Source organism: Tissierella sp. P1 (assembly GCF_002266425.1).
Taxonomy (GTDB): domain Bacteria; phylum Bacillota; class Clostridia; order Tissierellales; family Tissierellaceae; genus Tissierella; species Tissierella carlieri.
This window is the reverse complement of sequence record NZ_NPMN01000008.1, coordinates 57,672-156,760: the sequence shown is the minus strand read 5'-3', so window position 1 is coordinate 156,760 and position 99,089 is coordinate 57,672. Positions and strand designations below refer to the sequence as shown.

Here is a 99,089-nt window from a genome sequence, read left to right as displayed (position 1 = left end):
ATTGTATCTTTTAAAGTATGCTCATATCCTGAAACACCTTTATTATTACACAACAGTTCTAAAAATATTTTGTTATCCAAATTTATGCCCTCCTTTATTTGATAATTTTATTTAATAATTAAATTATTTTTTCATAGAAAAAAGTTCTTGCTGCCTTTAACTTATGTTTTTCAGGCATAATTATTTGTTCTGTACTTCCCACGAACAATATTCCATTATCATTCAAAGAATTATAAAATTTAGAATATAGAAGTTCTTTTGCGTCCTCAGTAAAATAAATCATTACATTACGACAAGTTATTAAATCTATATTTGAAGGAAATCTATCTTTTAATAAATCCATTTTCTTATATTCAACACATTTTTTAATATCTTCTGATATTCTATATGAACCTTCAATTTTACTAAAATATTTTTCTTTAAAACCTCGTGGTAAATTTGCTAGTGACTTTTCACTATAAAGTCCCAACTTTGCTTTACTCATGGCTTCTTCATCAATATCTGTTGCTAATACCTTTATATCCTTTAAAGGAAAAAAATTAGATAACATCATAACTAAAGAATAAGGCTCTTCTCCAGTTGAGCAAGCTGCACTCCAAATTTTTAATCCTCTTTTATTCTTTGCCATTAAAGAATGAATGATATCTTTTTCTAGCACATCCCATTGAGATGGATTGCGATAAAATTCAGAAACATTTATTGTTAAATAGTTAATAAACTGTTCTAGAAGATCCCTATTATTTTTTAATCCAATAAAATAATCATCAAAATCTTTAAAACTATTTCTAGTTAGAAGAGATGATATTCTTCTCTTCATTTGTTTTTCTTTATAATAGTTCAAGTCTATATTTATTAGTTCATTCACATTTTTCTTGAATATTTCATACTTGTCCATTTTTACCTCCCAAAATTGTTTAAGCAAAAATGCAATATAGGGCCTCAATGTAATTATATTACATCAAAACCCTTAATATTTTTCAATTTATTAATTTTTATCTACAATATCTCCAATAGTTACTTCTGGTTCTTCATTTAAGATAATATTTTCTTCAACAACATCATTTGTTTCTATAGCATCTTTTAAACTTAGGCTAATTTTCCTATCTTCTTCATTCTTTAACAACATTTGATGGATGTTTTACTCTATTCCAAGATAAGTCTGATATATGAATTAACCCATCAACTCCCCCTAGATCTACGAATGCTCCAAAATCAGTTAATCTTTGCACAACACCTTCTACTATTTGATCCACTTCAAGGTTTGCCCATAATTCTTTTCTTCTATTATTTAATTCTTCTCTTTCTACCTCTTTTCTAGATAATATAACTCTCTTCTTCTCTTTATCAAAATCAATAATCTTAGCCACTAAAGTCTTGCCTTTATATACACCTAAATCAGATACAAAATTAGTAGAAACTTGAGAAGCAGGCATAAATCCACTAACTCCATGTACTAGTACAGAAAGTCCACCTTTAATGCTATTTAAAACCTTACATTCAACTCTTTCTTTATCATTAAATAGTTTTTCAATAATATCCCAATTTTTAAAATCATTTACTCTCTTTGCAGAAAGTACGACATTTCCTTCACCATCATCCAGCTTTACCACATAAACATCTATTTCATCTCCAACTTTATATAAGTCCTTTGGTTTTACATCTGGATCATTAGACAACTCTTCTCTATTAACAATACCGTCAGACTTATAATTTATATTGACCATAACCTCATTATTGGTAACATAAATTACTTCACCCTTCAGCACATCTCCCCTATGAATCCTAGTAAAAGAATTTTCAATTGCCTCCATCATTTCATTGTTGTTAATATTGTCCATTATTTCAACTACCTCCTTAATTATCCAATCAGGTGTAGAAGCACCTGCTGTTATTCCTATTTTATTAAATTTTGATAGCATTTGTAAAGGTAATTCTTTTGAAGTTTCAATATGATATACATTATTGCAATACTTTTTACTAATTTCTACCAGCTTATTTGTATTTGAACTATGATATCCACCTATTACAATCATAGCATCTACCTTGCTTGCTACTTCTTTACAAGATTCCTGCCGAAGATTAGTAGCATTGCAAATTGTATTAAATATTTTTACTTCATTACCTTTTTCATTGATTAGCTTTGATATAGTTTCAAATTTTTCCTGTGTATTTGTAGTTTGAGAAACTATACATATTTTATCCATCTTAGGCAAATTTGTTGCCTCTTCTAAAGAATTTACAATAAATGCCTTATCATTGCACCATCCATTTATCCCTATTACCTCTGGATGGTCTGGATCTCCAATTATTACTATATTATATCCTTGATTTTGATATTCTTCAACCCTCTTATGCACAGATTTTACATAGGGACAGGTACTATCAATAATATCTAAATTCATCTCATTGATCTTATCAATAACGGATTTACTTACACCATGAGATCTAATAATAATCCTACTATCTCCAATTCCCTCTATATTATCAATTGTTTTTAAGCCCTTTTCTTCAAGTTTTTTTACCGCCTGAGAATTATGAATTAAGGGTCCAAGTGAATAAATGTCCTTATTAGAACTTGAAAGTTCATCAGTTGTGATATCCACTGCTCTCTTCACACCAAAACAAAATCCAGCATTATCAGCTATAATTATTTCCACTATATTCCCTCCTCTTTATTCTTAATTGAATATATTGATTGCAGAATGTCTTTACTAAGTAAACGATAATCTTCAGTGGTTAATTTTTTATCATAGCTATGGGAGAAGTCAATAGGTTTACCAAAGCTAATTTTTATCTTACTAAAAAGCTTAAAACTCCCCTCAATGTAGACAGGTAAAACTGGTGACCGAGCTTTTATGCTTATCAATGCAATTCCGGGTTTTGCATTTTCTATATTAGCTTCTTTAACCCTAGTTCCTTCTGGAAAAATTCCTAATACTCCCTCTTTTTTAAGAACCTTTAATGAGTTTTTTATTGCAGATAAATCTGATTCTTCACGATCTACAGGAAATGTTCCAATTTTATTTAATATATAAGATAGTATCTTACTCTTGAAAATTTGCTTTTTTGCCATCCAGCAGACTTGTCTTGGAAATACAATAGATATAAGAATGGGATCTAAATTATTTATATGATTAGAACACAATACTAGTCTTCCTTCTTTAGTTATATTCTCTTTCCCATGCACCTCTATTCTATATACTAATCTAAAAACTACACTTGCTATTAATTTTACTACATTATAAAGATACATATTACTACCCCCTTTTAACTATAGATATAATTTCCTCTACACACTCATCTATAGTTTTGTTGGTGGTATCAAGTCTATAAGCATCTTTAGTTTCCGTTAAAGGAGCAATTTCTCTAGTACTATCTATCCTATCTCTATTTTCTATTTCTTTCTTTATCTGTTCATAGGATATTCCACCTTCTCCTTTTTCTAGTAATTCTTTATACCTTCTACATGCTCTCTCTTCAACACTTGCTGTAAGAAAAAACTTAAAATCTGCATCTGGCAAAACTACAGTACCTATATCCCTACCGTCCATAATGATTGACTTTGTTCTAGCTAATTCCTGTTGGATTTTAACCATACCTTCTCTTACCTCTTTGATCTGTGCAATAAAAGAAACATTCTTATTAATTATATTTTCTCTTATCTCTTTATCCACTTGAATATCATCAAGATAAATATGATTGTTTCTAAAATCAATAGAAGTATTTTTCATAGTATCAATAACATCATCTATTGATTCTGGATTTAACCCCAGCTTTAATACCTTTAGAGTTAAGGCTCTATACATCGCACCTGTATCTATATATTCAATAAATAAATCCTCTGCTACCTTTTTTGCAATAGTACTCTTACCAGCACCTGCTGGTCCATCTATGGCAATAGTGATATTTTTACCTAACATAGTATCCCTCGTTTCCAATTACAAAATAATAACCACCTCTGGGTGGCTTAGGCATTATTTGACAAATCAGGCCTTAAAATTTTCGCATCTCTCAAATAAATATGTTTAACTTCTTTTTGATTTATTATCGAGTTATAAAGCACCATTAGCCTAATGCATTTATCAAGACTTCCTTTAACATACATCTCATTAAAACACATCAACCCAGCATTTATGTAACCCAGCCCTCTAGCTGCCTTAGCAGGATAGACTTTATCTAAATCATTAGTACAAGAAAATATTATGCTAATAACCTTATCCCGATCTATATTATTCTCTTTTTCAATTTCAATTAATAACTCTCTAGTACCCTCTAATATACTAGAAACTGAATTTTCAGGAACAGTGATAGCTCCTCTAATAGTTACAATATTCATAGCATCACTCCCTTAATAATTATATATTAAATTCTTGTGGTAAACAAGCTATTTTGGTTTAATTAGGAACAATATTTTAATGACTTATTAGCTTAATTAAAAGAGAAAGATAAGTCAAGCTATACATTACTTCCTGCTAAATATCCAGTAGAATAAGCAATTTGCAAATTATATCCTCCAGTTAAGGCATCTACATCAATAACTTCTCCCGCAAAATATAACCCAGAGACTTGCTTTGATTCCATTGTGGATGGATTTATTTCCTTAGTAGATACCCCTCCTGATGTAACTATAGCTTCCTCTATTGGTCTAAAGGATTTAAAAGTAAGAGGAAATTCTTTAATAGAGTTTAATAATTTTAGTCTTTCCTCTTTTGTAATTTGGTTTATTATTTTTTCAGGGTCCAAGTCTGATAAAAATAATATAATTGGTATCAATTTTTGAGGTAATAGATCATCTAAAGCATTTTTCATTTTTTTATTATTATTTAATTCAAAATCCCTTAGAATTCTATCATCTAATTTTTTATTATCTAAAGCAGGCTTTAAATCGATTGATAGACGAATTCCATCATTAATATATCTATACAAATGATTGCTCATAGAAAGAACTATAGGTCCTGAGATTCCATAATGAGTAAAAATCATTTCTCCAAATTCTTCATATATGTTTTTTTTCTTAGCATAGGCTGATAGTGTTATGTTTTTAAGAGATAATCCCTGTAAATCTTTAATCCAATTTTCCCTAACTTCCACAGGAACTAAAGATGGTCTTATTTTAGTAATACTATGACCTAGCCCTTCAGCAAAAATATATCCATCGCCTGTAGATCCAGTAGCAGGATATGATTTACCTCCTGTAGCAATAACTAGTTTATCAAAAATTGTTTCATCTTTATTAGTTCTTACAATAAACTTTTGATTTTTTATATCAATAGAATTCACTTTAGTATCTAGCAATAATTTGACATTATTAGCTGCTAAAAATTTTTGAAAAGCTTTAATAACATCTGAGGATTTATCACTTAATGGAAATACTCTATTCCCTCTCTCAATTTTTGTTTTTAATCCATACGATTCAAGTAAATTTACTATATCTCTATTTGTAAAACTATAAAAGCTACTATAAAGAAAGTTTCTATTTTTCATTACATTATCGAAAAAATCTTCAATAGGAGCATTATTAGTTATATTACATCTTCCCTTTCCAGTAATGAAAAGTTTCTTACCTATCCTTTCATTTTTCTCAATTAAAGTCACGTCTTTACCTCTAGAACCTGCGATGCCAGCAGCAATAATACCAGCTGGTCCAGCCCCTACTATACAAATTTTTTCTTTCATCTAGACAACTCCTTCAAATGGGATATATCATTTAAGGATGTTAGCACCCTATTGTAATCTCTAAATTCAATTATACTCAATGAAACATTTTTTAATGAAATGTTCTTATAGTGGGAAATATCAATATCTAATAGCCCTAAAATAAGCGCCTTCAATGTTGCACCATGTGACACCACAGCAATATTTTTACCTTTATTTTCATCAATAATATAATTTATATATTTCATAACCCTCTTTTGCAATATTTGAAGAGTTTCGGCACCTTTCATATTTAAGCTTTGAGGTTCTTTAAGCCAGATTGAATACTCAAAATAATATTTTTTCTGTATTTCCCCTATACTCAAACCTTCCCATGGGCCAAAATTTATTTCTCTAAGTAATTCGCTAGCTACCAAAGGCTTATGGATTATATCAGATATGATTTTAGCCGTAGTATATGCTCTCGACAAATCACTAGTATATATTATATCTATATCTTCATTTATTAACCTATTTCCTAAGCTAAGAGCTTGTTCTTTACCCAGGTCAGTTAATATAGTATTCTTTTGTCCTTGAATCATATTAAGCTTATTCCATTCGGATTGCCCATGTCTTATCAAAAATAATTTTACCAACAATAACACCCCTCAATAATAGTAATTAAATTTATACTTATTTATATATTATAACAAATATATTAGATAATAAAATGTATCATTTATGATAACATTTGTTTTGATACATTGTCATAAATAAAAAAGCTTCTCTATAAAATAGATAGATTAAAGAAACCATTTTTAAAGCCCGTAGGTAAGTTCTTATTCCTTTCCCTATGGCTTTAAAATGGTATTACTAATATAGTTTTTATTTATCCTTATTATTTACATCATAAACATTATATCTTTTCCAGATATTTTCCAAATCTTCAAATGAAGACCTAATATCATTCTTTTTCTCCATACCTATAGATACTATTAAAGCATTTATTAAACTCATTGGAGCAACTAATGAGTCTACGAAGGAAAGCATGTCAGAACTCGCAATAAGAGATATATCGGAATATTTAGCTGCTGGTGAAATTAAACTATCAGTTATACTAATAATTTTACATCTCTTTTCCTTACAAAAATCTAATGCTTCAAGAGTTCTTTTAGAATATCTAGGATAACTAATTCCAATGATTAGATCCTTAGAATCTGCCTTTAATAATTGCTCAAATACATCATTAGGACCTGAAGTAATAACTTTTACATCTTTTATCAAGAAGTTAAGATAAAATCCTAAATAACCTGCTAAAAAGGAAGATGATCTTAGTCCGAGAATATATACATTTTCAGCATTAAGTATTAAATCTATGGCATCTTGAAAAGCTTTATAACCCGTTTCATTTATTGTTTTATCAATATTTTCCTTATCTTTTTCCATGGCCTTTTTTAAGGCATTTTCCTTATTGGAATATTCATCTGTCATTGTAAGTCTTTGAACAGTAGTAAGTTTATTTTTTATTAGCTCATGCAATTCTTTTTGAAGTTCCCTATATCCAGCATAACCTAAGGTGTTAGCAAATCTTACAACAGTAGATTCACTCACATTAACAGTATCACCAAGAGCAGCTGCAGTCATAAAAGCTGCTTTATCATAATTGTTTATAATGAACTCTGCTATGAGTTTTTGCCCTTTACTTAGGTTGTTAAAATTATTTTGGATATTTTTAATAAGATCAACATACGTCTCCATAGCACTCTTCCTTATGTTCTTTTATTAGATTAAAGCCTTCCTCTAGAGCCTTTTTATTCAACTCCTCTGTTCCCCTTGGCACTCTATCACATACTGCTCTCTCAAGAGAATCTTTACTCACTATCTTTGTTAATTCATATATACTACCTAAAGCTATAATATTAGCTACCATGGGTTTACCTAGTTTATCAGTTGCAGTCTCTAATATAGGAACTGTATATATGGTTATATCATCTCTTTCAGGTTTATTATCCAAAGATTTGTCAATTATTAATGTTCCCCCTGGTTTCAATGATTTTATGTACTTATCACACGCAGCTTGTGTAAGTGTAAGCATTATATCACATTCATTCACCTTAGGATAATTAATTTCATCTTTACTAATTATTACTTCAGCCTTACTAGCACCACCTCTAGCTTCTGGTCCATAGGACTGAGATTGAACTACATTCATACCATCATATAAAGCAGCTTCGGCTAATATAATTCCAGCTAATATAAGCCCTTGACCTCCAGAACCCGTTAATCTTAATTCTTGACGTAGCATACTTATCTCTCCTTTGAAAAAGATTCAATTATTTTTTGGTATTCTTCTACATATTCTGGTCTAGTATTCTTATACAATTCTCCAATAACAAATTTACCTATTTTCTGCTCATCGGTTAACTTATCATAAGCTGCAATATTTATAGCATTTTCTTTTAGATATTTCATCATATCTATTGCTTCGCCTTTTTTATTTTTCCTTCCGTAATAAGTCGGACAAGTTGTTACAGCCTCAATAAAAGAAAATCCCTTGTTTTTTATTCCTTCCTCTACCTGCTTAATCAACATATTAGCAGTAAATATAGTACCTCTACTTACATAAGTTGCACCTGCTGCCTTGGCAAGTTCGCACAAATCAAAGTTAGCATCAATATTTCCATAAGGAGCGGTGGTACCTTTATCACCCGTAGGAGTAGTAGGTGAATATTGTCCACCTGTCATTCCATAAGTATTATTGTTAAATACAATAGTAGTAATATCTATATTTCTTCTAGCAGAATGAATTAAATGATTTCCACCAATGGCAGAACAATCACCGTCACCAGTTATAACAATTACATGTAATTCTGGGTTAGCTAACTTAATACCTGTAGCAAAAGCAAGAGCTCTTCCGTGAGTAGTGTGTATTGTGTTGAAGTCTAAGTACCCAGATGCTCTAGAAGAACATCCAATACCAGATACTATACAAATATTATCTTTATTTAGTCCTAAATTATCAATAGCCTTAACTATAGATCTTGTAACTATACCATTACCACATCCAGGACACCAAATATGTGGCAAATTTTCAGTTCTGAAATATTCATTAACTAATTGACTAGGCATTTTAAACCTCCTTAATAAAAGAAATAATTTCTTCTGGAGTTATAAGTTCTCCATTAAGTCGACCATATTTCTCTACCTTAGCATGTTTTCCGGCAACCCTATCTACTTCTAAGAAATATTGACCCATATTCATTTCTACTACCACTATACGATTAATCTTATTTGCTAAATTAATTAATTGTTTTTCTGCTAGTGGCCAAATAGTAATAGGTCTAAATAATCCAGCCTTTATACCTTCTTCTCTTAAAGCATCTACAGCAGATTTAGCGGAACGAGCTGTTGAACCAAAAGCAACTATAGCAACATCGGCATCATCTAATAAGTATTCCTGTACATCTACAATATCATCTACATTATCTTCTATTTTATCTATTAATCTATTAATCAATGATTCCGCTACTTTTTCATTTCCAGATGGAAAACCTGATTCACTATGTACTAGTCCTGTGACATGGAATCTATATCCTTCACCGAAGCCAGCCATTTCAGGAACTATATCTCCCTCTTGTACTTTATAAGGCTTATACTCTTCTGGCGGACAATTAGGTTTTTTTCTATTATAAATTTCAATTTCATTTTTATCAGATATCTCAATTTTTTCTCTCATATGTCCAATTACTTCATCCATTAGAAGAATTACAGGTGTCCTATATTTTTCAGACAGATTAAAGGCTCTAATAGTTGTGTCATAAATTTCTTTTACTGACCATGGATATAAAGCTATAATAGAATGATCCCCATGAGTCCCCCATCTAGCTTGCATAATTTCACCTTGAGCTGGAGCAGTTGGCAATCCTGTACTTGGACCACCTCTTTGAACATTTACAATTACACATGGAGTTTCAGTTATTACCCCATACCCTATTCCTTCTTGCTTAAGAGAAAATCCAGGTCCACTAGTAGCCGTCATCGCCTTCGCACCAGATATAGCTGCACCTATGGTAGCAGAAATACTTGCTATTTCGTCTTCCATTTGAATAAATTTCCCACCAATCTTTGGTAGCTTTTCAGCTGAAAGCTCCGCAATTTCAGTAGATGGTGTAATAGGATATCCCGCATAAAATTTCATACCAGCAGCAATAGCACCTTCTACACAAGCTTCATTCCCCTGCATCAATTTAATTGTTTTTTCAGCCATCTTATTTACCTCCTAAATAAATAGCAAAATCTGGACATCTAAGTTCACACTGTCCACACTGTATACATGATTCTAAGTCTTTAATATTAACTTTACCATCTTTTATCTCAAGCACATTTTTAGGACAAAATGCAACGCAGATGCCGCATCCTTTACACCAATTCTTATCCACCGTAAGAGACTTTTCTGTCTTTGTTGACACTTTAATTTCCCCCTTATGTAATTATTTCTTCTTAATACAATAATATCAAAAGGAAATATCTATTGCAAGATTTATTTCATTTTTTATCCAATTAATATTTATTTTGCAAGTTTAACTTCATATTGATAATTTTTATATAATCATCTAACAAAAAACAAGCCTTTTAAGGCTTGTTTTAAACTGGATATGTTTGAAATTCTTCATTTAATAACTCAGTATCTATCTTATATTTTTCTGCTTGTCTTTGTTTAAAGAATTCTAATGCTATTTGTGGGAATAAGGCATATGTCAAAACATCTTCATCTTGCTCGATATACTGTTTTATTTCTTCCTTAAACTGCTGCAACTGCGGCTCCATTAAATCAGCTGGTCTTCCCGTAAATACCTCTTCATCTCCTATAATCTTCCTCTTTATTTCTTCAGATATAGGTAAAGTTGGTTTACCATATAGACCTTTTACATAATTTTTTGCTTCTGTTGGTACCATTTTGTATCTCTCACCAAGTATAACATTAAATACTGCTTGAGTTCCTACCATTTGACTCATTGGTGTAACTAAAGGCGGATACCCAAAGTCTTCTCTTACTTTAGGAACCTCTTTTAGAACTTCATCAAATTCATCCTCTTTACCTTGACTCTTTAGTTGTGATACTAGGTTAGAAAGCATACCACCAGGAACTTGATATACTAATGTATTTACATCAACATTTAATACTTTAGTATTTAACAGCCCTTCCTCCAAATATTTATCTCTTAATTTCTTAAAGTAATCTGATACTTCTAGTAGTAATTCCATATTAATATCATTAGGATAATAAGGTGAACCCTCTAAGGATGCAATCATTGGCTCCGTTGCAGGTTGAGATGTACCATTTCCTAAAGGTGATATTGCGGTATCTATTATATCCGCTCCTGCTTCTATACATTTCATATAAGTTTGATTTGCAATTCCGCTAGTAAAATGTGAATGTATTTCTATTGGTACCTTTACTACCTTTTTCATCTCTTTAACTAGTTCTTCTGCGGGATATGGCAAAAGAATTCCTGACATATCTTTAATACATATTGAATCTACACCCATTTTTTCCATTTCTTTAGCTAAATCTACATAGTATTTAGTATTGTGTATAGGACTAGTAGTATATGAAATAGCAGCTTGGGCATGTCCGCCATATTTCTTTGTAGCTTCAATAGATGTCTTTATATTTCTAATATCATTTAATGCATCAAATACTCTGATAATATCTATTCCATTTTCTAGAGACTTTTTTACAAATTCTTCTACTACATCATCTGGATAATGTCTATAACCTAAAAGGTTTTGTCCTCTTAATAGCATTTGTAACTTTGTCTTTTTAAAAACTTTTCTAAGTGCTCTAAGTCTTTCCCATGGATCTTCATTTAAGAATCTTAGACAAGAATCAAATGTAGCCCCTCCCCATACTTCCAATGCATAAAATCCAACATTATCTAGCTTTTCTGCTATGGGTAGCATTTCCTCTAATCTCATCCTTGTTGCTATCAAAGACTGATGAGCATCCCTTAAAATTGTGTCAGTAATTTTTACACCTGCCATTTTACTCCCTCCTAGTTTTAGATTTCTCCACCCCATATAAAATAGGTGGGAAATTTTTTTGATTTATAAAATCATATTTTATTACATTATATTTTTTTTGATCCAATCCCTTTAAAAGCTCTTCTACTGCATCTTTTTCTTCAATTCCACCCTCATGGCCTATGTAACAAGTGATAAGGATTATACCATTATCATTTAATAAATCAAGTGATTTTTTTAAAGATACTGAAGTTGTGTTTTTATTAGTTTTAATATTCTTATTCCCCTTAGGTAAATACCCTAAATTATAAATAATAAAATCTATTTTTTCCTCAATATATAAATCAATATTCTCATGACCATCCTTTATTAATCTTACCCTATTGTCTAGATCTTCACAAGTCAAATTTTTAAGTGTTGCTTCCAAAGCTTCTTTTTGTATATCGAATCCATAAACTTTTCCTGTTGAACCCACTTGTCTTGCTAATAATACTGTATCGTTTCCATTTCCTACAGTGCAATCAACTACAGTTTGTCCCTCTTTTACATATTCATAAATTATATCCCTAGATATCTTAAGAGTATTTACTATTTCATTGTAATTCATTATGTCCTCCACAACCATCGCAACCTTTTTTGAAAAATTCAGGTATATTTAATTCTAACTGACTATTATCAACTAAAATAAATCCTTTTTTGATTAAATAAGTATTGTTTGTTCTATAGTAGACATTTTTAACACCTTGATTGAAAAGCTTGTTAAGTATTGCCCTGAGGAGAGCATCACCTAAGTTTTGGTTTCTTTTATCCTCTCTAATTATCAAATATTCTAATGTCCACGTTTCACCTCTTGGCTTCACCTTTCCTACACCAACTAGATCATTATCATCTAAGACTACATATACAATCCCATCTAAATCTAAATTCTCAACACCTTCTTTTTTTAAAATGCTTATAATTTTATCAATTTCATCTATGGTATATTCTCGTAACAATAACATATTTTCCTCCATTACTATTACAGTTTTTTCAAATATTCTATTTCATCACTCTCTAAATATCTCCAATTGCCTATATCTAAACCTCCAATTTCTAATTCACCTATGGAAATCCTCTTCAATTTTTTAACAGGATGATTTATTGCCTCACACATTTTTTTTACTTGTCTATTCCTTCCCTCATGTATAGAGATATCTAGAATAGACTCATCTTCATATCTCTTAGCTATCTTAATATAAGCTTCAGCCGTAGGGCGTCCATCTATTATAAGTCCACGCCTAAACTTCTCTAATTCCCATTTATTTGGTACACCCTCTACAATGGCAATATATCTTTTTAATATTTCTTTACTTGGATGAGTAGCTTATATGCTAAATCTCCATCGTTAGTTAAAATTAATAGACCAGTAGTATCAGCATCCAATCTTCCTACAGGATAAATTCTTTCTTTTACTCCCTCAATTAAATCTGTTACTATTTTTCTATCCTTCTCATCTTTCAAAGTTGTTACGAATCCTATAGGCTTATTTAACATGATATAAACCTTTCTTCCTTCCATTTGGATACGCTTGTCATTAACTTTGACTATATCTTTATTTGGATCTATAGTAGTGCCTAATTCTTCTATTATTTTATTATTTACTTTTACTTTACCTTCTAATATTAGCTCTTCTGCTTTTCTTCTTGAAGTTACACCACATAATGCAATATATTTTTGTAGTCTCATTTTAAAGCCCCTTTCACCATCTTGTATTACTATATTACCTTTTTTTTATTAGAAAGTAAATTCATATTGTATATATATTCTATTTAAACCTAATCTTGCTAAAAAATCTCTCAAAAGCATTAGTCTTTTTTATTGAAGCTTTAGCTAATAAGTTACCTTTATTTATTAACTGACCGTCAAGATATGTATTAATATATCCTATTTTATCTCCTTTTTCTATAGGCGCTTCAATATCACTAGGTACATCTATACTAATTTTTATTTTTTCCCTTTCCCCTTCTTTTAATGGATAAAAAAAGCTTTCTTCAGCAACTAAATTAACATGTTCTTTGTTCCCTTTAGTTACGTTTATTTTTTTCACAAACTGACCCTTGTCATATATAAAAGATTGTTTATAGTTATTAAATCCATAATCTAGCAACTTATAATTATCATTAAACCAGTCTCCAGCTCTAAGAGATACTGCTATGAGACGCATCCCATTTTTACTTGCTGATGAGACTAAGCATCTACCAGATCTAGTTGTATATCCTGTCTTTACCCCATCTCCACCTTCATATTGCCATAGAGTTTTATTCTTATTATAAAAATAATTATTTTCCTCTCTATCGGCAATATAAGATTTAGATTTTACAATATTTGCAAATTCATCATAAGAAAATGCTGCCTTTGTTATTAAAGCTAGATCATAAGCAGTGGAATAATGTAGATCATCATGTAAGCCGTGTGGATTAGCAAAATTTGTATTTAATGCACCTATTGATTGAGCTTTCTTATTCATTAAAGAGACGAAGTTCTCTATGCTTCCTCCAATGTGCAAGGCAATAGCTTCTGCAGCATCATTGCCTGATCTTAACATTAGGCCATAAAGCATATCCTTTAAAGTAATAATTTCTTCATCTCTTAAATATATACTAGAACCCTCAACACCTACACATTCCTTTTTAATAGTTACTTTATCCTCAATACTACCTTCTTCCAATGCAACTAGTGCTGTCATTATTTTTGTGGTACTTGCCATTGGCATTTTTCTATGAGCATCTCTTTCATAAAGTACTCTCCCTGTATTGCCATCTATTAAAATATAAGATTCTGCACTTAAGCCTAAATTTTCACCATGAGCAATAATACTAGAGCTTAAAATAATTATCAGTATTAAACTTATATATCTATATATTTTCATTAAGCAAACCTCCCCTGTAATAGTGTAATTTAAAAGAAGCAAGATATCTATCCTGCTCCTAGTACACAAACAATTTATAAAATTCTACTGCATCTCATTATAATTCGTATTTGCTTGAGTATTATTGTTTTTGCTAGCAAAGGATTGCTGTAGATTATCCGCCATTTTTTCAACAAATCCAAATAAATTTGTTAAGGCACTGTTACCTTCATCTACCGTCAATAATTTTATTTGTTCATTACCTACTACAATAAAACCTACTGGTGAAACAGATACACCTGCTCCACTTCCTCCACCAAATGGAAATTTTTCTTCTGTTAAAGTGTCTCTTCTATCTTTATCTCTATTAAATTCACTACCTCCTGATGCAAATCCAAAAGATATCTTAGACACTGGTATTATTACAGATCCATCTGCCGCATGTACAGCATCACCTACAATAGTATTTACATCTACCATCTCTTTTAAGCTATTCATTGTAGTTTTCATTAATCCTTCTATTGGATGTTCCGGCAATACTATCACCACCTTTTTTAATCTTTAAACTCCTAATGTACGCAGTAATAATATAAACCAAATTTACTTTAATTATACATAAAAAAAATAATTGAAAGATATCATCATCAAATATTGGAATTACTTGTATATCCCTATCACCAATATCATCTATATCATAGGAATTAATAAAATATGCAAATATACCATTGACTATAGCCCAAATAATACCTACTGCTATACCCAATAAACTAGGATCTTTGAATCCAATATTAATTCTAAAATATAGTTTTCTAATATCTCCTTTATCAATAATATACCGAATAAAATCAATGGAATTTACTTTTGAGCTATTATCTTCACCATTTTTATTTTGCTCAATATCCTTACTTGTAGAATCTACTTCTTTTTTTATAAGACCAAATAAATATGTAATGATTATTCTATATTTAGACTGATTAGTGAATTCATAATAAATCATAAATTTAAATGGTATTAAAAATAAGATTGAAAATATAAACAACAAAAAAATAAAAAAATAAAACATGACATCACTTCCTTTTGGAATCATTATCTATATATTTCCAAAAAAAAGAAAAATAATACTAAATTTAGTATTATTCATCTATCTTCATGTTATCTATGTTATCTATATCATCAATAATATCTTTTAAAGGTGGCAGGCTTTCCAAATTTTCTAATCCAAAGCATCTTAAAAAAACATCAGTAGTTCCATATAGTATCGGCCTACCTACCTTATCCAAACGTCCGAGTTCTGTGATTAATCCTCTTTCAACTAATGTTTCTATTGCCTTATCACATTTTACACCTCTTATTGCCTCTATATCTGATTTAATAATAGGCTGTCTATAGGCAATAATGGATAGCGTTTCTAACGCAGCATTTGATAAATTCTTTGCTATTTTAGGACTTGATAATTTCTTAATCCATTCAAAATTTTCCGGTCTTGTTCCAAACTGATAGGTATCATTTACTTTTATTATTCTAATTCCACGCATATTATAATCAAATTCATCTATCATTTCCTGTATAATCTTAGATAATTCTTCCTCATCTACCTCCACAATAGATGCTATATCCTTAATCTCTAGAGGATCTCCCCAAGTAAATAATAATGACTCAATTATAGATTTAAGTTCTCTAATATCCATAAATTACTGCTCCTCTTCTAATCTTCTACTAATAATTAAATCAGAAAAATCTTCTCCTTGATTTGCGTATATATATTTCATTCTAATCAATTCTAAAATTGACAAAAAATATGTTATAATTTCTTTTTTAGTGCTGTCTTTCTGAATTAAAGAGCTAAATCTTAAAATATTAGCTGCATCAAGCTTTTGTTTTATATCCTTTATACATTCTTCTAATGTGTATTCGTCTCTTTGTATTTCATTAATATCCAAACTTAAATTTTCTTTATTTCTTTTCTTTATAATATTATTAAGAGATTTTAGTAATAAATCTATATTTAATCCTTCCAGTTCAAATTTTTCATCTTCAAAATCTGATAAATCCTCTTTAGGTTTATAATAAACTTGGGACTGAATAATCTCTAATGATCGTAAATCTTCCACTACATTTTTATACTTCTTATACTCAACTAATCTTCTAACAAGCTCTGCTCTAGGGTCTACTTCTTCCATTTCTAGCTGAGTATCCATAGAGTTGTTTCTACTTGGAAGAAGTAATTTAGATTTAATCTCTAATAATGTAGCAGCCATCACTAAAAAATCACTAGCTACATCTAAATTTAATTCTTCCATTTGCGCAATATATTCAATAAATTGTTCAGCTATGAGATTAATTGGTATATCATATATGTCTATTTCTGCCTTATCAATGAGATGCAGCAACAAATCCATAGGTCCTTCAAATGCATCTATTGTTATCTTATAGTCCATTTATAATACTCCTATCCTATTATTAAAATTAAAATATTCAGTGCAGCATCTATGATAGGTCCCATTATTCGGTCTACAGTATTAGTAGCTATAAGAATAATAAGAATTACATACAGATACTTCTCATATTTATAGAAATAGTATTCTAACTTCTTGGGAAGTAAAGATGCAATAATCTTAGAGCCGTCTAAGGGTGGAAAAGGAAGTAAATTAAATACTCCTAGCATGATATTATACCATAAAGTTATAAATAAAATTTTAAAAAGTATAGAATTAGTTATTATATTCAAAGATAAAAGGAATCCGATAATAATAGCAATTATAAAATTTGATAATGGTCCAGCTAAAGATACTAAAATAGTATCTCTTTTTCTATTTTTAAAATTAAATGGATTTATTGGAACAGGCTTGGCCCAACCAAATTTAAATATAAGTAAGAAAAGAAATCCTGTCAAATCCATATGTTTAAAAGGATTTAAGGTCAACCTTCCTGAATCTTTTGCTGTATTATCACCTAGCAAGTATGCTGTGAAACCATGAGCTAACTCATGAAATATAATAGCCGTAAAAAGCCCTGGTAAATTATAAATAATATCCATCTTTATAACCTTCTTTCTAATAACCTATACTATAACATTATACAACCTCGACCTATTAAAGTCGAGGTTATAAAGAAATCTTTATTCTAATTTTATCTTCCTCTTAAATAACTCTTTATGGTTCTATTTAGCATATTGAATAAATTAGCCTTATCTATATTCGTTTTAGAAACTAATTTAATTTTATCAACTTCTTTACCATCTATACTAACTACCAGTTCACCAAATTCATCCCCAGATATTATTGGCGCATCAATCATATCTGGTAAAACAAGCTCTTTGCTAATATTACCTTTCTCTCCCTTTGGTAATAATATATAAGAATCTTTAGCAAGCATCAGTTCTACCTCTTGAGCCTTTCCTTTCTCTACAGGCAACGTAGCAATGATATCTCCCTTCTTTCCTATAGAGATGGAATCATAATTTGCAAAACCGTAATCTAACATTCTTTTAGCTTCATCAAATCTTAGCTTAGAATTGTTCGCTCCCATAATTACTGCTATTAATTGTAAATTCCCTCGTTTAGCTGATGCAGATAAACAAAATCCTGCCTCATTAGTTGAACCTGTTTTAATTCCATTAGCACCCTCATATTCTTTAATCAATCTGTTGGTGTTTACCATAGTCTGTGTGCTAGATTTAGTTTTACCTACTTGCATATCAGTCATATAAGTAGTTAACCACTCATGAACTCTATCGTATTTTAATAGTTCTTTAGACATCAATGCTACATCATAGGCAGAAACATAGTGATTTTCATTAGGTAATCCACTGCAATTATAAAACTTAGTATTTTCCATACCTAATGATTTAGCTTTTTCATTCATCATCTTTATAAAAATATCTTCTGAACCTGCAATATGCTCTGCTAATGCAACAGAAGCGTCATTAGCAGACCTAATAGCAATAGCTCTAAACAAATCTTCTACAGTTTGAGTTTCTCCTGCTTCCAGAAAAACTGTAGATCCTCCCATTTTAGAAGCATGTTCACTGACCATTACTTTGTCAGTTAATTTAATTCTACCTGAATCTATTGCTTCCATTCCTAATAGTAAAGTCATTACCTTAGTTATGCTAGCAGGAGCTAATCTATCATTTTCATTTAACTTGTAAATTATAGCTCCTGTATTAACATCCATTAGCAATGCAGATTTGGCATTCACATTTAAATCCATATCAGCATATACTCCTAATGGAATAGAAACGATTAATATTAAAAGCAATAATATAATGGATACAAGTCTTCTTCTCAACCTATTACCTCCATTTCATATATTTGCTTTTATATTATCCACAAAATTCCTTAGTTATACTGAGTATTAATAATTTACAATAATTGGTTATAATTTTAAATATGACCTATCTCTTTATATATTAACTTTTTCTTTTCTATATTTTTATCACCTAAGATAAATATGTCTAATAATTTTTCTTCAACTTCTTTAGCCTTCTCTAAATCATTTGCATGAATATAAGCTAATACTTCACCCTTTTGAACCTTATCGTCTACCTTTTTATTTAATAAAATTCCAACTCCTAAGTCTAATTGAGATTCTATAGTTTCTCTACCTGCACCTAATGCTAATGCAGTTTTTCCTACTTCTTCAGCATTAATAGCTTTGACATATCCTTCCTTAAGACTCTTTACCTCTAAAATATATTTAGCCTTAGGTAATAAATCTGGATTTTTACATATGAAATATCTCCATTTTGATGCTCCACTAATTCAATCAGCTTTTCATATGCTCTTCCTGAATCTATAGTATCTATTAGCAGTGCTCGTCCCTCTACCTCATCCTTTACCTTTTTAGCAAGAACTAGTAGTTTAGAACCTAGAACTAAACATAATTCAAATAAATCATCTGGCCCTTGGCCTCTCAAAGTCTCAATGGCTTCCCTTACCTCTAAAGCATTTCCAACAGCTTTTCCCAAGGGTTCATCCATATTTGTGACTACGGCAATTGTTTTTCTACCATATGAGTTTCCAATGGTAACCATTTCTTCAGCCAAACCAATAGCATCATCTATATTTTTCATAAAAGCTCCTGATCCAACCTTCACATCTAAAATTATTGCATCTGATGCAATGGCAAGTTTCTTGCTCATAATGCTCCCTGCAATCAGTGATAGATTTTCAACAGTAGCTGTAACATCTCTTAAAGCATAAAGTTTTTTATCTGCGGGTGTAATATTTCCCGTTTGGCTACAAATAGAAATATTTATATCATTAGTATTTCTCACAAATTCTTCATTGCTTAAAGCAACTTTAAAACCTTTGATCGATTCTAATTTATCCAGAGTGCCTCCTGTATGACCCAATCCCCTGCCAGACATCTTAACGAAGGGGACTCCGCAAGCCGCAACCATAGGACCTAAAATTAAAGTAACGCTATCCCCTACCCCGCCAGTTGAATGTTTATCAACCTTTATTCCATTTATACTAGATAGATCAAAAGTATCTCCTGAGTTAATCATAGCTTTAGTTAAATCTAAAGTTTCTCTTTTATTCATTTTATTAAAATAAATAGCCATTAGCAAAGCCGAAGCCTGATAGTCTGGAATATTTCCATTAGTATAATTTTCTACAAAATAATTTATTTCTTCTGTTGTAAGAGAATATCCATCCCTCTTTTTCTTGATAATATCATACATTCTCATAGATATCACTCCAATTATATATTGTAAATTATATCAATTAACAACTTTTCAAAATTATCTTTTACTTTCATAGATGTCTCCACAACTTCTTCATGATTTAAAGGCTGATCTAAAATACCTGATGCCATATTAGTTATACATGATATGCCTAGGACCTTTATTCCTTGATGATTAGCAACTATTACTTCTGGGACTGTAGACATACCAACAGCATCAGCACCTAAAATTCTAGCTAATTTTACTTCTGCTGGTGTTTCATATGTAGGTCCAGTAAACCACATATATACTCCTTCTTTAAGATCTAGTCCTAATTTTTTACCTATTTTTTGAGCCAAGCTAATATATTCTATATTATAAGGTCTTGACATATCAACAAATCTAGGTCCTAATTGACTTAAATTCTCACCAATTAAAGGGTTTTGCCCCGTAAAGTTTATATGGTCACGAATAATCATTAAATCTCCAGGAGTAAAATCAGTATTAGCTCCTCCAGCAGCATTAGTTACTATTAGACTTTCTATACCTATTCCTATCATCACTCTAATAGGAAATGTAACATCCCTTAAAGGATAACCTTCATAGAAATGAAACCTACCTTGCATTGCAACAACAGTTTTTCCAGATAATTCTCCTATAACTAATTGACCAGCATGTCCTTCTACAGTTGATCTTGGAAATCCAGGTATATCTTCATATTTTATTATAGTAGGATTTTCAATTTTATCTGCTAAACTTCCTAATCCTGACCCCAATACTAAACCAATTTTAGGTAAATAGGTAGTTTGTGAAATTATAAAATCAACAGCATCTTTAATTTTTTTCATATAATCCATCTTTTTTCCCCCTAAGCTCTTGGATGTGATTTTCTATATACTTCTCTTAATTCTTTATCATCTGATGCAAATGAATATATATGAGTAGTAGATACATCAGAATGCCCTAACATTTCCTGCACCGTCTTAATATCTGCACCATTTTCTATTAAATGAACAGCAAATGAATGCCTCAAAGTATGAGGAGTTATAATCTTATCTATATTAGATTTCTTTGTATAATGCTTAATTATTTTCCAGAATCCTTGTCTTGTAAGTCTGCTTCCACTATAATTTATAAAAAGAGGCTCATTTCCACTCTCAGGATCTTCTGGTCTATATGTAGCTATGTAATGAGTCAATGCATCTAATGCTAAAGTTCCAATAGGTATAACTCTCTGATTATTATCATTCTCCTTAACACTGATTAAGCCTAGTTCTAAATCTATATCATTAATATTAAGAGATATTATTTCTGATACCCTAAGTCCTGCTGCATATAACAGTTCAAGCATAGCCTTATCTCTAGCTCCTTTGAAGTTACTTGATTTCGGCTGTGATAGTAAAAGATTAACTTCTTCTGTAGTCAAAATAGATGGTATCTTTTTTTCTGATTTTGGAGACTTTAAATTTAATGTAGGATCTTCATCAATCATATTGTTATTTAATAGATATTGAAAAAAACATCTAATGGAAGCTAAGTTTCTAGATATTGTTGAAGTCGCTTTTCCATTTTTCTGCAAGTTCATTAAATATGTAATTATAATAGTTTTATTTGTTTCTTTATACTCATCAATATCATGCTCTGATAAATACTCTTTAAACTGCAAGACATCTCTAATATATGCCTCTAATGTATTATTTCTTAGTTTTTTTTTCGTTTTTAATATATTCTAAATAATCTACCATAATCCTGTCCGACATCTTACTTCTCCTTTGTAATAACGATTTTAAAAATATTATAAACTAAATCTAATTAAATTTAAAAAATAAGGTGTAATGAATCCTTCTACAAAAGATCCAACTATAACAACTATAAAAAATAATAAAATTAAAATTGAATAATCTGCTATATCTTTAGAGTATATTCTGTTTCGCTTACTTTTTACTCTATACATAGAATAAGATAATCCCACTGCTCCTATAGCCAAAAATCCAGGAATAATTATCAAATAATGTGGCAAAAGCCCTGATAACGCAAACATAAAACCCTTTATTCCAAATTCCTTTACTAAAAATCCAACGGTAAATCCAATTGCTACACCCTTACAGCAAAGAATTAGAGGTATAATTAGTATACCTAATCCAATAAGCCCTACGATCCAAATAACCAATACTATCTTCACATTGGAAAATAAAGATAATTTAAATATATCTATGGATCTATAGTTCTTTTCTCCAATATACTTAAAAATCCAACTAAAATAATTGGCAATCTTTAACTTTTCTTCAGCACTTAATCTATTTATAAGTATTGCACCAATAATTATGCCAATCACAAAGAAAATAACTAGTATAAAATATACAATAAAATTATTTTGAAAATGTCTTTTACTTAAATTTCTAGTTCTTGTAGATATCAATATATTTTCCCCCTTTTGTATACAAGCCTTATAGAAATATTATGCTAAAAAGGAGGATATTATCACTTATTGTTTTTTGTCTATATATTTTTTTGCAAAATTTATACCTATAATAGTTTTGCTATCAGTGATTTCGCCTCTTTCAACCATTTTAATGAGGTCTTCAATATTATATTTCACAGTTTCAATAAACTCTCCAACATCGGGAGTAGGTTCTCCCTCCACTAAATCAGTAGCTAAAAATAAATATATTTTTTCATTAGAAAATCCTGGAGAAGTATAGAACTCTAATAAATATTCTAGTTTTTTAGCTTCATATCCTGTTTCTTCTTTTAACTCTCTTACAGCTGTTTCTCTTGGCTCCTCATTTAATTCTAATTTACCTGCTGGAACTTCTAGTAAAAACCTTTCAACAGCTTTTCTATATTGTCTAACTAATATAATTGAATTATCATCAGTCACAGGTATGACTGCTACTCCTCCTGGATGTTCAACTATCTCTCTTTTAGAATACTTTTTATCAGGTATTTCTACTGTATCCACTCTTAAATTAAGTAATTTTCCTTCATATAACTTATCAGATTTCATGGTTTTTTCTTCAAATACCATTTAACATCCTCCTTTCTTAAAATAAGTTTGCTATATATTTTCCTACAGCACCTAAACTAGTAAAATAATCTATATCATCTTCTATGGTTCTACCCATAGAAGTTGTTTTTAAATTGAATTCATTCATTGCCTTAATAATTTGTTCTCCATCCTCAAATATAATATTATGTTTTTTGTTAATTCCTGACTCTTCTATCTGCTTTATAATATAGTTTTTCTTATCCTTTCCTAAATAAGGTAAAATCAAATTAGATTTAGTATTCGTAATTTGAGACAATGTAGTAATTGTATGATGACTTATACCACAATGCCTCTCTCTCTTATCTTTGAAACTAATTCTTGGTACAGAAATTGCTAATCCTCCAAGATTATTTATGGCATCAATTATATATCCTTGCTCCATACCAGTAAAACCATATTTTGTTCCACTGCCTACAATCCCTGGCCCCATAGATATTATAGTAACATCACCTTTAAGTATTTCTTTAGCAGCAATTAATCCTGTATATATATTAATACATTCTAAGTCACCTCCAAATGCATGTCCTACAGTGATAGTATTATCTAAAATTTTTTTATTCTTTAATTCAACCACTGTATTACTAAAATGTAAAGGTAATGCACCTCCATCTGTCATAATATAATTAATTTTTATCTCTTTATTAAGATATTTAATCATAGCCATAATTGGAGCAATCATGCTATGTAAAGTTGCTACAACAAATATATGATTATCTAACGATTTAAATTCATTAAATAAATCATGATAGGGACTGGCCTCTTCTTCTGCAGCCAAGCATTTCATCTGATATGGAGTATATCTCAGTTTCATAATATGTCCAGGTCCCTTAAGATTCATAGATTTATTTCTATAATTATACATAACAAAATGATGCCCACCTGTTCCTAATGATAAATCAACAGCAGTAGTATTTAGTACAACTTCATCTCCTACTTTAACATCACCAGTAAAATCCTTGTAATTTACAGCATTATAAGTATAATCTTCAACATTAACACTAATTATAGCCAAATGTTCATTTTCGCTAATTATGGATATTACAATTCCATTTTTATAACCAATCAAAATATCTCACTACCTTCCAATATTATCTAGAAATCTTAAAAATTTATTATTATCAATTATCTTAGAAAAGGAAACCTTCTCAGCTATAATATGAAAAATTATCAGTAATATTAAAATCGTATATTTAACCATAGGGTTTAAACTTGTTGCAGCATATATACCTAAGGTAAATCCCAAAGTATTAGAACCTACATCTCCCATCATCACTTTAGACTTTAAGTCTAAAATTATATATGGAATAAGTATTCCGAAAAAAGAAAATAAAATATAATTATTATCTTTAGTAAAATTAGTTATTATAAATACTAAAGAAATAGCAACAAACAACTTAGCTGCCCTACCAGGTCTCAGATCAAAAAGATTTACAAAGTTAGTGAATAGACCAATTAATAAGGAATTAATAATAAAATCCTTAAATGAATTAGAAATATATGAACTAACAACTAATGAAATAAAGAAACCTAGAAATGCTTTTATAGCTCCCGTTGTAAGAGTGCCTTTAAAAAAAGCCTTTATATGTCCTCTCAATCCTTTTATTTTCTTTTCTCCAGTTAAATCATCAAATAAACCTAGTAAGCCTATAAAAATAAATCCCACAAGATATACTAAATTAAAATTATTATTAAAGTCAAACAATATTTGTAGAGTACCTAGAGTAATCACTTGAATAAAAACAAATACTATACCCATAGATGTGGGTATTAAATCAGATTTAAAATTTTCGCATACAATATTAGACCTCAATAACATATCCATAACCTTCGGCAATGCAACATAAGTTAAAAGAAAAGATAATATCAAGCTAATTAGATAATAGTAATTCATAAACTCACCTTCTAAAATACATAGTTATAAATGTTTTTAAAATATCTCTAAACTGTTTTCCTCTGTGTATAAATCCTTTTAAATTTCTTTGACTGTATCTATGATTCATAGTAACTGGTACTTCTATTATTGAAAATCCATTATTGATTGTCTGAATAGTCATGGCAACTTCTATACCATATCTATCAGGTATATAGTCTATTTTATCTATAACTTCTTTTTTATATACTCTCTGACCAGATAAAGAGGTATCTATTTCTTTCTTAGTAAAGAAATAGACTCCTTTTTTAGCTAATGCTCTTACTCCCCCAAATCCACCCTTAGTATGAGTCATATCACTTCTTTTAGGAAATTTAGCAATAGATACATCAGCTTCTCCATTAATAACTGGCAATATAAGGCTCTCTACTTGTATACTAGTTTCACCTAAATCACCATCAATAAATGTAATATAATCATATTCTAAAGTATCTATTGCCTTTTTCATTGCATGGCCTTTACCATAATTTTTATCTAGATCAATAATAGATATATTCAATGTTTTAATCACATCTAATGTATTATCCTTTGAACCATCATTTACTACAACAATTTCATCAATCAATTCTACCTTTTTTAGCCCTTCTACAGTATCCACTATTAGATCTGCCTCATTATAAACTGGAACTACACATACAAGTCTTCCACTTTTTTCCATACTATCTCTCCTAAAATCATTCTTTATTGAAGTAAGGAATTACACCGTCTGCAGTATTTTTAATACCATAATGTCCTCCTATACCCTCCATAGCTAATATCATAGCAACCTTGCCTATAGTCATATCAACATTGTCAACAGTAGAAATATCTAAGTCCTTATATCCTGATATATAAGAATAATTAACATTAGACTTCTCCACACCTATTATAGGTATATTATATTTCTTAGCTATTCCAACAATAATCCTATCAACTTGATTAATTCTTTTAGAGTTATCATCATAACTTCCTCCACAAATAATCAAATAGTCAATATCTTCTTCATAATTACCTATAGTTTCAATAAAACCTTCCTTCTCTAAATCCTCAAACATCGGAGATGATACACCAGATATTATAGACTCAGTTATAGTCGTAATGGTAGTTTCTGCAGGATTTTTAGATACGTTTATATTTAATCTTTTATATAAATTACTTAATTTTTCCTTATCTATTATATTATTATTTAAAGTGGTAACGTTTATTACTTTAGCCCCTGACATCTCCAAATCTCTACCTATTCCTGATGTGACATAGTCTTCACTAGTTTCAATTATTCCTACCTTAAGTCCTTCTAATTTTCCTTTTATAATAGATTCATAACTTAGATTTATATATTCATCTTTATATTCATTCTCTGATTCTAATGTATTTACATTAGCTTTAAGTTCCTTATTTTCATTAATTAAAGTTTCAAATTGTGATTCTATTATTTCATTAATAATTTCTTGTTGTTCAATAACAAATTCTTGAGTATCCATGGTAAAGCCAATAAATATTCCTATGCCCAGAGCCACAAAAATAGAAACAATAGAAATTATATAAAATCTCATACTGGGTAACACACTATCACTCCTTAAAGGCCAAATAATAATCTAAGCCTAATTTTTAATAATGTTAAAAATGATTTAGTTATAGGATTAATAAGAATCAAAATAAATATTGGAATAAGAGCAGCTATCAAGATTAACACTAGATATTTAGTTTTAAATGTAGAGCTATAAAGTTTATTTACGCCTCTAGCATCTACTAATTTGCCTCCTACCTTCAATCTTACAAGAAATGTACTGGACATTCCTTTTCTTCCCTTTTCTAGGAAATCAATCATATTTGTATGGGTTCCAACAGCTACAATTAAATCTGCATTATTCTCATAAGCCAACAAAAGAGCAATATCTTCACTAGTACCAGGCGCTATAAATAACTTAGGTTCTATTCCAAGACTTTTAACTCTTTCTAATCCTGGAGCCCTTCCATCAGTATATGCATGTACTATAACATCCTTGGCCATTAATAAGCAATCATCAGATACACTATCCATATCTCCAATTATTATATCTGGTATAAATCCAAACTCCAATAAAGCATCCCCGCCACCATCTACTCCTATTAGTATAGGCTTTACTTCATTGATATATGATTTAATAGTTATTAGATCTCTTTTATAATCTATCCCTCTTACAACAACAAGAGCATGTCTTTCTCCTATATTTGTATTTATCTTCGGAATTTCTATATTTCCAGTAACTAGTCCCTTTTCTCTCTTTGCATATTCCAATGTATTTTCGATAAAAGAATCTAATTCACTTTCAATATTATCATAACCCAATTTTGTCAATTCTTCAATCATACTATGATCAATATAAGTACATTTTCCGATTTTTTTTCCCATGAATACTATATCATTATCATTAATTTCAATTTCATCACCTTCTTTAATTGAATCAAAGATTTCAATATCTTCTACTTCAAAAATAGGTATATTTTTTTCCATTAAAATAGCCGGTCCTCGATTAGGATACTTTCCACTTATTGTTTTTTCTGTATTTATTATACAAGAAACTTTTTTATCTGCTAAAGAATTTGCGGCTATTTCATCTAAATCTCTATGAGAGATAATAGCAATATCTTTGTATTCTAGTCTATTAACTAAATTTTTAGTTTTTCTATCCCTTTTCACAATTCCTTTTATGTACATAATAACCTCCATAAAATATATATAACTATTATTGACAAAATAAAATATATTATATCATAAAAGATTTGTAGCCGATACTCTTAAAAACACCCCCCTAAATAATTAGGAGGATGTTTTATCAAAAACTTGCCATTAATTCATTTTGTTCTAGCCTCAATTTATCAGCAATAAGTGCTATAAATTCACTGTTCGTTGGTTTCCCTTTATTATTACTTATAGTATATCCAAACAATCTATTTATAGTATCTATCTTTCCTCTTGTCCAGGCTACTTCAATTGCATGCCTAATTGCTCTTTCCACTCTAGATGGAGTTGTGTTAAATCTAGCTGCTATGGTGGGATATAACTCTTTAGTTATTGCACCTAAAAAATCCATATCTTCAATAACCATAGCTATAGCCTCTCTTAAATATAAATAACCTTTAATATGAGCTGGAATTCCAATTTCATGAATAATTCTAGTTATTTGAGCTTCTAAATTCTTTTCTGCAAAAACAGGTCTATTTGATGAAAATACTTCTGAGCTCTCTTTAACCCTAATTATACTTTCTTCCATGCCAGCTATTTGTCTTAATCTTTTCATAAAAACTTGGAAATCAAATGGTTTGACAACATAGTAATGAGCTCCAAGTTCAATAGCTCTTTGAGTAATTTTATCTTGCCCAACAGCTGATAGTACTATTACCTTAGGAAAATTACTATCTCCAAAACTATTTAGCCTTTCCAATACCTCTAATCCGTCTAAATGGGGCATAATAATATCTAAAATTAAAACATCTGGTTTCTCTCTATCTATAACCTCTAATGCTTCAATGCCATCTTTAGCCACCCCAACAACTTGAAACTCTTCATAAGATGATATAAATCGAGTTAATATTTCACTAAATTCTCTATTATCATCTGCAATCATAACTTTTGTTTTTTTCATTCTTAATCCCCCTGTTTTTGTATAATTTATTATAATACATATATATTAATTCGACAAATGTATTAAAACTCCTTCTTTTTTTATAAATTTTTTGAAAAAAATAAGCCCCTAGGGCTTATTTATCTGTTCTAACATCCACTCAATATATATACCATAACCTTTAGTAGGATCATTTACAAAAACATGAGTGATAGCGCCAACTAATTTGTCATTTTGAATTATAGGACTACCACTCATCCCCTGTACTATCCCACCAGTTTTTTCTAAAAGTTTTTGATCTGTGATTTTTATTATCATACTTTTTTGATCTGCTTTCAGTTGTGGTTGTACCTTTATTATTTCAATTTCAAACTTTTCTACCTTATTATCTTCAATAGTAGTTAAAATATGCGCTTTTCCTTCTTTTACTTCCTCTTTAAATCCAATTGGTATAGGTTTGTTCTGTATAGGTTTTATATTGTTTTGATTAATAGTTCCATATATACCATATGCACTATTAATACTTATATCTCCAAGTAGATTATTTGTTTCATAGAATACACCTCTGATTTCTCCGGGAGTACCTTTCTTTCCTTGCTCTATCTTTGATATTTTGGCATTCATTATTTTACCTTTTTCTACTGATAGCAGTCCTCCTGTATCCATATCAACAATCCCATGACCTAAAGCGCCAAATTCATTGGTATCTTTATTGTAGTAGGTTAAGGTTCCAATTCCAGAGGTCTTATCTCTTACCCAAATACCAAGCCTATAGCAATTATCTTGTATGCTCTGTATAGGTTTAGCCTCAGTAACAAATTCTACTTTATTTCTTTGTACTACTATTTTCACATTTGAGTCTTTAATATTATTTAAAATACTAACCACATGTTCAGCATCTTGCACTTTTGTACCGTTTATTTCAATAATACTGTCTCCTACTTTTAAACCTGCCTCCTTAGCTGGGCTAGATCTATGTCCCTTAATATCAATAACATCTGTCACAGCTACAACTAAAACACCTTTGGTATTTAATCTAACACCAATAGCATTTCCACCTGGAACCAACTCAGGTCTATTGATGACATTTACATTATAATTTTTAACAGGAATAAATCCTAAGAGTTTTAGCTGTAACTCTGCTTCTCCTGCATCTATTCCATTTAATTGATAAGATTTTTTAAACCTAATACTTTCAGCTTCGCTATAACTGGCCTCTACTACATTCTCTTTTTCTTGGCTAATATCCAAGAAAAAAGGAAATGATATATCTAGATTCTTATTTTCTCCTTTAACAATATTGATACTTGAAGGATAAAATAAAATTTTGTTGGTCTGTATACTTAAACCTAATACAACTAATATTAAAATAGAAACTATAATTTTACGGCTAAATTTTAATTTACCCAAACATTATCACTCTCCTAACTGGCTTTGTCAAACTCACCTCCTATTTTCAATTTCATATATAATTTAGCCTTTTTTTAAATTAATTATTCTCTATTAAAAAATTTTTAAATGACAACTGATTTAAGTTTTACCAATAAAAAAGTGCTTTGACTTCATGTCAAAACACTTACGCTCTTTCTTTAATTTTTTTAGACATATCAATCATTTCCGAAGCATGTCTAAGGGTTGTATCAGTTAAATCAACACCTCCCAATAGTCTTGCCATTTCTTCAATACGATCCTTATCCGACAATTTAGAGATTACAGTATTGGTTTTATCTTCTAATATCACTTTATTTATAACAAAATGACTATCTGCTAAAGCTGCAATCTGGGGTAAATGAGAAATACACAAAACTTGATGATTTCTTGAAATATTATGTATTTTTTCACCCACAATTTGAGCTGTTCTTCCAGAGATTCCTGTATCAATTTCATCAAATATCATAGTAGGTATCTGATCAAAAAATGCTAATATGCTCTTGAATGCTAACATTATTCTTGACATTTCTCCACCAGATACAATCTTAGATAAAGGTTTCAATTCTTCACCTAAGTTTGTCGATATAAGAAATTCTATCTTATCATTACCTTCTGAAGTAAATTGAGATTTTTTTTGGAAATCAACCTTAAAATCAACCTTCGTCATATTTAAGTCAGCTAATTCTCTTTTTATATTTTCTTCTAAAATATTTGAAATCTTCTTTCTTTTAACTGATAGTTTTTCAGAATATATCTCAAGATTCTTTTCTAATTCTAATATCTTTTTATTTGTTTCTTCAAACTCTTTCTCAAAATTAAGCAATTCATCTAATCTTTCTTCCGATTTATTTCTAAAATCTAAAATCTTTTCTATAGTATTCCCATATTTCTTTTTTAATTTATTTACAAGATTAATCCTATCAGTTAAAAAATTTAGCCTTTCTGAATCCACCTCTATATTATCTAAATAATTCCTTAACTCTCTGTATAAATCTTGCAATTCGTAATTAATACCTTCAAACTGCTTATGTAAATTTACAAATTTTTCATCAAATTTTTTTACATTAGCAATAAGCGAAATACTTTTATTCATTAAATCTAATATTCCAGATGATCCGAAACTTTCATTGTTTAAATAAGCCAATGATTCTTCAATAGAACAAGATATTTCATTTATATTAGTTAATCGTCTATATTCATTTTCAATATTTAATTCATCATCATTATTAAGTTTTGCATCATCAATTTCTTGAAGCTGAAATTTTAGTATATCTATCTCTCTATCTCTTTCACTACTATCTATAGATAATTTTTTTATCTTTTTTTCTCATTTATCCATTCGTCATAATACATTTTAATTTTTTCTTTTAATTCTATTAGATCACGATCTCCAAAAGAATCTACTAAAATTTCATGATTAGATGAATCTAACAATGACTGATGCTCATGCTGTCCAAATATATCAACTAATTTTGTTGTTATATTTTTAAGCATACTGGAAGTAATATTTCTTCCATTAATCCTAGATAAACTAGGACTATTTAAGTAAATTTCTCTAGAAATAATTATAAGATTATCATCATCCATATCTATAGAATATTCCTCTAAAATAGGCATTATAATAGATGGGTTCTCTATATAAAAAACCCCTTCTAGTATAGCCTTTTCATGGCCAGATTGTATAAATTCTCTATTACATCTAGATCCTAAAATAATACCAATAGCCTCTATTAATATAGATTTACCAGATCCAGTTTCTCCCGTAATAATATTTAATCCCTTAGTAAAATTTACCTTCAAGTCCTCAATAATTGCAAAATTTTTAATACTTAACTCAACTAGCATGTAAAAACCCCCAAATTAATAAAATTACATTTAACTAAGAGTACTATGAGCTTCTTCAATAACTGCAAAAATTGATTCATCATCTATTATATTATTTATATTGTTTTTTAAGTAAATTAAAAACTCAATATTTCCCGTTGCACCAGTTATAGGTGAGTATGTTAATCCATAAATACCCAAATCAATCTCAAGACAAAATTGCATTACAGATTTTATTACATCAAAGTGTATTTTTTTGTCTCTAATAACACCTTTTTTTCCAACTTTATCTTTTCCAGCTTCGAACTGTGGCTTAATTAGGGCAACTACTCCTCCATTTTCATCTAATAAATTTTTTGCCACAGGTAGAACTAAACGTAAAGAGATAAAAGATACATCAATAGAGATGAAATTTATTTTTTCTCCGATATCTTCATTTGTTACATTTCTTATATTGGTTCTCTCCATAACTACCACTCTAGAATCATTTCGTAGCTTCCAATCCAGCTGACCGTAACCTACATCAACAGCAAAAACCCTTGAGGCTCCATTTTTCAACATACAATCTGTAAAACCTCCCGTAGAAGATCCAATATCCATGGTTACTTTATCTTGTAAGGATAAATCAAAACTATCAATAGCTTTTTCAAGCTTTAAACCACCACGACTCACATATATATTGGGATTCTCTTTAATAATAATTTCCACATCTTCATCTAATTTTTCTCCAGGTTTGTCAATTCTAAGGTTACCAATAAAGACTGAACCTTCCATTATTACTCTCTTTCCCTTCTCTCTAGAATCCACTAGACCTTTTTCATATAAAATTACATCCGCTCTTTTTTTCACTTATCATCTCTCCAAATAAATTACTTTTTATTTTTTTTCTTATTAGGGAATATATCAATCCCAAGCCTTTTCTCTATTAGATTCAATATTTTAGCAATACTATAAATAATTCTTTCATAGTTAAATAGTGCTATTGATTTACCAAAAGCCTTGCCTCCTACTGTAAATGCAGCTATTAAAGAAGTAATTATTATTGTAAGCATCGTGCCATCTACTAAACTATATCTATCCATCAATTTATATATTATTGTAGTACCTGCTGCACCAGATAAGATACCACTAATATCTCCTATAACATCATTACAAAAGTTCGATACCTGCCCTGCATTTCTAACAAGTTTTATTGCAAATTTTGCTTCTTCAACTTTATTAGCTGCCATAGCATGAAAAGGTTTTTCTTCTGCTGTAGTTACAGCTATTCCTATAATATCAAAAATAATTCCTATTAAAATAATAACAATTAAAACGATGAATGCCGCTGCAATATCTAAATTTGTAACTAAATTCTCAGTAATAACCGAAACAATAATAGACATAATAAAAGTCCATATACTTATAAAAAACACCCATTTTAAATTATATCTAGTAAAAATTCCTTCTTCTTCTTTTTTATTCATATATTAGTGTTCCCTCCATGACCCTTTATACGAAAACTAATAATAGTATATACACAAAAAGCTGATAGCTACAAGCTATCAGCTATAAGAGTGGTAGTAAACTGTGTAAATCTTACGGCTTTAGGTCCAGCAGGATTTCCCTAATAAAAACTGTCTGTCGCCATAACAGCGGTTTCCCTTTAATTCTATTATCATCTTGTCGCCAAAGATAAAACTGGATTGCCACTTAGTCCGCACTGTAATCCACAACTTACCTCTTTTAGAACAGTCTAGGAGTTTTCCTCTGCAGCCATTCTATTCCTTAGCCTCTTTTGCAAAATAGGTTTCGATAACAGAACTTAAGATATATCGGGCCCTTTAATATCTCAAGTTGAACTTATCATCCGCCATACTTCACTCAAGGCAGGCTACTCTGCTTCTAGTAATATATACATAGCAGGTTTATCATGATATGTCTTTTAAAATATGGAATATCATGTCTCCACGAGAGTAGGGTCATCGCCTGCATGCCATTGCAGATCGCCCCATCCCTCTTACTCCCTGTAAGGACCCACGACTGGGCGTCGCAAGCCGAAACAAAGAACTTCATCGATATGCCCTTCGACGGATTTTTAGCCCCGCCCTCTAGAATAGTTGTGCTGACTAGAATACTGTACCACTCAAGCTAAAAATATTATAGCATAATTTTTCCTAAAATTCAATTGAGATTATACTAATTATCACGTTTAACCAGTTCTTCTGTTAGAGAAACTAAAAAATTAATATCTCTATTTTTCAATGTCATTAAGGCATCAATAGCCTTGTTGCTATATTCACGAGCGGCAATTCTACCTTATTAATGTCATGAAATGTTAAATATGTTAGTTTTTTTATATCTTTATCCTGATTCATATCTAAAATATCATCTCTAATCTGATAAGCTAATCCAAGATTTAATCCAAATTCTCTTATGGATTCAATTTCCTCTTCTTTAGCTTCTCCAACAATTGCACCTGTAACCAAAGCAGATTGAATTAAAGCGGCAGTTTTTGTTTTATACATAAACATTAGTTTATCTTCTGCCATCGTATCATGATTGGCAAACAAATCAACCACTTGTCCGCCTATCATACCATATACACCTGCATATCTACTAATCTCTTTAAATGCTCTTATATGTTTTTTATAGTTATCTATAGTTTTAAGTTCTTCCATATGATCTGCAATAGTTTCAAAAGCAGAATTCAGCAAGCCATCACCAGAAAGTATTGCCATAGCTTCACCAAATACCTTGTGATTAGTTGGTTTTCCCCTTCTAAAGTCATCATTATCCATAGCTGGAAGATCATCATGGATTAAAGAATATGTATGTATCATCTCAATAGCTACTGCATAGGGTAATACTTCCTCAATATCTTTGCCAAACATCTCATAGGATTTAATAGCCATTATAGGTCTTAGTCTTTTACCTCCTGTAAATAAGCTATAATCCATAGTTTCAAAGATTCTCTTTTGATAACCATTTCTATCTCTAAATCTTTTCTTAAGTTCTTGATCAATAATTGAAATTAAACTTTTTAGTTCATTTTCCACATTTATCCCTCCGTAGGGAATTCAATATCTACCATATTCCCATTATCATCTTTTAATAAAATTTTAATCTCACCTTCTGCCTTAGATAATAACTCATTGCAATAATTATATATGTCCATACCTTTCTTAAATTTATCTAAGGAGTCATTAAGAGTACAATTCTCTTCCTCTAATTCTTTTAGTATAGACTCTAATTTTAAAATAGCTTCCTCATAAGTTAAATCCTTATTTTTCAACTACGAGCTCCCCCTTATCAATACTCTTTATTATGGACCTTATTTTTCCATCTTTCAGTAGTATATTAATTTCTTCATCTATTGTAGTATCATCAATAGATTTAATTATATTCCCTTGGCTATCAATTAAAATACCATAACCTCTATCTAAAGCTAAAAATGGATTTAATAAATCAAGACTATTTTTCAAGTCTAATAGCTCTGATTTTTTACCCATAAGTTTTTTTTCTACTATATAATTTAAATCTCTAAATAAACTATCTATTTCTTGTCTCTTATCTCTTAGCTGATTCATAGGATTATAGAACTTAAGATTTGCATTTAAATGTTTGATCTTTATTCTATAATCTTCTATAAGATTAAGCATTAACTTAGTTAATCTATTGTATTTACTTTCCAATTCACTATTTAAATGGCAAATATCTGGCACCGAAAGTTCTGCCGCTGCTGATGGCGTAGGCGCTCTTAAATCAGCAACAAAATCTGCTATAGTAAAATCTGTTTCATGACCTACAGCAGATATAACAGGAGTTCTTAATCTATAAATTGTTCTAGCAACTTCTTCATCATTAAAAGCGAAAAGCTCTTCTATAGAACCTCCACCTCTACCAGTTATAATAAGATCTATATCTTCTCTACTATCTAGATAATTAAGTCCCTTACAAATTTCCATAGGTGCTTGTGAGCCTTGTACTAAAGATGGATATATGAGTATATTACATGGTGGAAATCTTCTTTTAATTACAGTAATTATATCTCTTATAGCAGCACCAGTAGACGAAGTAACAACTCCTATCTTCTTTGGCATAAATGGAATAGGCTTCTTGTCACATTCTGAAAACATTCCTTCAGATTCTAATTTTTTCTTTAGTTCCTCAAAAGCTTTATATAAATTCCCTAATCCACTTTCCTTAATATGTCTGATATAAAGTTGATAATCTCCTTCTTTTTCATATAAAGAAACATAACCTGTTGCTATAATTTTCATCCCATCTTCAAGATTAAACTTTAAATTCTCATTATCACTTTTAAACATAACAGCTTTGATTTTACCCTTTTCATCTTTAAGATTAAAATACATATGCCCGCTGTAATGATGTTTGAAATTTGATATCTCACCTTCAACACTTAAATTAGATAAAATCATATCTCCTAGAAATACTCTTTTGATATAAGAGTTCACTTCACTTACCTTTAGAGGCCGTATATCCATATCTTATCTCCATAGTATTTATTTTTTATCAATATTTCTAACGAATCCACCCAATACTCCATTGATAAACTTAAAAGATTCCTCTGTGCTATATTTTTTTACAATTTCAATGGCTTCATTAATAGACACTTCTATTGGTATATCTTTTCTATATAGAATTTCATATACAGCTATACGTAAAACTGCTAAATCAATTTTTGCTAGTCTATTTAAATTCCATCCTTCTGAATATAATTCAATATATTTATCAATTGACTCTAAATTTTCTTTTATTTTAGTCATCGCATCTAAAATATATTCCTTTTCCAATTCATCAAAAGGAAAATTATTAAAATATAGTCCTAATGCTTCATCAGAAAAATCCTCATTTATTTCCATTTGATAGAGTATTTTCATTGTTCCTTCTCTTGCTTGCTTTCTTCCCATTTTTCCCTCCTACAAATCTAAAACTATAATAATATATTAACTTCTGCCACCTGGAGGAAGTACTTTTTCCAACAATTCTCTAAAGTTAATATTTTTATAAGATTTGCTTCCTAAAGTATATCCTATACAAGTACATATAAAAATAAACATGGTTTTAAAAAAACCAATAATAAGAATTACAACACCTAATAAGAATCCTAATAAAGCACCAAAAAATTTTCCTTTGTTATTACTAACTAATTCTAAAAGGTCATTTAACATTTGTTTACCCATATACAACACCCCATTTACCTTACAACCCTAGTAGGTGCCGCTACATTGTTTGCTTTTACCTTCACTTCTGCTACCTTTGCTCCAGTTGCATTTTCAATATACTCTTTTACCATAACTTGTAACTCTTTAGTAACCTCTGGAATATTAATCTCTGGTAAAACATCTCCCATAAGCTCAATTTTAATTTGTCCTTCTAAAAGATTTACACTAGTTCTAATATTATTCATCCCTGAAAATTTATCAACTACATTCTGTACTAGTCCAATTATTGTGTTAGCGTAAATAATAATTTCACCATATTCATTTGTTGTAACTAAATATGAACCTTCAGTTTTATTATCTTTTCTAGAAAAACCAGAAAAAATAATTCTTATGCTAGCAATAAGTAAAACTATCCCCGCTAAAGTATAATAATAGTTTCTATTCATATTAGCAACCATATTAATAATACTATTTATAGATAAAGGCCCAGAAATATTAAAAGGAATTACAATAATACAAAAAGACAATACTAATATACATAAAGCAAATAAAGCAATAATTAACCTATCTAAGATCTTCATCAGTATATCCCCTCTCCCAGTATTTAAAATTACCCTCTGGTCTACAGAGGGTAAATATACTATTTTACTCTTGGCTCTACTTCTATTTTTCTTTCCTTTGGAATATTTACACCTTGAATATTTACGTTTACTTCTACAACATTTAGACCTGTCATAGTTTCCACTGTATTTTTAACATTTTCCTGTACATTCTTACCAAGTTCAGAGATTTTTGAACCATATTCCACAATAATATATAAATCTATGACAGCTTCTTTTTCACCAGCTTCTACCTTAACACCTTTAGATAAGTTCTTCATACCTAACATTTCAGTAATTCCGCCAGTAATGCCACCACTCATACCTGCTACACCATCAACTTCAGTAGCAGCAACCCCAGCAATGATTGCAATAACATCATCTGAGATTCTTACTGTACCATGTTCAATATTCTCATCATTATAATTATCAGCCAAAATTAAACACCTCCATACAACTATAAGTTCTTAAGGCTATTATATCAGAGGATAATATCATTTACAAACATTTCTATTGCTTTTTCATTATTTTAATATTATTATTATCATAATCCGTCTCTGATTTTACTATATCCAGGATTTTTATCATATCTTGCTCTGTTAGTTCTGCACTTGATACAACTATTTTTATATCCTTATCCGTTAAAAACACAATTGCATCATCAAAACCTTTACCCTTTATCAGCCCTTCAATTTGAAGTTCTTTTTCTGAGTTGTTTCCAAGTTTCATTATTTCCATTTGAGCCTCTTTTCTTACATCTTCAGATGTGTTTTTATTATTAACGATTATATCTAATCTATCAACTAAAGAAGCCCTCAGCTTATCCCTAGATAGTCTATACTCAACAAAATAATTTTTAATGTTTTTACTAGCTTCTGTATACATTGCTTCAAGTGCATCATTTCCCTCAGTCTTTGTTGAATCTATTATATCTACTTCTTCAGCAGGGTCAATATTTAACTCAGTCATACCTGTTTCTATATCTTCTTGGTATTTTTCATTCTTAGCTAATTCCATTAATTCATGATTTTGATAATCTTTTGAAGATTTACGTTGAGCTTGTTGTGTTAATTGATGATTTAAATATCCTGTAAATACTAACAATACAACTAATAACCCAATAATTGCAGGTCTTTTAATTTTAAACATAATTATTCTCCCCCTTATTTACTTGAATATACTTGAACCTTATTCCCCTTTATTCCTAATACAGTTTTCACAGCATCATAAAGCATTTCTTTTATTTCAGGGTCATTTGCACCCTCTGCAACTACAATAACGCCCTGTACAGTGGGTTTAATTTCTTTAACTACTAACAGTGAACCATCATTCCCCCTAGTTACTACTTGAGTAGTTATATCTTCCCTATGTACCTCCCTAGTCCCTCCCTCTGAATCATTTTCTACAGTATTTTCTGTAGTCTTTGTGGTGTTAGCAGCAGTTATTTTCTCTATGCTATTTTCTAAAGTTACCATGACACTTACTTTCCCTACACCATTTAGCTTGCTAAGAATAGTAACTAATTTTCTTTCTAGATAGCCACTATAATCTGATTCTAAGTTATAATCAGTCTCCTTCAGATATTGATCATTACTGTTATCAATTTCTTCAGTTTTAGATCCTAGAAAAACATTAGCTACAATTAAAAATATGATGGATATAAGCAGTATTATGAATAAATTATTAATAAACTTTTTATTATTCATTTTTTCTAGATATTTTTTTATTTTATCTAATATTTCGTTCATTTTATTCACCTTTCCCCTTTTTATCTATTTCTATATTTATCCTATCCTTATCCACTAAATAGTTGTTAGATATTAAATCTTTCAAGTCTGTTAAATCTTTATAATCTTCATCTAATGATTTTATATCCTTTATATTGTTTTGTATTTCAATCGTTTTTACTTTTCCAACATGAATTTTACTTTTATCTGTAATCTCTTCCTTTTCCCCTACAAGAATATTTAAATAGTCTATTTCCCCATAATTTTCTTCCTTATCTATTATTCCAACTACGATATCTACTACTCTGTAATCAGTTTTTTCTTCAATCAATCCTGTTATCTCCTTTGATATTTTTTCTTTGTATATTTTTTCTATTTGCTTCTCCTGCTGGGTGTAAAGTTCATTGTTTTGCTCATTGTCAAAAATATTTGGCTTAGAGTAGTTAAACACTGATTGTTCAAAGTTAAAATTTAATTTTAAAAGTTTTGCAAATGGACTGATAATTGTAAATATGATTAACAATCCTATTACCATATTAATATATTTTTTCATATTCCCCTTAGGCATTATAAGCTCTGCAATTGAAATAAGTATAAATAAAACTACTATATCCTTTAACCATGTACTTATAAAAGATATTGCATACATATATTCACCTACCTTAACATTAGTAAATTATTTCCTGCCTCAACAATAATAGTTATAGTAATAAAAAACATTGTTCCAGTAGAAATAAGACTAACTAGAATAAGTAGCAAAGATTTTCCAACTTGATTAAAAAATTCAACTAAATTACTAGACCCTACTGGTTGTATAACTACTGTTATTAGTTTATAAGTAAACAGCAATACTAAAATCTTAATAACAGGTAAAATACATATAAATAATAAGATCAGAAGTCCAATAAATCCAAGGCCATTTTTTAATATTGCAGAACAACCTACTACAGCTTCAACAGCATCAGATAAAAAGCCTCCTACAATAGGTATTAGTTTATCTACAGCAAATTTTGCTGTTCTTATAGTCAATCCATCTATTTTTGTTCCTAGACCATAAATAGTAATTATACCTATAAATAAAGTAAGAGCACCAGAGATTATAAAGGTTATTACTTGTCTACCTAATTCAGATAGCTTACTAAACTCTACTCTATTTGATATATTGCTTATAATACTTATAATAAATGAGAAGTAAATCAAAGGTAGAATTATAGTTTTTATTAAAATTCCAATAAGATTTACCGTCATAAGTATCATTGGATGAAACAGCATTTTAGTATTAGGTCCTGATGCTGCAGTGAGTAGAGTAAGTAAAATTGGAAGAATTGCTTGCATAAACCCAACCATTCTGTCTGTTGTCTCCTTTGCAAGTTCCATTACTTGAGTAAAACTACTGATTACCAAGATTGCAATTAAAACATATGAAATGTAATTTGCTAATTCTGCAACAGAAGCATTCTCAAAAGTTGATTGAAGATTAGTCAATATTGAAGAAATTAGTGTAATAATAAGAATTTTAGCTAGTAAAATTAATGATGTTCTCAGTTCCTTAAAAAATAATAACCCAATATTTTTAACGATATCTTTAAAAGTAAATTTCACATCACCTTTTATTAAACCTAGCAAAAAATCTTTGGTATTAAACTTTGGTAAAAGTTCATTTTCTCTCATTGTATCTTCTACAATTTTTTCTAAATCACCGATATTTAAAATATCTATTTGTTCATCCATAATAAATGAACTACCATCATTAGCATAAACTGTACTTCCAAATATTAGTAAATATATAATAAAAATAACAATGTAATTTTTTTTCATATGTTTCACCTTCACGGAAGTATTTTTATAATTAACTCCATAAGAGCTAAAAGGATAGGAATTGCAAGAACCATAATTATAACTTTTCCACCTAGTTCAATTTTCATAGCAATACTATCTTCTCCAGCATCTCGTGATATCTGTGCTCCAAATTCAACTATATAAGCCATTCCAATTATCTTGAGAATTGTAGAAAAATATGCAAATTCTATATTTACTCTTCTAGCTAAAGTATTCAAAGTCTGTATTACATAGGATAATTCTCCTAAAATCATGGTGAAAATAACTACACCAGTTAATATGCTTATATATAAAGCAAATTCTGGTCTTGTACTTTTTAAAATAATGATAAATACTGTAGCCACGATTCCAATACCTACTATTTTAATGATTTCCATCTCATATTCTCCTTATAATAGTATTACAATCTGAATAATACTTTTACATTATCAAAGAGCTTGCTAATTAGATTTATTACAATACCTAAGACAATGACTACCCCCAATAAAGTAGTGAAAAAAGCATATTCTTCCTTTCCTGACTTATCCAATATCATATTTAAGACAGCTATAACTACTCCAAGTCCCGCAATCTTGAAAATTAGATCTATTTCCATACCCTTTTCCTCCCTATATCAGTAAAATTATTATTCCTGCTCCAGTTATGACTCCTAGACTTCTATATAATTTCTCATTCTTATTTCTTTCAATTCTTGCCTCTAAAATTTGAGCAGCTATCTGATTTAAAATCAGTATAAAATTTTTCTGCTGATCAGTTCTATCGGACGTTCCCAAAACTCTACCTAAAGCTAAGAATATTTCTACATCTTCTTTTATTAAATGAAAATCTTCATACAATTTGTCCTCAACTGATAAAAAACTGTAATATACACCCTCCCTCTTATTCAGTAGTAAATCACTTTTTATCTCTTCAAATATATAAGAAACCTTACTTTTTCCTTTTTTAGATACATTGGATAAGGCCTCTGGCAGTGGTGTCGCTCCATATACTATTTCTGTTTCCAACATCTTAATGCACTGCTCAAAATATATTAGATTTTCTAATCTTGATGAAAAAGTCTTTCCATAAAGATATCCTATAGTACTAGAAGTTAGGAAAATCAATAGTGAAGACATTAACTTTAATAAAATCATTTTAATCACTCTTTCCACTGTAAATAGGTTTAAAACTAAAACCATCTATTATTTCCTTTATTGTTCCGACTCCTTTTGATCTGTCAAGTATAAGAAATCTTTCAAATATATTTTCTTCAAATAACTCCTTCATACTAGATTTATTCATTACCTCTTCTAAGCTACTTCCATGAATTGTAGCTATAAACTTTATACCTGCCTCAGTGCTTCATTAATTGCCTCTACATCCCTTTTATTACCTATTTCATCTACAGCTATTATATCTGGTGATAAAGATCTAATCGCCATCATAATACCATCAGACTTTAAGCATCCGTCTAAAATATCTGTCCTGATTCCTATATCATTCTGGGCCATTCCCTTATACATTCCAGCTATTTCTGATCTTTCATCAACTACACTGATCTTAAATCCCTGAGAGTCTAACGCTCCAAATCCATTGCTTAAGTTTCTAACTATATCTCGTAGCAATGTTGTTTTTCCGCATTGAGGCGGCGATATAATTAGGGTATTGTAAAATATTCTGGGTTTTTTAACTAAGTAGGAAATCATATTATCAGAAACCCCCAGAACTTCTCTCCCTATTCTTATATTTAATGAAGAAATATTCTTTATAGTTTCAACTCCATTAGAGCCATATATAACCTTGCCACCGATTCCTACTCTATGACCGCCTTTTATAGTTATATATCCATTCTTAATTTCCTCTTCATAAGCATATACAGAATAATTACTAATTAGCTGAAATGTATTCTTAATATGCTCTTCTCTAATAATTACTGCTCTAGATGGATCACAGCTAATATTGCCATTTGCAGATATGAAATAATCCCTGGCTCCATATGAAATTGTTAATGGCCCCCCATTTCGGAGCCTTATTTCCTCTGCTTTTTCCTTATAATTAGAAGGAATTCGAGTTAATATTGTATTTAATTCCTCACATAGATTTTTAACCACATAGTCATATATCCTAGAATTTTTTAACACAACCTGTCCCTCCCTTATATCAATTCTATGAAATTACAATTTATATATTCCAAAAAAATAAAAGCCAAGGCTTTTATTTTTAAATTATTAACTTACAATTGTACAAGCAGCTTTCTCTATTAATCATTAATTAAAAAAAGTTCTAAGGTTAAATAACCTTAGAACTTTTTTTATTAATTTATTATTCATCTTCCCCATCAAAATGACAACAACAGTCTTCGTCATCACAGTAATCATCAAAATCATCAAAATCAAAGTCTTCATCATAATCATAATCTTCATCATCTGTTCCATAAATTTCATCTTCTACATCTGCTAGATCTTCATCGATGAAGTTTACATATTCCTCTAATTCCTCTTGATTTTCAATAGTTTCATCTAATACATCAGCAAATTCTTCTAGTACATCTACTATTTGAAGTAATAATTTACCCTCTTTTGAGCTCTCATCAACTCCCAAGCCGTCAGCTAATCCTTTTAAATAAGATACTTTTTGCATTAAATATTCCATTCTTATCCCTCCTAATATTTTGTATTCTAAAAAACATTATTACCTAAACTCTGGATAAATACTCACCAGTTCTTGTATCTATCTTTATTTTATCCCCTATATTTACAAATAAAGGAACTGTTATAACAGCACCTGTCTCTACAGTAGCTGGTTTATTAGCACCTGAAGCAGTATCACCCTTTACGCCTGGCTCAGTTTCAGTAACCTCTAATTCAACAAAGTTTGGTGCATTTACTTCAAAAGCCTTACCATGATAAAACCTAATAGTAGCATTATCATTTTCTTTTAAATATACCATAGCTTCTTCCACTGCATCCTTCTCTAAAGGTAACTGCTCATAGGTTTCAGTATCCATGAAATAAAATAATTCACCATCATTATATAAGTACTGCATTTCCTTAGTTTCGATCTGTGCCTTTGGAAATCTTTCTGTTGGGTTAAAAGTAACTTCTTTAGTTCCCCCAGACATTACGGACTTTATTTTTGTTCTAACAAATGCTGCTCCCTTTCCAGGCTTAACATGTTGGAAATCAATTATCTGATATACATCTCCATCCATTTCAAATGTTATGCCTTTTCTAAAATCACTTGCTGATATCATATCTTTACCCTCCTATATTCTACTTATTCAATAATTTTAAGGCATCCATAGCTACTAAATAGCTGATAGATCCTAAACCTGATATTTGTCCTGTACAAACAGGAGCTATAACAGACTCTTTTCTAAAATCTTCTCTTCCATAAATATTAGATAAGTGAACCTCTATTACAGGTATTTCTAGTATTTCTATAGCATCTCTTATAACTATACTATAATGCGTAAATCCTGCAGGATTAATAATTAGCCCCGTATACCCAGATTTCATAATATCCTGAATTTTGTCCACAATCTGACCTTCATGATTAGATTGAAAGATTTCAACTTCCATACCTAACTCTATAGCTTTATTTTCAATAAGTCTATTAATTTGTTCTAGAGACTCTTCACCATAGATAGAACGATCTCTTTTGTCTAAAAGGTTTAGGTTTGGACCATGAATAATAAGTATTCTCATAATCATATATCCTCTACTTTCCATTTTATTATATCAGTCTCTATTATTTACCTCAAGAGTTAATTTTAACACATTTTCTCAAAATTTCATAGATAATTTCATCGATTGACTTGCCATCTACACAAACTATAAAATCAGCAGCAGATAAATATAATTCTTTTCTACTATCACACATGATTTTTGTCTTTATATATAGGTCTCTTTCATCATTTAACAGCGGTCTAACAGTTTTAGATTTCTTAATGTTATTTACTATATTTTCTATTGAAGATTCCAACAATATTAATACTCCATTTTTTTTAAGACTAACTATATTATTATCATTTAATACTATACCTCCACCTGTAGATATTATTAGATTTTCTTCTTGATATAATTCATCAATAATTTGATTCTCTAGTTTCCTAAAGTAGAGTTCTCCATATAAGGAAAAAATTTTCTCTATATCTGTTTCCATTTTCCTTTCAATAAGCTCATCAGTATCTACAAATCTTCTATCTAAAACTTTAGATAATGTCTTACCAATAGTTGTTTTTCCTACTCCACTCATTCCTATTAAAACAATATTTTTCATATCTAACACCTATTAATCATGTTTAGGGTTTTCAGATACCATTTTTATAGCCTTTGTTACAGCAGTTATTACATCGGTGTTAAATTGATAGTTCATATTATTAACTTTAGCATATAAATAACCTTTCTCAGTTACAACATATTTAGGATTTAAATTATTTAACGCAATAGCCGCTATATCTAATCTACATTTTTCACATTGACATTTAATTTCTACTTCTTTTTGTATGCTGTCAATAGCATTTAAAACCTCATTCTCCATTAAATTATATAGTTCCATAATAATCCCCCTCATATTAGTCGCTTTTTATTAAATATAGCTTTGGCTCAATAAATCCAGGTAAATACGTTCCATATTTATAGACAGAATGTCTACTATATATAATATCGTCTCTTTCAATGAAATCATTATTAATTATGTTATTAGTAATCATTATTCCCTTGATATTGGTTCTTATATTTTCATCAATTTTTATTTCTCCATTTCTAGCTATTATTATACCAGTAAATTCAAAATCCTTAGATATGGTTATATTGCCTTCGATATATATTAGCCCAGAAAGCTTTATAGTTTCCTTTGGTGTATTGAAGTTGCCTATATAGAAATTGACAGGATTTTCTCCAAATTCTCTTATAATAATAAACACCTCTTTATTATTGAATGTTTCTATATAAGGCAAAGTCATCGATTCTCTAAATGAGATTATCTCAAAATAAGTATTATCTTTTTTATCCAAAATAATATGGTTAAAGTTCGAAGATTCCATGCCATAGATATTCTCTGGCTTATTACAGTTATTTATATTAATATCTTTTGATATCTTTAATAGTAAATCTATTAAATCCTCTTTATATCTGTTCTCTATAGAACTTACATCAAGAATCGGATTCTCTGCTTCAAAAATCTCATTAATCAGTTCTATATAGGATGTTACTGTAGTTATTAATCCATTAAAATTACTTTTTGCAACAAGTTGCAATTCTTTTTTATTATCTTTATCTACTAAAATTACTCTAACTTTATCTAATTCATCTCCTAACTTTAAATCTTCCCTATTTATTGTTATATCTTTCGGTTGCTTCGAAAAAGGTAGGGCTCTAAAATATTCTACTAAAGCTGGATACAATTGGTCAGAATAATATTTATCTTCATGGAGTGTCATATAAATTTTTCCTTCAGCTGAGTAATAGGATTGAATATTATTTTCAGTTGATCTCAATATTAAACGCCCTAATCTAGTAGTATGTTCAAGATACAGTATCATAATCATCAATACAGGCATAACAATTAAACATATTATAGAAATAAATCCTTCTCTAGCTTTCATAAGTCCTCCAAACCATTAATAATCTATAGGACATCTAATATAGATATCAGATTTTAAATCTAATTTCTCATAATTATGTTTGAATTTTAAGTCTAAATAAATTATAGAATTCTCAACATCAAATTTTGTATCTTCAATATTATCTACAAATTCGCAAAGATCATTATTTCCATCAAAATGTATATATAGCGGGTATTTATCATCTACTCTACTACATGCCATCCTGACAAGCTTATCGTTCTTCCTATGGTATGTAATATATCTGTATATATTTTTAGACTTCTCTTCTTCAATTATCATAATAATAAATCCAATATTAGTAGGAAATTTCTTTTTTAGATCTTTAATCTTATCAGAAGAAATAATCTTATCTGCAGCCCTAATATCTCCTTTTATATATTCAATTGCATATCTGCCATTCATCATTAACTGGTCTTTTTCGTCTCCTATGGTGCAAGCTTCTATAGAAAGATCTAAAATACTAAAAATAGGTATAATAATTAATGAACAAATAGCCAATGATAAAATTATTTCTATTAAAGTGAATCCTCTATTTTTGTGGTAGATATGTATTGTACTCCACATCTCCAACACTACTCCCCTCTATATTATGATATACAAAAATAGAAATCATCCATAATAAGTCTGACTTTTGATTCTTTTCTATTTTTAGATAGTATTTTTCATTACTTTCTTTTTTAGGTATAGTAACTTCAACAGAATTATGTGCCCTAAATAACTCTATTAATTCTACAATATCTGTATCGTATATAAAATCATAAGAAGCCTTATCTTTATCAAAAGCCTTAATTTTTTCTACAGCCATTTCGCCAATATATATCATTTCCATTCTTAATTTGTTGTTTCTTAATCTAATGAAAGATGAGTTAATTATAGGTAAAACAGTAACAGCTATCAACCCTAATAAAAATAACCCTAATATAGTTTCAACTAAAGTAAATCCTTTTTTGATCATAATAACGCCTCGTTTCATTTACTATTAATATAAAGATTAACTTTACCAGTAGCTGGTGTTATGGTTATTTCTATATTCTCTTTTTTACTATTAGTAAGTAAAATCTTTCCTGCGTTGTTTGGTGTACCATTTGGGTAAAATTTCATAATACTATTAAAATTATTTCCTTTGATAATTATTCCATTACAAAATTTAATATCTTTTATAATAGTAACAATTAATCCATCTTCCTTAGCAATTTTATATCTATTCCTATCAACATAAACATATAAAATGTAATTGCAATTCTCCACCACTGCACTATTTCTAGCAAAGATTATATCTCTTTTAAACTCCATTAATTCTTTTTTCTCACGAGTATTAAAGATAATTTTTGTACTAGGTATTCCTATGGATAAAACAATAGCAAATAGTGCTATTACAACTAATAATTCAACTAGAGTATAGCCATATTCGCTATTACAATTTTTATTATCAATATTGCCATTCATTTAATTGATGCAGCAGAAATGTGAATTCTGCTCTAGTTATTTTATTATTCATACTATCTTTGCTACTAGAACGAATTTTTTTCTCATAAAGCATTCTATCAGCAAAATAATCCCATTTAATACCCTTATCATTTAATACCCTAGACATTATAATCTCGACCTCCTTATAGGTAATTGGATTGTGAGGTCTAAAAGTATTGTCAGAATATCCATTTACTATTTTGTAATAAGTTGCATAAGATATAGCTTTTTCTGCATAACCAAACTCCTTATAATCTTTAAACTGAGTCACATTTGTAGAATCATATGGAGGATACCAATCATATAATCTACTTAGCATAGTTACAAATTCTCCTCTTGAAACCTCCTTATCCGGTCTAAAAGATTTATCAGGATATCCATATATAATTTCTCTCTTAACATAAGTATTTATCTCATCTTTAGCCCAATGTCCTCTAGATTCATGAAAAATTGGCAACTCATTATCAACTCTTACAGCATAAATATTTCCCATCAAACTTATGTTATTTAAATTTATATCTGCAACTAAATAGTCTCCATCTTGTTTAGATGTATATAAATCCATTTATTATAATGGTACTTGTATATACCATATTTAACATCCTTCCCATAAGATTTAAATTTAATAGTAATTTTTTTATTCTTATCAAATGTGCCTTCTAAGTTCATGATCTTTAGTCCATATACCCCTGAAGCTTGAGTATGTCTTGAAGAGTTAGGATTCACATAGGATGTAGGAATACTATCTATGGTTACAATTACATCATTGTAATATGTTCCAGCCTCAATACCTACTAAAAATTTATCATCTTCGGGTATTCCAATATTATTCTTACCATCTATTGAAATCTTTTCTGTATGAGTCTTAACTCTATTGCTATCCTGTTGAAGTTTTTTATAGGTTTCATTATACGACTTCATAAATTCATCCCAATAACCGATTATAAAAGCATCTCTATAATTTTCAGACTGAAATTGAAGGCCATATTCATCTACAATATTTTTATCATCAACCTTGTGGCTAGTCCATGAGTTAGATTTGCCTAATGTAATATCTATAATAGCTGCATATTCACCCTTCATTTTCCCTATGGTCCTTCCACCTTCTTCACCATTTAAATCAGGTGTCTCTATACTTTCTTTATTTGCCCTTCTATATGCTTCATTATAGTAAAGCATATATCCTCCATCCGTTTTACCTTCTGTGGTTTTAACGTCTTTTCCAAATTCAAATCCTGCCAAAAACGCATCTTTATATTCATTAGATTCATTATTTAAATTGAACATATCTATAATCTCTTTGTCAGAAGGTATATTTCTCCTGTAATCATTGCTAAGTCCTAGTAAATAATCTTTCCTTCCATTTAACTCAGCCAAATCTCTAGCATATTCATCTCCATCTTCTAACCCTTGTTCATAAGAATTATGTTTTTCTCCTAATTTTGCCACCTGAAATGCAGCTTCAAAAGATAGTTTATATGACCTTCTGAAGCCTTCTATAAAGCCATTTCTATATTCCCTAGATTCCTTATTTAACTCAAACATATCGCTTAATTTTCTATCGCTAGGGACATATCTCTCCCAATTATTTTTATTTCCAGAATTATATGCAATATAGCCATCTATCCTTCCCATTATAGTACCAAAATCTTCTGCACCATAAATAAGTATGGTTTCTTTATCTTCTAATCTATATGCGGCATAATATGCTTCTTTAAAAGCTGTTTCATATCCCGTTTTAAAACCATCAATATAATCTTTAGATCTTCCCTTAAGATTTAGCTCCCTCTCATAATCATCAATATTACTTTCTAGAGTTTGCCTCATTGTATTAGTCTTGTTTTGAGCATCATAATTTCCAGTAGAAGTTCCATCAGATTTTCCTTTTTGCATCCCATCATTATAACCATTTTTATAATCAATGCTGATTTCATCTGCATGTACATAGATACTGCTTAAAATCATTGTAATCATCAATACAATCAATACTAATCTATATTTCCCCATCATTTCACCTTCTTATCGCTTTTTTAGTACAAGAACTTTACCAATAGGAAGTGTATCGCTAGCTTTCATTTCATTAAGCTTTAATATCTCATTTTTATATTTATTACTTCCATAATATTTAATACTAATACTCTCAACACTATCGCCCTTTTCTACTACATGGAATATATAATCCCCCGCACTCATATCATTACCATCTTCATCAATATTTCTAGTATATATAGCTTCAAGCCTATCCATTAAAAGTACTCCATAATTATCTCTATCCTTAGGAATTTCTACATATAATTTTTCCAGCTTAAGAGGATAAATTTTCAAATCCTCTGGAGGAATCGTTTCAATATATTTCCAGCCAGTCCATCCTATACCTTCAGCAAGAGGAACGTAAGTTTCCTCACCCATCTGATCACGGAAAAGAATACCTACAGTAGCAGGGGAATAGTCGTAGGAATAAATCCAAAGCCCAATAGTATTTGGTGGATATTTTAGCAGTATATTGTTCTTAGAAACATCTATAAATCCACGATTTTCTTCTTCAATAGCCACAATATTATATTCAAACCTTAAGGAATATTTCTTTGATTTTGCTTTAGTAGACTGGGAAACAGAACCTTTCACAAGTTCTTGAGAAGGTAGAAAATAACTATTTTCATTTTCAAAATCTAATAAGATTTCCTCTATATAAGGCTTTGTTTCCGTTATTTCACTAGCTTCTTCTCCATCTTCACTGTTATTCTTATACTCCTTAAAAGAAGCAAAAGGAGTATTTTTACTTTCTTCCTTTGCAATATCTATATATACAACATCAGAATTAGTATCAGTGATACCTTCTAAACTATATATTTTTAGAGACATATTTCCATTTAGCCTTCCATCAGCATTTCTATCCATAGACACACTATCTAATAATATCTTTCTTGGGCTGCTTTTCAATGATTTTATAATATCTATAACTCCAACATAGGAGCCATTATATGGTATAGATATGTCCATATTCTTTACCTGAAAACCTCCTATATCTTCATAGCTTGGTCTATTAAAGTTCATATCTACAACAGATACTGACTCTTGCTCCAGAAGATTATTTAGCAGATATATTATCTGTGCCTGATCTAATTTGGGGAAATACCTAGATACTATATCTTCTTTTTCTTTATGTAATATATCCCACTCTTTATTAATGCTACTTTCCTTTCTAAGTATTTCATTAATTTCATCTATTTTCCCCTGATATTTCAGCTTTTGTTCATTTAAATTTTCCATTTTTTCAGCTTGTGGTGTGATGATAAACCTATAACCTACCCATATAAATATAATAATACCTAAAAGGGTTAAAAGAAATTTCTCATTTTTAGTTAATTCTCTAATCTTAATTTCCTTCTTCCATATCCTCTGTATCATCACTCACACCCCTTAATGTAATATTTAAACTAAAATTATAATAATCTTCTTGTTTTGATATATTTGCTACAAAGATTTCATCATAATTATCTATACATTCTAATCCCTTTTGAAATTCTGCAATAGCCCATTTATCTTTTGATATACCAACTATATGAATCTCTTCCCCTTGAATACTTAGGGATGTAAGAAATAATTCTTCGGGAATATTATCATTTATTTTATCTAACAAAGCTTCATCTACTATATCTCTTTCTTCAATATTTTTATCTAGCAACTTAATTTTATCTACAGATTCCTTAAACTCACTTACCTCTACTTCCTTAATTCTAATTTCTTCCACCTTTTTCAAAGTTTTAGGATCTTCAGCAGTTTCTCTGAGGCTTACCACGATTCTTTTCTCTTGTCTTATGATTATTTCATTATATACTGTATAAGCTATTAAAGATAAAAAGATAAAGGTTATCACTGTAAAATATATAATTTTTTTATCTATTTTAAATTCGTTTTTCTCTATATAATTTTGGAAAAAGTTTAAATCTCTCATGTCTACACCTCATCAGAACGAATTAGTCCACCAATTGCATTAGAAAATTTACTTAAATCTCCAGACCACTTTACCCTATCTAAATTAGATAATTTAACAGCAGGTATATTAAAATAGTTTGAAAATAGGTTGTCCATTCCTTTTATATTTGATAAACTTCCTTGGAGTAAAATAAAATTTATAATATTTCCAATTTCACGAGTTAAATAATATCTAAATACCATCTCAACTTTTTCCATTAGATCAGCTATCGTCGTTCTTACAATATTAAGCATTCTATAATAATCCGTAAACTCTTCCTTAACTATAGATACATCTTCAATTTCTATAACCTTATTTTCTATATCTTCCCAAGAATAATCAAAAAATGATGATAAATTTTCATATATAGTTTCTGCTCCTACGTCTATTATTCTGGTTACTTCAATAATTCCATTTTTTATTATGGTAAGTTTTGAACTACTATATCCCATATCTATTGAAGCTATTGACAAGTCTCTAGTATTATAGAATTCATTAACTAATTCATTGAATTTTAATAGCTTAGCCATTGTATTACCTTGATAATCCAAAATTTGTGGTTCAAGTCCAGATTGCTTTATTAACTCTAGATGGCTTATAACCATATCTTTAGGTATACCTATTAAAAGAATATTTAGTTTTTCTACTTCACCTTCAATTTTATTTCCCATTAGAAGATAATCTACTACATAATTTTCAGGATTTATCGGAAGAAAATCACTTAATTGATATTCTATTATAGATGCTATTTCCTTTTCAGAAACCTTTGGTATTGTAATTTCTCTAGTTATGATACTGGAGCTATTTATAATCCCATAAGCTAAGTCAGTAGAAATTTTATTTTCCTTCAATGCATTTTTTAACAGAGTAACTAATATATCTTTATCTAAAATTTCCCCATCTTTATAGAAATGAGACTCTACTGGTATTGTAATAGCTTTAAATATTTGGACATTATTTTTTGTATATCTACCTTCTATTAATTTAATTTCTTTTGATCCAAAATCTATGGATAGGACTTTTCTTGAAATTGATGGTAATTTCAATTATATTGCCTCCTTTTATGTTAATAAGAATATTAATATAGTATTTATTTTATTAAATGAAAAAAATGTTCTTATACCAACTTATCAATTGTTCCCCCCAAAAAACCACTATTGAAAATCCTAGAATAATAAATGGGCCAAAGGGTATGGGATCTTTCCTATCTTTAATTTTTATAATCAATAAAAATATTGATATAATTGCACCAAATATAAATGATAAGAAAATTGTAAGAAATATTTTTTTTATACCTAAAATAAATCCTAGTGAGGCTATTAAAGTAACATCTCCTTCTCCCATCCCACCTTTAGATAATATAATAATTAAAATAAATAGCAGACCACTTAAAACTAGTCCTCCAATACTATTTAATAAATCAAGAGAATTATTATATAATAAAAATGTTAAGATTTTATAAATTATAGATAAAGCTAAAATAAATATAATAAGAATATCTGGTATTATCATGTGCTCTAAATCAATTGCAGTAATCACGATTAATAAAGAAAAAATAACTGTATAGAAAAAAAACTTTAATGTAAATCCAAATTGTATATATATAAATAAATATATAATAGCATTTAATAGTTCAATTCTAAGATACTGTAAGGAAATTTTTTCACCGCAATATCTACATTTCCCCCTTTGGACTATAAAGCTAAATACTGGTACCAAGTCACACCATTTAAGGCTTGTACCACAATTAGGACAATGGGAGGAAGGAAAAACAATGCTTTCCTCCTTTGGTATCCTATATATACATACATTTAAAAATGAACCTATTATTAAACCATATATAAGAATTATTATTTGCATTATGATACTCCTTTTTGGTCCTAGACTTATAATTATTTAAAATCATTACTTAAAAGGATAATTGCTAGAATCTTTTATTATTTCATCAATATCTTTTATCGTTATATTCCCTCCACCTTGAACATAATCTATTCCGTTCTTTGCTATAATTAAACCTTCAAAACTTCCACCATTTAGATAAACCTTTCCATTTGGAGCAAACAATATTCCTTTTATGGTACTTCCACCAAAATTCTCTATTCTAATATCTCCTGTTTTAGCTACAATTATTATATCTTCTACACTTTGGGTCCAACTGCTTTGAACATAAGAGTTAGCATATATTTTAATATTGTCTTTTAATTTCCCCCCTGATACATATCCATTATTTAAATACCAAGAATCTTCTTTTAATGTAGGATACTTAGGTTCAGGGATAGTGGGTTTTTTCGGTTCTTCTACACCATTTACTTTTATTAGTCTATTTAAAATATCTTGATTATAATTATTAGGATATGTTAATGTACCTGTATAGTAAATTTTTGAATTACTTCCCAACCAAGGTGTCCAACCTAATTCTACATTGCCATTTACGTAAACATTTCTATGAATTCTTGCATCTTTTAATTTAAAGTTTCCATTAACAAATATATCACCATATAAATTCATACTGCCATCCCATAAAGTCAGATTTTTCCCCACATGAAGATTACCATATATTGAAGACGATGAACTCTTAGAAATGAAATTGCCACCAATAAATAAATCACCATAAATATTCCTATTGCCACTCTCAATAAAATCTCCATTCACATGTATCTCTCCAGGTTCTTCACTAGATCCCAACTCATGTGAACCTTTAGGAAATTCCAAGTTTTCTTTTACATATATGTTACTTACTTTTATATGTCCATTGTTTTTTATATTTTCTAAATTGAGATTTGAATCGAAATAAATACTTTTATTCTCCCCTATAATATTAGAAGCAGAAATATCCAAACCTCCACCAAACATAAATAAAATAGACTCATCATCAAGATTTATTTTACTAAATCTTACATCATACAAATGAGATGAATAATTTCTATCATATTTATTTATTATTTCATATTTTGTATTTGGCTTATAGTCCATACCGGAATAGGACTTAAACCCAATATAGTTTGGAAAAATATTATATCCTTGTAAATCTATTTCAATGAAATCACTGGAAACCTCTTTATCTTCTAGTCTAATTTTTATTTTATTATTATTTTTTAAGTATTGAAAAATCAACGTATATTCTTTAGCCCAATCAAATTTATTTGTATTTTCATTTATAAAATTTTCAAATCCTAAACTGTCTGTTAAACTATTTTTTTGAATTACTTTTTTATACACTCCATTTTCAATTTGGTTAATGCTTATTAAGCTATTGAATATATCAAGATTCACCATAATTCCACTATTATTAATATTTATTAAGCCAATACCTATTCCTAATAAGTCACTTCCTTCTGCTGATGCTTTAGGGTCTATTCTGAAGTTCACTCTAGTTTCAAAGTTAGTATTAGAATAAGTATCTGGGACCTTCATTGCTATCAATGCACCTTGAGGATCTTTATTATCAGACCATTCTAAATTAAGGGTAGGATGTTCTGGATTTTGCATAATGTCTAAGTATATTTCTTCGCTATTTCTATCAAATATTTTTACAGCCTCCCTATTGAAATAAATGTCTTCTAGAAAATCCTGCCATTCCTCACTGCCAGCTCTGTTTAAAATCAATATACGGTCTTCATTTCTAAAATGCTCCAATCGTCCAGCTAAGGTATATGGTCTAGCTTCAAAATAATAAAACCTTTTTGATAATAAATTATTGCTTTTTATTAATTCCTTTGTGTAATTTATAGCATTTGGTTCTTTTTGCATATCCTCAAAAACCATATCATAGTCACTTGAAAAAACCGGATTAGAAATTCCTTCCTTTGATCGATACCATCTTATACGATTTTCAAATATTAATGGAGTAGGTTGTAACGTATAACTTGCTCTAATTCTAATATCATCCTCGTACCATGGAAAAACTCTATTGCCCTCAGAATCGTAAACTCCTACAGAAAACGGCTCTATCTTAGGTGATTCTGGTTCTTTAATTTGATAGTTAGTTACATAAGATACATACTGACGATTGCCTCTTATGTCTGTTCTAATTTCTTTTACATCTACAGCTGTCTTATAATCCCCATAATCTGTAAATATCTCAATCTTATAATCTTCAGCTTCATCATTTTCTATGAAATTTCGTTTGACATCAATTATAAGGTTTTCCATTATTTCCTGATAACTAAAGGTATCTTTTGTAATATCCTTTCCCTTATTTACAATAATAGAACCTTGACCAAATGCAGTAATATAGGTGATTAAGAGTATAGATAAAATAAGCATTGCTAAAATAACTTCAATAAGTGTGAGACCACTTCTTTTATTATTTATCATTCCTGTACGAGCCCCCTACTAAGGTTTTAACTTTGGACCGTCTATTTGCCATAATTCCTCATTAATATATCCACCAATATTCTCAAACGCTTCCCTTAAACTTTCTCTATCTGTTGCCACAAAAACAAAATCATTGTTTATAAACTTTTCATTTGCTTCATTATCTCCTACAGTTATTCCAAAAGATCTAGCTATGTTTGTCACACTTTCTAATTCATAGAATTTCCCATATCTGTCCTTAGCATTTGAATATCCAATGATAAAGGCTTGATCTATAATCTTTGAACCTTGTATCATTTCTCCAATTTTTTGTACATATGGTTCACCATATGTAATGTCTAAAGACACTCCATTCCCTACTGAATGTTTTTGATTTGTTAAATAATAAGTATATCCACTGGGATGTTTGCCTGCTAACCATCCATATCCACTTAAATTTCTATTATTCGTATAAAATATGCCTAGATCCTCCATACTAGTAAGAAAGTTATCAAAGTATCCATAACCATTCCTTCTAATATTAATATTTGCACTTCCTGCAGTTGTTACACCATCTACAAGAACTACCATGTAGCTCTTCACTTGCTGTTTAGAATTTAATCCATAACTACTTTTATTTTCATTAAATTTCTTTAATTGATAATATGCTCTCCTCATACCGTCTCCAGTATTAGTAGCACCATCTGCAGTTAAGGCATTGACCATAGTCTGTAATTTATTTTTTTCATCATTGACTTTAACATTATAAAAACTAGATAGATCTATTCTGTTTACATCTTTACTGTTATAGTTACTATGTGGCATATTTGCATTATAAGAAAATGGGACTAGACTTACATATACATCAGATTCCTCAAATATAGAAAACAAGCCTCCATTTGGATCATTTAATGTATTCTTTAAAAGACTTAACCTAACGGGGTTATTTCCATTTATCCCTGTAGTTGTAGTTCCTTCACCATTCATGCCCCAATTCATACTTCCTGATGTATCTAGTACCATAGATATTGCAGCAACAGGCCTTTTATAGATTTCAGGTGTCTCCTCTGTTCTATAAGCTAATGCAACGGCTGGCTTCTTTGCATCTCCCCAATCTATAATGTGAAGTGCATTAATAGCCTCAACTTCGGTAGCTATAGTATCGGATTTCCTATTATTACTGACTTTAAGCATATATCTAATTATTTTATCTTCTTGAGTTTCACTCGGTTTAGTAAATTTCAAATCATATATCAAATCTTCTAATCCATGGGTTAGAACATCCATCTTATAATAACCCGTTTTACCATCAATGGATACATATTTATAATGTACAATTGATTTTTTATCAGGCCCTAACCCTATATAGTTCCAAGGTTTAACTAACCCTTTTATATCACCATTCTCAACGACTGGTTTGAAATCATCTTCAGTTACCATAAACCCCACTGTTGAAAATCTTATGGCATTATTAGTAGTTTCAATGGCATATCTGATATCGGCTTGATTTTCAAAGGATCTAAATGTACTCGAATGTCCTCTTATTCCTATAAATAAGATATTATAGGCAATAACCATTACCATAAGTCCTATACTTATTGCTATAATCAATTCTATTAAAGTAAATCCTTTTCTTTTATTCATGCAGATCCCTCTTGACCTTATATTATTCTTTTATCCATCTAGTCCTACTAAGATTATTCTTATCAATATAAAGTGATAAAGATGAAGTTCCAGATCCCTTTGCTGTTTTAGCAGCAGCACGAATTTTAATTTCATCATCTTCCTTCGAAATTTCTATATCCACATATCCAACAGGATCTATCTCATTAGGTAAAGCAAGGTTCTTATGAGTCAAGGTATCTTTCGTATCTTTTATAAACTTATATATCTTTAAATCACCATCTTTTTCTTCCATTAAAGCCGCATATGCTATGTCTATACCTGATCTAGCTAAATAATATGCCCTTAAATTATCTTCTTGAGTTGTAACTTGCTTAGTATTTGATTGGGCGATTGTTATAATCGAAATAAATAAAATTGATAATACTACCATTACCATTAGAACTACTGGCAATACAAAACCTTTAACTCTTTTTAGGTTCTTATTTATATAATTCATCCTATCACCTTTTAATCAATTTATATTATCTATACTATCTAACCAAATGTCCTTAGACATCTTGTTACATAGCACAGTATTTTGACACTGTAGGGAGAAAATCTCCCTACAATATTTGTATTTTCTATAAATCTAGATACTGGTACTAAGTCACACCATTTTAAGCTTGTACTATAATTAGGACAACGACAGGAAGGAAAAGCAACGCTTTTTTCTTAGTAGCCTACATTACATACATTTAAAAATAAATCTATTAATAGCTCGTATAGTGGAATTATTAGTTGCATAATGTTCTCCTTTGTAATATCCTAATATAATATTCAACAATATTCAGTCGACACCTAGTATCTTAGCTCAAAAATATTAGTCTACCTTCTTGTCAGTTATTGCCTTTGGTGGTGTTACTTTTATTTCACCATTATCTTTAATCTCAACTTTATATTTATCATCTTTACCAATAGTAACTTTTCCATCTTCTCCATCGTATTCTTTGCCAACTAACCCATTTGGAATATCGGGCCATGATTGAAGATAGTTTTCCCATCCTTTTCTAGTTCCATCATCATTTTCTCCTTCTTCTTTCCCCCATTCAATAGCTCCACTACCTTCAGATACTGCTAATGTCGCAGCTGATTCAAGTGTTCTAACATTAGCATTATGGGCTGCTATTGCTGCATTTTCTCTTGACTTACTCAACTTAGGTACAGCTATAGCTGCCAATATCCCTAATATTGCAATAACTACCACTAACTCCACCAATGTAAATCCTTTTCTGTTTCTTTTCTTGTTAATCCATTTCAACATTTGTTTTCCCCCTTAATTTTTATTTTAAAAATAATTATATAATTACAACAATGATCTCTTTCCTAAATCACCACCATTCTATCAATTCACAATCCCCAGTGCACAATGCGCAATTTAAAATCTGCAGACTCTGTTTATTTGTAAACAAAGAAATTTACAAGTTTAATTTATCAAAATAGTTTTATCGTACAAAAAAGCTGCATAAATAATACAACTATTTATGCAGCTGAACGATCATCATTATCCTATTGGATAACCTTAGACTCAAGCTTTGCGTCGCTAAGTTTCCTTAACTTTGCCGAGGAAATATTCATTTTTCGATAATTTAATTTATTTTATATTATAATAATCCCTTTTAATTGTCAATATTTGGTAAATGAATAATTCGTTTTAATTGTGAACTGTTCATTTTCAATTATTTATTACTGTATAGTATTCACCATATCAAACATCGGCATTGCCATAGCTATAACTATAAACCCAATGACCACTGCCATAACAACTAACATAAGAGGTTCCATCAGGCTAGTCATTCTTTGTAAAGCTACTTCTACTTCATCATCGTAGAAATCTGCTGTTTTGTATAATATATCATCAAGAGAACCTGATTCTTCTCCTATTTTTATCATGGAATCTACCATTGGCGGAAATACTCCCATTTCGTTAATTGCTCTAGACAAAGCAACTCCTTTTCTTACATTTTCAGCTGCTATTGCTAATCTATCATGTACTACTTTATTTCCTACTACTTTGGCTACCACATCTATGGATTGAAGTAAAGGAATACCACTAGATATTAGAGTTGATAAAGTCCTTGTAAATCTTGATGTAATTATTTTTACATTTGTATCTTTTACTATTGGGATTTTGAGCTTTAATGTATCTAAAAAATTCCTGCCAATAGGTGTTTGCCTAAAAGTGCCAAATCCTGCTATCATTCCCACGACTATTACTATAAATATATACCAGAAATTTGTTAGCCAATTACTTATATTGAGTAAAACCTGTGTAGGAACTGGTAATGCTTGTCCGCTAGATTCAAACATACCTATGAAAGTCGGCATAACAGCTACTAATAAGAATATAACCACTGCAATCGAAACTACTGCTAATGCTATTGGATATATTAACGCTGATTTAATTTTGTTTTCCAATTTGTTTTCCTTCTCAAAATGTACCGCCATTCTTTCCATTATTGTATCTAAGTTTCCACTGACTTCTCCTGCTTCAATCATATTTATAAGGAGTGCTGGAAATACCTTGGGATGTTTTTTCATTCCTTCAGATAAGGTAAACCCTTTCTGAACATTTTCATATAATGCTCCTAATGCCTTAACTAAATTTTTATTTTCAGATTGTTTCTCTAATATTTCTATACATTTTACTATGCCTATACCTGCATCTAACATTGTATAAAATTGTCTGCAAAATACTGCTAAATCTTTCTTTTTAACTTTGCTAGAAAAGATATCTATCTGCGCTTCCGCCTCTATATCCTTCTCTATTGAAACCGTCAGATAGTTATTTCCCTTTAGCATTGCTAATACATCCGACTTCTCACTTCCTTCAAAATACCCTTCTATCATTTCTCCATCTTGAGATACTGCTTTATACCTATATATCATAGGGTCACATCCTAAATAATATATTTTCTAATATTTTCTTGATTTATCGCCTGCATTAAAGCTATATCCTTAGATATTAATCCTCTTTTATAGAGCTCAAGTAATGACGAATCCATAGGTTGCATCTGATATTTTGCTCCTGTTTGTATCGCTGTATCTATTTGATGAATCTTATCTTCTCGAATTAAATTTCTTATGGCTGATGTTGCTACCATTATTTCAAAGGCAGCTACCCTTCCAGATTCATCTGTCTTTGGCAATAATTGCTGAGATATTATTGCCTGAATAGCCGATGAGAACTGTACTCTCACTTGCTGCTGCTGATGTGGTGGAAACACGTCTATTATCCTATCTATAGTCTTTGCAGCTCCATTGGTGTGCAAAGTTGATAACACAAGATGACCTGTTTCAGCTGCAGTAAGCGCTATAGATATCGTCTCTAAGTCTCTCATTTCTCCAACTAATATAACATCTGGATCTTGCCTTAAAGCAGCCCTAAGACTTGATGCAAAGGATTTAGAATCCGTACCTATTTCTCTCTGATTTACTATACTTTTATTATGTTTATGTAAATATTCTATAGGATCTTCAAGAGTCAATATGTGGCATTTTCTTTCATTATTTATTTGATTTATCATAGTAGCTAAGGTTGTGGATTTTCCACTTCCTGTAGGGCCAGTAACCAAAATAAGTCCACGAGGTAATCTAGCTAAATCTTTTACCACTGGCGGAAGTCCCAAGTCATCTATGTTAGGTATTTCTAACGGAATTATTCTTAATGCCATACCATAGGATCCTCTTTGCTTATATGCATTTACTCTATATCTACCTATTCCTGGACTAGAAAAGGAAGTGTCTACTTCACCATTTTCTTCTAATTCTTTTATTAAATGCTCATTCAAAGTTTCATAAACTAAAGTTTTTGTATCGTCTGGTCTTAATTTTTCTTCGCCAAAGTTTATCAGCTGACCATTTATTCTTAAAACAGGAGGCATTCCGACTGTTATATGAATGTCAGATGCCTTTTTAGAAGTAGCTATGTTCACAAGTTCAATTATATTCATTTTATGTCCCCCTATCCCAATGTAAATCCTACTCTTAATACTTCATCATAGGAAGTATCTCCTCTAATTGCTAAGCTTGCTGCTGATTCTAATAATGTATGCATTCCATCTTTTATAGCTTGTGTCCTTAATTCATCTATATTAGCTCCTTTATCTATAAGTTGCCTAATACTTTCATTAATTGGCATCAATTCATGTACTGCCCTTCTCCCTTTATATCCATTGTTACAAAAACTACATCCTACGGCTTTATTTAATATCAATTTATCTTTTTCTTCCATACCCAAGATTTTTTTTTCTAAATACCCAGCCTCATAAGACGTCTTACATTTTGGACAAAGTAATTTTATTAATCTTTGAGATACGACTCCTATAATAGCTGATGATACTAAATATGATTCTATTCCCATATCAATAAGCCTTGCAACGGTAGAAGGACTGTCATTAGTATGTAAAGTGGAAAGAACTAAATGTCCAGTAATTGCTGCCCTAATTGCTATCTCGGCAGTTTCGCTATCCCTTATTTCTCCTACCATTACTATATCTGGGTCTTGTCTAAGTATGGCTCTAAGTCCAGAGGCAAAGGTTAATCCAGCCTTTGTATTTACCTGTACTTGATTGATTCCATTTAATTTATACTCTACTGGATCCTCTATAGTGATTATATTTTTTTCTATTTGATTTAACTCTTGAAGAACAGTATATAAAGTAGTAGTCTTTCCACTCCCTGTAGGTCCTGTAACTAATATCATTCCATATGGTTGGGCTAGAATCTTATTGAATATTTCTAACCCATCCTTGCTGAAACCTAATGCTTCCTTTGTGAACATAAAATTAGACCTATCTAGTAATCTTATTACAATCTTTTCTCCATAAACTGTTGGCAAAGTAGATATTCTCATATCTATTTCCTTACCATTTATTTTAGTTTCTACTCTACCGTCTTGAGGTATTCTTTTTTCTGCAATATTCATTTTTCCGATAATTTTAATCCTAGTAACTATACCTGAAAGACTACCTTTAGCAAGTATCATAACCTCTCTTAAATCTCCATCTATACGAAATCGCACTCTTATATCTTCAGCATATGGCTCTATATGTATATCAGATGCTCTTTCCCGTACAGCTTGTTCGATTATAGAGTTTAAGAGTTTCACTATTGGAGCACTGGTTACTTCTAATAGCTCAGAGTCCTCTACATCATCTGTATTAATAGGTAAAAAATTCTCTTCAAATTCTTCTAATACTTTTTTTGTAGTTTCTCCACTATAAAATCTATCTATTGCTTTTAACAGTTTTTCCTTTGTTGAAATAACTGGTTGAATCTCTGATTTAACGAAAATTTTAACATCGTCTAAAGCAAAAATATTCAATGGATCAACCATAGCTACTATGAGAATATCATCTCTTTTATCTATCGCTATGAGTTCATATCGCCTAACTATATTTTCTGGAATGATTGTGGCTACAGACGAATTTATTTGATACTTATCTAAATCTACATGTGGTATTCCTAGCTGAAATTCTAATACCTCAATAATATCATCCTCAGTAGTAAATTTTTCAGCAACAATAACTTCTCCTAACTTTTTCCCTGACCTTTTCTGTATATCTAAAGCATTTTTAAGTTGAATTTCAGTTATTTTTCCAGCATATAGTAATAATTCTCCCAGCTTTAATTTTTTATTTATCATTCCATCACCTTCAAGTATTATTATCCTTCGTTGTATTATTCTATATAATTAGTCAAAATTCCTTCTTATTTTTTTAAATATTTCCAAATTTATTTTTTTATCTAAATTCCCCCAAATATTTTGACTAAAAATAGCTTGATTTAAGAGCATAGATATTCCATTAAATGATTTCATACCTCTGGCTTTAGCCTCTTTTATTAATTTAGTTTCATATGGTTTATATACTATATCATAAGCAATAGTATTAGTAGAAAATCCACTTAATTCCAGTGGTGTCATATTTTCTAAAGGATACATACCTATGGATGTGGAATTAATAATAATATCTATATTTTTTTTATCTATATTATCTAAATTTAAATTCATTATCTCTATTAAAATTTTATTCATTTATCTTTTTTATCTTTTTTTATCTTTTTTTGCAATAAGAAGCTATTATCTAAGGTTCTATTAGCAATAGTTATACTATATATATCTTTCTTCACCAATGCATTTGCAATCGCGTATGCAGCTCCTCCTGCGCCTATAAGCAAAATATTTTTACCTTTTATATCTATGTTATTATTGTGAAAAGTTTGTAAAAAACCATCACCATCTGTATTATATCCAATAAATCTTCCATTATGATTTTTTACAGTATTAACTGCCCCCATAGCTTTGGCTTCTGGAGTAATATCATCTAGATATTTAATTATAGATTTCTTATATGGAATAGTTACATTAAAGCTTTCTATTTTCATTGCCTTAAATCCATTTATTGTTGTCTTTAAATCAGTTTCTTCTATATTAAATCCTAGATAGAGACTGTCTTTATTTAAAATTTTAAAAATATTATTATGTATTATCGGTGATAGAGATTTATCTATTGGTTTTCCTATTAAACAATAAAGTTTTGTATTCCAAGTGATTTCCATTTTTTCCCTCCTGTCATTAATTTTATTATACCATAAAAGCCAGCCTGCTAATATTATGACTGTCTATATATCTAATAATAAAAACAAAAAAATTTAAATCTGGCTAGATTATACAAATTGGATAAAAACTAGTCTAAATAAAAAAACTATTCCGTGCAAAACTATTTGTAGGAGGTGGATGATTTGAAAAAAAATAAAATCAAAATTTTAGGATTATCTATAGTTTTACTAGTAGCAATGGCTGGCTGTCGTCCAGCGAATACAAATATGAGAAATATGTCTACACAAACTAGACTATATAACGATAACTTAAATAATCGTTGGATGACTAATACACCTTATAATACTAGGGATAGATTAAATACTAATCTAAACAATGGTATGGTTAGAGATAACACTAATCTCAACAACAATGCGCTTAGAAACACTCCAATGACTTATGATAGTCTAAGAGGTAACAATTTAGTCCCTGGAACCACTGATAATGGTAATATAGCAAACAATAATTTATCAACTAGAGCAACTGCTATAGCGAAACGAGTAGCTGAATTACCAGAAGTGAAAGGTGCTTCCGTAATAGTTCATGGAAATACAGCCTTGTGGGATGTGAACTAGAGGGAAATACAGCTACCAAAGGAGCTACAACTAGCATTGGAAATACAACTACTACAGGTACTACAACTCATACTGTAAGTTCTGATCTTAGAAAAAAAGTAGAAGCTGCTGTAAAAGTTGCTGATAAAAACATAAAACATGTTTCTGTAACTTCAGACCCTACTCTTCACACTAGAATAAGAACTATAAGTACCAATATAAGCAGTGGTCATCCTATATCTACATTTGTTACAGATATAGAAGATATTCTTACAAGAATAACTGCTCCTATTAGAACAGCTCCCGTTAGATAGGTATAGTAAATTAATCCAGGATTAAATTACCTGGATTAATTTATTTACTCATTAAAGTTTTATTTAGCTTATTTAGTAATCTTGTTTCAATTCTTGACACATAAAGTCTAGATATACTCAACATAGCAGCAATTTCTCTCTGTATTTTACAATTACCATCTATCAAAACTACTTATATAATTGCTTTCAATTTGCAAGAATCTCAAAGGCTTTAATTGATTTAATAAATCTCTAATTATAAATAATAAACCCTCTACAATTATTTATAATCTTTTATATAAAACTTATTTATATAAATTTATATTAAAATTATAACTTCTTTTTTTAAAAAATTTTTAAACAAAAAAGACTAGAAAATTAATCATGATAATTATTTTCTCTTCTTAATAGAGAATAATGCAAATATAACAATGATAAAAATTATAAATAAAATAAGCTCTGCAACACCTATTCTTCCTAACATAATTATCCCCCTTTTTAAGTTACTATATTCTACCATAAAAGTATATCATAAATATTATCACAATATTTTTTATTATAAAAAAATAGGGCCTTTAAGGTCCCATAATTATGTCCTTGTCTAACTCTATTATTTATCACTCTTTACATTAAACCTTACTTATATATTTCAATATTCAAACTGAAAGTCCTTCTTTTTGGAAAAAGTTTTTAAATAAAAAAGATCAGAGTTAATTTTCCAAAAATCGCTGATAAAAAGATATAAAAAAGCAAATATTATTCTTCCTGCTTTCAATCTATATGTTATGAAAAAAGAATAATAATTTTTTTAAGATAAGCATAGTGAATTACTTAATAAGAAAATATAATTATATATAAGTTTATTGTAATAAATATTATAATAAACTTATATAATTTAATATAATAATATTAAGTATTTTATTCATAGTTCTAGTTCCCTCCTTAATACATGTATTATAGCAAATAGATCTACTAAAAGTCTATTTGCTATTTTAATTTAAAATAAAAAGACTATACTAACATCTATTAATATTAAAAATATTTTTCTCACATAATTTCATCAATTGAGTATAATAGTATTGGGTATCTCTTTTTTATCTATACTCAGCTATGTTACCCTTCCTCCTTTGCTAATAGTAAAGACAATCATATTCGATATATGCAGAGACCTCCAAGGGGGTCTCTTTTGGTACGATAAAAGTGTAAATGCAAGACATCAAATAAATGATGTTGAGTATTTGCACTTATTTTTTTACAATAAGAGAGTAATTGGCCTGGCGTGGGCTTTTTTGGATTATAGCATCCGTCATAAAAACTGTCAGCCATCTCTTATTGTAGCATTCGATTAAGCAGGTTGAACTAATAAAAGACGTTCGTGTAACTAACCAAAATGAAGGGCAATAAGTGCAGATGGATTGCAATTACAAAATAAATCATGGAGGTTAACTATGATAAGTGTAGGAATTGATGTGTCAAAAGAAAAAAGCATGGTTTGCATTTTAAAGCCATACGGGGAAATAGTCCAGTCACCGTTTGAAATCATGCATACAGAGGGATCGGTTACAAAATTAGCTAATAAAATACTTGAATTAGAAGGAGAAGTAAAAGTAGTTTTAGAAGCAACAGGAGCATACCATTTACCATTATTAAGTATTTTTTTAGACAAAAAAATATTTGTAAGTATTATAAATCCTTTAGTTATGAAGAAATATGCTTCTACATCTATTAGAAAAGGAAAAACAGACAAAATTGATTCTATACGGATTGCAAATTATGGGATAGATAATTGGTTTCATTTGACTAAGCATGAAGCGAACGAAGAGACATATGAAGAATTGAAATTTCTTGGTAGACAATATTCTCATTATATAAAGATAAAAATTGATAGTAAGTTGGCACTTACTAGTATTCTTGATAGAACAATGCCAGGAATAAAAAAGTTGTTGTCAGGAAAAAGATCTGATAATCCAATGAAGGATAAGCTAAGTGATTTTGTAGAGCATTATTGGCATTATGATAACATAACAAAGCTAACGGAATTAAAGTTCGTTGAAAGTTATCAGAAATGGGCTAAAAAGAATGGATACCACGCAAGTGAGTCCAAGGCAAGAAAAATCTATGCGATGGCATGCAGTGGTATTCCAACACTTCCTTCCAGAACACCATCTACCAAAATGCTTGTTCTGGAATCTGTTAGAGTTCTAAAAGAAGTGAATAAAACTCTATATAATATTTTATCACAGCTTCAATCTATAGCAAGAACTTTAAAAGAATATGAGACAGTTAGAGCTATGAATGGTGTAGGAGATGTATTAGCACCAAGGTTAATTGCTGAAATCGGTGATGTGAAAAGATTTCATAGTGTAAGTGCATTGATAGCTTATGCAGGATTGGATTCCCCACCATACGAGTCAGGAGCTTTTATAGGTACAAGGCGAAAGATATCCAAAAGAGGTTCTTCATTACTACGAAAAACAGGTTACGAAGTCATGAAATGTTTAAAAACAGTCAAACCAACAGAAGATTCAGCAGTATATTTGTATATGCTAAAGAAGGAAGCTGAAGGAAAACCTAAGAAAGTCGCTAAAATTGCCGCCCTTAATAAATTTCTAAGAATATATTATGCTCGAGTGATGGAACTGCAGTAACCATAAACAGAATAAAGATGAATTAGGCTAACTCAGATATACAAGTTAGTCTATTTAGCATGCAAAAAACATCATCTGATTAAAAGGATGATGTTTTTTATTGCCATTTCAAATTTTGCTTAAATAATTGAAAAAAACTATTGATTTTTCTTAGCAGGTTTTTATGTATAAATAAAATAATACCCTAGATTGCTCTAGAGTCCTAACATCAAATATATTCAATTCTATTTAACATATCTAATTCCGATTATTGCACAAACTAAGAATTAGATGTCTTAATTACAAGCTGCACTTATCTTTTCCCTTCTTTTCTAATCTTTAACATAACACCGAACAAAAAAGTATTTGCTAGTATCATTATAGCCACATAAATTGAATCTGAAACTTTTATAACAAATCGATTAATCACATGCAAAATAATAAAAGTTAAAAATCCAATATTAATTAAACTCAGCCCCTTCATTTCATCCCCCATTATAAGATACAAACAATTCTTTATTACATACATTTTTACCATTACAAATAAATATAACTAAATTATACATTAATTTAATTATATTTCCCATGTCAAAACTTGCCAAGAAAAAGATTAAGCACTACAACTAGTCAAATTTAAGTTATAGCTTTTCCATCTACTTTAGTAATCATAACGTTTAAAATTAATAATGTGCCTAATATAAATATTGTGTAGTGCTTAAATGTCTTTATTTAGATAACTCTTTACTCTAATTTCAGTAATAACCTTATACTTAAAATCACTTCTATTTACTCAGAATAAAATCAGACATTTTCGTTTCTTCCCATTCAATTCCTTTTGGAGAAATATTAGAGTATAAAGTTATTAAATCATTTTTATCCATAATAGCTTTTAACTCAAAATTCATTTCCTTTGGCTGCAAGTATTCATCATACATTTGCTGATAGTTGCTATCACCACGTTCCTTCGCTTCTTTAATATATCTTACTGTATCTGGATCTTTATCATAATTTTTGTGTATTACCTTATAGAAAAAAGTAGCTTCAACATTTTCATTCACAACTTCCTCCTGATAATTTGATATTTGAAAATCTAATAACTCATAGTATGGAGAAAAAACATTTTTACATTCTTCCTCCATATACGCACTTATTTTATCATAGTTTGAATCACTTCTTTGAATTAGCTGTATACGTCCTGTTGTTGTCGATGATGGATAGCTTTCTAAAACCTCAATTACATCAACCGTTATTTTATCTTTTACGGAAAAATCATCAAATGTAATATCAATAGGTTTGCCATCAACAACTTCAATAAAATAAGCATCTTCACATTTTACATAGCATTTGTCACCTAAGATACTATTTTCATCTAGACCTTTCACTAACATAGTTTTTTCTTGTTCAGAAATTTCTAGAATTTCTGCATTTACTCCCATATGAACAACATCTTGTTTATCCTCACAAGAAGTAAGGATAAACAGAGCTAAAATAAAGTATAAACATAATGATATTGATTTTCTCATATCTTACCTCCTATTTTAATATAAATAATTTTTACGCAGTACCTTTTTGGCTCTATGAATTACCTGTATGAAAATTATATCATATATATTATGTTTACTATATATAATCTCCACCATTATCCGGAATATTTTATATAAACAACACTAAATACCGTGGTAAAACATAGAAATATTTAGTGTTAACAATTATGATATTTAATATAAATATAATACACCAATTTATCCCTAGTAAATTTCATAATTGTTCTGGGAATACTAACTATGGGGTGATATATTATGATTAAAAAATTTCTCACAACAGTATTTTTAGTTATCATACTTTTTCATCTACAGGTTATTCATGCTGAAGAGTACGAATACATTGAAATCTTTGACCCTAAACAAAATAAAGTAATTAAAACAGTTCAAACAAACGAAGAAATCAATAATATGGTTATAGGTTGGATAAACAAAATAGATGGAATCTATGCAAAATTTGACCCCGTTAAGGATGACGGCTATGCTATTAGATTTCCACTTGTTCCTGCCATTCAGTTGCAAAACAAATGGCTAAATACAATTGTAAAAGAAGTATATCTTATAATCCCCAAAAATGATCCACCTTTTTTCATGGTTTTTGAAACAGAAGATAGACTGATATGCTTTCCGTTTACTGGTGAAATAAATACATTATCAAATGTTTTGGATTTCAAACTAAAGTAAGACGAATATTGTTTTGAATGTAAATGTTTCTACTTTCTAATGCTATATTATTCAGTCTTTAATACAATATCTACCGTTTGATTTTCAATACTTACTTCGAAGTTATAACATAAATTACAACTAATTATTTTCTTTCATCATAAAAATACCGTAAAATTCATTTCCGAATAATACGGTATTTTAATAATATATTTTATCTTCTAATCATGACGTTAAATATAAATTATCCAACATAAATATAAACCTATCATGTTATATATCTATAATTCTATTAATGTAATATATATCCATGTGAAAGGAGGATTATTTACAAACAATACGAATTTATCTGGATTGTTCGGCTACTTCAAGATGGTACAAGATTGTTATCAAAATAAAGATTATCGTCTTAATCTACTATTACAAATTACTTATAACTATCTATCTTAAATCCTGTAAATAAATCTATATAAATGAATAAGTCCACCAGAAAGCAAAGCGACTACAACACCTAGAAAAGTTCCAATTATTGCTCCCCTGATGTGATGCTTCGGATTTCGATATGCTTCATCCATATCTTCTGTCCCAGAAATCCTGGTTTTTTTACTATGGCAGAATAGTCCTATATCCAAGACAAATAAGTCATAAAGGTTAACGGCAAAAAATATGATAAACACATGTCTGAATGCCTTAACAAAACTTCTTGCTCCAGAATAATAGGCAACTAATGCTAACATAATAGCAAATATAAATATTGAAAAGATTTTGATGGCTATATGACGTTTCTTCTTAGTATCAATATTTACTTTATACTGAGGTAAACTCTCAACACGTCTGCGAATCTCTGGTGGAAAAGATACAATTTGACTGATTGGCTCCTTATAGAGCGGTGGTAATATTATTAATGTAAATATGGCACAAGCTATAATACATTCAACTACTAATAGCATCATTCTTTACTCCTTTCAAATTCCAATTTATAAATAATTCATATATCATGTTTTCTATTATTACAACTTACTTATATGCCAATTATAACATACGTACTATATAATACCAGTGAATTTATGGTAACATTCTATTTTCAATACCGTATTATTTAGTTTTCAAGGTTCAATAGCTACATCATATAAGTAGTATTATGTGACTAATTTCAAATGCCAGTACATATCTTTACCTTAAAACTCCTAAATTCTATTAAAATCATACTCACTATTTCCCCTCCTCCTAATGCGATATTTCAGTTTTTATACCAATAGTACTTTAGAACTATATGAATGTATTTATCTTTTCTGTTATAATTATTTGTATTTCTTACTCTTATAAAGGTGGTGTCATAATGTTTATTCCTATTTTTCTTATTGTAGTGGGTTTATTTGCAATTATTTGTACTGTTTTGAAACCAGCATTTTATTGGGAAAGTCGTAAAGCAACACGACTTATAAAATTAATAGGCAGTACCGCTACCTCTATACTATATATAACTATAGGCATATTATTAGTAGGTATTGGAGTTGCTGATTTATTGGGATTAATCTCCTTATAAAGTATTGAGAAGAATATTTTCAATACTTTTTTATTTAGAATCCTAAATTTTTTTCCTTTTCCCATCTATGAATTATTGAATTCTTCTAGGCTGAACATATCATTCTGTTTCGCTAGTGGTTCTAGCTCTCTCCAAAGTATTTCTTCTTCCAGAAGATTCTTTATTTTTGCTTGAATTGCTGGCCAATCAGTCCCAAATGTTGCTATAATGCTATTTCAATCTTCTATATCGTGCTTGACCATGTCTCCATCTTCTCTAATATGTATTAGTTCATGATAAATTAATGCTATTATTTGCTCTCTTTGCATTCTCTCTATGAAATACTTTCTAGTTTTAAGATATATTCATATCCTGTCATTACTAATAATTTCCTTAGTTTTTCTAATATAATCATAATGTTTTCATGTTGGGTTCTGCCACTGCTGTTATTTAATCTTTATTTAAAGTATCAATTCTGTAAAAATAATAATTAACAATCTACTGTCATCTTTCATATTGTATATTAGGATTTAAAAAATCCTCTCCTAATAATTCTTTCTTATATTTAATTCTCAATTACTAATACATTAAGGAGGTGCTGTTATGGCTGAGAAACAATGTGGATTTTTTGGCGGTTGTTTTGATGAATCAATCATATTCATATTCTTAATATTAATTCTTTTGTTCTTCTGTTTCTGTAACTAGTAGTACGGCTTTTTTAAAAAATCTAACTTTATTACTGCATAGGAGGTATATATTATGATTGACAATGAAATACGTACAAATTGCTTTGACGAAGAGTGTGGCTGTGGTATGGATACTTCATTATTGTTCTTCTTTTTACTTTTAGTAATTCTTTTCTGTAACTGTGACGGTTTTTTTGGAAGAAGGTGCTAAATCTCCATATTGAATCGGGGCTTATTCCCGATTCTTTTTTCATTTATTAACTCCTAAAAAGTACCCTCTTAAATCCTTGTCTATTCAACACATAGTCCCCCTAGAAATAATAATGAACACTTTTCCACTTCCATTCATAATCTATTGTAAGAGTGCTAAATCTGAACTGAATAGGGGGTGTATTTATGGGTGGCTTATTCGGCAGAAGAGGATGCGAGGGAGAATGTGGTATGGATACTTCTCTACTATTCTTCTTTTTAATATTAGTAATTATCTTCTGTAACTGTGATTTCTTTTAATCTATAATAATTGAGTCGGGGGTTACCTCCGATTCTTTTTTATATTTATTCATAAACCCTAGCCTACTAAATCCGTAACTATATTAGGATATACTTTCCTAAATCTAGTAAAATTCTCTTCTGCCATATTCTCTGCTAGGCTATTTTTCACTGTTGCTATTCTACCACTTACTTATTGTCATAATTTGCACTTACAGCACGGTCCAAATTCATAATCTATTCCATTTATTTTCTATTAAAAAATATTATTCCTAAGACACGTTTCTCTTCTGCTTATATATTTAACTACTTTTCTAGTTGTTATAGCTTGTCCTCCTTCTCTCGATTCTTCTATATCTATCATTTCTACATTTGTTAAATCTCTTAATGCTCTAACACTTACCCCAGTACTGCCATTCTAATTATATGAAGTCTTATCATTCTTAGTTCATCTACAAAATTTATTTGACCCTCTATCTCAACTCGTTCATCTTCTTGCTTTGGGCTATGGATTTACTTCTCCTGAATATTATCTTAATCCCTAAGAGGAAGGATACTACCAATGTATTTTAATATCACTCAATAAATAGTACAGATATAGATTTTCTGACCCCACTGTTTGAATAATTTTGTCGTCTTATAAAAGCTTTAGAAATTATAAATGCAAAACTATAAAAGTTTTTCAAATAAAAAGCCTATGATCAAATTCATAGACTTACTTTAAAAAGTTTAACCGCGCTAGGTTATAATATTAATCTATAGCTTATTTCTAATTTTATCATAAAATAGTGATGGTAAAATATTTTCATATATATTCAGTTTTTTCACAAACTGCTGTATATAAATCCTCATCCTTTGATAAAATCGTGAAAATAAACTTAGTCATAAAAAAAGTACTCCTCAGTTTACTCTAGGGTCTTGTCTTAGCATCATTATTCTATCTTTCTTTGCAATTTATTTTCAAAATTAACCTTCCCATGCTCATCTTCTTCTGTACACATAGGCTTATCCGTTATATAATCTACTACTACATTTCATACTTATGTTTTTCTCAATCTATGGTATTTATTCGTTTTGTATAATAAAATAAACTTTTAAAAGAGCAACTTACTTTCAAAGATTATAAAGATGCCAAGTCCAATAAAAACAATAGGAACGATGATATGCTTATATTTTTGCAGCATTTCTTTTACTTGGGGGAAACTTGCAATTTTTTCGCTAATAAAGCACCACAATGCAATCATTACCACAAAGATGATTACAGTCATTATTAACTGTCCGAAAGTATAGCTGCGAAACAAAGGAATGTATATACCAATGTTGTCGGCTCCATTTACGATAGTAACAAGCATAACACTTAATATTTCAGGCTTAATTATCTTCCTTAGAAGATTTTTTATTTTTTCGATTTTACTAAAGTGATTTTCCTGTTCTCTTTTTCCGCACGTCTCATTGTTGTCTATATCTGTTTCAATAAAGCCATGGTTTTTGGCGTGAGGTTCTTGCATTTCTTTTTTAGAATCAAACCATACTTTTACTCCTAATATTATTGGTATGACCCCCAAAATCCCAACATATTCTTCTGATAATATGCGTAGACCAAATGCACCCAAAAGACTAAGCATAACCAATATACCAATGCCAAGATATTGTCCAATCACAATGTAGCTTTTTTTCATCTTCTCATTGACTTGTGAATATAGAATCGTCAACACAAATATATCATCAATATTAGTGCTTGCAAACGAAATAATTGATGTAATGATTGAACCAATCACGGATATTCCTCCCTTAAAATAATTTAAGCCTATACATACAAAATCGTGTATAGGCTTACTAATCCAGTTGTAATCATACTTCTTATGGTTGGTTTTACTACCTAAAGGTATGAACTGCCCACACCCTATACGTTTACAACAATTATATCACAAGTTTACGATTTTTCACTTTTTTGACAGTCTCAGCAGTGATTCATTTCCTACTAAATTTACTAGAACAAAGACTATTATAGTTCCTTCTATACAATGTATAATCCTATTTTCACTATAACACTATCCAAAAGCATTAAATCTAATAATTTACTTAATAAACTTATCTATAGCAGCATTTAATTTTTCTAATGGCTCATTATCATTATTTTCAATTGCTTCTAGAATACAGTGATTTATATAATCTTGTAAAATTAACTTTCCAGCATTATTAAATACTGCTCTAACTGCTGCTATTTGTATAGGTATTTCACTACATTCTTTTCCTTCTTCAAGCATTCTCTTTACCGCTTCTGCATGCCCAATTATTTTTGACATTCTATTAATAATCTGTTTACTATGAGGATGATTATGTTCATTCATATTTATATCACTCCTTGTATAAAATTACATTATTCTATTTTTATTTCTTTCCGTTTACTTTTCATGAAATGAATCATTAAAATAATTCTCCTGACTATTATGTCTATAGAAATTGCCAACCATACACCAACTAATCCCCAATTTAATCTTATTCCTAATAGATATACTCCCAATACCCGTACTCCCCATATTCCTACAAAAGTTGAGTACATAGGATATTTTGTATCCCCTGCTCCTTGTAGTGCAGAAGTAATTACGAGGGTTACACATAGGAATGGTTGAACTAATGCTACGATTCTAAGTACTTTAACAACTAGGTCTATTACTTCAAAATCTTTACTAAATAATCCTGCCAAAAATGGAGCAAATATATAGAAAACGGCTCCTACTACCACCATAAATCCTGTTGCAAGAAAGTAAGACATCAATCCATGCTTTTGAGCTTCATCGATTTTTTTGCACCCAGACTTTGTATGAAAAAAGACACCCATACAAGGATGTCATTAGTTTAATTTTTAAATGTTGTATTTTTCTATAATGCCTCTGCTCAATGGGAGAAAATCTTCTATTTTTTACCGTCAAATTATGGCATTATGCCATTTGTTTTATATATAGATAGATTCATATGGAAAATATACTTAAAAATATTGAGTTTTTTCTAATGTTTCAGGTATAAACATTTTTATTTATTACATGTTTTTTCTAATATCTTCTGTATCATGGCCTATGCTTTTTAGCCTTGGCTTTATACCAATAATATTTTCTTCATCATTCATTCTCTCATCCTTTACTTTCTTCTTATATACTTCTAAAAGAAAGGAGAAAATTCTCCATTTATCTTCCGATAAATTACAACCAACATGTGATGTATGTAAAAAAGAAACCTAATTATAGATTTCTTTTAAAACATAAATTACCTTTTAATCTTATTAGCTATAAATAATAATATGCAAGCTCCAACTACAGACACTATTACACTCCATAAATTTAATCCTGTAACACCAGATGCTCCTATTAATCTAAATACAACCCCTCCTATAAAAGCACCTATAATACCAACTATAATATTTGCAATAGCACCCATCTGCGAATTTTTACCCATTATCATACTTGCTATCCAACCAGATAGTGCACCTAATATTATCCATGTAAGATATCCCATAATATAAACTCCTTTACTATTTATTTTAATTATCTTGTATTTAAAATACCCTATATACAATTAAAATAAACAGTACTGTTATTTTGTCTGCTTTATCATGACTTAAATCAAACTTCTATGACAATTTAAACATTTATAAACTATATACTCTTTAGGCTCCATCTTCTCACCTCATTTTTAGTTATCATTTATATATATATCTGGTTAGATTATAAAAATCCCACCGGGGAACTGGTGAGATTTAATGTAAATCCTTATTTAATTTTTTGACACATAATCTGGAATAAATTTCAATAATACTATATTAACACACTTATATATTCTTAATGTAAATATCTATCCTACTAAGCCATCCCTTATATCATTTATATAATCGTTTGTTTCCTCTACTATTCTATTGAGCTTATTCTACAATTTATCTAATTTATTATAATGAGCTTCATGATTATACCCTATAATTGTAAGCTTTCTTTCTATATAAGGAAATTCATTATCAAATCCTTTTACATTGTCTTTTGTATATATAATCCGAATCTAATATCTATCTTTTTAATACTTCTATTTCACTTTCTAAATATTTAAGCTGTGATAATCTATTAAGAAGTAATATTTCTTTTACTAATGCTACTCTATAATCTCTTTTAGCTATTGCTTTAGCCTCTCCTCTTTCTTTTATAATAGTAATATCCGTATTTAGGTCATTCCCATATTTATTTAATTCTATCTTTAGATCCTGCATGTCCTCATTCCCAAAAAAGAAAAACCCAAGGCTTTTATTTTCCCTGGGCTTCTAGAGTCTCTATCTATTTGACTTGATACAAATAATATTTATCTTTATTTATTAATCTTAATTTGTAGCAGAATAAGCAAATGGTAGTAACTCTTTTACAGTAATCTTTTTCAATTTATTTTCTATATTAATAATCACTTTACAGTTTGGTGCATAATCCAAAATAAATTGTCTACAATTCCCACATGGTGGTAATATCTTCTCACCATTCTCTCCCCCAACAGCAACTAAACATTCAAATTCTCTTTCTCCGTCAGTTATTGCTGAACCAATAGCTATAATTTCAGCACAAGCACCATGAAGAGAATAAATATTTACCCCTGTCGATTTATAATTACATAATTTAAAGATACTTACTTTGACAAATCTATTAGAATTTCTCTTGCGACTTTTCTTATAGTAGAATCATAATGACTCATATATCTAGTCAAAGTTGGTACATATGTAAGATTATAGGTATAACCTAAAGCATATAAAGTCTCTTCAAATAATTCAGACTCTAACCCTAATTCTTCTAATTTTTCAGCTAAATAGTCTAATTCCCTCCTTGCTAAAGATTATGCTAGTGTACTCTTGCACAGATACCATGTTAGGTGAAATATCCCACACCAATATGCTAAATCCCCAAGCGAATCATTAATGCTATCTTTTGAAATCAATTCTATATTTTACTTCCCCTATTTGTCCATTTGGCTCATAAATAAATGAAATATTATCTACCTCAAAGCTCCAACTAAAATCCATAAATGATAGTTTTTTTAATACTTTTCCTATATTTTCTTTTGTAACATCCTCATACGCTAAACTAATATGAGGGACCCACGATTGTGGGCTATAATAATCACTTATATCTTCCCCTACTTGTTTTAATCTTTCCCAAATAGAATAATGGAACTTCAATAGTTGAACATCTTTAACTACGGGTATAAAAACAACTGGGGATTTTCCAGTAAACAACCCTATCCCCGTTGTTTTTACTTCAAATGGTTTTGTACATACTGCAATATCCTCAAATACATTTATTAATTTGTCCATATCGTAGCTTTCTGCGATTTGCCATGAAAAATGTGGATATGGTGTAACTCTAACTCCAGTTAATCCAATTTCTTTTTCTAGCTTATTCCATATGCTTTCAACCTCTTTATAATAAGGTTGAGGCAGCAATGATACTATACCATGCATATTTACACCTCCATAAAAATCTTACTATATGTCTTACATAATTGTATAGATAATGTTAATTAAACATCTAGATAAGCCTATAAAAAATCATTATGATAACTTAAGATTTGTCTACCTTTTGAATCATTCTTTTGTTTCTTTAGCTTTTATCACTAATACAATTCCATAAATAATTATTGCAAGAGTTATACATAGTGCAAGAAACATAGGCATCTCTGTTGCATAATCACTAGCATAAGTTTTCCATGAACCCGTTTGCATTTCAACACCTTGGATAAATTTTAAACTGTATATTTCTAGTGATAAAACTAAGCCCCCCAAGATGATGGCTAAACTACCAAGTGCTGATTTTTCCACTTTAAATCACTCCCTAAGCAATTCATTAATTTCATCTTCAACTTAATATAAAGATTTTTTAATAGATATTATTTTTCTGTTATCAATTACTTGTATAGAAATTATAACATATATCATGAATTTATTTAGACTATATGGTAAATATTTTACTTTCCAATACCCCATTATTCAGTTTTCAAGGTTCAAACTTTTAATTATTAGTTCATATAAATAGCCTTAGTTACTTAAAGTATAAGATAAAAATACCGTAAAATTCTTTTCTGAATTGTACGGTATCAATAGAACTTTTAGTTTTAATAAACACGAGGTTTAATATAAATTATGCGACTAAATAATAAGTGCTAGTTTTGTCCTTTCTTAATCAAATTGGACTTCCCATTTCTCATTTCGATATGCATTAAAGCACATTTCAAAGCGCATCATAATCACTATGAGTATTATTACTTCCATCTGCAAACGATCCATACACCATAATTGTATGTGGCTTATATTTATCATTAAGATATGTTATTATCTTGTCATGCATACTTATTCTCCTTTATAAATATAAACTGTCTCTATTCTAACTTTTACACTTGTCACTTAATTATAAAAATCATAGTATATTTAATACAGCTTTATCTGCATTATATTATAAGTATTTTTGCTTTTCAATACCGTATTATTTATTTTTGAAGATTCAAATTATCATATTAATTTCTAATAACTATGATTGAACAGATAGCTTTAGTTAGTTGAACACAACATAAAAATACCGTAAAGTCCATTTCTGAATAATACGGTATTGAAATGAAATATTTAGTTTTATTAATTATGAGGTTTGGCATAAACAATGTGTATTAGGATTACTAAATATTTAGTAATGCATTTGAAATTTCCTCAAGTTTTTCATCAGTTATACCAAATTTTTTCTTAAATCTTTCATCTTCCATTCTTGCAATAATTAATCTTGTAAGTAGATATTTCCTTAATAATGTTTTGTATCTTCTCAATTGATTCTTCATCATCGTTATAACCCTTAATGATAGTAACTTCAAATATAAATTTTCCCTCGTATTGTTTATTAAAGTAAACCATGTTTGAAATATATTCTACTAATGTATATCCTTCAATTAATCTCTGGATTTTTTGAAAATCTTCTTCTGTTATTACTTTTATCTCTCCAACAACCTCATCACATTTATTAGCAATTTCTATATATTCATCTCTGCTAGTAAATATCCATTAGAAAGTAATCTTACAGATAAATCTTTGGCTTTTATAAGATCAACAATATCACCTATTTTATCATTTACTAAGAATTCTCCCTTTGAGTTAATAAATATTAATTCTGATTTTGTACTTTCTATCATGATTTCTAGTTCGATTAATGAACTATCTATTTTATCAAATGTTGGGTACCTATCTTATTTTGCGACCTTCCAATAGGACAAAATATACAGTCAAAGTTACAATATTTTTCTGGAAGAATGTTAACTTCCAGTACCCTTCTTCCATCCTCAATATAAACATCTTTATAACTAAAAACACTCATCACTTATTATCCTCAAATTACTTTATTGATACTTCTTTACTGTTAATATCAAGAATTGAAATCTTACATGTTCCACCCAAATCATCCTGTACTTTTTTTGCTAAATCTCCTAAAGCATTCTCAAACCCTTTTAATCTTCTTTCATCAATTAATTCAATGCATAAAAATGCATTCTTTGTATCTTCAGTAAGCATTGTTCTTACTGATTCACGCCAGTTCCAACATCTACAAATTGCTCCTTGGTTATCTTTATATACTATTTTCCCTTCATATAGTGGTGCATTTTCATCTGTTCCTAATGTAATAAAATTTTCATTTCCAACTGCCTTAGTCAATCTAATATTCCCAACAAATGTATCTATATCCTTACCTCCGCAAGGCAATCCATATCTTAATGAAATAGAGTTGTAAATATCAACTAGAGGATTAATGATCCCTAAATGGTTTCCATTATGCACCCGTTTTAATAATGCCTCGATTGATGACCTTGCACCTTTCTTTGTTTTAAATTTTTAAAACCCCTCTCTCCATACCTTTATAACTTCGTTGCTGCTGAATTCTTCATTCTTTAAATATTTTAAAGCTTCCTTTTCTGAGTTATAAATCATATCTTTACATTTGTCTTCATCTTTTATAGAGTTATCTATGCCATGACAAACAACAATGCCAATCCTTACATTGGGAAATAGGTTCCAAAAGTCATCTTCAACAATAAATTTCTTCATTAAAGTATACATCCTCAAAAATAAATAATGAAAAAAGCCATAGAAATATTATTTAATATCTTCCAGGCTTTTATCCCTCCGTGTACACAGTCAACTGTGCGTTTTCTCTTGGACCTGCCAGCTATAAACTGCGGAACCCTAGAAAACTTAAATATATAATTAAATTATGATTTACAAATTTAAAATTACAAACTAATCTTAGCATAATATTAATATTAAATCAATTATATGTCTTTCTTCGCAAAATTCCACTTATTTTAATATTGCATCTTATATTACAGTATCCTAATAAAATATTTAACTTTAATATTCATAACGTCTAATAAGAATATTACTAAAATTGATATTAACTATCTATTTGCCTCTCCTGAAACATGCTCTATAATGATTTTTATTACTTTAGTTCCTTTGCTTGCCTTTTTAATATATTCTTTTCTTTCTTCAATATAATCTGGGGAATATTTATTTAGTATTTCTAAAAGAACCATATTTTTTTCATCATCATAAACTTCAATTGTCTTTCCAAATACAATTACACTCTCATACTTTGTACTAAATTCGTCAGGTAGAATGCAAGTTTGTACTACTACACAAAAAGATACTTTAGTATTATTTAATATATTATCTAATTTATGTCCATTTACAGTACTATGAAAATATATTAAATTATTTAGGTATGAAAATAATTTAGTTAATCATTTATTAGATGCTATAAATAGAATTGACATAGCATTAGAAATAATTTCTTCCCTTATATATGATGATTACTTGAATTTTATTTCTAGTAATTACGGAGGTGAAATTCAATATATAAGAAGATCATTAAAACTAACTCAAGAGGAATTCGGAGATATTTTAGGTGTTCATAAAAAACTATTCAAATGTGAGAAAAACAACAAGCATATCCAACTAGGGAAATTTTTATAAAAATCAAGATACACAATATAATATTTTTTATCAAAAACAATAAAAAATGTCTTACGCTTCCTTTATAACATGTATGGGGTCAGCTCCACCACCACTTCCGCCGCCTCCAATACCGCCACCAATTTCTTGCTAAAGCTGTTGTTCCTACCTGACTAAGTAAAACAAGGCTTAAACAAAGAACCATTAATATTTTATTAACTCTGCTTATCATAAACTTATCCCCTTTAGTTTGATATTATTTATATTCTATATAAAGGTTTGATTTTCCTTTTCATTTTCATAAGTAAGTTCATACAAATTCAGTCATAATTCACAAATAAAAAAGGACCAGAAATTTAATCCTGATCTACTTTAATAATTTATCTAACCCTTTGTCTCCATAAAACCTATCTACTAGCTCCAGAATCATTATGCTAAATAAAAATAATAATATAAATCCTATAACTTTATTGCTTTTATTGATGCGGACATAATATATTCTCCAACTTTTAAATTATGTGCCCATTTTTCAGCATATTCCTTTGATACTTCTTGGGTTTCAATACTAATATCACTAAAACCAGCCTTTTTTAAGTATAATTTTAATTCTTCAACCGAAGATGCCCCAGTAACTCATCCACAATAAAGGTTCTCATCTTGTTTCATTTCCTCTGTTAATTCTCTAATAAGAACTATATCAGAAATAGCAACTCTACCGCCCTTTTTTAATACACGATAAGCCTCGTTATATACCCTTTGTTTATTGGGAGACAAATTTATAACACAGTTTGAAATAATTACATCTGCAGTATTATCTGCTACAGGAAGATTTTCAATTTCTCCTAGTCTAAAGTCTACATTTCTATATTTATATCTTTTAGATATGACTCTTGATTTATTAATCATCTCTGGAGTCATATCAATTCCAATAATATACCCCTTAACTCCAACTTTTTTTGAAGCTAAAAAACAGTCAAATCCTCCTCCACTTCCAAGGTCTATAACAGTTTCACCTTCTTTAAGATTAGCTATTAATTGGGGATTTCCACAACCTAGCCCCATATTAGCTTCCTCTGGAGCAGTTAATATTTCTTCATTAGAATATCCAATTTTACGTGATATCTCTATTGAAGATTTCTTAAGCTTAATATCTCCTCCACAGCAGCCATCCCTTTTTACATTTCCAGTGGCTATTTTACTATAACTATTACGAACAGCATTTCTAACATCTACTTTTTTAAAATCGCTCATCTTTTTGCCTCCATTAATTATTTTTACATTTACAACTGTTTTCATTTATAATCTCTCAAATTTTCACAAGTCATTCCACTATTTTTATATTCATTTAATTTTTCTATATCTTGCTTACATATATCTATTTTATTGAGTTCATTCTCTAGAAGTTCTTTTATAAATGGAAATTGTTCCAAAGTTTCTTTATTTAATTTATAATATATCCATTGAGCTTTTTTCTCATATGCCACAATCCTAAGCATATTTAACTTAGTGAGATGTCTTGAAGCGTTTGATTGTGTAATTCCTAATATATGTTCAATTTCACACACACATAATTGTCCATCTTTTAATATGTTTAATATTCTAATTCTATTTTCGTCACCTAATGCTTTCAATATTTGCACTATATCCATTTCATATCTCCTCATAATTTTATATGCTTTTATGATTATATTCGTTTATACTCATATACTATACTTAATAGTTAAAATTGTCAATAATCGATTTTATAATTCATATGAAATGTTCTTATTTTCTAATACCACATTATTCAATTTTCAAAGAACAAATTTCCCTAAATAATTCGCAACATCTACAAGTTAAATAATAACTACATATTTTAATCTTTTTAACAAAAGGCTGGAATGTACTTAAAACTAATATCTTTATGGATTTTACTTCTAATTTTAATTAGTATGATCATTGCAATCACTAAGTTTATAAGGCATCTTTAAAAAATAAAAAAGACCAGAATTAATTTTCTAATCTAATAACTCTTAACGCTTCAGGAGAATTCCCTTTTCTCTATATAAATCCTTTAGCTTCTAAAGTTTTTAAATATCCATATACAGTAGGGGTTGACTTAAGCCCTAATATATCTCTTATCTCTCCAACACTAGGAGCATATTCGTTTTGTTTTATGTAATCTATTATTATATTTAATACTTGTGATTCTCTTTCAGTTAGCATATAAATTTCCCCTTTACTAGATTGTATCAGAACGTCCATTCTGCATAAAGGAGAATTTATCAAATTATGTAGAGTTACAGTAAAAGGTCTACATACCTTGATTTGTTTGTAGGCCTTTTACTATTAATTTATTAAAATAATATAATCTATCTAATTTTATCTAAATCTAATACCATTTTATATCTATGATGCCCTTTTCCATATTCATCTTTACTCAATTCATCAATCTCAAATCCTAACTTATTCTTATATAGATGAATAGCAGATTGGTTTTCTATATCTACGGTTAAACTCATTCTCTTAAATCCCTGTCCTATAAGATTTTTACAAACGCCTATTAAAAAATGATATCCTAACCCTTGTCCCTGAAACTCTTCAACTATAGCATAATCAAACAGATAACATTTATCTATGTCTTCCCAGTCTCTCATTAAAATAGCTAGACCAATTACCTTTTTCTTATTTTCTTCTTTTAATAAAAATACATTTCCATGCCGAATTTGAGGAACTAATCCCCATTCGTCCATCCCCAAGTCTCCAAAAATGCTTACTCCAAAGGTTACCATCCGTTTCAATATATTAAGATCATAATCTTGGACCAAATATATCTTAAGATTCTTAATATCTCCATCCAGATTATCCACTACTTTTTTTGGTAATGCTCTTACTTCTTCTAGATACACCTAATCATCTCCTAATACCTTTTCTATATATAAGTATTTCCTCATAATATACAGATTAAACATTTTTTACCTTCTAAATTTCTTTAACTCTTGTAGTAGTAATCTTACCATGTACTTTACTCAATGTTTTAATTTTTAATGTTGGATTGCTAACACCAAATTCTTCTATAATGTCTTCTAGTAGTTTAAATTCTTTTCTCTTAATAACAATTTCGATTTTATATCTTTCTTCCTCATTGTTTTCACTGTAATTACTGGATTTATAGAATACTTTCAAAAAATAAAAAAGTGACTTGGAAGTAATCCTGATCAAATTTAATCTATAGTTTTTCCATCTATCTTAGCTATAAAACTTACTGTTTCCACATACTCATCCTCATATCCAAGTTAAATCTTTATCCTTCTTTAGATATTCCTTATGGTGATTAGCAGGGTTCTCCTGAACCCCTATGTTTTGCATATCTCATACTATGAAACTCTTTAACATCAGCAAAGACCCGTTCTATAGCCTGACTTCGTAACATATAGAGTTCTTTGCTGCCAGTAGTATGCCTTATATCCTCTATTTTTTCAATATACTCTTCCCCAACATGACGAACAACGAGTTTCACATGGTTTTTGCTTTTCGTGCATTGCTGTAAAAAAGGACAATCCTTGCATTTTTCAGGGCTGGTCTTATAAAATCTAAGTCAATCACTTTTTCGAGTTTCCTAACCAAATGTTCCTCTCGCACAAGATTTTCAAGGCAGAGCATTTCCTTCTGAAATTTATATGTTGCATTCTTTTTACTCATCATCATACATCACTTATATCATTACAGCATATTTTGTTGATTTTCGGCGGTTTCCAATAAAAACAGCACATACCTTTTTCTTATGTATGTGCTGAATATTTATGGTATAACACGCAAGCGCAGAAAAACTACATAACCAAGAAGCAAAGTCTTTAGTGGCTCTAAATGGTATTATGCTTATTCGGTAAGTGTGTTTTAATCCACTATCTGAAACGTAAATACAACGGGGTTTACAATATTTTCGCTAAGGGGAGACACATCAACTGACTTAATCTTCAGTTTTATTCCCAATGCTTTTTGGTATTCATACAAACGCCCACCTGCGCATCTTTCAAAATATGTTTCAATTGATGCCGGAAATCGAAACATTCCTTTTGGGGCATGCTTGTAGTATCCATGGTTACAGGCAAAAGTGACTGTGATTGTATTATCATCATTCAAAACGGCTGTTCTGCCAAAGGTATTTGTAAATAGTTCCAGCCTTTCGGCAAGGGGTTTGTCAGCGTGTTCAAGTGCGAAGGCTTTACGTTCTTTATCGTACCCAGTACCACTACAACTTCCGTTTTGCTCGTATAGTCGGAAACGTTGCTCCTTGGTGAGCTGTTCTTCCATCGCTTTTATAAATTTTTCATCGCATTCGTCTCCCTTATATGTTTGAACAATGTGCTCAAACAAAGGCAATATATCATCAGGAATTTCATTTTTACGCATTTGCATAATTTTCAGCATAGTTTTCATTTGCTTAGACCCTCCTCTTTAATATCCATCACAAGATAATATAAAATTTGTTTGTTACATCATAAAATTAGTATATTATACCAAACATTTCTTTTCTACAGTTTAAATATAATATTAATTTAAACAACTTGCATATTATCCGACAAATGTTATCTACATTATAACACGATTCATACAAAAAGGCTATCGGCATATGAATGTCGGCAGCCTGAAATAGGATCATTAAGATCCTATTCTATTATTATTCCTTTCTTCAACTCAATTGACAAAACAGTCATAACTCTTGATGCTATATAAGCTATGTAATCCTTTTCATCTTCTGTGAATTCCATAACCCCTAAAGAACTTAAAAATCTCTTGCTATAAATAATAGGCTCTCTACCATTATTTATAGCCCTTTACATTAGATTTTACTTATATAATTTAATATTCAAATTAAAAATCCTTCTTTTTTATATTTTTTAAATTAAAATATATCAGGATTGAGTTTCTGATTTAATAAGTCTCAATGCTCGAGGGAAGTTTTCTATTTCTAACTATAAGCATTTGTCTATAATAAGAATTGTAATAATAGAAGCACATATAACAGAAATTAAAGCAATAATTGTTTTATATAATTTAATTTTAGGATCATATAAATGGTCCTTTGCTAATGGACCTATATCAAAATATTTAGTTTTTCTATTTACATAGTGAGATATTAAATGATTAAAAAGTAAAGACTGTTCATTAAACCAAATCCTCTAAATGTCCTGTATCATTAATACACTTTACAGTTAGTTTATTATTTAAAATATCATACACTATCAGCTGTATTATTTCCTCCTATACTTGTGGCCACTTGTCTCCATTATAATCCATTTATATATCTTAATGTAAATATCTATCTTACTGAACTACCGTCTACATCGTTTATGTAATCATTGGTTTCCTCTTTCTTCTATGATTGTAATTGTTTTATTCAAGTCACTTCTATATTTATTTAATTCTATCTGCAGATCCTGCATGTCCTTTCTCCCAAAAAACAAAAACCCAAAGATTTTATTTTATTATCCCTGAGCTTCTAGAGCCTCTATCTATAATTTAATAATTACGGTATCAATAAAAATACCCCATGATTCGTTTCTGAATAATACGATATTTTAAATAGTTATTAGTTTTTTTATAATTATTGCATCTAGAAAAGATAATCTAAAGTCACCAAGCATCCCTAAAGTCAAAGTCCGTTTGATATTATTCATTATTTCTACTTAATGCTAAAGATTGGCTTTTAGCCATGTAATTAAATTCTCTAACATACTTGTCGTAACCCTGTGGTTAACATTACTAAACTCTATTATCTGTAATTTCTCTTGATTATTTGTGTAAATAGGCCTTATTCTATCAACAAATTTTCTCTGTATTTCAATAGGTATAGATGTATCTTCTACTCCATGAAAAATTGAAATAGCTCTATCTTTTATCTTTTCTTCATGTGTCATCGGATCATACATCTCAATTTCGTCTTTATAAAGTTCACTCAGTGGCAAAACATTCATTTTTATGCATTCTTGCCACGCAAAGGCTCCATTAAATCCAGCTAGGCATTTTAAGTCGTCATGCTTAATGAAAACTCCCCCAGCTGTTATTGCCCCCATTGAACTTCCCATTACAGCTATCCGTGTTGGATCAGCGTCATGTTTTTCTATTGCCTTCTTAATGAGCACATCGGATTCTTGAATACCCTTAAAAATTATTTCCCATATATATTTTACGTCATATTCTATTGACTCTCTTTCACCATGGTATAATGCATCAGGTACAATTACCTGGTAACCGAAACTGGCAATTGTCATTGCTTGAAATCTTATAAAATCTTTACTTGAATACAATCCATGATAATAAATAACAGTTGGTAGTACTCCAGTATATTCTTTTAGATTAAATCTTAGGTATGGGATATCATCTACTTTTTCTTCTGTAATCATCACAAATGGATTCTCCTGTCTAAATATTGACCATTCCATTTGTACCATCTCCCTTTATCTTTATTCTTGATTTGTAATTCAAAAATCGGCTTACTAAGCAATTTATTTAGTCTAACCATTGTGTTCCTATCCTGTCAGTAATACCAATCATATTAGAGTATTTTCTAACCTCTGTCGTGAATTAAATCTAATCTAACTTATTTAATAAGCAAATTATACCATCTTTCTTATATTGACATAATGGAATCTTGATTTTCAATACCGTATTATTCAATTTTCAAGGTTCAATCTTCATATCTTTATTTCCAATAGTTATTTAAAAGATAAGATAAAAATACCTTAGAATTCTTTTCTGAATAATACGGTATTTTCATAAAATATTTAATTTTAGTAATCATGATATTTAATATGAAGATGACATACTAGATTTTATTGAATACTTCATTTAAAAATTTATGTGTTTCTTCATGACATAAGGCTCCCATTAATTCGTCTTTATCAAAGAACCTTACTATATCAATTTCTTTATCTTGCGGCTTTAGTTCTTCTCTGTTACCCAAATATTCTACATAAAACATCACCGTTTCTTGTCTATCATACTTATGTGCTTTAGGGAATGAAAAACAAATTTTTGTCTCAAACCTATTGATAATTCTATAGTTAGTAGAGCCTGTTTCCTCTTTTAATTCTCGCAAAATTGCTGATTCTAAATCTTTGTCCAGCTCTTCTATCCCACCTTTTGGAAAGTCCCAATGTCCAATTATATCTTCATTATTATTGGAATTTTTAACTTTATGAATTAATAAGTATTCATTCTTCTGAAATACAACTGCGCCAACTGCTTTCCTTATTTTCATTAGCATTCCCCCTTGCCCAAATGTTCCCAAGTATAAGCTATTACGAATTACCTATGCGAATATTATAGCATACATCATAAACTTATTGGACATATATAGTAATATTCCATTTTTCAATACCGTATTATTTAGTTTTCAATGTTCAATTACACATAAATGATTAACTATTCTTCTCAGTATCATATTTATTTTTAGTTTTACATCTAGGACATATCGTTGCCCCTTTTCCCTCTGCTTCAAGAAGTAATTTACCACATTTAATACATCTTATTTTTTTCATTTTCATTTCCTGCCTTTAGCTCACAATCTCATATAGTCTTTTCTTTACCTTCCTTGGAATAATATCCTCTACTCTATAAATGTATTTATCCTTATGCTTTTTATCTTCATGTTTCTTATATTCTTCCATAGCCAGTTTTTCATATTTCTTGGATAGTTCTATATCTCCGTTTAAGTTCCTTACTGTATTTCTATGCTATCTTAGCTTATCTTTATTTTCCAGCTCATTTAGAATTCATATTCATTGTAATCTTATTCCAACTCTATATTATTTCCTTTATCTTTTTCTTTGTGTGCTTTCAGTAATAACACAACTATTGTTAGATATGACGTAAAAGAGGTCGTCCAACTAATTAAATAAATATAATCTTAGATAAAAAGTAGAAACTGTTGTGAGGACTTCTGATAGAAACATAAAAAATATATCTGTAACTTCAGACCTTACTCTTTAAACTAGAATAAGAACTATGAGTACAAATACAAGCAACGGCCATTCCATATCTACTTTTACTAGAAATATAGAAAACCTTCTTAATAGAACAACAACTCCCGTTAGATAAGTAAATAAATTAATCCAGGGCTAAATTCCCTGGATTAATTTATTTACTCATTAAAGTTTTATTTAATTTGTTTAGTGCTCTTGTTTCGATTCTTGACACATAAGATCTAGATATACCTAGCATGGCAGCAATTTCTCTTTGTGTCTTACAACTTCCATCTATCAGACCATATCTCAACTCAATAATGACTTTCTCTCTATCCTTTAAAACCTGATTTATTGCCTTATATAATTTTTTTATTTGTAATTTTAAATCTACCTCATCTAATATTTCATCTACATCTGACCCTAAAATATCTAGTAAATTTATTTCATTGCCTTCTTTATCCATACCAATAGGTTCATGTAAAGATAACTCTACTTTAGTCTTTTTAGTCGATCTTATAGTCATTAGAATTTCATTTTCTATACATCTTGCAGCATATGTAGCTAGTCTTGTACCTTTAGCTGGATTATAAGTAGATATTGCTTTGATTAAACCTATTGTGCCAATAGAAATCAAATCTTCTGTTTCTTTTCCTGTATTACTATATTTTTTCACTATATGCGCAACTAATCTTAGGTTTCTTTCTATTAGTATATTTCTTGCATCTTCATTTCCTTCTGAATAAAGCTTTAAATACTTCTCTTCATCTTCCCTAGAAAGTGGCTTTGGAAAAGAATTAGAATTTATCATATATCCACAGAGGATTACAAACGGCCTTAATATTATACTAAAAATTAATAGAATCGCATTTTTCATATATTACACCCCCCTTTAGTCATATATAAGTATATGTAAGGAAGTGTTAATCTTTGCAAGTCCTATTTATTTAACATGAAAATTTCTCTACAAATCCTTTGGAAAACAGGTGCTGCAGATATGGATCCTGAATTAGCTTCTTCAACTAATACAGTAATTACATATCTTGGATTATCTCTAGGATAATATCCTGCGAACCAACCATGTATTGTTGGCTTACTTTTAAGTAGACCTTCTGCAGAACCGGTTTTTCCAGCTGCTCCTCCTATATCATCTAATTTTATTGCCCTTGCAGTTCCCGAGTATACTACTTCTTCTAAAAATTCTTTAGCTATATTAGATAATTTTTCTGATAATATTCTTTTATCTTCCATTTTATTATAGTCTTTTATAATTTTGCCATCCTTCGTGGTTATACCTTGTACTATAGACATATCTTTTTGAACTCCTCCATTTGTAATCGTTAAAAGCATATTAGTAATCTGCAATGGCGTAGCTTCTATCTTTCCTTGACCTATTGAAATATTTCCTATGGCTGGCCCTAGTAACTCTTTTCCTTCTGGTAAAATTCCTTCTACCTCTTCAATAAGCCCAATATTAACCTTTTCACCAAACCCTAACCTTTTGGCCATTTCAATTACCTTTTTTGCTCCTATCTTTTTCCCGATCTGTATAAAGACAGAATTACATGATTTGGCAAATCCATTCTTTAATGATATATCTCCATGAGTACTATTACAATTTATAGTTACGTTATTTATATTTTCATAACCTTTGCAATAGAATTCTTGATTTATAATATCTGGTTCTTCTTCTAATGCAGCTAACAGTACTATTATTTTAAAAATAGAACCTGGTGGGTAGGAGACCTGAACAGCTTTATTATATAAAGCCATATCTTCTCTATTAAAGTATTCCTCCATATGCTCTTGATTAAAGCTAGGTCTACTGGATAATGCTAATATTTCACCTGTCTCTACATCAGCTACCATTACAGATCCTTTTATATCATCCTCATCTAAAATATTTTCCACTAAGCTCTGAATATAATAATCAATTGTAAGTCTTACTCCCGCAGGCTCCTCAGAAGTTACAGTGCTATCTACATAATAAGAACTGCCTAGAACTAAAGATCTGTTTTTATCATATTCTATGAATAAAGATGATTTATCAGATTTATTTAAAAACTCATCATATACTTTTTCAATACCAGACTCTCCTCTATTCTCAGCTTTATTAATATATCCAATAACATGAGAAAGTAGATTTGTTTTTGAATATCTATTTATAATATCAACTATAAAAATATTGTTGGCATTTTCAATATCGATTTTCCTTGTCAGAGGAATCTGAACCAATTTATTATTTGTATCTAAAATTTTATTTATTTCTATAGTAGATAACTCGGTATTTTCTTTTACTTTTTTTAATATCTCCTTATTTTTTATAATAGCTTCCCTTGGAGCTACTAAAGTTTTTGTCACCTCTCTATTGGTTAACGGGATTAGATTTCTGTCATATATTGTCCCTCTTTTAGATCTTAAATTAATTTCTGTGCTTCTTTGTTTTAATCCTTGTAATTTAAGATCTCTATTATCATATATCTGCAGATAATATAATCTTCCTAATAAACCTGCAAAGAGTAAGATGGATATAAAGTAATAAAATTTTATTCGCGAATAGATAGTATTTCTCTTATATCTAGACATAAAAAAACCTCCCTAGATAGTGTTTCCACTTTTAGGGAGATTAAACTTAATTATTAAGTATAGAATTAATCTTTGCAACTATTATATCTATGGCTACCTTATTATAGCCTCCTTCAGGAATTATGATATCCGCATATCTTTTAGTAGGTTCAATAAATTGAAGATGAGCTGGTCTTACTGTTTCCATATATTGTAGTATAACAGAATCGAGAGTTCGTCCCCTATCCTTAATATCTCTAAGTATACGTCTAATAACTCTAACATCAGAATCAGTATCTACAAATATTTTAATATCCAATAAGTTTCTTATTTCCTCTTCAAATAATAGCAAAATTCCTTCTAATATTATTATATCTTTAGGTTCTACAGTTATAGTTTCTTCTCTTCTTGTATGTCTTTCAAAATCATATATAGGTTTTTCTATAGATTTATTATTCATTAAATCCTTTAGATGTTGTATTAACAATTCATTGTCAAATGCAAAGGGATGATCATAGTTAGTTTTTACCCTTTCCTCAAATGTTAGATTGCTTTGGTCCTTATAATAAGAGTCTTGTTCTATAACCGCAATTTTCTTTTCATGGATTGATTTAAAGATTTCTTTAGATACAGTTGATTTGCCAGAGCCTGTCCCTCCTGTTATCCCAATGAGTAATGGTCTTTTCATCTTCATTCCTCCCTCTCTTTTCTAATCATATCCATACTATTGACTGGTCTTGTCATAAGAATCTTAACAACCTGTTGTGGATGTGGGGCTACTTCTATTTCATTCCCTTCTTCATCCCACATTTTTTCGATAATCTGGGTAAAAAATTCTTTATTAGGCCCAAAGACTTCTATCTCTTCTCCTACAAACATCCTATTCCTTTGCTCTACTGTAGCAATTTTAGTTTCTTCATCGTAATTTAATATAAGTCCAACAAAATCATATCCTCTAACATAGGAAGATGTACTATACACTTGAGCCTCATTAGTAGGTTTTCCAAGATAAAATCCTGTTGTAAAATCTCTATGACTAGCTTTTTTAATTTCCTTAAGCCATTTTTCATCAAATCTATAGTTATCTGGATTTTTATAATATTTATCTATCGCCATTCGATAAGCCCTAATAACCGTTGCCACATAATAGGAGCTCTTAACTCTTCCTTCTATCTTAAAACTCTTTATACCAGATTTAATTAGCTGGGGAATAAATTCTATCATACAAAGATCTTTAGAATTCATAATAAATGTTCCTTCTTCATCTTCAAATACTGGGAAGTATTCACCAGGCCTTTTTTCTTCTACAAGATTATATTTATATCTACATGGATGAGCACAATCTCCTCTATTAGCATCTCTGCCAGTCATATAATTACTAATTAAGCATCTACCAGAATATGACATACACATTGCACCATGAACAAACGCTTCTATCTCTAAATCCTTCGGAAGTTTAGTAGACATAGATTCTATTTCTTTAAATGATAACTCACGAGCTAATACTATTCGTCTTACTCCTAAGTTATACCAGAACATCATTGTTTCGTAGTTTGTTACAGATGCCTGGGTGCTTAGATGTATTGGTAATTCTGGAACCGTTCTTCTAATTACTGAAAACATTCCTGGGTCTGATACTATAACTGCATCAGCTTTTATTTCATAAAGCTTAGTTACATATTCTTCTAGACCTTCCATATCTTCATTGTGAGGTACTATATTTAAAGTAATATATACTTTCTTTCCTCTTTCATGAGCAAATCTTATACCCTCTTCTATTTCTTCTACAGAAAAATTCTTTGATGCTTTTCTAAGTCCAAAGCTATCTCCACCTAAGTAAACAGCATCTGCTCCATACATTATAGCCATCTTTAATTTCTCCAAATCTCCAGCTGGTGCTAATAGTTCTATTTTATCCAAGATATTACTCCTCTCTATATGTTATAGCTACCCCATCTCCTATTGGTATAATACTGGATGTATAGCCTTCAATTTCATTTATATATTGTAAAAACTGTCTCAATCTTTTTACTATGGTTTTCTTTCTCCTAATAACTAAAGTATCTGTGGCAACCATGCTTTATAAAGTACATTATCTGATACTATGATTCCTCCTGGCTCTAAAAATTTAATGCATTTATTAAAAAAGTCCATATATTGACCCTTTGCAGCATCTAGAAATATAAAATCATATTTTTCATCTAAAATAAGAAGTACTTCTTCCGCTTCCCCTTGTAGGATTTTAATCCTATCTTTATATATGGTCTTAGAGATATTTTCTTTTGCCAAATCTATCATATCGCTACGACGCTCTACGGTAGTTATATTACAATAGTTCCCCGTATATTCGGCCATCAAGAGAGCAGAGTAACCTATTGCTGTACCTACCTCCAAGATGTTTTTGGGATTCTTTAACTTTAACAAAACCTTCAAAAGCTGTGCTACTTCAGGCTGTACAATAGGAACATGATTTTCCTCTGCATATTTCTCCATAATTTTTAAATTAGTATTATTATCAGGTAATAAACTTCTTATATAATCTTCAATATATTCCTCATTTATTTGGTTCAAATTTTATCATCCCTTTTATTTCTTTGGTTTTGCTTTTAAATGTTCTTCATAGGTTTTAGTAAATGTGTGAGTACCATTACCTGTCAATACAAAAAATAAATAATCTACATCTGCTGGATTTACTGCTGCTATTAATGAAGATTCTCCTGGAGATGCTATTGGCGCTGGTGGAAGTCCTTCATGGATATAAGTGTTATATGGCGATTCTATCCTCGTATCTTCATTAGTTAGAACTTCTTTTCTCTCTCCTAAAATATACTGTACGGTAGCACAGGATTGTAGCATCATTCCCTTATGAATCCTATTATGAAATACCGCAGACATTAAAGGTCTTTCCTCATCTACCTTACCTTCTCTTTCTACTATAGATGCTAAAGTAATCGCCTCATTTAATGTTAAATTAAGCTCCTCAAGCTTTGGCTCTACATCTTTTCTATAAACCTTCTCAAATTCATCCAGCATCTTACCTATAATCTCTTCTTCTGTTGAATCAACATAGATTTCATAGGTGGATGGAAATAAAAATCCTTCAAGCCCTTGTTCATCATCTAATTCCTTTAAAAAAGTATATTTATCTTCAAAGTTTTTCTTGTCACTTACTAATTCAAGAAATCTATCCCTATCTACAATACCTTCATCTGATAACTTCTCAGCCATTTGTTTAAGTTCATACCCCTCTGGAATAGTAAATCTTACTGTATTTTGACTTTTGCCACCCTTTGTAAGGCTATCTATTATATTCTCAAGATTCATGCCAGTAGATAAATTGTACTCTCCTGCCTTTAGTTTACTGCCTACACCTTTAGCTTTCACCTGATACCTGAATATAAACTGATTTTTAATCAATCCATTCTCATATAAAATATCTGCTATTTTAATAGTTGAACTCGATGGAGGGATAATGATTTTTACATTAGAAGGGTTGTCAACTGCCATTGCTCCCAAACTTTCCTTATAATATTTTTGAGCAAAAAATGCTCCAAATATTATTGCAAATAATAATATTATTAATACAGAAAATTTCTTTGATTTAGCTTTCCTTCTATTTTTTTTCATCTTGGTCTTTTCCAATTCTTTAACAACTCCTTTTTATAGTGAATAATTAATAATGAATAACTAATAGCTAAAAGTCCCTGAATCTTTACTTACAACTATTCACTTTTAACTCTTCACTATTCATTGGTTTTTAATATTCTTTTAAATTTGTTGCTTTATCATAAACTGATAAAATGATACTACCAAAAATGGCTACTGATAGTAGTTCTCCTCCACCTATCCCAAGTACAGTAACAAGATACGGAACCTTTGTGAAGTATGATACCCAAATAGATACAATTAATCCATTTAGCACTACTGGGGGAATCATTCCTGTTATCTTATTCTTCATTTTAGACGTAATATATGCTGCAACAAGTGTTACCAAAGATCCACCTAATATATCCACTAGTCCAAAGCCAGAATAAGGTGCTAATAATAAATTAGCCAATAAACATCCTACAAATATGCCAGGAACAGCTGCAGATTCCACCAATGGAAGTAAAGCTAAACCTTCTGCAACTCTAAGTTGTATAGGTCCAAATGTTAAATTAATAAATGGAACCGGCAACATCTGTATTAAAACTAAGACTATATATATTGCAGCTATTAAGCTAGCTTTAGTTAAGTATTTTGTCTTCATATTTACCTCCCTGTTTTTCACTCTTCACTGATTATAAACTACAATTTCAATATAATTGGCAATATTATAGGTACAGCAGTTGTACATATTACCCCAGTGATAAATGCAATTATTGCAGTTTCAGGATCAGTAGAAGCGGATATTACTGGAAGTGACGTATCCATAGCTGTTGCTCCAGCCGTAGACAAAGATTCTAATTTTCCAACATATTTAGCTATAATAGGTATTAATATTAAAGCTATTATTTCTCTAAATACATTAGATAAAAATGCTAAGGCACTTAATTCTACATAACCATCTGCAAGAAGCATTGTAGAACTTAATGTATACCATCCTAAACCTGCCCCTACAGCACCGGCTTCATTTATTGGCATCTTAAGTAATAAACCTGCTAACATACTTCCAATTATGCTTCCTGCTATTATTGCTACTGGTACTAATAATATCCTTAAACCCATCTTTTTTATTTTTTGGAATACATCTTTTTGTTTCCCAATATCCATGCCTACAAAAAATAATAATACCATAAGTCCAATGTCTATAATAGTTCCAATACTTGATGAGATAGTAGGCGGCAAGAAAAAGTATCCCACACCAGTCCCTAATAAAACCGCTAAAAATATTTTAAGGCTCAATCTTATCACTCTCCAGTATTATAAACCTTCTAATCATTCTTACAAATATTATGCTAAAAGAAATAGTAAAAATAGATATTATTCCAGCTTTCAATCCTATAGAAAACAAATTAGATATAACTTCATTATTTATTCCAATTGTAACTCCCATTACAAACAATAAAAAAAGTAGACAGAGATTTTGAATTGTATTTATATTAGCTTGCAATTTTTCACTAACTTTATCCTTATATCCAATTACCCCCCTAATATTAGTATTCCCAAATATAAAATTAATCTTAATCCCATATAATATACCCCCTTTATACAGTAAACAATTCACAATGCACAATTCGCCCTTATTATTATACCAAAATCCCTGGTATAAATCTATACCAGGGATTTTATTATACTTCCATAATTATTGGCAGTATCATTGGATTTCTTTTTATTTTACCATATAAATGATTTCTTAAGGTATCTCTAATATTAGATTTTAACGTTGCCCAATCAGTTATTTTCTTTTGTTCGCAATCTTCAAGTACTGATTTTACTATGCTTCTAGCTTCTTCCATAAGATCCTCAGATTCTCTTACATATACGAAACCTCTAGAAATGATATCTGGTCCCGCTAAGATAGTTCCTTCTTTCTTACTTATGGTAACTACAATAACTATTAGACCATCTTCAGATAGATGCTTTCTATCCCTAAGAACTATATTTCCAACATCTCCAACACCTAATCCATCAACTAAAATATTTCCTGCTGATACACATCCATTTAATTCAGCAGAGTCCTTAGTAAATTCTATAACCCTTCCATTATCCAAAATGAATATATTCTCCCTTGGTAGTCCTAGAGATTCTGCTATTTCTGCATGTTTCTTTAAATGTCTATATTCGCCATGAACAGGTATAAAATATTTCGGTTTAACTAAAGTGTGTATCAATTTCAACTCTTCTTGACATGCATGACCAGAAACGTGAACATCTGCCAATGCTTCAAATATAACTTTTGTTCCATTTTCCACTAAATTATTTATCACCTTTGAAACCGTTTTTTCATTACCTGGTATTGGTGTAGCAGATATTATTACTAAATCCTCAGGTTGAATTTGTATTTTCTTGTGTTCTCCTGCTGCAATTCTAGATAATGCAGACATAGGCTCTCCTTGACTCCCAGTAGTAATAATCGTTATCTCATTGCTTGGATATTTATTCATATCATTAATATCTATTAAAGTACCTTCCTGAATGTGTAGATAACCTAATTCAAGAGCTACTCCAATAGTGTTAGTCATTGATCTACCAGATAAAACTACTTTCCTATTATTTTGCTCCGCAGCATTTATT

General features: G+C 29.6%; 117 protein-coding genes, 6 pseudogenes and 2 riboswitches (1 of these 125 only partly in view). Of the genes and pseudogenes, 6 read left to right on the top strand and 117 right to left on the bottom strand.

Features of this window, described 5'->3' with window-relative positions; all coding sequences use genetic code 11:
- Positions 1 to 118: 118 nt before the first annotated feature.
- The 79 genes and pseudogenes from CIW83_RS07965 to CIW83_RS07585 form a co-directional block, all read right to left on the bottom strand.
- Entirely contained in the window at positions 119 to 895 is a 777-nt protein-coding gene (locus CIW83_RS07965; RefSeq protein WP_094900312.1) for a protein-glutamate O-methyltransferase CheR, read from the bottom strand.
- 90 nt (positions 896 to 985) lie between these two features.
- The gene (locus tag CIW83_RS22170; protein WP_158220053.1) at positions 986 to 1,126 is read right to left on the bottom strand and encodes a hypothetical protein; all 141 of its coding nucleotides are present in this window, start codon (positions 1,124 to 1,126) and stop codon (positions 986 to 988) included.
- Positions 1,110 to 2,657, bottom strand: coding sequence for a bifunctional 4-hydroxy-3-methylbut-2-enyl diphosphate reductase/30S ribosomal protein S1 (locus CIW83_RS07960; RefSeq protein WP_094900311.1), 1,548 nt, complete (start codon positions 2,655 to 2,657; stop codon positions 1,110 to 1,112). The genes CIW83_RS22170 and CIW83_RS07960 overlap by 17 nt, the downstream gene beginning before the upstream one ends.
- On the bottom strand, positions 2,657 to 3,253 hold the full coding sequence (locus CIW83_RS07955) for a 1-acyl-sn-glycerol-3-phosphate acyltransferase (protein ID WP_094900310.1): 597 nt from the start codon (positions 3,251 to 3,253) through the stop codon (positions 2,657 to 2,659). The genes CIW83_RS07960 and CIW83_RS07955 overlap by 1 nt, the downstream gene beginning before the upstream one ends.
- Before the next feature lie 4 nt (positions 3,254 to 3,257).
- On the bottom strand, positions 3,258 to 3,920 hold the full coding sequence (cmk, locus tag CIW83_RS07950; RefSeq protein ID WP_094900309.1) for a (d)CMP kinase: 663 nt from the start codon (positions 3,918 to 3,920) through the stop codon (positions 3,258 to 3,260).
- Positions 3,921 to 3,967: 47 nt separating this feature from the next.
- On the bottom strand, positions 3,968 to 4,336 hold the full coding sequence (gene aroH, locus CIW83_RS07945; protein WP_094900308.1) for a chorismate mutase: 369 nt from the start codon (positions 4,334 to 4,336) through the stop codon (positions 3,968 to 3,970).
- A 119-nt stretch (positions 4,337 to 4,455) separates the two neighbouring features.
- On the bottom strand, positions 4,456 to 5,676 hold the full coding sequence (locus CIW83_RS07940) for an NAD(P)/FAD-dependent oxidoreductase (RefSeq protein ID WP_094900307.1): 1,221 nt from the start codon (positions 5,674 to 5,676) through the stop codon (positions 4,456 to 4,458).
- Positions 5,673 to 6,290 carry a histidine phosphatase family protein gene (locus CIW83_RS07935; RefSeq protein WP_094900306.1) on the bottom strand — a complete coding sequence of 206 codons (618 nt, stop codon included), beginning with the start codon at positions 6,288 to 6,290 and terminating at the stop codon, positions 5,673 to 5,675. Before CIW83_RS07935 ends, CIW83_RS07940 begins: the two co-directional genes overlap by 4 nt.
- 229 nt (positions 6,291 to 6,519) lie before the next feature.
- Entirely contained in the window at positions 6,520 to 7,392 is an 873-nt protein-coding gene (locus tag CIW83_RS07930) for a MurR/RpiR family transcriptional regulator (RefSeq protein ID WP_094900305.1), read from the bottom strand.
- Entirely contained in the window at positions 7,376 to 7,939 is a 564-nt protein-coding gene (locus CIW83_RS07925) for a 2-oxoacid:acceptor oxidoreductase family protein (protein WP_094900304.1), read from the bottom strand. Before CIW83_RS07925 ends, CIW83_RS07930 begins: the two co-directional genes overlap by 17 nt.
- Positions 7,940 to 7,941: 2 nt before the next feature.
- Positions 7,942 to 8,763 (bottom strand): 2-oxoacid:ferredoxin oxidoreductase subunit beta, encoded by an 822-nt coding sequence (locus CIW83_RS07920; protein WP_094900303.1) that lies wholly within the window; start codon positions 8,761 to 8,763, stop codon positions 7,942 to 7,944.
- Between the two features lies 1 nt (position 8,764).
- The gene (locus CIW83_RS07915) at positions 8,765 to 9,901 is read right to left on the bottom strand and encodes a 2-oxoacid:acceptor oxidoreductase subunit alpha (protein ID WP_094900302.1); all 1,137 of its coding nucleotides are present in this window, start codon (positions 9,899 to 9,901) and stop codon (positions 8,765 to 8,767) included.
- 1 nt (position 9,902) lies between these two features.
- Positions 9,903 to 10,103 carry a 4Fe-4S binding protein gene (locus CIW83_RS07910; RefSeq protein ID WP_094900301.1) on the bottom strand — a complete coding sequence of 67 codons (201 nt, stop codon included), beginning with the start codon at positions 10,101 to 10,103 and terminating at the stop codon, positions 9,903 to 9,905.
- Positions 10,104 to 10,278: 175 nt separating this feature from the next.
- A complete protein-coding gene (locus CIW83_RS07905; protein WP_094900300.1) occupies positions 10,279 to 11,679 on the bottom strand; it encodes an oxaloacetate decarboxylase subunit alpha in 1,401 nt (466 codons plus the stop codon).
- Position 11,680: 1 nt separating this feature from the next.
- The gene (locus CIW83_RS07900) at positions 11,681 to 12,265 is read right to left on the bottom strand and encodes a class I SAM-dependent methyltransferase (RefSeq protein WP_094900299.1); all 585 of its coding nucleotides are present in this window, start codon (positions 12,263 to 12,265) and stop codon (positions 11,681 to 11,683) included.
- Complete coding sequence (locus tag CIW83_RS07895; protein ID WP_158220052.1) at positions 12,252 to 12,659, bottom strand: GNAT family N-acetyltransferase; 408 nt, start codon at positions 12,657 to 12,659, stop codon at positions 12,252 to 12,254. Before CIW83_RS07895 ends, CIW83_RS07900 begins: the two co-directional genes overlap by 14 nt.
- Positions 12,660 to 12,676: 17 nt before the next feature.
- Positions 12,677 to 13,383, bottom strand: a pseudogene (locus tag CIW83_RS07890) (pseudouridine synthase).
- 79 nt (positions 13,384 to 13,462) lie between these two features.
- Positions 13,463 to 14,566, bottom strand: coding sequence for a D-alanyl-D-alanine carboxypeptidase family protein (locus tag CIW83_RS07885; RefSeq protein WP_235601258.1), 1,104 nt, complete (start codon positions 14,564 to 14,566; stop codon positions 13,463 to 13,465).
- A gap of 84 nt (positions 14,567 to 14,650) precedes the next feature.
- Positions 14,651 to 15,082 (bottom strand): GerW family sporulation protein, encoded by a 432-nt coding sequence (ytfJ, locus tag CIW83_RS07880; protein ID WP_094900297.1) that lies wholly within the window; start codon positions 15,080 to 15,082, stop codon positions 14,651 to 14,653.
- Positions 15,036 to 15,608 carry a DUF2953 domain-containing protein gene (locus CIW83_RS07875; protein WP_158220051.1) on the bottom strand — a complete coding sequence of 191 codons (573 nt, stop codon included), beginning with the start codon at positions 15,606 to 15,608 and terminating at the stop codon, positions 15,036 to 15,038. The genes ytfJ and CIW83_RS07875 overlap by 47 nt, the downstream gene beginning before the upstream one ends.
- Before the next feature lie 70 nt (positions 15,609 to 15,678).
- Positions 15,679 to 16,233, bottom strand: coding sequence for an SMC-Scp complex subunit ScpB (gene scpB / locus CIW83_RS07870; RefSeq protein WP_094900295.1), 555 nt, complete (start codon positions 16,231 to 16,233; stop codon positions 15,679 to 15,681).
- Between the two features lie 3 nt (positions 16,234 to 16,236).
- Positions 16,237 to 16,983, bottom strand: a complete 747-nt coding sequence (locus CIW83_RS07865; RefSeq protein ID WP_094900294.1) for a ScpA family protein — start codon at positions 16,981 to 16,983, stop codon at positions 16,237 to 16,239.
- 11 nt (positions 16,984 to 16,994) lie between these two features.
- On the bottom strand, positions 16,995 to 17,582 hold the full coding sequence (locus CIW83_RS07860; protein WP_094900293.1) for a site-2 protease family protein: 588 nt from the start codon (positions 17,580 to 17,582) through the stop codon (positions 16,995 to 16,997).
- A 92-nt stretch (positions 17,583 to 17,674) separates the two neighbouring features.
- Positions 17,675 to 18,835: a D-alanyl-D-alanine carboxypeptidase family protein gene (locus tag CIW83_RS07855; protein ID WP_094900292.1), complete on the bottom strand. Its 1,161-nt coding sequence runs from the start codon at positions 18,833 to 18,835 to the stop codon at positions 17,675 to 17,677.
- 95 nt (positions 18,836 to 18,930) lie between these two features.
- Positions 18,931 to 20,240: pseudogene (locus CIW83_RS07850) on the bottom strand (pyrimidine-nucleoside phosphorylase).
- Between the two features lie 14 nt (positions 20,241 to 20,254).
- On the bottom strand, positions 20,255 to 21,073 hold the full coding sequence (locus CIW83_RS07845; protein ID WP_094900291.1) for a purine-nucleoside phosphorylase: 819 nt from the start codon (positions 21,071 to 21,073) through the stop codon (positions 20,255 to 20,257).
- An 11-nt stretch (positions 21,074 to 21,084) separates the two neighbouring features.
- Entirely contained in the window at positions 21,085 to 21,882 is a 798-nt protein-coding gene (locus CIW83_RS07840) for a tyrosine-type recombinase/integrase (RefSeq protein ID WP_304440618.1), read from the bottom strand.
- A gap of 129 nt (positions 21,883 to 22,011) precedes the next feature.
- Positions 22,012 to 22,635, bottom strand: coding sequence for a stage II sporulation protein M (gene spoIIM / locus CIW83_RS07835; protein WP_158220050.1), 624 nt, complete (start codon positions 22,633 to 22,635; stop codon positions 22,012 to 22,014).
- Positions 22,636 to 22,701: 66 nt separating this feature from the next.
- Complete coding sequence (locus CIW83_RS07830) at positions 22,702 to 23,244, bottom strand: NUDIX hydrolase (protein WP_094900288.1); 543 nt, start codon at positions 23,242 to 23,244, stop codon at positions 22,702 to 22,704.
- 16 nt (positions 23,245 to 23,260) lie between these two features.
- The gene (locus tag CIW83_RS07825) at positions 23,261 to 24,331 is read right to left on the bottom strand and encodes a DUF3866 family protein (protein ID WP_094900287.1); all 1,071 of its coding nucleotides are present in this window, start codon (positions 24,329 to 24,331) and stop codon (positions 23,261 to 23,263) included.
- A 9-nt stretch (positions 24,332 to 24,340) separates the two neighbouring features.
- Positions 24,341 to 25,156: a phospho-N-acetylmuramoyl-pentapeptide-transferase gene (locus tag CIW83_RS07820; protein WP_094900286.1), complete on the bottom strand. Its 816-nt coding sequence runs from the start codon at positions 25,154 to 25,156 to the stop codon at positions 24,341 to 24,343.
- Between the two features lie 4 nt (positions 25,157 to 25,160).
- Positions 25,161 to 25,853, bottom strand: coding sequence for a glycosyltransferase family 2 protein (locus CIW83_RS07815; RefSeq protein ID WP_094900285.1), 693 nt, complete (start codon positions 25,851 to 25,853; stop codon positions 25,161 to 25,163).
- 16 nt (positions 25,854 to 25,869) lie between these two features.
- Complete coding sequence (locus CIW83_RS07810) at positions 25,870 to 26,739, bottom strand: copper transporter (protein ID WP_094900284.1); 870 nt, start codon at positions 26,737 to 26,739, stop codon at positions 25,870 to 25,872.
- 11 nt (positions 26,740 to 26,750) lie between these two features.
- On the bottom strand, positions 26,751 to 27,872 hold the full coding sequence (gene steA, locus CIW83_RS07805; protein WP_094900283.1) for a putative cytokinetic ring protein SteA: 1,122 nt from the start codon (positions 27,870 to 27,872) through the stop codon (positions 26,751 to 26,753).
- A 118-nt stretch (positions 27,873 to 27,990) separates the two neighbouring features.
- Positions 27,991 to 28,800: a sporulation transcription factor Spo0A gene (gene spo0A, locus CIW83_RS07800; protein ID WP_094900282.1), complete on the bottom strand. Its 810-nt coding sequence runs from the start codon at positions 28,798 to 28,800 to the stop codon at positions 27,991 to 27,993.
- 108 nt (positions 28,801 to 28,908) lie between these two features.
- Positions 28,909 to 30,189, bottom strand: coding sequence for a SpoIVB peptidase (gene spoIVB / locus CIW83_RS07795; protein WP_235601257.1), 1,281 nt, complete (start codon positions 30,187 to 30,189; stop codon positions 28,909 to 28,911).
- A 166-nt stretch (positions 30,190 to 30,355) separates the two neighbouring features.
- Positions 30,356 to 31,354: a DNA repair protein RecN gene (locus CIW83_RS07790; protein ID WP_094900281.1), complete on the bottom strand. Its 999-nt coding sequence runs from the start codon at positions 31,352 to 31,354 to the stop codon at positions 30,356 to 30,358.
- A gap of 170 nt (positions 31,355 to 31,524) precedes the next feature.
- The gene (locus CIW83_RS07785) at positions 31,525 to 32,055 is read right to left on the bottom strand and encodes an AAA family ATPase (RefSeq protein ID WP_094900280.1); all 531 of its coding nucleotides are present in this window, start codon (positions 32,053 to 32,055) and stop codon (positions 31,525 to 31,527) included.
- 30 nt (positions 32,056 to 32,085) lie between these two features.
- Positions 32,086 to 32,883, bottom strand: a complete 798-nt coding sequence (locus tag CIW83_RS07780; RefSeq protein WP_094900279.1) for a TlyA family RNA methyltransferase — start codon at positions 32,881 to 32,883, stop codon at positions 32,086 to 32,088.
- Positions 32,884 to 32,903: 20 nt separating this feature from the next.
- Positions 32,904 to 33,500, bottom strand: coding sequence for a hypothetical protein (locus CIW83_RS07775; RefSeq protein WP_094900278.1), 597 nt, complete (start codon positions 33,498 to 33,500; stop codon positions 32,904 to 32,906).
- Between the two features lie 783 nt (positions 33,501 to 34,283).
- Positions 34,284 to 35,072 (bottom strand): polyprenyl synthetase family protein, encoded by a 789-nt coding sequence (locus CIW83_RS07770; protein ID WP_094900277.1) that lies wholly within the window; start codon positions 35,070 to 35,072, stop codon positions 34,284 to 34,286.
- Positions 35,073 to 35,074: 2 nt separating this feature from the next.
- Positions 35,075 to 35,308, bottom strand: a complete 234-nt coding sequence (gene xseB, locus CIW83_RS07765) for an exodeoxyribonuclease VII small subunit (protein ID WP_094900276.1) — start codon at positions 35,306 to 35,308, stop codon at positions 35,075 to 35,077.
- Positions 35,298 to 36,521 (bottom strand): exodeoxyribonuclease VII large subunit, encoded by a 1,224-nt coding sequence (xseA, locus tag CIW83_RS07760; RefSeq protein ID WP_094900275.1) that lies wholly within the window; start codon positions 36,519 to 36,521, stop codon positions 35,298 to 35,300. Before xseA ends, xseB begins: the two co-directional genes overlap by 11 nt.
- An 18-nt stretch (positions 36,522 to 36,539) precedes the next feature.
- Positions 36,540 to 36,947 (bottom strand): transcription antitermination factor NusB, encoded by a 408-nt coding sequence (nusB, locus tag CIW83_RS07755; RefSeq protein WP_094900274.1) that lies wholly within the window; start codon positions 36,945 to 36,947, stop codon positions 36,540 to 36,542.
- Between the two features lie 36 nt (positions 36,948 to 36,983).
- Positions 36,984 to 37,220 carry a DUF2273 domain-containing protein gene (locus tag CIW83_RS07750; RefSeq protein ID WP_094900273.1) on the bottom strand — a complete coding sequence of 79 codons (237 nt, stop codon included), beginning with the start codon at positions 37,218 to 37,220 and terminating at the stop codon, positions 36,984 to 36,986.
- A gap of 14 nt (positions 37,221 to 37,234) precedes the next feature.
- Positions 37,235 to 37,783: an alkaline shock response membrane anchor protein AmaP gene (gene amaP / locus CIW83_RS07745; protein ID WP_094900272.1), complete on the bottom strand. Its 549-nt coding sequence runs from the start codon at positions 37,781 to 37,783 to the stop codon at positions 37,235 to 37,237.
- 59 nt (positions 37,784 to 37,842) lie between these two features.
- Positions 37,843 to 38,238: an Asp23/Gls24 family envelope stress response protein gene (locus CIW83_RS07740; protein WP_094900271.1), complete on the bottom strand. Its 396-nt coding sequence runs from the start codon at positions 38,236 to 38,238 to the stop codon at positions 37,843 to 37,845.
- A 73-nt stretch (positions 38,239 to 38,311) separates the two neighbouring features.
- Positions 38,312 to 38,950 (bottom strand): SpoIIIAH-like family protein, encoded by a 639-nt coding sequence (locus CIW83_RS07735; RefSeq protein WP_094900270.1) that lies wholly within the window; start codon positions 38,948 to 38,950, stop codon positions 38,312 to 38,314.
- Between the two features lie 14 nt (positions 38,951 to 38,964).
- A complete protein-coding gene (locus CIW83_RS07730; RefSeq protein ID WP_094900269.1) occupies positions 38,965 to 39,549 on the bottom strand; it encodes a sporulation stage III protein AG in 585 nt (194 codons plus the stop codon).
- Position 39,550: 1 nt separating this feature from the next.
- Positions 39,551 to 40,177 carry a stage III sporulation protein AF gene (spoIIIAF, locus tag CIW83_RS07725; RefSeq protein ID WP_094900268.1) on the bottom strand — a complete coding sequence of 209 codons (627 nt, stop codon included), beginning with the start codon at positions 40,175 to 40,177 and terminating at the stop codon, positions 39,551 to 39,553.
- Between the two features lie 8 nt (positions 40,178 to 40,185).
- Entirely contained in the window at positions 40,186 to 41,346 is a 1,161-nt protein-coding gene (gene spoIIIAE / locus CIW83_RS07720; protein ID WP_094900267.1) for a stage III sporulation protein AE, read from the bottom strand.
- Positions 41,347 to 41,357: 11 nt separating this feature from the next.
- Positions 41,358 to 41,744, bottom strand: coding sequence for a stage III sporulation protein AD (spoIIIAD, locus tag CIW83_RS07715; protein ID WP_094900266.1), 387 nt, complete (start codon positions 41,742 to 41,744; stop codon positions 41,358 to 41,360).
- A 23-nt stretch (positions 41,745 to 41,767) separates the two neighbouring features.
- On the bottom strand, positions 41,768 to 41,962 hold the full coding sequence (spoIIIAC, locus tag CIW83_RS07710) for a stage III sporulation protein AC (RefSeq protein ID WP_094900265.1): 195 nt from the start codon (positions 41,960 to 41,962) through the stop codon (positions 41,768 to 41,770).
- Between the two features lie 13 nt (positions 41,963 to 41,975).
- Complete coding sequence (gene spoIIIAB / locus CIW83_RS07705) at positions 41,976 to 42,500, bottom strand: stage III sporulation protein SpoIIIAB (RefSeq protein ID WP_094900264.1); 525 nt, start codon at positions 42,498 to 42,500, stop codon at positions 41,976 to 41,978.
- Between the two features lies 1 nt (position 42,501).
- Positions 42,502 to 43,457, bottom strand: a pseudogene (gene spoIIIAA, locus CIW83_RS07700) (stage III sporulation protein AA).
- Between the two features lie 211 nt (positions 43,458 to 43,668).
- Entirely contained in the window at positions 43,669 to 43,998 is a 330-nt protein-coding gene (locus CIW83_RS07695; RefSeq protein ID WP_094900262.1) for a CD1247 N-terminal domain-containing protein, read from the bottom strand.
- A gap of 43 nt (positions 43,999 to 44,041) precedes the next feature.
- The gene (gene efp / locus CIW83_RS07690) at positions 44,042 to 44,599 is read right to left on the bottom strand and encodes an elongation factor P (protein ID WP_094900261.1); all 558 of its coding nucleotides are present in this window, start codon (positions 44,597 to 44,599) and stop codon (positions 44,042 to 44,044) included.
- 19 nt (positions 44,600 to 44,618) lie between these two features.
- Positions 44,619 to 45,053, bottom strand: coding sequence for a type II 3-dehydroquinate dehydratase (gene aroQ, locus CIW83_RS07685; protein WP_201259729.1), 435 nt, complete (start codon positions 45,051 to 45,053; stop codon positions 44,619 to 44,621).
- Between the two features lie 52 nt (positions 45,054 to 45,105).
- A complete protein-coding gene (locus CIW83_RS07680) occupies positions 45,106 to 45,627 on the bottom strand; it encodes a shikimate kinase (RefSeq protein WP_094900260.1) in 522 nt (173 codons plus the stop codon).
- A 12-nt stretch (positions 45,628 to 45,639) separates the two neighbouring features.
- A complete protein-coding gene (locus CIW83_RS07675) occupies positions 45,640 to 45,906 on the bottom strand; it encodes a late competence development ComFB family protein (protein WP_094900259.1) in 267 nt (88 codons plus the stop codon).
- Positions 45,907 to 45,922: 16 nt separating this feature from the next.
- Positions 45,923 to 46,954 (bottom strand): hypothetical protein, encoded by a 1,032-nt coding sequence (locus CIW83_RS07670; RefSeq protein ID WP_094900258.1) that lies wholly within the window; start codon positions 46,952 to 46,954, stop codon positions 45,923 to 45,925.
- 15 nt (positions 46,955 to 46,969) lie between these two features.
- Complete coding sequence (locus CIW83_RS07665) at positions 46,970 to 47,539, bottom strand: PilW family protein (protein WP_094900257.1); 570 nt, start codon at positions 47,537 to 47,539, stop codon at positions 46,970 to 46,972.
- Entirely contained in the window at positions 47,505 to 47,930 is a 426-nt protein-coding gene (locus tag CIW83_RS07660) for a prepilin-type N-terminal cleavage/methylation domain-containing protein (protein ID WP_094900256.1), read from the bottom strand. The genes CIW83_RS07665 and CIW83_RS07660 overlap by 35 nt, the downstream gene beginning before the upstream one ends.
- A 14-nt stretch (positions 47,931 to 47,944) precedes the next feature.
- Entirely contained in the window at positions 47,945 to 48,421 is a 477-nt protein-coding gene (locus tag CIW83_RS07655) for a prepilin-type N-terminal cleavage/methylation domain-containing protein (protein WP_094900255.1), read from the bottom strand.
- Positions 48,405 to 49,007, bottom strand: a complete 603-nt coding sequence (locus CIW83_RS22755) for an S-layer homology domain-containing protein (RefSeq protein ID WP_201259728.1) — start codon at positions 49,005 to 49,007, stop codon at positions 48,405 to 48,407. Before CIW83_RS22755 ends, CIW83_RS07655 begins: the two co-directional genes overlap by 17 nt.
- Complete coding sequence (locus CIW83_RS07650) at positions 48,968 to 50,449, bottom strand: S-layer homology domain-containing protein (RefSeq protein WP_201259727.1); 1,482 nt, start codon at positions 50,447 to 50,449, stop codon at positions 48,968 to 48,970. The genes CIW83_RS22755 and CIW83_RS07650 overlap by 40 nt, the downstream gene beginning before the upstream one ends.
- 12 nt (positions 50,450 to 50,461) lie before the next feature.
- Entirely contained in the window at positions 50,462 to 51,850 is a 1,389-nt protein-coding gene (locus CIW83_RS07645; RefSeq protein ID WP_094900254.1) for a LysM domain-containing protein, read from the bottom strand.
- The gene (locus CIW83_RS07640) at positions 51,819 to 52,397 is read right to left on the bottom strand and encodes a PilN domain-containing protein (RefSeq protein WP_094900253.1); all 579 of its coding nucleotides are present in this window, start codon (positions 52,395 to 52,397) and stop codon (positions 51,819 to 51,821) included. Before CIW83_RS07640 ends, CIW83_RS07645 begins: the two co-directional genes overlap by 32 nt.
- Positions 52,398 to 52,399: 2 nt before the next feature.
- A complete protein-coding gene (gene pilM / locus CIW83_RS07635; RefSeq protein ID WP_094900252.1) occupies positions 52,400 to 53,464 on the bottom strand; it encodes a pilus assembly protein PilM in 1,065 nt (354 codons plus the stop codon).
- Between the two features lie 52 nt (positions 53,465 to 53,516).
- A complete protein-coding gene (locus CIW83_RS07630) occupies positions 53,517 to 54,278 on the bottom strand; it encodes an A24 family peptidase (protein ID WP_094900251.1) in 762 nt (253 codons plus the stop codon).
- Positions 54,279 to 54,323: 45 nt separating this feature from the next.
- Positions 54,324 to 56,735 carry a prepilin-type N-terminal cleavage/methylation domain-containing protein gene (locus CIW83_RS07625; RefSeq protein ID WP_094900250.1) on the bottom strand — a complete coding sequence of 804 codons (2,412 nt, stop codon included), beginning with the start codon at positions 56,733 to 56,735 and terminating at the stop codon, positions 54,324 to 54,326.
- 18 nt (positions 56,736 to 56,753) lie between these two features.
- A complete protein-coding gene (locus CIW83_RS07620; protein ID WP_094900249.1) occupies positions 56,754 to 58,358 on the bottom strand; it encodes a prepilin-type N-terminal cleavage/methylation domain-containing protein in 1,605 nt (534 codons plus the stop codon).
- Positions 58,359 to 58,380: 22 nt separating this feature from the next.
- A complete protein-coding gene (locus CIW83_RS07615) occupies positions 58,381 to 58,836 on the bottom strand; it encodes a hypothetical protein (protein ID WP_094900248.1) in 456 nt (151 codons plus the stop codon).
- Between the two features lie 363 nt (positions 58,837 to 59,199).
- Positions 59,200 to 59,640 carry a type II secretion system protein gene (locus tag CIW83_RS24665; protein WP_094900247.1) on the bottom strand — a complete coding sequence of 147 codons (441 nt, stop codon included), beginning with the start codon at positions 59,638 to 59,640 and terminating at the stop codon, positions 59,200 to 59,202.
- A gap of 218 nt (positions 59,641 to 59,858) precedes the next feature.
- A riboswitch (cyclic di-GMP riboswitch) is annotated at positions 59,859 to 59,950 on the bottom strand.
- Positions 59,951 to 60,062: 112 nt separating this feature from the next.
- Positions 60,063 to 61,265 carry a type II secretion system F family protein gene (locus tag CIW83_RS07605; protein ID WP_094900246.1) on the bottom strand — a complete coding sequence of 401 codons (1,203 nt, stop codon included), beginning with the start codon at positions 61,263 to 61,265 and terminating at the stop codon, positions 60,063 to 60,065.
- 11 nt (positions 61,266 to 61,276) lie between these two features.
- Positions 61,277 to 62,329: a type IV pilus twitching motility protein PilT gene (locus CIW83_RS07600; RefSeq protein WP_094900245.1), complete on the bottom strand. Its 1,053-nt coding sequence runs from the start codon at positions 62,327 to 62,329 to the stop codon at positions 61,277 to 61,279.
- 11 nt (positions 62,330 to 62,340) lie between these two features.
- The gene (locus CIW83_RS07595; protein ID WP_094900244.1) at positions 62,341 to 64,023 is read right to left on the bottom strand and encodes a GspE/PulE family protein; all 1,683 of its coding nucleotides are present in this window, start codon (positions 64,021 to 64,023) and stop codon (positions 62,341 to 62,343) included.
- Between the two features lie 48 nt (positions 64,024 to 64,071).
- Positions 64,072 to 64,413 carry a hypothetical protein gene (locus CIW83_RS07590; RefSeq protein WP_094900243.1) on the bottom strand — a complete coding sequence of 114 codons (342 nt, stop codon included), beginning with the start codon at positions 64,411 to 64,413 and terminating at the stop codon, positions 64,072 to 64,074.
- Entirely contained in the window at positions 64,410 to 64,937 is a 528-nt protein-coding gene (locus CIW83_RS07585) for a shikimate dehydrogenase (RefSeq protein ID WP_094900242.1), read from the bottom strand. The genes CIW83_RS07590 and CIW83_RS07585 overlap by 4 nt, the downstream gene beginning before the upstream one ends.
- 183 nt (positions 64,938 to 65,120) lie before the next feature.
- Here CIW83_RS07585 and CIW83_RS07580 point away from each other — a divergent pair, with 183 nt between their 5' ends.
- The 3 genes from CIW83_RS07580 to CIW83_RS07570 all read left to right on the top strand — a co-directional run bounded on the left by CIW83_RS07580 (position 65,121) and on the right by CIW83_RS07570 (position 68,472).
- Positions 65,121 to 65,552: a YhcN/YlaJ family sporulation lipoprotein gene (locus CIW83_RS07580; protein ID WP_094900241.1), complete on the top strand. Its 432-nt coding sequence runs from the start codon at positions 65,121 to 65,123 to the stop codon at positions 65,550 to 65,552.
- A complete protein-coding gene (locus CIW83_RS07575) occupies positions 65,537 to 65,845 on the top strand; it encodes a YhcN/YlaJ family sporulation lipoprotein (RefSeq protein ID WP_158220047.1) in 309 nt (102 codons plus the stop codon). Before CIW83_RS07580 ends, CIW83_RS07575 begins: the two co-directional genes overlap by 16 nt.
- A 1,427-nt stretch (positions 65,846 to 67,272) precedes the next feature.
- Entirely contained in the window at positions 67,273 to 68,472 is a 1,200-nt protein-coding gene (locus CIW83_RS07570) for an IS110 family transposase (RefSeq protein WP_094900239.1), read from the top strand.
- A gap of 292 nt (positions 68,473 to 68,764) precedes the next feature.
- Here CIW83_RS07570 and CIW83_RS22160 read toward each other — a convergent pair whose 3' ends face one another.
- On the bottom strand, positions 68,765 to 68,935 hold the full coding sequence (locus CIW83_RS22160; protein ID WP_158220046.1) for a hypothetical protein: 171 nt from the start codon (positions 68,933 to 68,935) through the stop codon (positions 68,765 to 68,767).
- A gap of 298 nt (positions 68,936 to 69,233) precedes the next feature.
- Positions 69,234 to 69,974 carry a hypothetical protein gene (locus tag CIW83_RS22750; protein ID WP_201259726.1) on the bottom strand — a complete coding sequence of 247 codons (741 nt, stop codon included), beginning with the start codon at positions 69,972 to 69,974 and terminating at the stop codon, positions 69,234 to 69,236.
- Between the two features lie 276 nt (positions 69,975 to 70,250).
- Between CIW83_RS22750 and CIW83_RS07560 the strand changes: the two genes are divergently transcribed.
- Positions 70,251 to 70,676: a hypothetical protein gene (locus tag CIW83_RS07560; RefSeq protein ID WP_094900238.1), complete on the top strand. Its 426-nt coding sequence runs from the start codon at positions 70,251 to 70,253 to the stop codon at positions 70,674 to 70,676.
- Positions 70,677 to 71,101: 425 nt separating this feature from the next.
- On the opposite strand, the gene CIW83_RS22475 is transcribed toward CIW83_RS07560, so the two are convergent.
- Complete coding sequence (locus CIW83_RS22475) at positions 71,102 to 71,605, bottom strand: hypothetical protein (RefSeq protein ID WP_162288515.1); 504 nt, start codon at positions 71,603 to 71,605, stop codon at positions 71,102 to 71,104.
- Between the two features lie 389 nt (positions 71,606 to 71,994).
- Here CIW83_RS22475 and CIW83_RS07550 point away from each other — a divergent pair, with 389 nt between their 5' ends.
- A complete protein-coding gene (locus CIW83_RS07550; protein ID WP_094900237.1) occupies positions 71,995 to 72,201 on the top strand; it encodes a hypothetical protein in 207 nt (68 codons plus the stop codon).
- A 215-nt stretch (positions 72,202 to 72,416) separates the two neighbouring features.
- On the opposite strand, the gene CIW83_RS24835 is transcribed toward CIW83_RS07550, so the two are convergent.
- The gene (locus CIW83_RS24835; protein WP_369819378.1) at positions 72,417 to 72,518 is read right to left on the bottom strand and encodes a putative metallopeptidase; all 102 of its coding nucleotides are present in this window, start codon (positions 72,516 to 72,518) and stop codon (positions 72,417 to 72,419) included.
- 421 nt (positions 72,519 to 72,939) lie between these two features.
- On the opposite strand from CIW83_RS24835, the gene CIW83_RS22745 reads away from it, so the two are divergent.
- Positions 72,940 to 73,077, top strand: a complete 138-nt coding sequence (locus CIW83_RS22745; RefSeq protein ID WP_201259725.1) for a hypothetical protein — start codon at positions 72,940 to 72,942, stop codon at positions 73,075 to 73,077.
- A gap of 1,372 nt (positions 73,078 to 74,449) precedes the next feature.
- On the opposite strand, the gene CIW83_RS07545 is transcribed toward CIW83_RS22745, so the two are convergent.
- The 34 genes and pseudogenes from CIW83_RS07545 to CIW83_RS07400 all read right to left on the bottom strand — a co-directional run.
- Positions 74,450 to 75,133, bottom strand: a complete 684-nt coding sequence (locus CIW83_RS07545; protein WP_201259724.1) for a cadmium resistance transporter — start codon at positions 75,131 to 75,133, stop codon at positions 74,450 to 74,452.
- 300 nt (positions 75,134 to 75,433) lie between these two features.
- Positions 75,434 to 75,706 carry a metal-sensing transcriptional repressor gene (locus CIW83_RS07540; protein WP_094900236.1) on the bottom strand — a complete coding sequence of 91 codons (273 nt, stop codon included), beginning with the start codon at positions 75,704 to 75,706 and terminating at the stop codon, positions 75,434 to 75,436.
- A 29-nt stretch (positions 75,707 to 75,735) separates the two neighbouring features.
- Positions 75,736 to 76,197 carry an MATE family efflux transporter gene (locus CIW83_RS07535; RefSeq protein WP_094900235.1) on the bottom strand — a complete coding sequence of 154 codons (462 nt, stop codon included), beginning with the start codon at positions 76,195 to 76,197 and terminating at the stop codon, positions 75,736 to 75,738.
- Positions 76,198 to 76,619: 422 nt separating this feature from the next.
- Positions 76,620 to 76,868 carry a GlsB/YeaQ/YmgE family stress response membrane protein gene (locus tag CIW83_RS07530; RefSeq protein WP_094900234.1) on the bottom strand — a complete coding sequence of 83 codons (249 nt, stop codon included), beginning with the start codon at positions 76,866 to 76,868 and terminating at the stop codon, positions 76,620 to 76,622.
- A gap of 541 nt (positions 76,869 to 77,409) precedes the next feature.
- On the bottom strand, positions 77,410 to 77,607 hold the full coding sequence (locus tag CIW83_RS07525) for a hypothetical protein (RefSeq protein WP_094900233.1): 198 nt from the start codon (positions 77,605 to 77,607) through the stop codon (positions 77,410 to 77,412).
- A 108-nt stretch (positions 77,608 to 77,715) separates the two neighbouring features.
- A complete protein-coding gene (locus CIW83_RS24830; protein WP_143598539.1) occupies positions 77,716 to 78,009 on the bottom strand; it encodes a hypothetical protein in 294 nt (97 codons plus the stop codon).
- Positions 78,010 to 78,300: 291 nt separating this feature from the next.
- Positions 78,301 to 78,840, bottom strand: coding sequence for a 2'-5' RNA ligase family protein (locus CIW83_RS07520; protein ID WP_094900232.1), 540 nt, complete (start codon positions 78,838 to 78,840; stop codon positions 78,301 to 78,303).
- 123 nt (positions 78,841 to 78,963) lie between these two features.
- Complete coding sequence (locus CIW83_RS07515) at positions 78,964 to 79,197, bottom strand: hypothetical protein (RefSeq protein ID WP_094900231.1); 234 nt, start codon at positions 79,195 to 79,197, stop codon at positions 78,964 to 78,966.
- A 409-nt stretch (positions 79,198 to 79,606) separates the two neighbouring features.
- Entirely contained in the window at positions 79,607 to 79,723 is a 117-nt protein-coding gene (locus tag CIW83_RS23640; protein WP_235601256.1) for a nucleotidyltransferase domain-containing protein, read from the bottom strand.
- A 322-nt stretch (positions 79,724 to 80,045) separates the two neighbouring features.
- On the bottom strand, positions 80,046 to 80,204 hold the full coding sequence (locus tag CIW83_RS07510) for a hypothetical protein (protein WP_201259723.1): 159 nt from the start codon (positions 80,202 to 80,204) through the stop codon (positions 80,046 to 80,048).
- Between the two features lie 186 nt (positions 80,205 to 80,390).
- A complete protein-coding gene (locus CIW83_RS22155) occupies positions 80,391 to 80,549 on the bottom strand; it encodes a hypothetical protein (RefSeq protein ID WP_158220045.1) in 159 nt (52 codons plus the stop codon).
- 199 nt (positions 80,550 to 80,748) lie between these two features.
- Positions 80,749 to 81,216: pseudogene (locus CIW83_RS22740) on the bottom strand (B3/4 domain-containing protein); the annotation flags it as partial.
- A gap of 27 nt (positions 81,217 to 81,243) precedes the next feature.
- Positions 81,244 to 81,456, bottom strand: coding sequence for a hypothetical protein (locus tag CIW83_RS22735; protein ID WP_201259721.1), 213 nt, complete (start codon positions 81,454 to 81,456; stop codon positions 81,244 to 81,246).
- A 57-nt stretch (positions 81,457 to 81,513) separates the two neighbouring features.
- Positions 81,514 to 81,609: riboswitch (guanidine-I (ykkC/yxkD leader) on the bottom strand.
- A gap of 197 nt (positions 81,610 to 81,806) precedes the next feature.
- A pseudogene (locus tag CIW83_RS07500) lies at positions 81,807 to 82,121 on the bottom strand (pyridoxamine 5'-phosphate oxidase family protein); the annotation flags it as partial.
- 341 nt (positions 82,122 to 82,462) lie between these two features.
- Positions 82,463 to 82,594 (bottom strand): hypothetical protein, encoded by a 132-nt coding sequence (locus CIW83_RS24280; protein WP_255374304.1) that lies wholly within the window; start codon positions 82,592 to 82,594, stop codon positions 82,463 to 82,465.
- A 227-nt stretch (positions 82,595 to 82,821) separates the two neighbouring features.
- A complete protein-coding gene (arsM, locus tag CIW83_RS07495) occupies positions 82,822 to 83,613 on the bottom strand; it encodes an arsenite methyltransferase (RefSeq protein ID WP_369819372.1) in 792 nt (263 codons plus the stop codon).
- A 41-nt stretch (positions 83,614 to 83,654) separates the two neighbouring features.
- Positions 83,655 to 84,011 (bottom strand): metalloregulator ArsR/SmtB family transcription factor, encoded by a 357-nt coding sequence (locus CIW83_RS07490; protein WP_094900229.1) that lies wholly within the window; start codon positions 84,009 to 84,011, stop codon positions 83,655 to 83,657.
- A 391-nt stretch (positions 84,012 to 84,402) separates the two neighbouring features.
- On the bottom strand, positions 84,403 to 84,567 hold the full coding sequence (locus CIW83_RS07485; protein WP_094900228.1) for a hypothetical protein: 165 nt from the start codon (positions 84,565 to 84,567) through the stop codon (positions 84,403 to 84,405).
- 146 nt (positions 84,568 to 84,713) lie between these two features.
- Entirely contained in the window at positions 84,714 to 85,250 is a 537-nt protein-coding gene (locus CIW83_RS07480; RefSeq protein WP_094900227.1) for a GNAT family N-acetyltransferase, read from the bottom strand.
- 73 nt (positions 85,251 to 85,323) lie between these two features.
- Positions 85,324 to 85,527, bottom strand: coding sequence for a hypothetical protein (locus CIW83_RS07475; RefSeq protein WP_094900226.1), 204 nt, complete (start codon positions 85,525 to 85,527; stop codon positions 85,324 to 85,326).
- Between the two features lie 148 nt (positions 85,528 to 85,675).
- A pseudogene (locus tag CIW83_RS07470) lies at positions 85,676 to 85,906 on the bottom strand (transposase); the annotation flags it as partial.
- 332 nt (positions 85,907 to 86,238) lie between these two features.
- Entirely contained in the window at positions 86,239 to 86,781 is a 543-nt protein-coding gene (locus CIW83_RS07460; protein ID WP_094900223.1) for a hypothetical protein, read from the bottom strand.
- 1,256 nt (positions 86,782 to 88,037) lie between these two features.
- Positions 88,038 to 88,787: a dienelactone hydrolase family protein gene (locus CIW83_RS07455; protein WP_158220044.1), complete on the bottom strand. Its 750-nt coding sequence runs from the start codon at positions 88,785 to 88,787 to the stop codon at positions 88,038 to 88,040.
- 383 nt (positions 88,788 to 89,170) lie between these two features.
- Positions 89,171 to 89,605 carry an NUDIX domain-containing protein gene (locus tag CIW83_RS07450; RefSeq protein WP_094900221.1) on the bottom strand — a complete coding sequence of 145 codons (435 nt, stop codon included), beginning with the start codon at positions 89,603 to 89,605 and terminating at the stop codon, positions 89,171 to 89,173.
- Positions 89,606 to 90,483: 878 nt separating this feature from the next.
- Positions 90,484 to 91,185: an RNA polymerase sporulation sigma factor SigK gene (sigK, locus tag CIW83_RS07445; RefSeq protein WP_094900220.1), complete on the bottom strand. Its 702-nt coding sequence runs from the start codon at positions 91,183 to 91,185 to the stop codon at positions 90,484 to 90,486.
- A gap of 62 nt (positions 91,186 to 91,247) precedes the next feature.
- Positions 91,248 to 92,894: a penicillin-binding protein 2 gene (locus tag CIW83_RS07440; RefSeq protein WP_094900219.1), complete on the bottom strand. Its 1,647-nt coding sequence runs from the start codon at positions 92,892 to 92,894 to the stop codon at positions 91,248 to 91,250.
- 46 nt (positions 92,895 to 92,940) lie between these two features.
- Positions 92,941 to 93,561, bottom strand: a complete 621-nt coding sequence (gene udk / locus CIW83_RS07435) for a uridine kinase (protein WP_094900218.1) — start codon at positions 93,559 to 93,561, stop codon at positions 92,941 to 92,943.
- Positions 93,562 to 93,563: 2 nt separating this feature from the next.
- The gene (locus CIW83_RS07430) at positions 93,564 to 94,793 is read right to left on the bottom strand and encodes a U32 family peptidase (protein WP_094900217.1); all 1,230 of its coding nucleotides are present in this window, start codon (positions 94,791 to 94,793) and stop codon (positions 93,564 to 93,566) included.
- Between the two features lie 135 nt (positions 94,794 to 94,928).
- Complete coding sequence (locus CIW83_RS07425) at positions 94,929 to 95,444, bottom strand: O-methyltransferase (protein ID WP_235601255.1); 516 nt, start codon at positions 95,442 to 95,444, stop codon at positions 94,929 to 94,931.
- Positions 95,445 to 95,459: 15 nt separating this feature from the next.
- Positions 95,460 to 96,500, bottom strand: a complete 1,041-nt coding sequence (mltG, locus tag CIW83_RS07420; RefSeq protein ID WP_143598532.1) for an endolytic transglycosylase MltG — start codon at positions 96,498 to 96,500, stop codon at positions 95,460 to 95,462.
- A gap of 130 nt (positions 96,501 to 96,630) precedes the next feature.
- Positions 96,631 to 97,122: a QueT transporter family protein gene (locus CIW83_RS07415; RefSeq protein ID WP_094900215.1), complete on the bottom strand. Its 492-nt coding sequence runs from the start codon at positions 97,120 to 97,122 to the stop codon at positions 96,631 to 96,633.
- Positions 97,123 to 97,160: 38 nt separating this feature from the next.
- Positions 97,161 to 97,757: a lysine exporter LysO family protein gene (locus CIW83_RS07410; RefSeq protein WP_094900214.1), complete on the bottom strand. Its 597-nt coding sequence runs from the start codon at positions 97,755 to 97,757 to the stop codon at positions 97,161 to 97,163.
- Positions 97,747 to 98,079 carry a LysO family transporter gene (locus tag CIW83_RS07405; protein ID WP_094900213.1) on the bottom strand — a complete coding sequence of 111 codons (333 nt, stop codon included), beginning with the start codon at positions 98,077 to 98,079 and terminating at the stop codon, positions 97,747 to 97,749. The genes CIW83_RS07410 and CIW83_RS07405 overlap by 11 nt, the downstream gene beginning before the upstream one ends.
- A gap of 64 nt (positions 98,080 to 98,143) precedes the next feature.
- Positions 98,144 to 99,089 carry the 3' portion of a ribonuclease J gene (locus CIW83_RS07400; RefSeq protein WP_094900212.1) on the bottom strand. Its footprint extends 716 nt past the window's final position, so only the last 946 of its 1,662 coding nucleotides appear in the window; its start codon lies off the right edge, out of view; its stop codon occupies positions 98,144 to 98,146.

Bases quoted from the DNA above. Each gene is read 5' to 3' on its own strand.
- CIW83_RS07450 (WP_094900221.1), bottom strand. From the start codon at position 89,605: ATGAAAATAAGGAAAGCAGTTGGCGCAGTTGTATTTCAGAAGAATGAA.
- CIW83_RS07630 (WP_094900251.1), bottom strand. From the start codon at position 54,278: ATGCAAATAATAATTCTTATATATGGTTTAATAATAGGTTCATTTTTA.
- spoIIIAE (WP_094900267.1), bottom strand. From the start codon at position 41,346: ATGAAAAAAAATTACATTGTTATTTTTATTATATATTTACTAATATTT.
- CIW83_RS07930 (WP_094900305.1), bottom strand. From the start codon at position 7,392: ATGGAGACGTATGTTGATCTTATTAAAAATATCCAAAATAATTTTAAC.
- CIW83_RS07645 (WP_094900254.1), bottom strand. From the start codon at position 51,850: ATGATACAGAGGATATGGAAGAAGGAAATTAAGATTAGAGAATTAACT.
- CIW83_RS07550 (WP_094900237.1), top strand. From the start codon at position 71,995: ATGTTTATTCCTATTTTTCTTATTGTAGTGGGTTTATTTGCAATTATT.
- CIW83_RS07875 (WP_158220051.1), bottom strand. From the start codon at position 15,608: ATGTTTTATTTTTTTATTTTTTTGTTGTTTATATTTTCAATCTTATTT.
- amaP (WP_094900272.1), bottom strand. From the start codon at position 37,783: ATGAAGATCTTAGATAGGTTAATTATTGCTTTATTTGCTTTATGTATA.
- CIW83_RS07820 (WP_094900286.1), bottom strand. From the start codon at position 25,156: ATGAATTACTATTATCTAATTAGCTTGATATTATCTTTTCTTTTAACT.
- CIW83_RS07490 (WP_094900229.1), bottom strand. From the start codon at position 84,011: ATGGATATAGTGCAAATATTGAAAGCATTAGGTGACGAAAATAGAATT.
- CIW83_RS07665 (WP_094900257.1), bottom strand. From the start codon at position 47,539: ATGTGGAGTACAATACATATCTACCACAAAAATAGAGGATTCACTTTA.
- CIW83_RS07455 (WP_158220044.1), bottom strand. From the start codon at position 88,787: ATGGAATGGTCAATATTTAGACAGGAGAATCCATTTGTGATGATTACA.
- CIW83_RS07915 (WP_094900302.1), bottom strand. From the start codon at position 9,901: ATGGCTGAAAAAACAATTAAATTGATGCAGGGGAATGAAGCTTGTGTA.
- CIW83_RS07595 (WP_094900244.1), bottom strand. From the start codon at position 64,023: ATGATAAATAAAAAATTAAAGCTGGGAGAATTATTACTATATGCTGGA.
- spoIIIAD (WP_094900266.1), bottom strand. From the start codon at position 41,744: ATGGAAATCATTAAAATAGTAGGTATTGGAATCGTGGCTACAGTATTT.
- CIW83_RS07830 (WP_094900288.1), bottom strand. From the start codon at position 23,244: ATGGTATTTGAAGAAAAAACCATGAAATCTGATAAGTTATATGAAGGA.
- CIW83_RS07675 (WP_094900259.1), bottom strand. From the start codon at position 45,906: ATGGAACTATATAATTTAATGGAGAATGAGGTTTTAAATGCTATTGAC.
- CIW83_RS07885 (WP_235601258.1), bottom strand. From the start codon at position 14,566: ATGAAAATATATAGATATATAAGTTTAATACTGATAATTATTTTAAGC.
- CIW83_RS07585 (WP_094900242.1), bottom strand. From the start codon at position 64,937: ATGGAAATCACTTGGAATACAAAACTTTATTGTTTAATAGGAAAACCA.
- spo0A (WP_094900282.1), bottom strand. From the start codon at position 28,800: ATGAAAAAAACAAAAGTTATGATTGCAGATGATAATAGAGAATTTAGT.
- CIW83_RS07730 (WP_094900269.1), bottom strand. From the start codon at position 39,549: ATGAACGAAATATTAGATAAAATAAAAAAATATCTAGAAAAAATGAAT.
- CIW83_RS07640 (WP_094900253.1), bottom strand. From the start codon at position 52,397: ATGAGAGATTTAAACTTTTTCCAAAATTATATAGAGAAAAACGAATTT.
- CIW83_RS07440 (WP_094900219.1), bottom strand. From the start codon at position 92,894: ATGTCTAGATATAAGAGAAATACTATCTATTCGCGAATAAAATTTTAT.
- CIW83_RS07625 (WP_094900250.1), bottom strand. From the start codon at position 56,735: ATGATAAATAATAAAAGAAGTGGTCTCACACTTATTGAAGTTATTTTA.
- CIW83_RS07860 (WP_094900293.1), bottom strand. From the start codon at position 17,582: ATGGATATTATTTATAATTTACCAGGGCTTTTTACGGCTATTATATTT.
- CIW83_RS07845 (WP_094900291.1), bottom strand. From the start codon at position 21,073: ATGGATTATATGAAAAAAATTAAAGATGCTGTTGATTTTATAATTTCA.
- CIW83_RS07955 (WP_094900310.1), bottom strand. From the start codon at position 3,253: ATGTATCTTTATAATGTAGTAAAATTAATAGCAAGTGTAGTTTTTAGA.
- sigK (WP_094900220.1), bottom strand. From the start codon at position 91,185: ATGAAAAATGCGATTCTATTAATTTTTAGTATAATATTAAGGCCGTTT.
- CIW83_RS07510 (WP_201259723.1), bottom strand. From the start codon at position 80,204: ATGATGAAGAATCAATTGAGAAGATACAAAACATTATTAAGGAAATAT.
- CIW83_RS07540 (WP_094900236.1), bottom strand. From the start codon at position 75,706: ATGAATGAACATAATCATCCTCATAGTAAACAGATTATTAATAGAATG.
- efp (WP_094900261.1), bottom strand. From the start codon at position 44,599: ATGATATCAGCAAGTGATTTTAGAAAAGGCATAACATTTGAAATGGAT.
- CIW83_RS22155 (WP_158220045.1), bottom strand. From the start codon at position 80,549: ATGATAGAAAGTACAAAATCAGAATTAATATTTATTAACTCAAAGGGA.
- CIW83_RS07460 (WP_094900223.1), bottom strand. From the start codon at position 86,781: ATGAAAACTATGCTGAAAATTATGCAAATGCGTAAAAATGAAATTCCT.
- CIW83_RS23640 (WP_235601256.1), bottom strand. From the start codon at position 79,723: ATGCATGACAAGATAATAACATATCTTAATGATAAATATAAGCCACAT.
- CIW83_RS07920 (WP_094900303.1), bottom strand. From the start codon at position 8,763: ATGCCTAGTCAATTAGTTAATGAATATTTCAGAACTGAAAATTTGCCA.
- CIW83_RS07615 (WP_094900248.1), bottom strand. From the start codon at position 58,836: ATGAATTATATAAATAAGAACCTAAAAAGAGTTAAAGGTTTTGTATTG.
- CIW83_RS07605 (WP_094900246.1), bottom strand. From the start codon at position 61,265: ATGATATATAGGTATAAAGCAGTATCTCAAGATGGAGAAATGATAGAA.
- CIW83_RS07900 (WP_094900299.1), bottom strand. From the start codon at position 12,265: ATGAATTACAATGAAATAGTAAATACTCTTAAGATATCTAGGGATATA.
- CIW83_RS07520 (WP_094900232.1), bottom strand. From the start codon at position 78,840: ATGCATGGTATAGTATCATTGCTGCCTCAACCTTATTATAAAGAGGTT.
- CIW83_RS07895 (WP_158220052.1), bottom strand. From the start codon at position 12,659: ATGTTATTGTTACGAGAATATACCATAGATGAAATTGATAAAATTATA.
- CIW83_RS07750 (WP_094900273.1), bottom strand. From the start codon at position 37,220: ATGGGTAAACAAATGTTAAATGACCTTTTAGAATTAGTTAGTAATAAC.
- mltG (WP_143598532.1), bottom strand. From the start codon at position 96,500: ATGAAAAAAAATAGAAGGAAAGCTAAATCAAAGAAATTTTCTGTATTA.
- spoIIIAB (WP_094900264.1), bottom strand. From the start codon at position 42,500: ATGATTTTATTAAAGTTAATGTCTTCACTATTGATTTTCCTAACTTCT.
- xseA (WP_094900275.1), bottom strand. From the start codon at position 36,521: ATGGATATACGGCCTCTAAAGGTAAGTGAAGTGAACTCTTATATCAAA.
- CIW83_RS07660 (WP_094900256.1), bottom strand. From the start codon at position 47,930: ATGATCAAAAAAGGATTTACTTTAGTTGAAACTATATTAGGGTTATTT.
- CIW83_RS07775 (WP_094900278.1), bottom strand. From the start codon at position 33,500: ATGAATAAAAAAGAAGAAGAAGGAATTTTTACTAGATATAATTTAAAA.
- steA (WP_094900283.1), bottom strand. From the start codon at position 27,872: ATGTACATAAAAGGAATTGTGAAAAGGGATAGAAAAACTAAAAATTTA.
- CIW83_RS07570 (WP_094900239.1), top strand. From the start codon at position 67,273: ATGATAAGTGTAGGAATTGATGTGTCAAAAGAAAAAAGCATGGTTTGC.
- CIW83_RS07815 (WP_094900285.1), bottom strand. From the start codon at position 25,853: ATGGAAAAAAGTGGAAGACTTGTATGTGTAGTTCCAGTTTATAATGAG.
- CIW83_RS22475 (WP_162288515.1), bottom strand. From the start codon at position 71,605: ATGCTATTAGTAGTTGAATGTATTATAGCTTGTGCCATATTTACATTA.
- aroH (WP_094900308.1), bottom strand. From the start codon at position 4,336: ATGAATATTGTAACTATTAGAGGAGCTATCACTGTTCCTGAAAATTCA.
- aroQ (WP_201259729.1), bottom strand. From the start codon at position 45,053: ATGAGAATACTTATTATTCATGGTCCAAACCTAAACCTTTTAGACAAA.
- CIW83_RS07620 (WP_094900249.1), bottom strand. From the start codon at position 58,358: ATGAATAAAAGAAAAGGATTTACTTTAATAGAATTGATTATAGCAATA.
- CIW83_RS07925 (WP_094900304.1), bottom strand. From the start codon at position 7,939: ATGCTACGTCAAGAATTAAGATTAACGGGTTCTGGAGGTCAAGGGCTT.
- CIW83_RS22160 (WP_158220046.1), bottom strand. From the start codon at position 68,935: ATGAAGGGGCTGAGTTTAATTAATATTGGATTTTTAACTTTTATTATT.
- CIW83_RS24280 (WP_255374304.1), bottom strand. From the start codon at position 82,594: ATGATAAGCAGAGTTAATAAAATATTAATGGTTCTTTGTTTAAGCCTT.
- nusB (WP_094900274.1), bottom strand. From the start codon at position 36,947: ATGGGAAGAAAGCAAGCAAGAGAAGGAACAATGAAAATACTCTATCAA.
- CIW83_RS22745 (WP_201259725.1), top strand. From the start codon at position 72,940: ATGATTGACAATGAAATACGTACAAATTGCTTTGACGAAGAGTGTGGC.
- spoIIIAF (WP_094900268.1), bottom strand. From the start codon at position 40,177: ATGTATGCAATATCTTTTATAAGTACATGGTTAAAGGATATAGTAGTT.
- CIW83_RS07535 (WP_094900235.1), bottom strand. From the start codon at position 76,197: ATGGGTGTCTTTTTTCATACAAAGTCTGGGTGCAAAAAAATCGATGAA.
- CIW83_RS07965 (WP_094900312.1), bottom strand. From the start codon at position 895: ATGGACAAGTATGAAATATTCAAGAAAAATGTGAATGAACTAATAAAT.
- CIW83_RS07415 (WP_094900215.1), bottom strand. From the start codon at position 97,122: ATGAAGACAAAATACTTAACTAAAGCTAGCTTAATAGCTGCAATATAT.
- CIW83_RS07905 (WP_094900300.1), bottom strand. From the start codon at position 11,679: ATGGCAGGTGTAAAAATTACTGACACAATTTTAAGGGATGCTCATCAG.
- CIW83_RS07485 (WP_094900228.1), bottom strand. From the start codon at position 84,567: ATGCTAACTGAAAGAGAATCACAAGTATTAAATATAATAATAGATTAC.
- CIW83_RS07650 (WP_201259727.1), bottom strand. From the start codon at position 50,449: ATGGGGAAATATAGATTAGTATTGATTGTATTGATGATTACAATGATT.
- CIW83_RS07590 (WP_094900243.1), bottom strand. From the start codon at position 64,413: ATGAATAAAATTTTAATAGAGATAATGAATTTAAATTTAGATAATATA.
- spoIIIAC (WP_094900265.1), bottom strand. From the start codon at position 41,962: ATGGAAATAGATCTAATTTTCAAGATTGCGGGACTTGGAGTAGTTATA.
- scpB (WP_094900295.1), bottom strand. From the start codon at position 16,233: ATGGATATTAGAGAACTTAAATCTATAATTGAGTCATTATTATTTACT.
- CIW83_RS07530 (WP_094900234.1), bottom strand. From the start codon at position 76,868: ATGGGATATCTTACATGGATAATATTAGGTGCACTATCTGGTTGGATA.
- CIW83_RS07600 (WP_094900245.1), bottom strand. From the start codon at position 62,329: ATGAATATAATTGAACTTGTGAACATAGCTACTTCTAAAAAGGCATCT.
- CIW83_RS07695 (WP_094900262.1), bottom strand. From the start codon at position 43,998: ATGGAATATTTAATGCAAAAAGTATCTTATTTAAAAGGATTAGCTGAC.
- udk (WP_094900218.1), bottom strand. From the start codon at position 93,561: ATGAAAAGACCATTACTCATTGGGATAACAGGAGGGACAGGCTCTGGC.
- CIW83_RS07655 (WP_094900255.1), bottom strand. From the start codon at position 48,421: ATGAATGGCAATATTGATAATAAAAATTGTAATAGCGAATATGGCTAT.
- CIW83_RS22170 (WP_158220053.1), bottom strand. From the start codon at position 1,126: ATGTTGTTAAAGAATGAAGAAGATAGGAAAATTAGCCTAAGTTTAAAA.
- CIW83_RS24665 (WP_094900247.1), bottom strand. From the start codon at position 59,640: ATGTTGAAATGGATTAACAAGAAAAGAAACAGAAAAGGATTTACATTG.
- cmk (WP_094900309.1), bottom strand. From the start codon at position 3,920: ATGTTAGGTAAAAATATCACTATTGCCATAGATGGACCAGCAGGTGCT.
- CIW83_RS07735 (WP_094900270.1), bottom strand. From the start codon at position 38,950: ATGTTTAAAATTAAAAGACCTGCAATTATTGGGTTATTAGTTGTATTG.
- CIW83_RS22735 (WP_201259721.1), bottom strand. From the start codon at position 81,456: ATGAAGAAATTTATTGTTGAAGATGACTTTTGGAACCTATTTCCCAAT.
- CIW83_RS07560 (WP_094900238.1), top strand. From the start codon at position 70,251: ATGATTAAAAAATTTCTCACAACAGTATTTTTAGTTATCATACTTTTT.
- CIW83_RS07525 (WP_094900233.1), bottom strand. From the start codon at position 77,607: ATGCAGGATCTAAAGATAGAATTAAATAAATATGGGAATGACCTAAAT.
- CIW83_RS22750 (WP_201259726.1), bottom strand. From the start codon at position 69,974: ATGAGAAAATCAATATCATTATGTTTATACTTTATTTTAGCTCTGTTT.
- CIW83_RS07785 (WP_094900280.1), bottom strand. From the start codon at position 32,055: ATGCTAGTTGAGTTAAGTATTAAAAATTTTGCAATTATTGAGGACTTG.
- CIW83_RS07865 (WP_094900294.1), bottom strand. From the start codon at position 16,983: ATGGACTATAAGATAACAATAGATGCATTTGAAGGACCTATGGATTTG.
- CIW83_RS07940 (WP_094900307.1), bottom strand. From the start codon at position 5,676: ATGAAAGAAAAAATTTGTATAGTAGGGGCTGGACCAGCTGGTATTATT.
- CIW83_RS07680 (WP_094900260.1), bottom strand. From the start codon at position 45,627: ATGAAAAATATTGTTTTAATAGGAATGAGTGGAGTAGGAAAAACAACT.
- CIW83_RS07670 (WP_094900258.1), bottom strand. From the start codon at position 46,954: ATGAAAGCTAGAGAAGGATTTATTTCTATAATATGTTTAATTGTTATG.
- CIW83_RS22755 (WP_201259728.1), bottom strand. From the start codon at position 49,007: ATGGATTTATATACATCTAAACAAGATGGAGACTATTTAGTTGCAGAT.